Source organism: Halomonas halodenitrificans DSM 735 (assembly GCF_000620045.1).
Classification (GTDB): Bacteria; Pseudomonadota; Gammaproteobacteria; order Pseudomonadales; family Halomonadaceae; genus Halomonas; species Halomonas halodenitrificans.
In genome coordinates this window covers 1-108,287 of the sequence record NZ_JHVH01000015.1, presented here as the reverse complement: position 1 = coordinate 108,287, position 108,287 = coordinate 1, and the positions used below count along the sequence as shown (strand labels likewise).

The following is a 108,287-nucleotide window of genomic DNA, read 5'->3' as shown; positions in this document are numbered from 1 at the left end:
GCCCAGGCCGAGGGTCAGAATCTGGGTGCCGTCCATGCCATACCTCCTGTCGTCGTGGAGGTCATATCCTGACCCAGCTCAGGGGGCGAATTCCACACCCAGCGTCGAAGAGCCAATTTTCAGGGTGTGTATTGTGTCCTTATCACGAGTTAAAGCTAAGCAGCAACGGGTGAAAAAGCAAATAAGCGGCCACCGGAAGGTCCCGGCCGAGGCGGTGTCACTCCCCTAGATAGCGTCTCCCGTTGCGGATTTGCGCCGCCCTGGCCTCACCGCCTACGCCCTCCCCATCGAGTCGACGCCGAAGCTGCCGCCAGGCTTCTTCATCCAGCCAGCCACGCGCCTCGAGCCACGCCACCAGGCGTGCCGGCTCGAAGCCGCGGTCGAGTTCGTTACCCGCGGCATCGGCCAGTACCGGAATGCGCACCCCGTAGCGCGCCATCAGGGCGTCATCCTCGCTGATCTCGACCCGCGTCCACTCCACCGGTTCATGGCAAAGCGATACCAGCAGCCCCTCCAGCTGCTGGCAGAGATGACACCCCAGGGTGGTGTAGAGGGTCAGCCGGATCATGCCGATGCCCCCGTGTTGTCGCGGTGGCGAATCAGGAAGACATGGTGAAGGTCGGGGTTGCGCTTGAAATCCGGATCGAAGGTCTGGGCCGAGATATCCTTGACCGCATAATGCTCGGCGAGGTCCGCGTCCAGCGTGAAGCGGCGCTGGTTGTTGGAGAACACCAGGGTCCCGTCCGGCGCCAGGCGCGCCATGGCCAGGCGCAGCAGCCGGCCATGGTCGCGCTGGATATCCAGGGTATCGTCCATCTTCTTGGAGTTGGAGAAGGTGGGCGGGTCCATGAAGATCAGGTCGAACTCGGCGTTGGCCCTCTCCAGCCAGCGCAGGCAGTCGTCGCGCACGACACGATGGCGTCCCGGGTCGAGGCGATTGAGGGCGAAGTTATCCCGGGCCCACTGCAGGTAGGTATTGGAGAGGTCGACGCTGACACTCTCCGCGGCGCCGTCTCCCTGCCCGCTGCCCAGACCCGCCTGCACGGTGGCGGCTCCGGTATAGCAGAACAGGTTGAGGAAGCGCTTGCCGGCGGCCATCTCGCCGAGCATCCGGCGCACCGGGCGATGGTCGAGGAACAGCCCGGTATCCAGATAATCGCGCAGGTTGATCCACAGCCTGGCCGGCCCCTCGCGAACCTCGAAGCGCTCGCCGGTGGCGGCCTGCTTCTCGTACTGGGCACGCCCGCTCTGACGCTGGCGTCGCTTGACCACGACCCGCGCCGGATCGACCTCGAGCACCTCGGGGATCACGGCCAGCGCCTCGAAGAGCCGCTTCTGGGCCTGGCCGGCATCCACCGACTTCGGCGCGGCATACTCCTGCACATGCACCCGGCCGGCGTAGACATCCACCGCCACCGCATACTCCGGCATATCGGCATCATAGAGGCGGTAGCAGCTCTCGCCGGTCTTCTTCAGCCACTTCTTGAGCCGCTTCTGGTTCTTCTCCAGCCGATTGGCAAACATCTGCGCCCCCGCCGAGCGGGACGGCCGGGCGGCGGTTTCTTCCTCCTCCCGCTGGGGTACCGCCATCAGCAGCAGCTTCGTATCCAGTGGGCCGTTGCGCAGCGCGTACTGCTTGTGGGCGCGCAGGCCGATGCGATGGCCGAGGTCGGGGTTGCCGGTGAAGACCGCCAGGCGCCAGCCGGGGAAGGCGGCGCGCACACCGTCACCCAGCTGGGCGTAGAGCGTCACCAGCTCCGGCAACTCGCCCAGGCGTTCCCCATAGGGGGGGTTGGTGATGACCAGCCCCGCCGGCGCCCCCTCGAGCCCCTGGGGGCAGGCCAGCTCGGCAAGCCCCGCGCCCTGAAGCGCTATCAGCGCCGGGATACCGGCCCGCATGGCATTGGCCTTCGCCGCCGCCAGCGCCGCCGGGCTCTGGTCGAAGCCGTAAAGGCGCGAACGACAGCGCTTGCGGCCGATACTCGCTCGCGCTTCGGCCTCACGCTTGAGCTCTCGCCAGATCGTCTCGTCATGTCCCGTCCAGCCGTGAAAGCCGAAACGCTCACGAGCCAGATTCGGGGCCATATCCGCCGCCATCAACGCCGCCTCGATCAACAGGGTCCCGGCGCCGCACAGCGGGTCCACCAGCGGCGCCCCCTGGCGTGCCAGTTCGGGCCAACCGGCACGCACCAGCAATGCCGCCGCCAGATTCTCCTTGAGCGGCGCATGGCCGACATCACGACGATAGCCGCGACGGTGCAGGCTTTCCCCGGAAAAATCGATGCCCATCACCAGGCGACCGCGATGGAGACTGGCATAACAGCGCAGGTCGGGCTGCTTGAGATCCACCGAAGGGCGCGGCAAGCCCAGGGCCTGCAGGCGATCCACCACCCCATCCTTCACCGTCTGGGCGCCGAAGCGCGTATGGCGGATCGCCTCGCTGCGGCCGTGGAAGTCCACCGCCAGGCTGGCCGACGGGGGCAGATGCCGCTCCCAGGGCACAGCGGCCACGGCGTCACGTAGCTGCTCGGGAGTACTCACGCCCTCCTCCCGGGCCAGACACAGGACAACCCTGTTGGCCAGGCGTGACCACAGGCAGACCCGATAGGCACTCGCCAGGTCGGCACGGGCATTCACCCCCCCCACGGTGCTCTTGACGGGCTCGGCGCCGAGGGTCGACAGCTCTTCGGACAGCAGCTCCTCGAGGCCTCGGGGACAGGTCATCAGCAGATCTAGGGAAGGCTCGGATAGGATCGAATTCATCGGCAATCACCGCGAAGGGATAAGAGTAAGTGGATGCCACATCAGGCAGGGGAACGTGATGTTACAAATTGGCGGTCGACAACTCGGATCGAGTTGGGCTATCTATAGGACAGTAGCTACTAAGAACACGCATGCGTTTGTTGCCAATGGGGCCTGTTCATTCCGCATTCTGGCTCCTTGGCGTATTACGGCTCGGGCAAACTCGGTTTCTGAGCTGGTCAGGTACCTTATCAAGAGGTAGTCCAATGAAACGACAGAAACGTGATCGCTTCCAGCGTGCTTATACGCATGGCTACAAGGCAGGTGTCTCAGGTCGCTCCCGCGATGATTGTCCCAGTCAGGACGTTAATATTCGCGAATACTGGATGAGCGGTTGGCGTGAAGGTCGTGGGGATGATTGGGCCGGCATGACCGGTGTCTCCGGTATCCATAAGAACCCCATGGTGGTGTGAACCCGTCATTCGATACTAGAACCCCATGCTAGAGAGGTTCACCCTTTCCCAAGCCCGCGGCACGCCGCGGGCTTTATGCATGCGGCCAACCCGTGTCAAGTCACCTCGCTCAGGGCCCGGGCGCACTCCCCCACCAGCCCAGGACCGCGATAGATAAAGCCTGAATAGAGCTGGACCAGGTCGGCGCCGGCCTCACGCTTGGCCCGGGCGGTTTCGCCGCTGTCGATACCCCCGACCCCGATGATCGGCATCTCGGGAAGGCGGCGGCGGAGCTCTCGGATTACGCGATTGGACGGCTCGAATACCGGCCGGCCCGAGAGGCCACCCTGCTCATCGGCGTGTTCCAGCCCTGCCACGGCCTCCCTCGAGACGGTGGTGTTGGTCGCGATCACCGCATCGATATCATTCGCCGACAGGCACTGGGACACCAGTCCGACTTCTTCATCGTCCATATCCGGCGCGATCTTCACCGCCAGGGGAACCCGGCGACCGCTATCGCCATCGAGGCGCACGCCCCTCTCGCGTAGCGCCGACAGCAGGCCATCCAGGTGCTCACCGAACTGCAGGTTACGCAGGCCCGGTGTATTGGGCGAGGAGATATTCACGGTGATGTAGTGGGCATGGGCGTGTACCTTCTCGAGACAGGCCAGGTAGTCATCTACCGCCCGTTCGACCGGCGTCGTCAGGTTCTTGCCGATATTGATGCCGACCACTCCCTCGAAGCGGCTGGCCCTGACCCTGGCGACGAGATGGTCGACCCCGGCGTTATTGAACCCCATGCGATTGATGATGGCGCCCGCTTCCGGCAGGCGAAACAACCGCGGCGTCGGATTGCCGGACTGGGGCCTGGGCGTGACGGTGCCCACCTCCACGAAACCGAAGCCCAGTGCCCCCAGGGCGTCGAGGTGGTCGGCATTCTTGTCGAGCCCGGCGGCAAGCCCGACCCGGTTGGGGAAGCGCAGCCCCATCAGCTCGACGGGATCATCCACCGTCTCCCCGGCGATACGCGCCGCCAGGCCCATACGGCCGGCCAGATCGAGCCCCTTCAAGGCCACGCCATGGGCGGTTTCGGCGTCCAGGCGAAAGAGCAGCGAGCGGGCGAGGGAATACATGGCGTCTCCGAAGAATGGTGGTCGCGAGCGGGCATGAGTATAGCAGCGCCTCCTTCGGGAAACGACGCCATGGCCCACAGGCGACGCCAATTTTGTGATCTACTGTAGTCCGCCAAAAAACGCCGGGGGTGGGGCACTGCCGTCACACCGCCGAGGAGCCAGGGAGATTGAGATGGCCGACACCACCGAAACCCTCGAACACCGCCTGTCCCGAATCCATCGCGCGCTGGGGGAAAACCGTCTTGACGCCGTCGACGCCGTACTGGCCGACCTGGAGCCCGCCGAAATCGCCCTGTTGCTGGAATCCCTGCCTCCGGCGGCCCGTATCCAGCTATGGAAACGAGTCCCCGGGGAAGTCGACGGCGAGGTACTGCTTCACGTCCATGATGAAGTGCGTGGCACCCTGCTCGATGATATGGACCACGAGGAGATCGTGGCCGCGGCTGCCGGCATGGACACCACGGACCTGGCGGAGATCTTCGAGGACCTGCCTCAGCAGGTGGCCGAAGACATGCTGCGCTCCATGGACGCCCTGCAGCGCGAACGCCTGGAGGAGACCCTCTCCTTCGAGGAAGACAGCGTCGGGCGCCTGATGCGCACCGATACCATCACGGTACGCAGCGACGTCAGCCTGGAAACGGTATGCCGCTTCCTGCGCTGGAAGGAAGCGGTTCCCGACAACACTCACCTGCTGATGGTGGTCGATCGGGACGCCCGTTTCCAGGGTACCCTGCCGGTGGCACGACTGATCAGCCACCCCCCCGAGATGGCGGTGGCCGACCTGATGGACCACGAGGTCGACAGCATTCGGGTCGATATGAAGTCTCGGGATGTGGCCACCCTGTTCCAGACCCATGACCTGGTCTCGGCCCCCGTGGTGGACGAGACGGGCCTGCTGCTCGGGCGCATCGTCATCGACGATATCGTCGACGTGATACGCGAAGACTCCGAGCAGGCCTTGATGAACATGGCCGGCCTGGACGAGGAGGAGGACCTGTTCGCCCCCGTGCTTTCCAGCGCCAAGCGCCGGGCCGTCTGGCTGGGCATCAACCTGATCACCGCCTTCCTGGCCGCCTGGGTGATCGGCCGCTTCGAGGGGGCCCTGGACAAGATCGTCGCCCTGGCGGTTTTGATGCCCATCGTCGCCAGCATGGGCGGCATCGCCGGCAGCCAGACCCTGACCCTGGCGATACGCGGCATGGCCCTGGGCCAGATCAGCAGCACCAACAGCGGCTGGCTGCTGCGCAAGGAGGTCGGCATCGCCATCCTCAACGGCATGCTCTGGGCCTTGCTGGTGGCGATACTGGCGCTTGTCTGGTTCAAGAGCGTCGCCATCGGCGTGATCATCGCCGCCGCCCTGGTGATCAACATGCTGGCAGCGGGTGTCGCTGGCATCCTGGTGCCACTGCTGCTCAAGCGTGTCGGTATCGACCCGGCACTGTCGGGTTCGGTGATACTGACCACCGTCACCGATGTCGTCGGCTTCATGTCCTTCCTGGGCCTGGCCACCTACTTCCTTCTCTAGGCAGCTCCCGCCTCGACGCTCGACTGCCTTCAAGGCACCCGCCCATAACGCGACACCCCGCCAACGGGCGGGGTGTCCTTTCCTTGCGGTGAGTGAAACGACTCAGGGCTCGCGGCTGCTCTCGGCCAGGTCGACCAGTTCGCGAACCGCCACGGCAAACAGCGGGAACCCACCCTGGGCGCCGCTACCGACCTGCTCGAGCAGGCGGCGCCAACGTGCATGCATGTTGCCGTGTCGTTCGAGCCACTGCTCGACTCGCGCCGCCGAGTCACTGGCCCCTTCCTCCATCTGCAGCACGCTGACGGTCAATGCCAGCTGCTGGCGGTCGATGTCGTCACGGAAGGTCTCGCGGGCCTGAGCCTGCCAGCTGTCGCGCACCTCCAGTTCGGTGACCTGCCGGATCATCCACGGTAGCGCCAGACGGTTGCCGATCTCGTAGAAGACCTCGGCCACCTGCTCCGGCGCCACGTCGGCCTGGCGTGCGGCCTGGATAATACCCAGCCCGGCATAGAGGCTTCCGGCCGCTGCCACGTTAGCCGCCAGCGACTCCGGCACTCCTGCTTCCATCAGCTCATCACGACGCGCCTCCCAGGCGTCTCGCTCTTCGCCGCTGAGGCGCTCGCCGATGCCCTCGCGTATTGCCGACAGGCGCGGCGCAAAATACTCGATACACTGGCGGGTATCGAGGCCGAGGCGACCACGCAGGAACCAGCGGGTGGAACGACGGATCAGCCGCATCAGGTCGAGCATCATGGCATACTGCACGCCACTCGGCACCCGGTTATCCAGCGCCTCGATCTGCGTCCAGGTCTCGCTCAGCCCGAACACCTCGCGGGCAATGACATAGGCGCGTGCAATCTCGGCTCGGTCGGCCCCGGTAGAGTCGATCAGCCGGCGCACGAAGATGATCCCCATGTGATCGACCAGATCGTTGGCCACCTGAGTGGCCACAATCTCGCGCTTGAGGCGATGCTCGTACATCTCGTCGCGATAACGCTCCACCAGCACCCGCGGGAAGATACGCTCCACATGCCCCACGATGACCGGGTCATCGGGCACATCGGAGGCGATCAGGTCATCCTTGAGCACGCTCTTGGAATACGAGATCAATACCGCCAGCTCGGGCAACAGCATGCCCTGCCGATTGATGGCTCGCTCCTGGAGCTCCTCGTCCTCGGGCAGGAACTCCAGCTCCCGGTCGAGCTGTCCGGCGGCCTCCAGCTCGCCGATAAACCGCTGGTAGGGGCCAATCCCCTGCTGCGACAGCAGCTCGGCGAGATCCAGTGCCTGGGTCTGGCGATAGTTGTCGATCAGCACCAGATCACTCACCTCACCGGTCATGTCGGCCAGCAACTGGTTGCGCTGCTTGTCGGTCATATCGCCGCGCTTGACCACTTCATCGATGAGAATCTTGATATTGACCTCATGGTCCGAGCAGTTCACGCCGCCGGCGTTATCGATGAAGTCGGTATTGATACGTACGCCCCGGGCAGCGGCCTCCATGCGGCCCCGCTGGGTCATGCCAAGGTTGCCACCCTCGCCCACGACCCGGCAGTTGAGCTCACCACCGTCGATGCGCAAGCCGTCGTTGGCCTTGTCACCCACCTGGGCGTCGGTCTCGTCGCTGCCCTTGATGTAGGTACCGATACCGCCATTCCAGACCAGGTCCACCTCGGACTTGAGCATGGCGCTGATCAGCTCGTTGGGGGAAAGCTTGTCCTCGCGGATGCCGAAACGCGACTTCATCTGCCTGGTGAGGGGGATCGACTTGGCGCTGCGCTTGAACACCCCCCCGCCCTCGGAGATCAACGAGGCATCGAAGTCCGCCCAGCTGGAGCGCGGCATCTCGAACAGACGCTTGCGCTCGGCGAAGGTGGTGGCGGCATCCGGTTCGGGGTCAACGAAGATATGCAGGTGGTTGAAGGCCCCGACCAGGCGAATCTTGTCCGACAGCAGCATGCCGTTACCGAAGACATCACCGCCCATGTCACCGATGCCCACGACACTGAACTCATCCTCCTGGGTATTGATACCCAGGCCACGAAAGTGACGCTTGACCGATTCCCAGGCCCCGCTGGCGGTGATCCCCATCTTCTTGTGGTCGTAGCCGTTGGCCCCACCGGAGGCGAAGGCATCGCCCAACCAGTGGCCGTACTCGGCGGAAATTTCGTTGGCAATATCCGAGAAGGTGGCGGTTCCCTTGTCCGCGGCCACTACCATATAGGCGTCGTCGTCGTCATGGCGCACCACGTCGCGTGGCGGAACGACCTCGCCGGCCATCAGGTTATCGGTGACATCGAGCAGGGCCCGGATAAAGGTCTTGTAGCACTCGACTCCCTCGCGCTGGAAGGCCTCACGATCCCCCTCCGGCAGCTGCTTGCAGACGAAGCCGCCCTTGGCTCCCACCGGCACGATGACCGAGTTCTTGACCTGCTGGGCCTTGACCAGGCCCAGCACTTCCGTGCGGAAGTCCTCGTGGCGATCCGACCAGCGCAATCCACCACGCGCCACCTTGCCGCCACGCAGGTGCACGCCCTCGACCCTGGGCGAGCAGACGAAGATTTCGAAGGCAGGACGCGGCTTGGGCATGCCGGTGATTTTCGAGGGTTCCAGCTTGATGGCGATATAGTCCTTGACGTCACCATCCTCGCGTCGCTGGTAGTAGTTGGTACGCAGCGTCGCCAGCATCATCTCCATATAGCGGCGCAGCAGGTGATCGTCATTGAGGCTGTCCACATCGTCGAGCAACCGCTGGATGCGCTCCACACAGGCCTGCTCCTCGCCCTCTTCGGGACGATCGGCCGGGTCGAAGCGCAGCTCGAACAGCGTCACCAGCTCCCGGGTAATCTCCGGATAACTGGCCAGGGTATTGGCCATGTAATTCTGGGAGACACCGAAGCGAATCTGCTTGAGGTAGCGCGCATAGGCGCGCAGCATCGCCACCTCGCGCCAATCGAGGTTGGCGCCGATGATCAGGCGATTGAAGGCGTCATTATCCGCCTCACCGGCCCAGATGCGCAGGAAGGCCTCGGTAAAGGGCTCGCGCATCTCCTGGAGATTGACCTCGGTACTGGTGTGGTGTTCGAGGTTGAAGTCGTGAATCCAGTAGCTGGCATCCCGGGCGCCGATCTCGTAGGGACGCTCACCAATGACCCTGAGGCCCAGGTTCTCCATCATCGGCAGCACATCGGAGAGCGGAATCGGGGCGTCGCGGTGGAACAGCTTGAGGTTAACCCCGCTGCCTTCCTCTTCCACCAGCCGGTAGAGGGACAGTGCCAGCGGCTCACCGTCGTCGAGCTCTCCGATATGGTGCAGGTCATAGATGGCGGTACGGGCACTGAAGTCATCGCGATAGCTGGCCGGAAAGGCAGCACGGAAGCGATCCATCAGGCGGTTGGCCTGCTCCTCACCGAAGCCATCGATACAGGCGCTGTGAAGGTCGTCGCGCCAGTTGCGCGCCAGTTTGGCCAGCTTGTCCTCGAGGCGTCGGATCTCGTACTCGGTCGGCTCCTCGCCCTTGAAACGCAGGATAAACTGGATGCGCGCCAGCACCGACTCGGAGAGGTAGGTATTGAAGTCACCGAAGGTGGCGTCGAGTTCTTCGCACAGCATATCCTGGATGCGCAGGCGCAGTTCGGTGGAGAACACGTCCCGGGGCACGAAGGCCAGGCAGGAATAGAAGCGTCCGGGACGATCCTCGCGCACGAACAGTCGTACGCGGCGACGCTCGCGGATGCTGAGAATACCGAGTGCCGTCTGCGCCAGCTCCTGGGTATCGATCTGGAAGAGATCGTCGCGGGGATACACCTCGAGGATCTGCAAGAGCTGCTTGCCGTTATGTCCCTCCGGACTGAAGCCGGCGATTCTCATGACTGACTTGAGCTTACGGCGCAGGATCGGCACGTTACGCGGTGACTCGTTATAGACCGCGGCGGTAAACAGCCCCAGGAAACGATGCTCGCCAATCAGCCGCCCCTGCTCGTCGTAACGATCGATGGAGATGTAGTCAGGATAGGTAGGGCGATGAACCCGGGCATGATGGGCACTCTTGGAGAAGGTCAAAAGCTCCGGCACCAGCACATAATGGCCACCCTCGATGCCCAGTTCGGTGCGGATGCGCTCCCGGTAGCGTGGCTGATCGAGGCGGAACACCCCGAGCTCGCTGCCCTTTTCCTTGTCGAGCGTCTCCTTGCCTGCCTTCTCATTCACCGCATAGGCGTCGTAGCCCAGGAAGGTGAAGTTATCGCGAAGCAGCCACTCCATGAAGGTGATCGCCTCGGCATGATCATCCGGGTCCGTCTGGGGCGGGCAGCAGGCTCGCAGCTCCGACAGTGCCTCCTCGACCTTCGCTCGCATGGGGTCGAAATCGCTCACCGCCGTGCGCACGTCGACCAGCACTTCCTCGAGGCTGACATGCATCTCCTGCAATTCTTCGGCATCGGAGTGACGATCGATTTCGATGACGATCAGCGACTCACGCTGGCCTGGGGCGTCAGGGCTGCTCGGCGAAGCCGCCTGCAGCAGGCGATGGTCACGCCCGCGCTCCGTGGCCAGCACGGCATTGTGGATCGCGTGCACGGTAATGCCGCGACGATTGAGTTCAATGCGCACCGAGTCGACCAGGAAGGGCATGTCCGCGTGCAACACCGCCACGAAGGTGTGGGGCGACTGCCAGCCGTGCTCTTCGAAATCGGGGTTGAAGACCCGCACCTTGGGCTCGGTGGGTTCGAAGTGCTGCAGGAAATGCCATACCGAGAGGGTCGCGCCGTAGATATCGTCGAGCCGACGATCCTCCAGGTCATCCTGTGGTATGGCGGCATAGAAGTAATCGGCGAAGGCGCCGACGGCCTTCGCCTTGGCGGCGTCCAGCTTGGCGTTAAGGCGCTCATGAAGCTGCTCGAGCAGGTCCTGTCTGGCTTCATCATTCGCAACGTGCTGCATCCATCACCTCGGCTACCGGCGGCCGCTCCTGCGACCGGAAGTGTTCGACACGACCCTGGTAGGGCCCTGCCGCCAGCTTACGCGACTCCCGGAGAACGACCCAGCCCCTTGATGATCTATTCATGGAGCATGTCGGATATGCATCGCCTCGAAATGGTGCAACGGTATCAATCGCGTCGCTCGAGCAACACACCACACTCGCAGTGGTGGGTCCAGGGAAACTGGTCGAACAGCGCGAAACGCGTGATCCGGTGTGTCCGGGTCAGGTGCTCCAGGTTGTTCGCCAATGTCTCCGGGTTGCATGAAATATAGACGATACGCGAATAGTCGCTCAGTTGGTGGCAGCTGGCCGCATCGAGGCCGGCGCGCGGCGGATCGACCAGCACGGTGCTGAAGGCATAGTCATCGAGCCCCCATTCGGTCACCCGGCGCCCTCCCTTGTCGCCCTTCAGCGCCGCGGCGAACTCTTCGGCGGACATGCGCCCCACGGTGACATTATCAATGCCGTTGGCGGCCAGGTTCTGCCTGGCGCTGGCCACCGAGGTACGCGAGATCTCCGTGGCCAGCACTCGGCGGAAATTGTCTGCCAGTGCCACCGTGAAATTGCCGTTACCGCAATAGAGCTCCACCAGATCGCCTGCCTGGCTGTTCCGGGTCACGTCCCTCGCCCAGGCCAGCATGGCGCGACAGATCTGGGCGTTGGGCTGGGTAAAGCTGTTCTCCACCTGCTGATAGACGAATTCGCGCCCCTCCACCTCGAGGCGCTCCCAGACATGGTCGCGCTCGAGTACCCAGCGTTGCTTGCGGGCGCGACCGATGATCATCACTCCCAGCTGCTCCTGCAGAAGGCGGGCCTCGGCCTCCCAGGCCTCATCCAGCTGACGGTGATAGATCAGGGTAACCAGCGCCTCGCCGGAAAGAGTCGTCAGGAATTCGACCTGAAACAGCCGGCGACGCAAGGTGTCATTGTCGCGCAGGGCATCGAGCAGGCGCGGCATCAGGTCGTTGATCTTCCGGCTGGCGACCGGGTAGTCATCCAGGCGGATTACCGTCTTGCGCTTCGGGTCCTCCGGGTCCACTTCAAACATGGCATAGAAGAGGTCGTCCCCCTCGTGCCAGATGCGAAATTCGCAGCGCTGGCGATAGTGGCTCGACGGCGAGGGATAGACCTCGAGCGCCGGGGGCGCGAAGCGGGAAAAGTCTCGGACGATGCGCTCGCGCTTGGCCTCGAGCTGCGAGTCGTAGCGATCTGGGTCAACAACGGGAATGGCCAAGAAGCCTCCAGGAGCCTATGGGTGAACGAAAGGAAGAATGGGGGACATGGATGCTCAATCCAGCATCAAAAGGTCCGGGGCGGCGAAGCCGAAACGCGCCAGGACGGCGCCTAGTGCCATATCGGGGGCGGTAGCCAGGCTTGCCCCGGGGCCATTCGCCGGCGCCACATCCGCCGCTACCTGGGCGGTACGCCGGGCGATCGCGTCGCTGGAGTCGACCCAGGTCACCGCACGCGAGACACAGGCCGCCAGGGCATCACGCAATAGCGGAAAATGGGTGCAACCGAGCACCACGGTATCGAGATCGGGGTCATCCCACAGGGGAGCCAGAGCCGCCTCGATCACGCCGGCGTCGGGCCGCTCGCCGGCCAGGCGTCGTTCGGCTTCGCGCACCAGAGGATCCGCTGCGACCCGTCGAACGCTGCAGTCGGCGGCGAAGGCCTCGATCAGGCGTAGGGTATAGGGTCGTGCCACCGTGGCACTGGTGGCCAGCAGGCCGATATGGCGGCTGCGACTCGCCGCCGCCGCCGGTTTGATGGCGGGCACCGTCCCCACCACCGGCACCCCCAGGCGTTCACGTAACGCATCCAGTGCCAGCGTACTGGCGGTATTACAGGCAACGACCAGGGCCACACAGCCGCTGGCCGCCACGGCCGCCTCGCATACCGCCAGGATACGCCGCACCAGCCAGGCATCCTGACGGGGGCCGTAGGGTAGCATGGCGTTATCGCAGGCGTAGGCAAGGGCCGCCTGTGGCAAGCGCTCGCGCAAGGCGGCCACCACCGAGAGACCGCCTACTCCGGAGTCGAAAACCAGGATCGGCCCTGCCATCACTGCTCCTCTCGTCGCGTTACGCCTGAGCAAGGGGGACACAATGATGGCAGAGCCTTCGGTAACGGGTTGGGCATGGCGAGGAAGTGGCTGCTGGAAATGCCGGCCATTCTACCTCACTCTCGGCGGCGAGCCGAAACGATCTCGCCGCCGGGGCGACATCATCAGGTCATTGGCTCGGGGGCATCGCGCAGCTCGGCATACAGCTCGGGATAGGCTTCCTGAAGGCGCTCGAGCTGCGCCTGGGCACCCTCGGGCAGTGCCGCCGCCAGCGCCTTCAGGTCCTCTTCATCGAAGTTCTCGCGAATCAGGGGAAACAGCAGCTCGCGCTCATCGCGCAGGTAGGTGCGGTGGCTCTCCAGATAGGCCCTGAGATCCTCGGTAAAGTGTTCCATGGGCACCACGGCATCCATCAGGATCATGTCGAGGTCGTTGGACAGCCGCTTGAGGCGGGACTGCAACGCTCGATAGTCCTTGGCCAGGCGCTCGGTGACCTCGACGCTCGAGGGGACCAGCTCCATCAGCCGTTCGGTACAGACCTTCTCCAGAGGCTGGGTAAAGCCTTCCTGGTAATCGAGGATATAATCGACGACCTCCCGGACCAGCTGAAAATTGGGACGCTCGCCATCCGCCAGCATCTTTTGCTTGAGTTGTAGAACGTGCAACATGCGCGCCATGTTGGCATGATCCTGACGCAACTGGGGCAACATAGGCATGTCGGGCCCTCCTGTACGCTACATGAGAGAAGGCACTCTCCATTGGATGCGCCATCCGGAACAGGGTTCAACGTGGAGTCCTTTCGACCCCGCAACGCCTCCCCACTCTAGCAGGCCGGCCACTACCCTGCCGCATGCCGATCAAAGTAAAGGAGCCGACCATGGACCTCTTCACAAGCGACCATGATGATGACGCCCCACTCGCCTGGCGCATGCGTCCGCGCCGGCTCGACGACTACGTGGGCCAACAGGCGCTGGTCGGACCCGACAAGCCGCTGCGACGCATGGCCGAGAGCGGCCTGATACGCTCGATGATCCTGTGGGGCCCCCCGGGTACCGGCAAGACCACCCTGGCCGAGATCCTGGCCGCCGAGTCCGGCGCTCACCTGGAGCACCTCTCGGCGGTAATGGCCGGCGTCAAGGAGATCCGCGCCGCCGTGGAGCGAGCCCAGGCACGCCAGGCACAGGGGGCGACGACCCTGTTATTTCTCGACGAGATTCATCGCCTCAACAAGAGCCAGCAGGACGCCCTGCTCCCCCACGTGGAGTCCGGATTGCTGACGCTGATCGGCGCCACCACCGAGAACCCCTCCTTCGAGGTCAACTCGGCCCTGCTCTCCCGAGCCCGGGTGCATGTGCTGACATCGCTCTCCGAGGAGGAGCTGCTGGAGGTGCTGCAGCGGGCCCTGAGCGACCCCGAGAGGGGCCTGGGTGCACGCCATATCCGGCCAGAGGATGGGGTGCTCGGCGTGCTGGCCCGGGCCGCCGCCGGCGATGCGCGTCGCGCCCTGGGACTGCTGGAAAGCGCCTGTGACTTTACCGACGCCACGTCCGAAGGCAGCGAGACGCTGGGGCGAGACGCCCTGGAAGCGGCGCTGGGACACCAGACCAGCGCCTTCGACAAGCAGGGGGATCACTTCTATGACCTCCTGTCGGCCATCCACAAATCGGTGCGCTCGTCACGCCCGGACGCGGCGCTCTTGTACATGGCACGCTTTATCCAGGGCGGCGGCGACCCCCTGGATATCATTCGCCGCCTGGCGGCCATCGCCTCCGAGGACGTGGGCAACGCCGACCCCCGGGCCCTTCCACTGGTCATGTCCGCCTGGGACGCCTACCTGCGCCTGGGCGATCACGAGGGGCAGCGCGCCATCGCCCACGCCGCCATCCATCTCGCCGTGGCCCCCAAGAGCAACGCCATCGACCGGGCCTGGCATCAGGCCAAGGCCTTCGTGGCCGGCCAGCCTCAGCTCGAGGTGCCGAGTTATCTGCGCAATGCCCCCACCAAGCTGATGGAATCCCTGGGCCATGGGCAGGGCTATCGCTACGCCCACCACGAGCCCAACGGCTACCCGGCGGGCAGCAGCCACGACTGCTGGCCCGAATCGACCGCTCACGAACGCTTCTATCGCCCCACCGAATTCGGCCAGGAAAAGCGCTACGCCCAGTTGATGGCATGGCGAGGGCAGCTCGACGCCGAGGCGGACGACGCCGGCGCATAATCACCGGCGAAGCTCGGAGTCAGTGGGTATCGCGAATCACGTCGGTACCCTCGGGAGTCTCGAAGGCGAAGCGCTCATCGGCGATGGACTGATTCATGTCCACCTCACGGAAGGCAATGGCGGTGCGCTGCCCCGTGCTGTCGACCATTTCCAGGCCGACCAGGCGCTCGCCTCTAAAGGTCATCTCCAGCTCCTCGAAGAGGGTGTCGGGGTCCTTCGGCAGCAGGAGAAAGCGCTCGGCGCTGCCCTGCTGACTGCGCGTGACATCGAAGTTCTCGACCAGGTCATCACTGCTGCCGGAGAGCAGCAGGGCCGGCGTATGGGTCACGCGCTGGTCAAGCGCCTGAACGGTGGCCTGTTCCAGGTCAGGGTCGTAGAGCACGACCTCATCGCCGTCGGAGACCACCAGCTGCTGGTAGGGGGCGTCCACCTCCCAGCGGAACCTTCCCGGCCGAGACAGCCACATGTTCCCCTGGGCCTCCTGCAGCCGCTGGCCGCTGGCATCGATTATCTGCTGCTCGAAGGCGGCCGCGTACGTCTGCATGGGCTCCAGTATGTGGCTGAGGCGCTCCGCTCCTTCGCTGGCCAGAGCCGTCAACGGCATGGCGAGGCCGACGGCAAGAGTGGCGAGGGTCTTCTTTACTGTCATGTCTGTCTCCCTGAAGAGTGCCGGTAATAGCCTGACACTCGGACCGCAGGCGCGCCTCCGGGTTGCATCCCGAAGCGCGCCTTCACGGTAGCTGCATGGTCATGCCCCGCTGTCGCCATATGACGACAGGCCATCAACCGCCGGCCGGCGGCGGTGCCAGCACTTCGCGAGCACCGTTGGTGCCCATGGTGGAGACCACGCCGGCCACTTCCATTGCTTCCACCAGGCGCGCGGCACGGTTGTAGCCAATCTTGAAGCGCCGCTGTACCGCCGAGATCGAGGCGCGTCGCGACTCGGTGACGAAGGCCACCGCCTCGTCATAGAGCGCATCCTGCTCGGCATCGTCACCGTCGCCTCCCTCGGACTCCAGGCCGGTCAGGGCCTCCGCAGAGACGCCACCGGAGAGGATCTCCTCGATGTATTCGGGTTCGCCACGGCGCTTCCAGTCTTCCACCACTCGGTGCACCTCATCGTCATCGACGAAGGCGCCGTGGACCCGGGACGGCATGCCCGACCCCGACGGCAGATAGAGCATATCGCCGTGGCCCAGCAGGTTCTCGGCCCCACCCTGGTCGAGGATGGTGCGCGAATCGACCCGCGAGGAGACCTGAAAGGCCATACGGGTCGGCACGTTGGCCTTGATCAGGCCCGTCACCACGTCCACCGAGGGACGCTGGGTCGCGAGTATCAGGTGAATGCCGGCAGCACGTGCCTTCTGTGCCAGCCGCGCGATCAGCTCCTCGACCTTCTTGCCGACGATCATGAACATGTCGGCAAACTCGTCGATCACCACCACGATATAGGGCAGCTTCTCGAGAACCGGCGGACTCTGGTGCATTTCCCAGGGCTGTGGTTCCCACAGTGGGTCCGCCACCTGGGCGCCGGCTTGCTCCGCCTCGTCAAGCTTGGCATTGAAGCCTGCGATGTTACGCACCCCCATGGACGCCATCAGCTTGTAGCGCCGCTCCATCTCGGCCACGCACCAGCGCAAGGCATTGGCGGCCTCCTTCATGTCGGTGACCACCGGAGCGAGCAAGTGAGGAATGCCATCGTAGACCGAGAGTTCGAGCATCTTGGGGTCGACCATGATCAGCCGCAGCTCGTCAGGCGTGGCCTTGAGCAGCATGGAGATCAACATGGCGTTGACCCCTACCGACTTGCCCGAACCCGTGGTACCCGCCACCAGCAGGTGGGGCATCTTGCCGAGGTTGGCCACCACCGGTCCCCCGCCGATGTCCTGCCCCAGCGCCAGGGTCAATGCCGACTCGGGCTGCTGGTATTGATCGGAGTCGATCACTTCGCGCAAGCGGATCATCGCGCGATGGGGGTTGGGGATCTCGATGCCGACCGTGGGCCGCCCGGGAATCACCTCTACCACACGCACGCTCTTGACCATCAGCGAGCGCGCCAGGTCCTTGGCCAGGTTACTGATCTTGGAGACCTTCACACCCGCCGCCGGCTTGATCTCGAAACGAGTGATCACCGGCCCCGGCCAGGTCTCCACCACCTCGGCCTTGACGCCATACTCGCGCAGCCTTACCTCGAGGAGCTCCGCCATTTCCTCCAGCTGTTCACCGGTATAGTTCTGCTTCTGGGGGCCGGTAGGCGTCAGCAGACGCAGGCTGGGCAGATCACCATCGGGTTCGGGCAGGTCATCCAGAACCGGGCGCTGGTTCTGCAGATGCTCCACGGTCCAGAGCCGCATGCCCTCTTCATCGGCGGCCTCCCTGGCCTGCTCGGCAGTCGCCATCCGCGGCTCACCAGGCTCATCATCGCCGGTCGCCGACTCGGGCTCAGGTGGCCGCGCAGACGACTGGAATGACGCCATGGCCGCCGCGCCACTGACGGCGCCACTGACGGCGCCACTGGCTACGGCGGGCCCGGCGACACCGGTGGGTGTCTCGGCTTTCTCGACGCTCTCAACGCCTTCGGTTACTGCCGGCCCGCTAGCGGCTGCCGGCGTCTGGGTTGGCTCGACGTCCTCGGACACTGTCGGCCCGCTGGCGGCTGCCGGCGCCTCGACCCGTTCGGGCTCTTCGGCCACGGCCGGCTCATCCCAGGAGACTTTCGGTCCGTCATCATCCGTACCGTCATCATCGAGATGGCCCTCGCTGGGCGCCGAAGGCCACGGCGGTGCCGGCCTGTCATCGGCGACACTCGCCGGCGTCTCGACCGCTCGGCCCGACCCGGCCGGCGACGCTTCGTCGCCATGCTCGCGCCTCGGGGCCGGCTCATGCCAAGCCGCCAACGGCTCCTCATCGTCGGGCAACACGGGCTCGGGCACACTCTCCGGCACGCGCCTCGCCGGCTTGTCGTCGGGCCCGGACACTGGCGTCGCCGAGGCCTCAGGTGATGCACCGGCGCCACCGGGCTGTCTCGTCGACGGCGCGGCCTCGGGTTGTTTGACCGACGGCGCGGCCTCGGGTTGCCTGACCGACGGCGTGGCCTCGGGTGGCGTATCGGCGGCACTGGGCTGCCTGGCCGACGGCGCGGCATCGGGCGGTACACCGGCGGCACCGGGCTGTCTAACCGATGGCGCGGCCTTGGGCGCCACACCAGCGGCACCGGGCTGCTTGGCCGACGGCGTTCGCTCGGGCACTTCCCAGGGAATATCGGTATTGCCATTATCTCCAAGGCCGGGCTCAAGACGCGTCATGCTATCGCCGGCGGCTCTGGACGCCCCATTGCGACGCCCTGGCAGCACACGCTGCCACCAGCGCCTTCCCCGGGCGGCATCATCTGCCACCGCTCCAGGAGCCGCGGCCGTGGGTGCGTCGACCTTTCGGGATTTCTCCGTCGCCTCCTTCTGTGCCTTTCCCTGTTGCGCCTCGGGTTGCGCAGGTAACGGGGCTTCCCGGCGGGTAAAGGCAAAGCGTTCCGCCAGCCAGGTCCAGAAGCGCAGCGCACCGCGTCCGAGCTCATCCATCACACTGAACCAGGAAATCCCGCTGAACAGCGGAACGCCGCAGAGCAGGGCCACGAGTGCCAGCAGGCCACTGCCACCCACACCCACCATGGGCACAAGGGCACCCACCAGCCCTTCACCGAGAATGCCCCCCGTGGAGTAGGGCAAGGGGCCTTCCGGGCGGTAGAAGTACAAGGCACCCAGCGCAGTCGTTCCCAACAGCAACAGGATCAACCCGCCACCACGAACCGCCAGCGCCGTCGCATCCCAGGTAAGTCTCACCTGCCGTGAGCGCAACAGACGCCAGGCGGCGAAGCCGAGCATTCCCGGCCACCATAGGGCGCTTACACCAAACAGGGAGTAGGTCACATCGGCCAGCCAGGCGCCCACCGGACCCATCCAGTTGACCACATCGGTCTCGGGGCCACTGCGCGACCACCCGGGATCACTACCCTCGTAACTGAACAGCGCCAGCAGCAGAAACACGCAGACTGCCAACAGCACAATCACCACGCCCTCGCGTGCCGCCCCATGCAACTTCACTCCAAAGCGTTTTGCTGATTCTCTGGCATTGGTCACGCGGTCTTGCCGCGACCCGGTCTGCTTGTCGACACTCAACGGATCATCCCCCTTGCGCCACGCCTGGCGCCATGCGAATGCGTGACGCCAATCATACCGAGCGAAAGCGCCGCATCACAGTAGCCACGGCTTGAGTGGTATCGTTGCGGTCTTCACACTGCATATTCGAACGTTAGGATATCGACCCCATGCTGCCCTGGTTGCCGCCCTCCCCCGTCCAGTTCCCTCCCGTGAGCGAGGCCCTGTGTGACCCCGATGGCCTGTTGGCGGCGGGCGGCGCCCTGGCTCCCGAATGGCTGCTGGCGGCCTATCGACGCGGCATCTTTCCCTGGTTCAGCGACGGCCAGCCTATCCTGTGGTGGAGCCCGAACCCACGCATGGTGCTGTTTCCGAACGAGATCCGCATACGCCGCAGCCTGGCCAAGCGACTGCGCAACGGTGGCTTCACGGTAACCGCCAATCGTGCCTTTGACGCCGTGACTGCGGCCTGCGCGGCGCCTCGGGAAGCACAGCCAGGTACCTGGATCAATGACGACATGCGCCGCGCCTACGCCCGCCTGCACGCCATCGGGGCGGCTCATTCGGTGGAAGTGTGGCGTCACGATGCCCTGGTGGGCGGGCTCTACGGAGTCGCCCTTGGACCGGTATTCTTCGGTGAGTCGATGTTCTCGTGGGCGACCGACGCCTCCAAGGTCGCCCTGGTACGGCTGGCCGGCTCGATGGCAGCGGGAGGTGGACGGCTGATCGACTGCCAGATGCACACCCCGCATCTGGCCAGCCTGGGCGCGCGCGAGATCGCCCGGGCAGGGTTCATCGACTATCTTGAAGAGTGGCTGAGCCACCCCGACGACGCTGCCTCGCCAACAGGCCACTGGCCTCCCGCCTGCTGGTCCTTCGCGCCTCTCGCCGGGCCCAACAACGATTGTGTTTGACCCCCTGAGCCAGGGAGATCCACCGTGAGCAGCAACACCTCCTATCAGCCGGATCGAGACCTGCGATTCTTCCTTACCGTGCCCCACGCCTGCAGCTATCTGGAGGGGCGCGAGGCGACCACGCTATTTCTGGACCCTCAGGAGTCTCCCGGACAGGGCGTATACGACAGTCTGGCACTGCTCGGTTTCCGGCGCAGCGGACGCCACCTGTATCGCCCCCATTGCGAGGGCTGCAGTGCCTGCATCTCGGTGCGCATTCCGGTGGCGGAGTTCTCGCCCAACCGCACCCAGAGACGCCTCCTCCGGCGCAACGCCGACCTGACCCTGCAACTGCGGCCGGCTATCTACGATCCCGAGCACTACGCGCTCTATGCCCGCTATATCCGCACGCGGCATGCCGATGGCGACATGTATCCGCCGAGTCACGAGCAATACCGAACCTTCCTGACTCTCGACCAGCCCTACGCCAGGCTGCTGGAGTTCCGCCTGGCGGGGCGCCTGCTGGCGGTCACGGCCTTCGACCGGCTCGACCACGGACTCTCGGCGATCTACACCTTCTTCGACCCCGATCTGGAACGTCGCTCGCTGGGCACCTTTGCGGTCTTGAGCCTTATCGACCTGGCCCACCGTCGAGACCTCCCCCATGTCTATCTGGGTTACTGGATCCGCGAATGCCGCAAGATGGCCTACAAACAGTCCTTCCAGCCCCTGGAGCGCCTGGAGGGTCGGCGCTGGCAGCGGCTGATCCCCAGCTGAGGATCTACCACCCATTCTTTGCCTTGCCGGCCGGCATGCGGCACAATATCGCGCTATTCTTTTCTCATGGCCCCCTTTGAGGCCATGGGGCATGATCAACCAACAGCGAGGAATCGCCTATATGGCACGTGAAGACCATATCGAGATGGAAGGTGTCATCGTCGACACGCTTCCCAACACCACCTTTCGCGTCGAGCTCGAGAACGGACACGTGGTAACCGCACATATCTCCGGCAAGATGCGCAAGAACTATATCCGCATCCTCACCGGCGACAAGGTCAAGGTAGAGCTGACTCCCTACGACCTGACCAAGGGCCGTATCGTCTACCGCTCCCGCTGATCCCGGCGGTCGAGCCACTCGCCTCCTCCCTGCCGCCGCTGTAGCCGACATGACAACGCCCCGTCTCTCGACAGGGCGCTGCGTCGTGGGTGAATGGCGGGCTAACGCCCGCCTGTGTCAAGGGGCGTCGGCCATTTCCGACTCGGTCTCGAGGTGCAACTCCCCTCCCTCCACGGTGACGTGGACCAGCCCACCGTGCTCGGAGAGCTCACCGAACAGAATCATCTCTGCCAACGGTTTCTTTAGCTTCTCCTGAATCAGTCGGGCCATCGGGCGTGCGCCCATGTCCGGGTCATAGCCCCGCTCCGCCAGCCAGTCTCGCGCCGCTTCATCCACTTCGAGCTGGACTCGCTTCTCGTCGAGCTGGGCCTGGAGCTCCACCAGGAACTTGTCGACCACGCTGCGCACCACCGAGGTCGGCAACGCATGGAACTGGATAATGCCATCCAGGCGGTTGCGGAACTCCGGCGAGAACGTCTTGCGAATCACCTCCATGGCATCGGTGGAGTGGTCCTGGGTCTGGAAACCGATGGAACGCCGTGACGCCTGCTCGACCCCGGCATTGGAGGTCATGATCAGAATCACATGGCGGAAGTCGGCCTCACGACCATTGTTATCGGTCAGCCGGCCGTGGTCCATCACCTGCAGCAGCAGATTGAAGACCTCGGGATGCGCCTTCTCGACTTCATCGAGCAACAGCACACAGTGCGGCTGCTTGGTGATGGCCTCCGTCAACAAGCCGCCCTGATCGTAGCCGACATAGCCCGGAGGGGCACCGATCAGCCGTGACACCGTATGCCGCTCCATGTACTCCGACATGTCGAAGCGCACCAGCTCGATCCCCATGATATGGGAGAGCTGGCGAGCGACCTCGGTCTTGCCCACCCCGGTAGGGCCGGCGAACATGAAGCTCCCCACCGGCTTGTCGGGGGACTTGAGACCCGCCCGTGACAGCTTGATCGCCGCGGCGAGGCTATCGATCGCCTCATCCTGACCGAATACCAGCATCTTCAGATCACGGTCGATATTGGCCAGCAGCTTGCGATCGGAACTGGAGACACTCTTGGGTGGAATTCGCGCAATGGAGGCCACCACCGCCTCGACCTGGTCGGTGTCGATGGTGTCGATGCTCATTTCCGGCGGAAGCAGACGCTGGTGAGCCCCTGCCTCGTCGATGACGTCGATCGCCTTGTCGGGAAGGTAACGGTCATTGATATAGCGATCCGCCAGGCGCGCCGCACTCTCCAGGGCGCCGTCGGTATACTTGAGCTGATGATGTTCCTCGAAGCGCGAACGCAGCCCCTTGAGGATGCGGATGGTGTCTTCCACCGATGGTGCCGGAACATCCACCTTCTGGAAGCGACGGGCCAGGGCGCGGTCCTTCTCGAAGATGCCGCGATACTCCTGAAAGGTGGTAGAGCCGATACAGCGCAGCTCACCGGAGGAGAGCTTCGGCTTGAGCAGGTTGGAGGCATCCATCACCCCGCCCGAGGCGGCGCCGGCACCGATGACGGTGTGGATCTCGTCGATAAAGAGGATGGCATTGGGCTGCTTGCGCAATTCCGCCAGCAGCGCCTTCAAACGCTTCTCGAAATCACCGCGATACTTGGTGCCAGCCAGCAGCGCTCCCATGTCCAGGGAGTAGACCACGGCGTCACCGATGACCTCGGGCACGTCCTCCTCGACGATACGCTTGGCCAGCCCCTCGGCGATGGCGGTCTTGCCCACGCCGGCCTCACCCACCAGCAGGGGGTTGTTCTTGCGGCGCCGGGCGAGAATCTGCACTACCCGCTCCAGCTCGTGCTCGCGACCGATCAGTGGATCGATCTTGCCCATGCGGGCCTGTTCGTTGAGATTGGTGGCATAGCCGGTCAACGGGTTGGAAGCGGTCTCGCCACTTTCCTCGGCCTCATCCGATTCCGCCGAGGAAGACGAAGGCGCCTGGTCGTGGCCAGGGACCTTCGAGATGCCGTGGGCGATGTAGTTGACGGCATCGACGCGCGCCACATTCTGCTGTTTAAGGAAGTAGACAGCCTGACTCTCCTGCTCGGAGAAGATCGCCACCAGCACATTGGCCCCGGTGACCTCGTTCTTGCCGGATGACTGCACGTGAAATACCGCGCGCTGCAACACACGCTGGAAGCCCAGCGTCGGCTGTGTCTCGCGGTCGGCGTGATCCTCGGGGATCAGCGGCGTCGTGGAATTGATAAAGTCCTGCAGGTCGGACCGCAGCTTGTCGAGATTGGCCCCGCAGGCGCGTAGCACATCAGCCGCCGAGGCATTGTCGAGTAACGCCAGCAGCAGATGCTCAACGGTCATGAACTCGTGGCGCTTGGAGCGTGCCACGGTAAAGGCCGTGTTCAGGGTCAGTTCAAGTTCTTTGCTCAGCATGGCAGTCCCCTTCATTGCCGCCTAGGGCATTGCATCGGATCCTCGTCGATCCGGTATCATCAACATCGAGCACAAACGCCACCGTTGCAAGCCCACTCACCAACGGCAGCGAATCTTACGCCCATCGCCACCACTTCCGGGGGATCAGTCCGCCGCTTCGATATCCGACAGCAGCGGATGCTGACACTCTCTAGCGTATTGATTGACTTGATGACTTTTAGTTTCGGCGATATCACGGGTAAAGATGCCACAGGTCGCCTTGCCCCGGGTATGCACCGTCATCATCACCTGTACCGCGGCCTCACTATCCAGATGGAAAAACGTCTGCAACACCTCTACCACAAACTCCATGGGGGTAAAGTCATCGTTGTGCAACACCACCTTGTACATCGGTGGCGTTGCCAGTTGCGGGTCGGCGGTCTGCACCGCCAGATCATCATCCTCGACGGTGCCCGGCGGGCGTGTCATACCACCGTACACCGCTACTGCGGCGAACATCTGCGCTGACATAGGGAGCATCATTCGTCTCGACTGAGCCGGCCTGGACGTCCTGCCACTTGGACGCCCGAGATCCGGCGGGGTTCATCGAACTTCTTCGAACAGCCTGGCACAACGCAAAGGCCCCCGCCCGCCAGGCGGCGAACGGGGGCCAGCCATGCAGGATCGCCTTACATGTTATCGGCGACGGCCTGGCCGAACTCGGAGCATTTAAGAAGCGTGGCATTGTCCATCTGACGATGGAAATCGTAGGTGACCTCACCCTTGGAGATCGCCCTTTCCATGCCCTGAAGCACCAGGTCGGCGGCCTCGACCCACCCCATGTGCCGCAGCATCATTTCGGCGGAAAGGATCAGCGAGCCCGGATTGACCTTGTCCAGGCCGGCATACTTCGGGGCGGTGCCGTGGGTGGCCTCGAACATGGCGGTGGTGTCGGAAATGTTGGCGCCCGGCGCAATACCGATGCCACCCACCTCGGCGGCCAGGGCATCGGAGATATAGTCGCCGTTGAGATTCAGGGTCGCAATCACGTCATATTCCGCCGGACGCAGGAGGATCTGCTGAAGCATGGCGTCGGCGATCACGTCCTTGATAACGATTTCCTTGCCGGTCCTGGGGTTCTTCATGATCATCCAGGGCCCCCCGTCGAGGAGCTCGGCCCCGAATTCCTCCTTGGCCAGCTCATACCCCCAGTCCTTGAAGGCGCCTTCCGTGAATTTCATGATATTGCCCTTATGCACCAGGGTCAGCGATTCGCGATCGTTGTCGATGGTGTACTGCAGGGCCTGGCGCACCAGACGCTTGGTGCCCTCCACGGAGACCGGCTTGACGCCGATACCGCACTCCTCCGGGAACCGGATGTTGGTGACACCCATCTCCTCGCGGAGGAACTCGATTACCCTGTCGGCCTCCGGCGAACCGGCCTTCCACTCCACACCGGCATAGATATCCTCGGAATTCTCGCGAAAGATGACCATGTCGACGTCGCCGGGCGCCTTCACCGGGCTCGGCACCCCCTCGAACCAGCGTACCGGGCGCTGGCAGACATAGAGGTCGAGCTTCTGACGCAACGCCACGTTCAGCGAGCGAATACCACCACCCACCGGGGTGGTCAGCGGCCCCTTGATGGAGACGACGTAGTCCTTGACGGCTTCCAGCGTCTCTTCCGGTAGCCAGGTGTCGGCATCATAGACCTGGGTCGCCTTCTCGCCGGCATAGACTTCCATCCAGTGAATCCGGCGCTCGCCGCCGTAGGCCTTCTGCACGGCGGCGTCGATGGCGATCTTCATCGCCGGAGTGACGTCGGCACCGATGCCGTCACCCTCGATGAACGGAATGATCGGTTCGTTCGGGACATTGAGGCTATTGTCGGCATTGACGGCGATCTTCTGACCACCATTAGGCAAAACGATTTTTTGAAACCCCATTGAGAACTCCCCTTTCTGGTCGGTTCAGTGGACTGGCGAGTATAGCATTCGCCCCCCGCGACGGAGTAGGCTTGCCGGGACATTTGTCGACAATCGGGATATAATGACCGCCTCACTGGAGGGCGCCCTGTATGGCTCCCCCGTTTCCCGCCACCGCAGTGACCAGAGAGATCTACGCCCCATGTCCCAAACGCCCAAGATTATCTATACGTTCACCGATGAAGCGCCTGCGCTGGCGACCCACTCACTGCTGCCGATCATCGACGCCTACACCGATGCCGCCGGCATCGAAGTGGAAACCCGCGATATCTCCCTGGCGGCCCGTATCCTCTCCCAGTTCCCCGACTACCTGGCCGAAGGCCAGCAGGTGGAAGACCACCTGGCCGAACTGGGCGCCCTGGCCAAGACGCCAGAGGCCAACATCATCAAGCTGCCCAATATCAGCGCGTCCATGCCGCAGCTGAGAGCCGCCATCAAGGAGCTCCAGGGACAGGGCTACCCCCTGCCGGACTACCCGAACGACCCCGCCAGCGAGGAAGACAAGGATATCCAGGCGCGCTACGCCAAGGTCATGGGTAGCGCCGTCAACCCGGTGCTGCGCGAAGGCAACTCGGACCGCCGTGCGCCCAAGGCCGTCAAGCAATACGCCCGCAAGTATCCCCACCACATGGGGGAATGGAGCCAGGCCTCGCGCAGCCACGTCTCCCACATGCACAGTGGCGACTTCTACGACGGCGAAAAGTCGATGACCCTGGACCGTCCCCGCGACGTGAAAATGGAGCTGGTCACCCAGAACGGTGAGACCCTGGTGCTCAAGCCGCGCGTCTCGCTGCTCGAGGGCGAGGTCATCGACAGCATGTTCATGAGCAAGAAAGCGCTGCTGGACTTCTACGAACAGGAAATCGAGGACGCACGCAAGACCGGCGTCATGTTCTCGCTGCACGTCAAGGCGACGATGATGAAGGTCTCGCACCCCATCGTCTTCGGCCACTGCGTCAGGATCTTCTACCGGGAAGCCTTCGAGAAGCACGGTGCGCTGTTCGACGAGCTGGGCGTCGACGTCAACAACGGCATGGCGAACCTCTACGACCGGATCGACACCCTGCCCGAAAGCCAGCGTGACGAGATCATCCGCGACCTTCACGCCTGTCACGACCAGCGCCCGGAGCTGGCAATGGTGGATTCGGCGCGCGGCATCACCAACTTCCACTCGCCCAGTGACGTGATCGTGGACGCCTCCATGCCCGCCATGATCCGCGCCGGCGGCAAGATGTATGGCGCCGACGGCCGCCTCAAGGACGTCAAAGCGGTCATGCCGGAGTCCACCTTCGCCCGCATCTACCAGGAGATGATCAACTTCTGCAAATGGCATGGCGCCTTTGATCCCGCCACCATGGGCACCGTGCCCAACGTCGGCCTGATGGCGCAGAAGGCGGAGGAATACGGCTCCCACGACAAGACCTTCGAGGCCCCGGCGGCGGGCGTCGCCAACATTACCGACCTGGAAACCGGCGAGATTCTGCTCTCGCAGAACGTGGAAGAAGGCGACATCTGGCGGATGTGTCAGGTCAAGGACGCGCCGATCCGTGACTGGGTCAAGCTCGCCGTGGAGCGCTGCCGCGACTCCGGAATGCCGGCGGTCTTCTGGCTCGACCCCTACCGCCCCCACGAGAATGAGCTGATCAAGAAGGTCAAGGCCTATCTCGCGGAGCATGACACCGACGGCCTGGACATCCAGATCATGTCCCAGGTCCGCGCCATGCGTTACACCCTAGAGCGCCTCATTCGCGGCCTCGACACCATCTCGGTGACCGGGAACATCCTGCGCGACTACCTGACCGACCTGTTCCCGATCCTCGAACTCGGCACCAGCGCCAAGATGCTCTCCATCGTGCCGCTGATGGCCGGTGGCGGCATGTTCGAGACCGGTGCAGGCGGCTCCGCACCGAAGCACGTACAGCAGCTCCTCGAAGAGAACCACCTGCGCTGGGACAGCCTGGGCGAGTTCCTCGCCCTGTGCGCCTCCCTGGAGCACCTCGCCAAGCAGTTCGGCAACGAGCGGGCGACCCTGCTGGCCGATGCGCTGGACAAGGCCACCGGTGAATTCCTCGAGAGCAACAAGTCGCCCTCGCGCAAGGTAGGCGAGCTGGACAACCGCGGCAGCCACTTCTATCTGGCCCTCTACTGGGCCGAAGCCCTGGCCGCCCAGGACCAGGATGCCGGCCTCAAGGAGCTCTTCGGTCGCCTGGCGGAGACCCTCAAGTCCAACGAAGCGACGATCCTCGAGGAGCTCAACGGCGTACAGGGTCAGCCGGCCGACATCAAGGGCTACTTCCACGCCGATGCCGATGTGGCTCGCTCCGTCATGCGCCCCAGCAAGACGCTGAACGATGCACTGGCAATGGTCACCAAGGGCTGATCGTCCGCCCCACCGCGACTCGCCGCCTAATCCTGAACCACACGGAGCGGGCGGCCCTTCGGCTCCCTTTCGCCCTCGGCGAAGGGGAGCCTTCGCGTTATGATGCCGATCATTGACGCCCACCATTGGCGGCGACAGCCGCTCGGCACTTAACGGCAAAGGCGTTGCCATGAATCTCTATCTGCTCCATAAGCCTTACCGAATGCTTTCCCAGTTCACCGACCGGAAAGGCCCATCGGACGAGCGTCGCGCGACCCTGGCCGACGTGATCAAGGTGCCGGGCATCTACCCCGCCGGCCGCCTCGACCACGATTCGGAAGGACTGCTCCTGCTTAGTGACGATGGGGAACTGATCCACCGCATCAGCCATCCACGCCACAAGCAGCCCAAGACCTATCGAGTGCAGGTGGAAGGCAGGCCCGATGACATCGCCCTCCAGGCTCTGCGCCAGGGCATCCGCCTCAAGGATGGCATGACCCAACCGGCCAGGGTTCGCCGCCTGTCAGACAGCGAGCTTCTGGAGCGCGACCCGCCCCTGGACCCGAAGCGCCACCCCGTCACGACCTGGCTGGAGTTGACCATCTCGGAAGGGCGCAACCGACAGGTACGCCGCATGACGGCCCATGTGGGCCATCCGACTCTGCGCCTGGTGCGGGTGGCCATCGGCTCCTGGCGGCTCGACGGCCTGGCCCCGGGAGAGTGGCGTCGTGAGACACTGCATGCCCCGGTCGCGGCGCCCGGTCGCCGCGACCATGGACGAACGCGAGGCGGCCCAGCCGGGGCGCGCCCCACCCACAAGCGAGGAAGCCGACGATGAGCCGCTGGCACCCCTATGTCACCGTCGCCTGCGTGGTGGAACGCGCCGGCGCCTTTTTGATGGTGGAAGAAGACCGCGGCGGCCCGCGGACACTCTTCAACCAGCCCGCCGGACATCTGGAGCCCGGCGAGCGCATCCGCGATGGCGCACTGCGCGAGGTCGAGGAGGAGACGGCCTGGCGGGTCGGCATCAGCGACTACCTGGGAATGTATGTTCATGAGCCCCAGGATGGGCTCACCTTCCACAGTCATGCCTTCCTCGGCATGGCCCTGGCCTATATGGGACACGCGCCGGACCCCGACATTCACGCCGTGCACTGGCTGACCCTGGAACAGATCGAGGCACTGGATCGCGAGGGACGGCTGAGAAGCCCTCTGGTACTGCGCCGCATCCGCGACGCCCTGGCCAGACGCTTCTATCCGATGGACGTGATTCACGAGCGCTGACCCGCACGGTGCGCCGTTTTTCGAGCTTCCCGCTCGATTCAGGTATAATCTCGCCCCATTTATGTCACACCGATTTCGAGGGCGTCCATGACCGCCACCCCAGGCAAGGTGATCGTCGGCATGTCCGGCGGCGTCGATTCCTCCGTCTCCGCCCTGCTGCTGCTCGAGCAGGGCTATCGGGTCGAAGGCCTGTTCATGAAGAACTGGGACGAGGACGACGGCACCGAATACTGCACCGCCAAGGATGATCTGGCGGATGCCGAGGCCGTATGCGAGAAACTCGGCATTCGCCTGCACACCGCCAACTTCGCCGCCGAATACTGGGACAATGTCTTCGAGCACTTCCTGGCCGAGTACCAGGCCGGACGCACGCCGAATCCGGATATCCTCTGCAACCGCGAGATCAAGTTCAAGGTGTTCCTGGAGTACGCCGAGATGCTCGGCGCGGAGAAGATCGCCACCGGCCACTATGTTCGCGAAGGGCAGGTGCGCGGTCGCCTCGATGGCGACGACCGCCCTCGCCTGCTCAAGGGGCTCGATGCCAACAAGGATCAAAGCTACTTCCTGCATGCCGTCCCGGAAGCCGCCATCGCCAGGACCCTCTTCCCGGTGGGCGAACTGGAGAAGCCCGAGGTGCGCGCCATCGCCGAGCGCCATGATCTGATCACCGCGCGCAAGAAGGACTCGACCGGCATCTGCTTCATCGGCGAGCGTCGCTTCCGCGACTTCCTCCAGCAATATCTGCCGGCACAGCCGGGGGGGATCGAGACCCCCGAGGGTGAGGTGATCGGCAAGCACATGGGGCTGATGTACTACACCCTGGGACAGCGCCAGGGACTGGGCATCGGCGGGCTTCCCGACCACCCCGATGCCCCCTGGTATGTCGCGGGCAAGGACCTCGAGCGCAACGTGCTGGTGGCCGTTCAGGGCAAGCATCATCCGCTTCTCTACACCGACACCCTGGCCACCGAGCCCATGGAGTGGGTGGCGGGCCAAGCACCCGCCATCGAGGGCCGCCTCACCGCCAAGACCCGTTACCGCCAGGCCGATGTGCCCTGCACTTTCCGGACCCGGGAGGATGGCGGCGTGGAGGTGGTATTCGATGACCCACAGCGCGCGGTGACGCCGGGGCAGTCGCTGGTGCTCTACGACGGCGAGATCTGTCTGGGCGGCGGGGTCATCCGTGAGGCCTGGAACGCCGTGGAGGTGGCCCCATGAGTGCGTCCACCCCGATCCATCGCATACCGGATGATCCGACGACCCGCCAGGCCCTGGCCCTGGGCGGCGTCTTCCAGGCGGCCAGCCTGGTCGACGAACTGGCCCGCACCGGCCAGGTCGACCCCCGCGCCTGGGATACCCTGATCCGCGCCACCCTGGACACCAATCCCGAGAGCTTCGAGGCGATCTACGGTGGCCACCCCAACAACCTGCGGCGCGGCCTCGAGGCGCTCGAAGGCGTCGTCGGCCGCAAGACGGTGAACCCGGTGGTGCTGCGCTACGGCTTCACGCTACTGCTGCTGATGAACAAGCTGCGCCAGAATGACACGATGATGGATGCCCTGGGCGAGAAGTTGACCCGCATTCAAGGCCAGGCCGAACACTTCGGGGACACCCATGAGAACGTCATTGCCAGTCTCGGCGAGGCCTACCAGGAGACGCTCTCCACCTTCAAGACGCGCATCGTTGTCCAGGGCGACCCCTCCCTGCTGCAGACTCGCATGATGCCGGAGCGGGTACGTGCCTGCCTGCTGGCCGGCATCCGCTTCGCCCTGCTTTGGCACCAGCAGGGAGGCCGACGCTGGAAGCTTATCGTACAGCGCGGCGCCCTGAAGAAGTCCCTGGACCGGCTCGCCTGAGCCGTTCTCCCCCTACGCCGCTCAATGCCTTCACGAATCGGAACACACGCCCATGCAAGCCCTGCCCCTCTCTGCCCTGACCGCCCTTTCTCCCGTCGATGGCCGCTACGGCGCCAAGGCCGAACGCCTGCGCGAGCATTTCAGCGAGTTCGGCCTGATTCGCGCCCGGGTCATCGTCGAGGTCCGCTGGCTGCAACGCCTGGCCGAGCAGCCCGGCATCACCGAAGTGCCGCCGCTCTCGGCCCAGGCCACGGCCTTCCTCGAAGGGCTGATCCGCGACTTCTCGGTAGCGGACGCCGAGCGCATCAAGACCATCGAGCGCACCACCAATCATGACGTCAAGGCGGTCGAGTACTTCCTCAAGGAGCGCATCGCCGAGTCCCCCGAGCTGCACGCCGTCAGCGAGTTCGTGCACTTCGCGTGCACCAGCGAGGACATCAACAACCTCTCCCACGGCGTGATGCTCAGCGACGGCCTCAAGGCCCTGCTGCCGACCATGCATGAGGTGGCCGACCAGATCGCCCGCCTGGCCCAGGAGCATGCCGACCTGCCGATGCTCTCGCGCACCCACGGCCAGACGGCGAGCCCCACCACCCTGGGCAAGGAGATGGCCAACGTCGCCTATCGCCTGCGCCGCCAGCTGAAGCTGATCGAGGGCGTCGAAGTACTGGGCAAGATCAACGGCGCGGTGGGCAACTACAATGCTCACCTGACCACCTACCCGGAAGTGGACTGGCAGGCCAATGCGCGCACCTTCGTCGAGGGCCTGGGACTGACCTTCAACCCCTTCACGACCCAGATCGAGCCCCACGACTACATCGCCGAGCTGTTCGATGCGGTATGCCGCTTCAACACCATCCTCGTCGACTTCGACCGCGACGTATGGGGCTATATCTCCCTGGGCTACTTCAAGCAGAAGACCGTCGAGGGCGAGATAGGCTCCTCGACCATGCCCCACAAGGTCAACCCCATCGACTTCGAGAACTCCGAAGGCAATCTGGGGCTGGCCAACGCGATTCTCGGCCACCTGGCCCAGAAGCTGCCGGTGTCACGCTGGCAGCGTGACCTCACCGACTCCACCGTGCTGAGAAACCTCGGCGTTGGCCTGGCCTATGGCCTGGTCGCCTATGAGGCCGCCCTCAAGGGCATCGGCAAGCTCGAGGCCAATCCGGCACGCATCGCCGAGGACCTCGACGCCAGCTGGGAAGTACTGGCCGAGCCGATCCAGACGGTAATGCGCCGCTATGGCATCGAGAAGCCCTACGAGAAGCTCAAGGAGCTGACGCGGGGCAAGCGCATCGACCAGGCCGGCTTCGCCTCTTTTATCGACACCCTGGCGCTACCCGAGGCCGTCAAGGTCGAACTCAAGGCGCTGACCCCGGCCACCTATATCGGTAACGCCGCCGAGCAGGCGAGGAGCCTATGAGCATCGACGCCCCACTCGCCATGCTGGGCGGCCTCTCCGCCGCCGAGTTCCTGCGCGATTACTGGCAACAGAAGCCGGTACTGATCCGCGGCGCCTTCCCCGATTTTCAGTGCCCCCTGTCGCCTGACGAGCTGGCCGGACTGGCCTGTGAAGAGGGCATCGAAGCACGCCTGGTCGAGGAACATGGCCGCGATGAGCAGGGCCAGGCCCATCCCTGGCGGGTCAGTCATGGCCCCTTCGGTGATGCGACCTTCGCCGCCCTGCCCGACCGTGACTGGTCCCTGCTGGTCCAGGCCGTGGACCACTATGTTCCCGAGGTGGCCGAGCTGTTCGAGCACTTCACCTTCCTGCCTCGCTGGCGACTCGACGACATCATGATCAGCTATGCACCGCCCGGCGGCAGCGTGGGCCCCCATGTCGACCAGTACGACGTCTTCCTGCTCCAGGGCATGGGCCGTCGCCGCTGGCAGCTGGGCGGCCGAGTCGATGACGACGCCCCCATCATCCCCGGCATCGACCTGCGCATCCTCGAACACTTCGGGGTGGAGCCGGGTGACGACTGGGTGCTGGAACCCGGAGACATGCTGTATCTGCCACCGGGCTGGGCCCACCATGGAGTCAGCCAGTCCGACGACTGCCTGACCCTGTCGGTGGGCTTCCGCGCCCCCTCGGCCGATGAGTCCCTGGCCTCCTTCGCCGACTTCCTGGGCGACAAGCTGCCCGACTCGCTGCGCTATTCCGACGCCGGCATGGTCCCTCCCGCCGATACCGGTGAGCTGGATGACGCCGCCATCCAGCGCATGCGCCACCTGCTCCTGGATACCCTGGACGACCCGACTCGCCTCGCCCAATGGTTCGGGCGGGTCATGACCCAGCCCAAGTATGTCGATCAGCTGGTGCCCAACGAGGCGCCTACCGACCCGGCCGACCTTGTTGCGGCACTACAGCAAGGCGAGGAACTGCTGCGCACCCCCGGGTCGCGCCTGGCCTGGCATGATCTCGGCGAGGGTCGCGCCACCCTGTTTGCCGACGGCGACGGCGCCGAATGCGGGCTGGCACTGGCCCGGCATGTCGCCTCGGCGTCCGTGTTGGACGCGGAAGTGCTGGCCTATGCCGGTGCCGATGTCCTGCTCGCCGCCCTGCTCGATGCCGGCAGCCTGGCCTGGGCCAACGAGTTTGAAGACTAGCCGAGGGCGTGGCCCCAGGGAGCGATCGCAAGGAGTCCATCGTGACACAGGAAACACTAACGATTCGCGAAGGCGACTGGGGGCAACTGGGACCCGAGGCCACCGACATACGCCGCAGCGTCTTTATCGAGGAACAGGGCGTCTCACAGCAGGAAGAATGGGACGGTCGTGACGGCGAATGCCGTCATTTCCTGGCCCTGAAGGACGGCCTGCCCGTGGGCACGGCCCGCCTGCTGCCCGATGCCCATATCGGCCGGGTGGCGGTACTCGCCGAGGCTCGAGGCCTGGGCGCCGGGGTCGCCCTGATGCGCGCCGCCATCGATTCCGCTCGACGCCAGGGCCTGCCCGCGGTGGAACTGGCGGCCCAGACTCATGCCCTCGATTTCTACGCCCGCCTGGGCTTCGAGGCCTATGGGCCGGCGTTCCTCGATGCCGGCATACCGCACCGCAACATGCGCCTCTCCCTGGGCGGCCCCTGAGTCGCCCTTCCCTCTTTCAAACGAAAATTCACTACACGAGGCCCCATTATTGGGGTCTCGTGTAGTCGGGCTACAACCCTGTCTTACCCTAAGGGGCGATTGTCGTGCCCTGCAGTGATGGGTGATAGTGAGGGCCAAGACGAGTCGTCGAGTGAACATTTCAGTCGCTTTCAACGCTGGCACCATACACTCGTTTCAAACTCGCTATCCTTCGACTAAGGCAGGAGAGACAGGCCGCCTTCGATCGATGATTCTGACATCAGTTCGCAGATGCAGCATTAGCTGTTAAAGATGAACAACCCAACACCCAGAGCGATCACCCCTGAGAGAGGATGGCCCCATGTCATACCAGGAAGATATCAAGGCACTGTCCCAGCTTCGTGAAGCCATGCAGGGCAAGTGGGCAGACATCAGCCCCGAGAACGCCGCTCGCATGCGTGCCCAGAACCGCTTCAAGACCGGCCTGGACATCGCCGAGTACACCGCCAAGATCATGCGCGACGACATGGCGGCCTACGACGCCGACAGTGCCCGGTACACCCAGTCGCTGGGTTGCTGGCACGGCTTCATCGGCCAGCAGAAGATGATCTCCATCAAGAAGCACTTCGGCACCACCAAGAGCCGCTACCTTTACCTCTCCGGCTGGATGGTGGCCGCCCTGCGCTCCGAGTTCGGCCCGCTGCCCGACCAATCCATGCACGAGAAGACCTCCGTGTCGGGCCTGATCGAGGAGCTCTACACCTTCCTGCGCCAGGCCGATGCCTGGGAGCTCAACCATCTGTTCCGTGCCCTGGAAGAAGCCAGACAGGCCGGTGACAGTGCCCGGGTGAGCGAGCTCGAGGCGTCGATCGACAATCACGAGACCCACGTGGTGCCCATCATCGCCGATATCGACGCCGGCTTCGGCAATGCCGAGGCCACCTATCTGCTGGCCAAGCAGATGATCGAGGCGGGTGCCTGCTGCATCCAGATCGAGAACCAGGTCTCCGACGAGAAGCAGTGCGGCCACCAGGACGGCAAGGTCACCGTGCCCCACGAGGACTTCCTGGCCAAGATCAACGCGGTGCGCTATGCCTTCCTGGAGCTCGGCGTCGACGACGGCGTCATCGTTGCCCGCACCGACTCCCTGGGCGCCGGCCTGACCCAGAAGCTCGCCGTGACCAACGAGCCGGGCGATCTGGGCGACCAGTACAACAACTTCCTCGACGGCGACGTCATCGAGAAGGCCGAGGACATCAACAACGGCGACGTGGTCATCAAGCAGCAGGGGCAGCTGGTCAAGGTCAAGCGTCTGGCCTCGGGCCTCTACCAGTTCAAGCCGGGTACCGGCGAAGACCGCGTGGTGCTGGACTGCATCACCAGCCTGCAGAACGGCGCGGACCTGATCTGGATCGAGACCGAGAAGCCGCATGTCGGCCAGATTGCCGGCATGGTGAACCGCATTCGCGAAGCGGTGCCCGATGCCAAGCTCGTCTACAACAACAGCCCCTCCTTCAACTGGACGCTGAACTTCCGTCAGCAGGTATTCGATGCCTGGCAGGAAGAGGGCAAGGATGTCTCCAGCTACGATCGCGCCCAGCTGATGCGCCCGGAGTACGATGACACCGAACTCGCTCAGCTGGCCGACGAGTGGACACGCAACTTCCAGCGCGATGCCTCACGCGATGCCGGCATCTTCCACCACCTGATCACCCTGCCGACCTATCACACCGCGGCGCTGTCCACCGACAGCCTGGCCAAGGGTTACTTCGGTGACGAGGGCATGCTGGCCTACGTGGAGGGCGTGCAGCGCCGCGAGATCCGTGAAGGCATCGCCACCGTCAAGCACCAGGACATGGCCGGCTCCAACATCGGTGACGACCACAAGGAGTTCTTCCACGGCGACGCGGCCCTCAAGGCCGGTGGCGGGGACAACACCATGAATCAGTTCTAGGCGAGACGACACGCTGAAAGACCGCAGGACACGGGGAGGCTATGCCTCCCCGTTTTTTTGCCTTGGGCATCCTGTCGGCTACACTTCGAGCACCTTGTTGTTGGCTAAAGTAGGGATTCACTTTGCTTGGCGAGCCAACACGCTAGAATGAACGGCGATCAATGGCCCGGTGCTAGCCAAGCATGCCGGTACCGGGTAAACTCGAATTAGCGAACACCGTTCGCCAAATTAGCTGGGAGTCAGTGATGACACGGCTCTCGTTGAACGCCCCAGGAGGTCAAGCATGATTCCCATGAAACGTCTTCTCCCCGTGCTCGCCATCGGCGCCCTGACGCTTGCCGGCTGCGCCAATACCGCCTCCATGGGCGGCAATGTCTACAGCAGCAACCAGGCCGGCGCCGAGCAGACGGTTCGCCTAGGTACCATCCAGGCCCTGCGCCAGGTACAGGTACAGGCCGAGAGTCGCGCCGGCGGCATCATCGGCTCGGGTGGCGGTGCCGTGATCGGTGGCCTGCTGGGCAACCAGGTGGGTGGCGGCTCCGGTCGCACTCTGGCCACCGCCGCCGGTGCCATCGCCGGCACCGTGGCGGGCAGCAAGATCGAAGAGTCGGCCAACCGGGTCAACGCCTGGGAGATGGAAATCCGCCGCGACGACGGCATGAATGTCGTGGTCGTGCAGAAGTCCGACCAGGCCTTCCAGGTCGGCCAGCGTGTGCGCCTGATCGGCAGCGGCCGCAATATCAGCGTCGCTCCCTACTGATGGCGCTGCACCCACCGCACTGACCGTCATATCAGTCAGTCACGAGAAAGGCCCGTGGATCACTCCACGGGCCTTTCTCGTCGTGTGGCCAGGGGCCTGGTCAGCTAGCCAGGTCGGCGACTCAGTGGAAGTCCACCTTGTTCATGGCCCAACCGCCCAGCTTGACGGCCACCAGCGCCAGAATACACAGCACGATGACGGTCATCAGAACGTCCACGGGACGCACCAGGGTGGTGGCGCCGAGCACGGCAAGGGCCAGGCTCCAGATCACGCTGTTGTCACCGCCGGTCTTCATCGGCTGGGGCAGCATGCCGTCGAGTGATGCGCTCAGCGAGGACCAGCGCTTGAGGGAGAGAACGAGGATCGCGGCGAAGGCGACCAACCAGATCACGACTTGTGTCATGGAAGACTCCGGGTATCAATAGAACATCATTGGAAGAATCGAGAGGTCGCTAGGTTAGCCTCGCCACCGGGGGGACGCAACCATTCAAGGGCCACCGCCGACGCGGGTGAACACGACTCAGGATGACGGCATGACGCCTGAAAATGCTCCATTGCCACTGACAGCATCTACCTCCCGCGTTACCATGTCCCGACATGCACTCACCGAAAGGTTCTTCAATAATGCAAATTGCGCAGAATTCCGTTGTCGCATTCCACTACACCCTGACCAACGACGGAGGTGAGGTGCTGGATAGCTCGGAAGGCCGCGAGCCGCTGACATACCTCCACGGTGCCGGCAACATCATTCCGGGCCTGGAGAAGGAGCTTGAGGGCCGCGCTGCCGGTGACAAGCTCAACGCTACAATAGCCCCCGCCGAGGGGTATGGTGAGAAGCAGGATCAACTGGTGCAGGAAGTGCCGCGTGATGCCTTCCAGGGCGTCGAAAGTATCGAGCCGGGCATGCAGTTCCAGGCCCAGACCGAAGGCGGTCCGCTGATGGTCACCGTGACTCAGGTCGGCGGCGATACCGTCACCGTCGATGGCAATCACCCGCTGGCCGGCCAGACTCTGAACTTCGACGTCGAGATCGCCTCGGTTCGCGAAGCCAGCGATGAGGAAGCCGAGCACGGTCACGTGCACGGCGAGGGCGGCCAGGAGCACTAAGAGCTCACTGGTGACCGCGCATCACAGGGGCAGCCAACCGGCTGCCCCTTTTGCATGGAAGGCGGCGTCCTAGCGCCCGGCGTTTCCATCCGGCCGCCATCGCCGGAGCCAGGCAGCGATCGACAGCGTGACGCCCAGTATCAGCCAGGAGCCCAGCGCCACCCCTCCCCAGCCACCCAGGCTCCAGAACGGCTCCAGCCAAAATACCCCGAGGCTGGCGCCACTGTAGTAGAACACCAGATAGAGTGCCGAGGCGCTCCCCCTCCCCTGGCGAGCATGGCGCCCCACCCAGCTGGAAGCCATGGAATGGGCTACAAAGAAGCCGAAGGCGTTGATGGTCAGGCCCAGCAGGATCAGCGGCAGGCTGTCGGCCAGAGTGACCAGGGTGCCAACCATGAAGATCACGATGCCCAGCATCATGCAGGCCGGCTGGGAAAGATGGCGTACCAGTCGACCGGAGAGTGAAGAGCCCAGGGTCCCCCCCAGGTAAGTCAGAAATACCAGTCCCAGCAGGGTGGATCCCAGGCTGAAGGGGGGTGCAGCCAGGCGGAAGGTAATGTAGCTGTACTGGTTGATGAAGATCAGAAAGTTGAGCCCGCCCAGCAGGTAGGCCGACAGCAGGAGAGGATTTAAAAGATGACCACGAAGATCCGCGAGGGCGGCGGACAGCTCGAAGCGACGCGGAGTGAAACCACGCGACGGCGGCAGAAGCTTCCAGAAGATCACGACCCCCACCAGGGTAATCAACCCCACTGTCAAGAAGCCGGCCGCGCTGCCTCCGAGCTCCCCCATGCCACCACCCACCAGGCGCCCGCTGATACCTCCCAATGTGTTGGCCCCGATATAGAGGCCCACGGCAGCCAGCATCGCATCTGGCTCGAACTCGTCGCCCATCCAGGCAATGGCCACGGCAGGCAGACCACCCAGTACAAAGCCCTGTAGCGCACGCACTAACAGCAGAGCCTCGAAGCTGGGCGCCAACGCCAGCGCCAGAGAAAGAAGACCCGCCGCCAGCAGACTGATACGCATGATGCCGTCACGACCGATAGCATCCGAGAGCGGACCGAATACCAGCAGCGAAACCGCCAGCGACAGCGTGGCCACTGACATCACCAGCCCTACCACCAGTGTCGAGACGCCATAGGCCTCGCGCAGGTCAGGCAGTAGCGGCTGAGGCGCATAAAGATTGATGAAAACCAGCAACGAGCCCAGACCCAGTGCTAGTGTGGCTCGCCACCAGGCAGCGCTACGCATATGAATCATGACGAGCCCTGTGTGCCGGAAACCAGAGGCGCTCAGGCGTCGACGTCGACCAGCAGACGCTGGGCCAGGTTGGTCGGCTCCAGGGCTCGCCGCGCCTGCCAGTAATAGCGACGCCAATAGCTGTTATCCAGCCTCGAGATCATCACGCCCCGGGACGAGGAGGCGTGCAGGAAGCGGCCGTCGCCAATGAAGATACCGACGTGACGATAGGCGCCGGGCGGCCGGAAGAACACCAGATCCCCCGGGGCCAGCTCATCGCGTGCGACGGGGCTCCCCTCTCGCACCTGCTCCCCTGTGGTCCTGGGCAGATTGAGCTGGAAAGTCTCCGCAAAGACATTCTGCACCAGCGCCGAACAATCGACACCATGCTGCGATGTGCCCCCCAGGCGATAGGGGGTTCCCACCCAGTCCTCATGCTGGGCCAACAGGGCCTGACGCACCAGGGCAGGCGGCGGGTTGCCGAGCCGGCGGGCCTCGAGAATCGGATTGTCCACCCGCGACATCATGGGATCCCAGCCGCCGGGTAGTCCCGGCATGTCGCGGGCAAAATAGGGCTCATCAACACCGTGAGAGGCATCATGGCGAGACCCCGAGGCGCAACCGGCCAGCATGGCCAACGACACGATCATCAACAGGGTACGGCTCGAACGGTTAACAATCATGCATCAAAAACCTTTTCCCTGAGCCGCCCCACCGACATCGGGGATCCGGGAACGGAGACCAACACCATGGCAGTGCCACCCATGCGTTTTCGGTAGCACTGCCATGACAGCCTGCCAGCGACTCGTTGTGATCAAGGGCTCCCGGCAGGTGGAGCCATTCATTCGATTGCCATTCATTCGATACTGCGACTATAAACCAGCCACTCGGGGATGGCGACCCTGGGCCGCGCCTCAGTGCAGCAGGCGGGCGTCCCCCGGCAGGGTGTCGACATGCATGGGCGCCCAGTGACGCGGTCGTGCACCGGGAAACTCCAGGCTGGCCCAGGGGCCGGCCAGGGGCGGTGCGGCACTCAACCAGGCGACCAGGGCCTGGCGCAGGCTTGCCAGAAAGCCCTCGCGCTCCGGGGTCTCACCCATGAAGAACGAGAAGCCCGTATAGAAACCACGGGCGTAGGCCTCCCAGCCGGAATAATGGCCCGCGGCCAGGCCATGGGCCCGTTCCAGCACTTTATTGAAGGCCTCCGCCTCCAGCCAGCCCAACTGGCGACCCGCAACGGCCAGATCCACCGCCTGAGCCAGGTCCCAGGCGATCAGGTCGGTGTCGTTGCAGCCATCCTCGTTATCACGAACCCGTTGGAGTCGCAGTAGATGGGTGCGCTCCTCGTCACTGCATTCGCCGCTCTCCAGGATCGCGATTTCCGAGGCGAGGCGCGCGGCGTTGAGCGTATAGGGGGCATAGTTGATCTGATATTCCTGGCGGTCACCGCTCTCCAGCAGGAAATCAACAAACTCGACGAGCTCCTCGGCGGAATGCAGGGCAAAGTGCCCATCGACCCACTCCCGAATGGCCATCGCCTCCCGCTCGCTCTCGCGGTGCGGCAGGCTCCAGGGCGGGCTGTTGAGAGGCCCCACCAACGACAGCGCGGTAAACTGTGAAAGCCTTGGACGGGGCCCCGGTTCGTGCCATTCGTCGACTCGCCAATCGAGCCAGTGGAAGAGGCTACCCGGGTCTTCCAGGTGCCAGCGGATTTCCGGGGCCAGCGCCGGCTGGTCCTCCTCCGGCAGTAGCGCGTCCCAGCATATCCAGGCCTCGAGCAGGCGTCGGGCATCCGGGTAGAAGCGGCACAGCGAGCCTCGCAGCGCCTCGGCCAGTGCCGCCAGCCCCTCGGCATCGAAGTCATGACTGTCGAAGGACATCTGCAGATAGAAGGCGTATTTCTCGGCCATATGGATGGTGGCCGCGTGACGGCTGGCCGTGCGCAAGTCATTGCGCTGGGCCAGCATGCCCGGGTCGGCCTTCCCGAAGGGCGTCTCGGCAGGCGGCAGTGCCCCGTGGGCCGCATCGGTGGCAAGCTGGTTCAAGTGATGCGCCTGGGCCGGCAGCCAGTAGCGTACCAGCGCCTCGACACCCTCCTCGGCGTACAGGTCGAGATGCTCGGCGAGATAGCGGCGCGCATCGGCTCGGCGCGCCGGTGGCACCGCCGCCGAGACTCCCTGGCGCGTGGCCAGTTCCGGCTCGCGCACCGACGCCAGCGCCAGCACCCAATGCCAGGGGTCGGCACGCCAGCCAAGCATCGCCTCCCGGGCAGGTACCAGCCAGGCTTCGTCCACCAACCCCTGTAGCGGCACCCGCCAGGGACTCAACGGCGAGTGCAACAGCAGTCGCCAGTCGGCGGCGAAGGTATCCAGCAGGTCGCGCCCCTCGAATAGACTGCGCCCACGCTGAAAGCCCCTGGCCAGGGCCGACCAGTCGCTGTAGCGATGCTGAATCAGATCGGCTGCGTGCAGGGCGAAGGCCTCGGCCTCTTCGGTCTGCAACCAGCCGAGACAGGCGCCCGCCCAAGCCAGATCCACCAGGCGCAACCAGTCCCAGGCCGCCCATTCCAACGGCTCCCCCTGCTCCAGCAGCGCCATCAGCGTTCGGCCATAGCGTTGCTCACCCGCTTCCAGGCCATCGCACCAGGCACGGCGGGCATCATGATCGAGCGACAGCAACCGGCTGGCATCGAGATCCCACCCCTGACGATCGCCCTGGGCCCCCAGCCACAGCAGGGCACGTATCAGGTCCTCTCGACCATGCACCTGCCAGTTCGCGGCGAGCCACTCGGCGACGCCCGCCCAGTCCTGATCGCCGGCGGGCAGCGCCAGTATCGGCGCAAAGCCGGCACGCAGCCGCCAGACGGCGGCGCTCTCGTTACCGGGCCAGAGAGCCTCGGGACGATCGTGCACCGCCAGCCACTCGCCCAGATGCTCCCAGGTAATGCCATCCCCCTCATGTTCGAGAACCGCCAGGGCCTCACAGGCTTCCGCGAAGTTATCATCGCCACGCACCCAGCCTTCGTCGCTGCGTGCGCGGCGCAGCGCCTCCAGCCAGGCATCCAGGTCGCGATGATGGGCCACGATCTCGCCGGTCAGCCAATGGGCCCAGGCGCGGGCCTGAGTCTCGGCCAGCCAACCCGCCGCGCCGGCCAGGGCGATCAGCTCCAACGCCGCCAGCAGCTTCGCCGGGTCGGCGTCGGCCCCGCCGGCATCCAGGGACTCAAGCAGCCGCCATCCAAGTTCACCACGGTCCGGCACTTCCAGGATCGACAGGCGCGCGCGGGCGTCTTCCGGGGCAATGCTGAATGGGTCGGGGTCGAAGACCCAATCACACAGCACCAGCTGCTGGGCCCACCAGGCGTTCAGGAGATCGATCAAGGCTCACCTCGATATCGCTTCGCAGGAGCCGCCCAGGGCGGCGAGGTATTCGGCGTGCAGACCGTTCGATGCGAGCATCGGTAGACGTCGCAATTTCAGGCGCCATAGTGTAACGGAAAATGCCGCCGACTGTCCCTCGGGATCAGACACGCCGAGATCATTCCAACCCGCCTGTCGGCATGGCAACCTGGCCATGGGATCACCTGAACCACGCCGAGGAGACCCGGCTGACCGACGGGGCTCACCAAGGCCCGAAAGCCTTCCTTGAACTAGAATAATCGAGTACCGGCGGCCGAAAGCGGATCGCCAACCCACCACCAGGAGGCCACATGACCAACGCAGAACTCAACGACCTCAAGAAGCGTTTTGTCGCCGATGGCGCCGCCAGTCCGGCGACCCAGTTTGCCGATCGCGCCGAAAATGCCCTGATCTGGGATGCCGATGGCAACCGCATCATCGACTTCGCCGGTGGTATCGGCGTACTCAACATCGGCCACCGCCATCCGAAGGTGGTCGAGGCAGTCAAGGCACAGCTCGATCGCGTGATGCACACCTGCCAGACCGTGATGCCCTACGAGGGCTATGTGAAGGTGGCCGAGCAGCTCAGCCGGATCACTCCGGTACGCGGCCACGCCAAGGTGATGCTGGCCAACTCCGGCGCCGAGGCACTGGAGAACGCGGTCAAGGTCGCCCGCGCCGCCACCGGCAAGAACAACGTGATCTGCTTCGACGGCGGCTACCATGGCCGCACCTTCATGACCATGGCCATGAACGGCAAGGTTGCCCCCTACGCCACCGACTTCGGCAGCATGCCGGGTAACGTCTTTCGCGCCCCCTACCCCGTTGACTATCACGGGGTCAGCGAGGAAGAGGCCCTGCGCGGGCTGAAGATGACGCTCAAGACCGACGCCAACCCGCGCGATACCGCGGCCATCGTGCTCGAACCGGTGCTCGGCGAGGGCGGCTTCTATCCGGCGCCGGCCGGCTTCCTCAAGGCGATCCGTGACCTCTGTGACGAGCACGGCATGCTGATGATCATCGACGAGGTACAGTCCGGCTTCGGCCGCACCGGCAAGATGTTCGCCATCGAGCACAGTGGCGTCGAGCCCGACTTGATCACCATGGCCAAGAGCATGGCAGACGGCATGCCGATCTCCGCCGTGGTGGGCACCGACGCTCATATGGATGCCTCCGGCGCCAACTCTCTGGGCGGCACCTATACCGGCAGCCCGGTCTCCTGCGCTGCCGTGCTGGCGGTTCTGGACGTCTTCAAGGAAGACAAGATTCTCGAGAAGAGTCAGGCCCTGGGGGAAAGGCTCGGCAAGCGATTCGAAAAGTGGCAACAACAGTTCGACTGCATCGACAACGGCCGCCACATGGGCGCCATGGCCGCGATCGATATCGTTTCCGACAAGGCCCACCACACCCCGGACGCCGACCTCGCGGCGGCGCTGTGCAAGCGTGCCCGCGAGAAGGGGCTGATCCTGCTCTCCTGTGGCCTCTACGGCAACACCCTGCGTTTTCTGATGCCGGTCACCATCGAGGACGAGATCCTGGAAGAGGGCCTGGCAATTATTGAAGCGTCCCTCGAGGAACTGGTGGGTCGGCCCGCCATCGCTTGATCCCGGCGCCCCACCCTGAGGCACCGCCCGGCGCCATGTCGGGTGGTGCTTTGCCGGGCACGGCAGATCCGCTCTCGCCACTCGAGGCGGGAGCGTCGCTTCTCCCCTGCGCCAACGCCCTTGCCAGGGCGTGACCCAAGCGGGAAGATGGCGACGTCAAACGTGAGGCCAGCCCGTGATTCTGCGAACCCTTTCCCTGTTGCGCTCCTTGCAGAGCGCCAGCCACACCGCCGACGAAGCCCGTGACACCATCCAGCAGGCCAGCGATTACGCCTGGCTGCGCCAAGAGCTTCGCCACGGCGCGATCACCCGCGACGATACACGCCTCTCCGACGGCACCCCGGCACGCATCATCGCCCTCGCCTGGCCTGCCACGGCTCGGCGCCTGGCCGGTGGTAACTGGCCTGAGGCGCCGGAGGCGCGAGAGCGCTGTCATGTCTCGGGCCAGCATGCCTGCCGTGCTGCCGGGGCCCCTGCCTACCGCACCCTGGAGAGCCTTTCCCGCGGCCTGGCTGAAGGTGGGATCGCGGTACTGCGTGATGCCTCTCGCTTCCAGTACCTGATCGACAACAATGCTCTGGAACTCACCTGGTGCCGCCCCCAGGGCTTGCCGGCGGGTCTGACACCGCGCCTGGTCGAGCCCGACAGTCGGGTCGGCTGGTTCCTCCTCGAGCTGCGCACTCCCGGCACCGCACCCCCGAGCCACCTCACCGGGGCATGGCTGGACGAGTGCCTCGACCGTTACCGACGCATCCTCCCCCGGCAGGGGTAGCCCTGCCGGGGTCGCACTATCACGCCTGACTCACGGCTGACCGATACGCCCCCCGTCCCGTGCCTGATGGCCCGGCCTGCCAGTACGCCGACATCGGGCAGCAACTCCTGGCAACCCTGCTAGGCTGGAAGAACACAGGACCCGAACACGGGCTGCCCAAGACATTACAACGACAACACGGCGCCGACGACAACGCGGCGCCTGAACCTGGCAGGAATAACCCTCATGACAAAGCTCCCCCCCGACTCCAAGACCCGTGGCCTCCATGAGCTCTACGCCGAGGATCCCGAGGCGGCAGACCGACTGGTATGGAACCGTGAGGTCGACCCGGTATCCCGCCGGGGTTTCCTCAAGCGCTCGAGCCTGCTGGCCATGGCGGCAGCAGTAGGTGGTTCCATCCCCTTTGCCGACAAGATGCCTGGCGGCCTGATCCCGGCGGCCCTGGCACAGAGCGACGAGCCCTTCACCCTGGAGGGCAAGGAGGGGTTGACCATCCTCAATGACCGGCCGATCAACGCCGAAACCCCGCCCCACCTGCTTGACGACGACATCACTCCTGCCAAGCACATGTTCGTGCGTAACAACGGCATTCCGCCTGCGGTGGAGGATATCGATGTCGATACCTGGCAGCTGGAGATCGGCGGTGAGTCCTGCGAGTCGCCACAGAGCTTCTCGATTGCCGACCTCAAGGAAAGATTCGAGCACCATACCTACCAGCTCCAGGTGGAGTGCGGTGGCAACGGCCGCAGCGAATACGTGCCCTCGGCCAGCGGCAACCAGTGGACCACCGGCGCGGTGGCCTGCCCCACTTTCACCGGCGTGCGCCTGCGTGATGTTCTCGAGTCCTGTGGTATCAAGGAAGACGCCGTCTACACCGGCTACTACGGCGCCGATGCCCACGCCAGCGGAGACCCCGACAAGGATCCCATCTCCCGTGGCGTGCCCATGGAAAAGGCCCTGGAGGATGAGTCACTGATCGCCTGGGCCATGAACGGCGAGGACATCCCCTACCTCAACGGCTATCCCCTGCGCGTGGTGTGTAGCGGTTGGCCGGGCTCGGTCTCCGGGAAGTGGCTCAAGCGTATCGTGATCCGCAATCAGAAACATGATGGCACCAAGATGGGCGCCCCTTCCTACAGTGTACCCAAACACCCGGTCGCACCCGGTAGCATGGTGCCCGAGGAGGACTTCGTCACCATCCAGTCGATGCCGGTAAAATCGCTTGTTACCTTCCCGAAGTCGGGGATCGACCACCCCTTGAGCGACGCCATGACCGTACGCGGCCACGCCTGGGCCGGCGACCTGTCCGTCAAGGCGGTGCATGTCTCCATCGACTTCGGCGCCACCTGGAAGAAGGCCGAGCTCAAGGCGGCGCCCAACCGCCTGGCCTGGCAACGCTGGACCACATCCATTGAATTCCCCGAACCCGGTTACTACGAGGTCTGGGCCAGAGCCACCGATGATGAAGGCCGTACGCAACCCATGGTCGTCCCGGGCTGGAACCCCAAGGGGTACCTGAACAACGCCTGCCATCGCGTCGCGATTCAGGTCGCCTAGGAGGTACCATGAAGCCTTTACGCGCACTCGCCGTGCCCACGCTGGGGGCAGCCCTGCTGGGCCTTCCCCTGGTGTCGATGGCCCAGGAAACGGATCCGGATAGCGGCCTGATCAAGGCCGAGGGCTGGCAGATGACCAAGGCCAACTGTACGGTCTGCCATTCTGCCAAACTGGTGACCCAGAACAGCGGCACTCGCAACCACTGGGAGTCGTTGATCCGCTGGATGCAGGAGACCCAGGGGCTCTGGGAGTTCCAGCCCGAAATGGAAAATGCGATCCTCGACTACCTGGCCGAGAACTATGGCCCCAAGGAGGATAGTCGTCGTCCGGCGCTGCCGCGCGCCCTGATGCCGGATAACCCCTACTCGACGGTCGCCGACTCCAGCTGAGACCCAGGGCTCCAGCACAACGGGCCCCTCACGAGGGGCCCGTCATCGTTCAAGGACCATTCCAGGACGTGGCGGAGTCCCCTCCCGGATCAGGCGATAACCTTGACCTCGTAGCCGGTGTACTTGCGCAGGTTGATCACCCCGCTGTCGAGGATCAGGTACTGGCCCTTGAGACCGAGCAGGGTACCCGATACGTCGGGCGTCTTGTCGAGGTTATGCGAGACCACCTTGGTGGGGTATTCCAGAACCGGATAATCAAGCGTCACCGGCGCCTCATCCAGCACCCGGATGGCGTCTGCGCCGAAGCGTTCACGCAGATTGGCGAGGCCACCCTCGAGGCGGGCCAGCAAACGGTCGCGCTCGGCGGGCATGTCGAGCATCGACGCGTTCCCCTTGAGCATGGCCCGCCAGTTGGTACGATCGGACACCTCTTCCTTGAACAGCATCTCCACAAGGCCGGACTGCTGGCGAGTCGCCACCGCCAGGATCGGCAGCGCCTGGACGGCGCCCTGATCGAGCCAGCGGGTCGGCACCTGAGTACCACGGGTGATGCCCACCTTCAGGCCCGAGGCATTGGCCAGATAGACGATATGCGGCTGGAAGCAGTGTCGCTCGGCCCACTCCGGTTCACGGCAGGTACCCGCGAAGAAATGACAGGTCTCCGGCTTGACGATGCAGGTATCACACCGGGCGAGGCGCTTGAAGCAGGGATAGCAGTAGCCCTGGGCGAAGCTCTTCTTGGTGGCGCGGCCGCAATGCGTACAGGCGATGGCACCGCTCCAGGCGAGCGTCAGCGGCCGCCCCAGGCGCTCATTGAGCGCCAGGCGCTGTTCACCGGCGCGCAGGGTATACCGGGCCGGTCCACCCTCCGCCCCCGGAATGACCGCCATTTTGGTCAGGCAGCCCTGCACCTCGCTGGCCACGCGCATCGGCTCAGTCACGACCGGCGTCCTTGGCCAAACCGGCCAGCGCCGGGTCGACGTTCGCCCCACTGCTGTCGCCGCCGCAGGTGCGCCGCTCGAGGTAACCGACGCGTTCGCTTTCGGGCACCTTGTTCTCCACCTCGTAACGCATCACCGCCTCGAGGCACAGCTCGGTCTGTTCACGGGACAACAACCGACCGTCGGGCCACTTGCGCAGGGATACCGCCTGCTTGAGGCTCTCATAGATGGTCGGCGTCATCTGCTGAATCATGCGCTCGAAGGTCATATCGCTCATCGTAAATATCTCCTGGAAGTCGAGGCGGTAGCGCTAACGGCGGGCACGTCGGGAATGGTACCAGCCCAGGGCCAGGCCCACGACCAGCCCGCCCAGGTGTGCCTCGTTGGCCACGTTACCGAAGCCAACCGCGGCGGCCATGTCGGTCATGGTAAAGAGCATCCAGCCGAGCATGAACACCACCAGCATCTGCGGCACGAAGAAGCCGCTACCCGGCGCTCGACGAGACATCAGCCAGACATAGCCGAGCAGCGCAAAGTCCACGCCGGACATGCCACCGAACAAGGCGGTACCGGCCGCATACTGGGCCAGATTGGCACCGATGCCGGCGGCAAGCACGATCACCAGCAGGCGTCGGCTACCCTGCAAGGCCTCCACCTGGCGGCCGAAGTACCACAGCCAGAGCATGTTGAAGACCAGGTGCATCCAGCCGAAATGCAGGAAAGCCGGCGACAGGAGGCGCCACACCTGGCCCGAGGCCAGTACATCCGGCAGGCTCCCCACCGATAGCGTGCCGGCCGAACTGATCCCCAGCGGCACGATGGCCAACAGCGCGATCACCATGTCGCCGAATACCGCCATGGCGGCAAATACCAGCAGGCAGAGACCCAGGGTCGCGGCGGTCAACGGCGCCTGGCGCAGCACCGACGGCAGTGCCCCGGCGCTCATGGAGTGCCGTCGAGGCGCATCGACCGGCAAGGGTTCGCCACGCTGCCAACGCCCTACAACGTCCAGCAACGCCTCGTGCTGAGCCGGGTCGGCCAGCCACAGCAGCTGGCCCTCCGACTCCTCGGTAATGCGATGACCGACACGCGCCGCCCAGAGGGCGCGGCGCAGCTCACGGGTATCGGCATCGGCGGGCAGCAGCATCACGCGATACATGGCATTACCTCGAGTGGGGAGGGACGTCGGCCGCGAACTTCCGGCGGACACGCATAAAAAATCCGGCGGAGGGGGCCGCCGGACAAGAGCAAGGGATCATTCAAGGGAACACCTACTCAGATGACGGATTGCGTCGGGAGTTCAACGCCCGACCCAGTAATTTTGTAACACTTTGTATCAATCTAGATCGATTTCCCATGGCTGGGGCCGGACCCGCTCTTCACGAGGCACCCGCAGCCAGACAAAATGGTCGGCATCGAGGCGTGATTCACCGCTCCAGCGATAGGCCACCAGGCGCCCGAACTTGACGGCACTGTAGTCCAGGCAGGCAATATTGGGCGCCGGCAACGCCGGGATGCCCTCACACCAGTAGTGCCCAATAAACAGAGGCGGCTCTTCGGGGCCATAGTGGCTGAGGCGCGCACGCTCCTCTTCCGCCAGGGATCGCTGTTCAAGATCGCCAGGCAGGTTGTCGGGCTGGAACACCACGTCTCCCCAGGTCTCGGGGGAGCGTGCCCAGAAGTGAGTGCGAAAGCTCCGCCGCGTGAAACCGTCGCCGGAATGCATTTCAACGCCCAGAGGCAGAGGAATCTGGGTGCCACGCGTCAGGCGATCGAGAATCTGGAAGGCACGGGTACCGGGGGCAGTGGATTCAATCAGGAAGGCATGATCCATGCGGGCATCGGGGCGACGCCGATACAGTTCGTCGATCAACGGCTGATCCCAGCAGGCGTGTACCACGCGCAGGCCATCGAGCTCCAGGCACAGTGGCATGTCCAGGAACCAGGCCAGGGTTTCTTCCCATTCCTGTGGATGGTCACGATACTGCTCGAGGGTCTCGCGAATGATGCGATTGTTGCGCGGCGTATGTCCACGCAGCCAGTCACGCCCCAGTCCGGAAGGAGCACGCTGGCAATAGGTCAGGGCGTTGTATTCATGATTGCCCATCACGATATGCGCCTCACCCTCCTCGACCATGCGATAGGCTATCTGCACTGCCAGCCGGACACGTGGCCCCCTGTCGACCAGATCGCCAAGGAAGATCACCTTGCGCCGTGGATGGCGGTAAACCCCACCACGCTGGTGATAACCCAGCTTCTCCAGCAGCGCGGCAAGGGTCGCCCCACAGCCATGTACGTCACCGATCAGGTCATAGCCCTCGAACCTCGCCCGCTTGTTCACGTCAATCTCCCAGGCGGTGGCTCCAGCCCAGCTTGCTGCGCAGGACCTCATAGAAGTTGTGCCCCACCGGATGCACCAGGTGCACCGTCTGGGGCTTGCGACGAATCACCAGCACGTCATCGGGCTTGGCGACGGCCCGAGTCTGGCCATCACAGCTGATATGGGGATAGGTCTGGTTGGTCTCGCCGATATGGATGCGAATTTCACTGGCCGCATCCACCACGATGGGGCGACTCGACAGGGTATGCGGGAACATCGGGACGAGGGTCAGCACATCGAGTCGCGGATGCATGATCGGTCCCCCACCGGAGAGCGAGTAGGCCGTCGAACCGGTGGGTGTCGCGATGATCAGGCCATCGCTGCGCTGGGTATAGACGAACTGCCCGTCGAGGAACAGCTCGAACTCGATCATGCGCACCGCCTTGCCGGGGTGCAGCACGACCTCGTTAAGCGCATCCCCGCTACCCACCAGGGTGTCGTCACGGAAGAGCTCGGCATCGAGCAGGAAGCGCTTCTCCACTTCGTAGTGCCCTTCGAGCACTTCACCGACTCGCTCCTCAAGCTCGTCGGGGGAGATATCGGTCAAGAACCCCAGCCGACCACGATTGACCCCCAGCACCAGGGTGCCGCTATGGCAGAGGGTACGCGCCGCACCGAGCAGGCTGCCGTCGCCGCCGACCACGATCACCAGGTCACATAGCTCACCGAGCATGCGCCGACTGGCCTCTGGGTGACCATGATCGAGCAGCACCGTGGCGGTGCGATCCTCGACGATCACGTGCAGGCCGCGCTCGTCGAGAAAGCGCATCAGGCGCTTGAGGGTTTCGACCACCCCGGCACTGCCCAGCCGGCCGATCAGGCCAATATTACGGAAGGGCAGTGTCTCGTGCCCCACCGGGGTTCTCTGTTGGGATGACATTCGAAGGCCTCTCGCATCTCAGCGACTCATTATGGCGAGCGACTCCTTCCCGAGCAAACGTGACCTTCAGGCCGGCGAGACCGAGCGCCGACGCCCCCACCACTCGTTGATCAGCAGGGCCGCCAGGATGATGGCACCGCCCGCCCCCAGTCGAATCAGGTCGGCATCACGATTCCAGATCGTTAGGTTGACCACCAGCCCCGCCGGTATCAGCACGTTATTCATGATCGCCAGCGCGCCGGCATCCACTCGCACGGCACCGAGATTCCACAGGAAATAGCCCAGGCCGGAGGCCGCCAGGCCCAGCCACAGCAACACTCCCCACTGAATGCCGGTCGTCGGGAGCGCGGCGGCATTGCCGAGCAGCACAAAGGCCGGCACGGCCACTATCAAGGCACCGAGATAGAACCAGGCAAAGACGCTGTAACGCGGCAACGCCTCAGGCAATTCGGCCGACAGTCGCCGGTAGCCCACCTGACCGAGGGCGAAACAGAGGTTGGCCCCCTGAACCACCAGAAAGCCCATCCAGAAGCCGCTGTCCACACCGTCGTAGCGGATCACCGCGGCTCCCAGTACCGCCAGCGTCGCGGTAACCAGATAAAAGGGGGTAAAACGCCCGAACAGCGCATCGTCGAGCAGGGTGATATAGATCGGCGTGAAGATGGTGAACAGCAGCACCTCCGGCACCGACAGCAGCAAGAATGATTGATAGAAGAACAGGTACATCGCGCCGAGCTGCACGGCACCGAGCCCCATCAATATCCAGCGCTGGCGTCCCTTCAGCAGCCGCGGGCGAAGGAAGGGCAAGAAGACCAGGGCCGCCAGCCCGACTCGCATCAGCACCGCAAAGTAGCTATCCACCTGCCCCGCCAGATAGACACCGATCAGCGAGAAGGAGAACGCCCAGAGAACGGTAACGCCGACCAGAAAACCCATGAGTAAACCCCGAAATATTATAAGGTTTACAAAGTTTACATGGACCGGGGCATCACTGCCAAGATACCCGTCTCAGGTGTTCGATAGGCCTCGCCAGGCGTATACCACGCCCGGCACCCAGCCCAGCAGTGTCAACGCCACGGCGACCAGCACCCGGCGTGTTGAGTGCCCGGCCAGGCCCACGGCCAATGGCGGCATCAATATTGCCAGTATCCTGAGCATCAGCCGCAACCAGGGTGGTTCCTCGGGCGTGTCACCGGGTGTTTCATCAGGGCTCACGTCGGGTGCCGCCTGGGAGTGACCGTCAGGCCCCTCACTGCCGGAGGGCGGCGTATAGCTACCGACGACGGCCTTTTCCCGAGAGGCGGATGACTCATGGTCCAGAGCACGCCGATGGGCGTCATGATCGATCTTCTGGTCGATGGCATCGGCGTCTTCGGCCAGGTCGCCATGGAAGCGCTCCCACTCTTCCCAGTCGTGGGGCGTGCCGGCTCGGGGACGATGGTCGCCCGCCCCCCGGGCGCGAGCCCAGGCCTTTTCCTCCAGGGTGTTGGGGCGCTCGCGGTCGCGCTCGCCGTCGACCCCCTTCCTGGCGAGATATTCGCGTGCATCCATGATCAACCTCCGGACGACAATAAGTGGTTATGGATTGGAAAGGATGACACCGCTCCGGGTTCCATTGGCGACACCCAACGTTGAAGGGCCTTCAGTCGGACGAGGCGAATAGCCGACATAGTCGACTATGCTATGGACAAACCGGCAAAAGGAGACTCGCCATGGCCGACAAGGCACCCACCATCATACGTGAGATCATGTCCCGAGACTGCTACCGAGTCACCGGCAACACCTCTGTCGCGACGCTGGCCGAGGGGTTGGCACTGCACCGCCTGCCCGGTGTACCGGTGGTCGACGGCAACGACTTCCTGATTGGCTTCATTTCCGAACAGGATGTGATGAGCAAGGTGCTGGAGAGCGCCTACCTCAACGACGAGCCACCGCTGGTCAATGACCTGATGCGCCATGAGGTACTTTCGGTATCCCCTACCAAGAGCATCACCGACCTGGCTCAGGAGATGTTCGGCAACAAGCCCAAGGTCTACCCGGTGGTGGAACAGAATCGACTGGTCGGCATCGTGACCCGCCGGGACGTGCTCAACGCCATTCTACGCATGCGTCACCGATGAACGGCACTCGCCCCTTCCCACTCCCTTGCCCCCTCTTGCCTCGCCCCGTCAATGACGGGGCGAACGCCTTGCCGGTGGACCATCGGTGCAGCCGCCTGCACGCCAGCCCGGGGAGAGCCAAAAGCCTGGGAAGAACCAAAAAGAAGGCCGCCTCGCATGGAGACGGCCAAGATACGATCGAAACGGCCAGCTAGGCGACAGAGTTAGCGACTGCTATCGCGACTGGCTGTACTGGATAGGACACCCCATGACGAGAAAGTTCGCGACAAGGCCAAATTTTCTGTTCCGGACAAGCAGAGGGGCTCGGGAAAACAGTTGTTTAACGCCACGGCCCGCCGTATCGGCAAAAACCACCACCCCGGACTTGCATCGCTAAACAGTTGGTTTTATTATCGAAACGAGCTCGCGGGTGTAGCTCAATGGTAGAGCAGAAGCTTCCCAAGCTTAAGACGAGGGTTCGATTCCCTTCACCCGCTCCAGTTTCTCTCGCCCTCCGTGGCCCTCCCTCCCCGATATACGGGGCCACAATGGATTCGCCATGGCCCTCTATCTGCTGGTCTTCGCCGTTTGTCTGCTGGTCTTCGGCGGCATGGTTGCCCTTCTGCTGCTTTCCGGTACGTCGCGTTTTCGCACCGACCCCGAACGCCTGTTGACGCTCTTCGATCAGGCGCTGGAAAACCGCGTCGATGAGACCGAATGGAATGCCGTCATGGGCTACCCGATTCGCCACGACGACTATCTGGACAGCACCCGCCGCCGGGCCCAGAGGCTGATGGACGAGCATGGCAGTCACGGCCGTGCCGCCCGGGGACGCCCCCTTCTGGACGAGACGGGGCATGCCGAACTCGAGGCACTGCGCACTCACCTGGCGGGCCGCCAGGCCCTGCGCGAGCGTCAACACAGCGTGAAATGAGACATTGTGCCTCACGGGGTAAGATGACTTGTCACCCGATGCTTGGAGGCAGGCCGCCATGCCCAGCGTGATCCGCCAGATTCCTCTCGACACCGCCACACGCCACCACGCACACGACTACCACCAGGTGGTGATCGGCCTGCATGGCCGCGCGGAGTTCGAGATCGAGGGGCTCGGCGGCGACATCTCGGCGCTCTCCGGCTGCATCGTGCCCGCCAACCATGTGCATTACTACGCCGGCACCGGTGACAACCGCCAGCTGATTCTCGATCTGCCGGCCCGCTCCCCTGCCCTGACCGGCCCGCAGCGTGGGCTCTCACGCCTCTTCGATGCGCCACGCTTCTTTACCCTGGACGACCCGCTCAAGCGCTACATGGAATTTCTGCTGGTGGAGCTCGACCACTCGGTGCCTGACGCCCAACAGGGCGACCGTCTCGCCGCCACCCTGCTGGGCTGTCTGCATGCCCGTCTGGCCAGTGGTACGTCAGCGGCCCCCGCCAGGCTCGACATGGCACGCCTGGACCGCTTTATCGAGGCACACCTGGCTGGCCCTCTCAGCGTCGCCGACCTCGCCCAGGAAGCCTGTCTCAGCGAGGCCCACTTCCGTCACTGCTTTCGCCACCAGACCGGGCTCTCGCCCTGGCAGTACGTACGCCGCCGGCGTCTCGAGGCCGCACGCAGCCTGCTCGATGATTCTCATCTATCGCTGGCGGAGATCGCCGCTCTTGCCGGTTTCAGCAGCCAGAGCGCTCTCTCGCGAGCCTGTCGCGAGGCCTATGGACAATCGCCGAGTCGGTTACGCCAACCGTGCGCCCTGCAGTAGCCAGGCGGCATACTCACTGACCCCGCCGCACACTACGACGAACGTCTATATAAAATCAGTAACTTCCCTACATTTCCGCGGAATCCGCAAGAACAGCCGCGGAATCGACAAGCATCATCATTCAATGACACCTAGAGTCAGAGGAAGCGCCAGTACTGGCCATCCATTTCCTTTTACGACTCAGCCTGACAATGCGACAGGGGATCCTCATGCTCGAAGCCAACTCCATGCTGGACGCCACTACCTGGCGACAGGACCTGGAAACCCTCTTTTCACGCATCAGCGAATACTATGTCGTGGATGAAGACGCCTTCGTCGGTGAACTCGTCCAGGTGCTGAGTGCCGATACCGACCAGGCGAGACGCATCGCCGACCAGACCGCCGAGCTGGTCCGCGAAGTCCGCGAGATGGATACGGCCGTCGACTCCATCGACGAGCTGCTCCAGCAGTACAGCCTCGATACCCACGAGGGCCTGATGCTGATGTGCCTGGCCGAAGCCATGCTGCGGATTCCCGACAAGGCCACCGCGGATGCGCTGATCGAGGACAAGCTGGGACCCGCCGACTGGAAGTCTCACCTGGGCCAGAGCGACTCCTGGTTCGTCAATGCCTCCACCTGGGGCCTGCTGATGACGGGCCGAGTGATCAATCTCGACCAGCCGACGGAGGGGCGCCCCGCCAGCTTTATCAACAGGCTGGTCAACCGGATGGGAGAACCGGTCATCCGCCGCGCCATGCGCGAGGCAATGAAGGTGATGGGCAAGCAGTTCGTGCTCGGCCGCGACATCGACGAGGCACTAAAACGCTCCCAGCCGCTGTTCGACAAGGGCTACACCTACTCTTACGACATGCTCGGCGAAGCCGCTCGCACCCACGATGATGCCGCCAAGTATTTCGAGGACTATGCCCTGGCCATCGAGCGGGTCGGCGAGACCAGTCAGTCGCTGCCGGACAAGACCCCGGCCCCCTCCGTCTCCATCAAGCTCTCGGCGCTGCACCCGCGCTACGAATTCGGCCGCCGTGAGCAGATCCTCGACGAGCTGGTGGCAAGCGTGACGAAGCTGGCCGCCATGGCCCGGGAACGCTCCGTGGCACTGACCATCGACGCCGAGGAAGTCGACCGCCTGGAGATATCTCTCGAGGTGTTTCGCGCGATCTACGAGAGCGACACGGTCAAGGGCTGGGGCCACTTCGGCCTGGTGGTACAGGCCTATTCCAAGCGCGCCCTGCCGGTACTGCACTATCTCAACCGCCTGGCCGACACCCAGGGCGACGAAATCCCGCTGCGCCTGGTCAAGGGCGCCTACTGGGACACCGAAATCAAGGAGTCTCAGCAGCTCGGGGTCGAGGGGTATCCGGTATTCACCCGCAAGGCGGCCACCGACGTCGCGTTCCTGGTCTGTGCACGCTTCCTGCTTTCCGACGAGACCCGCGGGCGGATCTTTCCCCAGTTCGCCACCCACAACGCCCACACCATCTGCGCCATCCTGGAGCAGGCCAACGAGGCGACTCGCCCGTTCGAGTTCCAGCGTCTGCACGGCATGGGCGAAGCCCTCTATGATGCCGCGCTCAAGCGCGCCCCCGCCGGCACCTACTGTCGTATCTATGCCCCGGTAGGTGCCCACAAGGACCTGCTGCCCTACCTGGTGCGGCGCCTGCTGGAAAACGGTGCCAACTCTTCCTTCGTGCACCAGCTGGTGGACCCCAAGGTACCGGTGGAGTCGCTTTGCGAGCATCCCGTGGAAACCCTGGGCCAACATGACCGCTACGCCAACCCGCGCATCCCGCTTCCCGCCGAGATCTACGGCGCGAATCGCCGCAACTCCCGAGGCGTCAACCTCAACGTGGGCAGCCACTATCGGCCACTGATGGATGCCATGGCCAAGCACATGGACAAGACCCATCGCGTCAAGCCGCTGCTGGCCTTCGAGGTCAGCGATGATCCGGCCAACACCCATGAGGTCACGTCACCCTTCGACCGCCGTCAGGTCGTGGGTAGCGTCCAGTGGACCAGCGCCGAGCAGGCCCAGCAGGCCCTGGATGCCGCCTGGAACGCCTTTCCGCGCTGGTCTGCTACCCCGGCAGCCGAGCGCGCCGCCATCCTGCGTCGTCTGGCCGACCTGATGGAAACGCACATGGCGGAGCTGATGACGCTCTGCTCCCGGGAGGGCGGCAAGCTGCTCACCGACGGCGTCGACGAGATCCGCGAGGCGGTAGACTTCTGTCGCTACTACGCCATGCGAGCCGAAACGCTGTTTGGCGAGCCAATCGTGCTACCCGGCCCCACCGGCGAGTCCAACCAGCTTGAGATGGGCGGACGCGGCGTGTTTGCGGCCATCAGCCCCTGGAACTTCCCGGTGGCCATCTTCTGCGGCCAGATGGTGGCCGCCGCGGTGGCCGGCAACAGCGTGCTGGCCAAGCCCGCCGAACAGACCTCGCTGGTCGCCCATCGCGTGGTGGAGTTGCTGCATGAGGCCGGCATGCCTCACGACGTTGTCCAGCTGCTGCCGGGCGACGGTCCCACCGTGGGCAGCGTGCTGACCGGCGATGCGCGCATCACCGGCGTGGCGTTTACCGGCGGCACCGATACCGCCCAGGTCATCAACCGCGCCCTGGCAAACCGCGACAATGCCGCCTTGCCGATCCTGATCGCCGAAACCGGCGGCCTGAATGCCATGATCGTCGACTCCACCGCCCTGCCCGAGCAGGTGGTGGTGGACGTTGTCCAGTCGGCCTTCCAGAGCGCCGGACAACGCTGCTCGGCGCTACGCGTGCTCTATCTCCAGGAGGAGGTCGCCGACAGGGTCATCCACATTCTCAAGGGCGCCATGGAGGAACTGCGCGTGGCCGACCCCCGCGAACTGGGCACCGACGTGGGCCCCGTGATCGACGACGATGCCCGCCGGAACCTGATGGCCCATGTAGAGAAGCTCAAGGCCGAGGGCCGGCTGGTGGCGGAGACACCGCTCGACCCGGCCGAGACCGAGCACGGCACCTTCGTCGCCCCGGCCGCCTTCGAGATCGACGGCATCGAAGCCCTGGAGCGAGAACAGTTCGGCCCGATACTGCATATCGTGCGCTACAAGGCCAGCGAGCTGGATAGCGTGATAGGGTCGATCAATGGTCGTGGTTACGGACTGACATTCGGCGTTCACAGCCGCAACGAGTCCTTTGCCGATGAAATAGCGCAGAAAATTCGTGCTGGCAACGTCTATATCAACCGCAATATCATCGGGGCCGTGGTCGGCGTACAACCTTTCGGCGGTCAGGGCCTCTCGGGCACCGGACCCAAGGCGGGAGGGCCGCACTATCTGCTGCGCTTCGCCACCGAAAAAGCGGTGACCGTCAATACCGCTGCCCTGGGCGGTAACGCCTCACTGCTTGCGCTGGGAGACGAGTGAACCCCACTCGATATCACAATAAAACGGAAGGAATCCCCATGACAGAAAACAACGCCATCATTGACGTCACATTCGCCCTCAACGGATCACGATACTCGCCATCGGTACTCTAACCTGCATGCGTAACAACAAACGGCCGGCGCGGCGGCTGGCCTAACAAGACAAACTGGAGATGCTTTTATGGCTACTGGCGTTTGGATCAGCCTTTTCATTTACTTCGCACTCATGATCGGCATCGGCATTTATGCGATGCGCAAATCCACGGCCACGTCCGAAGGTTACATACTGGGGGGCCGCTCTCTCAGTCCGCAGGTGGCGGCCCTGTCGGCCGGCGCCTCGGACATGAGCGGCTGGCTGCTGCTGGGCTTGCCCGGGGCGATGTTTGTCTCTGGTCTGGGCTCCGCCTGGATCGGCATCGGCCTGTTCACGGGGGCGCTGTTCAACTGGATCCTGATCGCGCCGCGTCTTCGCGAGCAGACGGTCCATTATGGTAATGCGATCACCATTCCCGAATTCCTGGCGAACCGATTCCCGACCCGGGCCATACCGCTGAGAACGGTATCCGCGGTCGTCATCGTCGTCTTCTTCGCGGTCTACACCGCCTCCGGCCTGGTGGCAGGCGGCAAGCTGTTCGAGAGCGCGTTTTCCGGCGTGATCAACATTGGCGGCATGAGCGACTACTTCGCCGGTGTCGTCATTACCCTGGTAGTGGTACTGATCTATTCGGTAATCGGTGGCTTCATGGCCGTCAGCATGACGGACTTCGTGCAGGGCTGCATCATGATGCTGGCGCTGGTGGTCATGCCGCTAGTGGTACTCTTCGGTGAAGGGGGCGGCGGCTTCGACCAGGCGTCACAGACTCTGACTCAAACCGATCCCACGCTTCTGTCCTGGACGGAAGGGCTGACCTTCATCGGCTGGCTGTCCGCCGTGACCTGGGGCTTTGGCTACTTCGGCCAGCCGCATATCATCGTGCGTTTCATGGCCATCCGGAGTCTCAAGGAAGTTCCCGTGGCCCGCAACATCGGCATGAGCTGGATGTTCATCTCGCTGGTCGGCGCGATCTCCCTGGGTCTGCTCGGCCGTGCCTATGCCGTCCGCAATGGCATGGATGTACAGGATCCGGAAACCATCTTCATTATCCTGGCCGACCTGCTCTTCCATCCGCTGGTCACCGGCTTCCTGTATGCCGCCCTGCTGGCCGCCGTCATGAGCACCATCTCCAGCCAGCTGCTGGTGGCCTCCTCCTCGCTGACCGAAGATTTCTATCGCCTGTTCCTGCGTAAAAATGCCTCGGAAAGGGAAATTGTCAACATGGGTCGAACCAGTGTCGTGCTGGTTGGCATGGTGGCAGCGGTGATCGCCTCCAACCCGAATTCCCAGGTGCTGGGGCTGGTCAGTAACGCCTGGGCGGGTTTCGGGGCGGCATTCGGCCCGCTGATGATCCTTTCGCTGATGTGGTCGCGCACCAACGGGGCCGGCGCCATCGCGGGCATGATCGTCGGCGCCGCCACCGTGGTCATCTGGATCTCAGCGGGCTGGAACGCTGAATTCATGGGTGGTCCCGGTGTATACGAGATCATTCCCGGCTTCATCGCTTCCTTCATCGCCATCATGGCGGTGAGCAGCATGACCGCCGACGCCGGCGAGTACCAGCATATCCAACGCTAGAGATACGGGAGTCACACACTCGCACAGGGGGCCGCCTTCGGGCGGCCTCCTTATTTTAATGCACTGCATATATGTCTTGCTCTGGATCAATTTTGATATCCAGCCGCACCGTTAAAATGGACTCGTCTTCCGATGCGGCGCCCCGCCGCCCAATACTCGCCACCAGGAGTCAGTCCATGCGCAAGAGTGCCCTCTCCACCCTGATCGCCGCGAGCGTTGCCGCCGCTGCTGTTACCGCCAGCACCCAGGCCTTCGCCGCCTATGGTGCCGGCGACTTCTTTACCCGCATCGGCGTGGCCAAGGTCGAGCCCAAGGGCGACAACGGTTCGCTCACTCCGGCTAACCTTAAGGCCGATGTCGCTGATGATAGCGCCTTCGCCTTTACCCTGGGTTACCGCTTCACCGACAAGCTGGGCGTGGAGCTGCTGGCCGCCGAGCCCTTCGACCATGACTTCACCCTCGGGGATGGCGCCGCCACTGGCTCTACTGACCATCTACCGCCGACCCTGACCCTACAGTACTACCCGCTGGGCGGCACCGATGCCCATGTGCAGCCCTATGTCGGGGTGGGCGTCAACTACACCCGCTTCTCCGATGAGAAGGCCACTGTGACAGGCGTTGGTGAAGTTGACGTCGAGTTTGATGATTCCTGGGGAGCGGCTGGCCAGCTGGGCGTCGATCTGCTGATCGACGATCACTGGGCACTCAACGGCGCGGTCTGGTATATGGATATCGACAGCGACGCGAAGGTCGGTGGCGACGACGCCGGCAAGGTGGAGATCGACCCGGTGGTGGTCATGGGCGGCATCAGCTACCGCTTCTGACCCCACTGCCCCCTCTCGCGCCAGACACAACGGGGCCCGCCAATGGCGGGCCCTGTTGTGTCTGGCGGTCGAACCCGGCAAGGTTCGTCGGCTCAGTTCTCGGTGACCAGGCGGTCGACCTCCTCCACCGCCTGACGCAGCAGCAGCCGATCACCGGCGCGCACACCCTCCTGAGTGAGATAGGCCTCCAGCGCCGGGGCCACATCACAGCGTGCCGGCAGAGGCGCGCGACGTTCCACCAGGGCATCCAGACGAGCAATGAATACGAAGCGCAGCCACTGCGGAAGCGTCATGGTATCGACGCAGAAGGGTTCCTGGCTGTCGAAGGCGCCGGGCTCCGGCGTGTCCATGCGCCACAGGTTGACGGCCTTCATGGTGGCCTCGAGCCGGCGCAGGGATGTGTCGAGTTCGTCGTGAACCGTCATCGGGGAAGCTCCCATTCGAGTGGGATGCCATTATCCCGCTCCTGTCGACCAGTGACCAGCCGTCGCCGCCGTGATCCACGTTTTATCCCCCGCTCAGGGTCATTCACAGTTTCCGTGAACGGGCCTGTGGATAACCACTGGAAAGAGTGCGCGAGCCCGGATGTCGTGGGCACTGACGAAGGCCGAACAATATTTGATCAACGTCGAGGCAACCTCGATGACACTGGCTGACAGCCCGGTAATGCCGCGGTAGAGTGCACGTTCTGACAAGCGGAGATGCCATGCAACCCATCCACACCCTTCACGACTTCTTCGTGCGCAGCGGTGCCGAGGTGCGACTCTATCACCTAGGCCGGCGCGTGGAGCCCTGCGAGATGGCGACCCTGGAGGCCCTGGAGGCCGAAGCGGCCCCTTGGCCGATGCCCTGGCAGGGCCAGGCTCGCCTGGGACTGGTCTTCCGCCTGGGCGACATGTCCGATCCGCTGATCTGGTTTCTGGCCTTGCCACTGGACGAAGAAGGCCGGCTCGACCCGGCCTCTCGTGACGCCTTCGTGCAACGGCTGCTCGAGACCCTGGGCCACAACGTGACCACTGTCGGCCGTGAGGATGGCCAGGCGGTGGATAACTTGATGAAGGACAATCCGCTGGCCTTCACCCCCTCACTCCCCTTCCAGGCCATGCTCCACGCCCGCGCCAGTCACGACCTGGGGCGACCGGCCAGCTCGCACCTGGAACCGGTGGAGGCCTATCTGAGCGGCCAGCAGACACTCGACTGGCAGGCTCTCGGTCTCCAGGGCCTGGCCGACTTCGCGGTACGCATGGACCACGAAGAACAACGCCGGCTCAGCCGAAGGCTGCCCGACCTGCCCACCGAGGTCTTGACCTCCCTGTGCTACTGTCTGGAACATGTGGCCATCGATGACGACCTGGCCGCGGCGCTGCGTGCCCGAGGCGAGGCAGCCGCCGAGGTCGGTGATATCGAGACCCTGTGCGCATGCGTGAGGGCCGCATCAGGCAGCGAGGCCGCCGGTGACTGGTTTGATGGCCTGCTCACCGATGCCAACGCCTGTGGCCCCGACCTGCTGGCGGCCATTGCCGCGCGGGGCTGGTCGCATCTCGAGGATGGCCAGCGTCTGCCGCGCTACCTCGAACGCCTGGCATGCTGCGAACAGGCAGACTTCATGAGAGTGGCCCGTGACCTGGCCCTGATTCCCAGGCTGAGGCTGCCGGTGCTGATGACCTTGCGCGAGGCGCCCGCCGACTCGCCCATCGGCAGGCGGCTTGTGGCCCTGACGCGCTAAAGGCGAAAACGACCCATGACAATGATGAAGGAACTGCCTTATACCCCCAAGGCGGTGATCGGCCGCCGCGAGATGGTCGAGCTACCGGAGATGCAGCTCGTGCTGTGTGCCAAGGCAGACACCGGGGCACGCACCTCGGCTCTGCATGCCGAGAATATCGAACAGTTCGAGGAACAGGGCCAGCCATGGGTGAGCTTCACCCTGCCCGGCAACGACTCCGACTCGCCGCCCAAGGCCTTCCGCATGCCGCTCCACGACCGTCGCAGGGTGCGTAGTTCCAATGGTCAGCAGGAGTGGCGCTACGTGATTCGCACGCCCATGCGTCTCGGCTCACTGGCCTATCCGATAGAACTCACCCTGACCGACAGGAGCAACATGCACCACCCCATGTTGCTGGGCCGACGGGCCCTGCGTCGCCTGTTGGTGGCGCCCGGCGCCGCCTTCCTGCACGGCAACCCCTGACGCCATGTGTCCCACTCGGCCGGAGCGAACCGATGCATATTGCGCTGCTGTCACGCAACCGTAACCTCTACTCCACGCGACGCCTGGTGGAAGCAGCCGAACAGCGCGGCCATACTGCCCGGGTGGTCGACACCCTGCGCTGCTACATGAGTATCGCCGCCCACCACCCCTCGATTCACTACAGGGGACAGGAGCTGGAGCCCTTCGATGCGGTCATCCCCCGGATCGGCGCCTCGGTGACCTTCTATGGCTGTGCGGTGCTGCGCCAGTTCGAGATGATGGGTACCTATGTGCTGAACGACAATGTCGCCATCACTCGTTCCCGTGACAAGCTGCGCTCCCTGCAGCTACTCTCACGCAAGGGACTGGGCCTGCCCATCACCGGCTTCGCCCACTCCCCTGACGATATTCCGGACCTGATTACCATGGTCAAGAATGCCCCGTTGGTCATCAAGCTTCTGGAGGGTACCCAGGGCATCGGCGTGGTACTGGCAGAAACCAACCAGGCCGCCGAGAGCGTGATCCAGGCCTTCATGGGTATGAAGGCCAACATCATGGTCCAGGAGTACATCAAGGAAGCCAAGGGGGCCGATATTCGCTGCCTGGTGATCGGCGACAAGGTGGTCGCCACCATGAAGCGCCAGGCCGCCGAGGGGGAGTTTCGCTCCAACCTGCACCGTGGCGGCACCGCCAGCGTGATTCGCATCACCCCCGAGGAGCGCTCGACGGCGATTCGTGCCGCCAAGGCCATGGGGCTGCGGGTCGCCGGGGTCGACCTGCTGCGTGCCAATCATGGTCCGGTCATCATGGAGGTCAATTCATCGCCGGGGCTGCAGGGCATCGAGAGCGCCACCGGCAAGGATATCGCCGGCCTGATCATCGAACATCTGGAAAAACATGCTGCCCCGGCCCGCAAGGCGCCGCCTAAACCCAAGGGGTAATTGCCAGTCATGCACAGGCCAGGCCCAATGGGCATCGAGGATTACACATTTATTCCATTCCGGGGGGTAGCAAAACAGTGTTTCCCCCGCCACAATCTGCGTCACCAAAGGGGGTGACCGCTCATGTTTCTCGACAATCGCCAAGTGGCGATGGACAGCGTACTAGAAGCGCTGGCCGACAGCATCGACTACTTTCAGGACAATCTGGAGCGCCTGCGACCATCGCTGCGCGACGCTCTCAAGCCCCATTACGAGGCTCGCAGTCGGTCGATGCGCGAGCTGCAGACACTCGCTCGATTGCATCTCAACATGCTACCGCGGGATGCCGACGTCGAACGGGACGACTACATGTGGTTATGGAGTCGTTTGAAGAGTTTCGTCGGTAACGAGCGCCAGGTGGTGATCGGTGAGCTGCTGGAACAGGAGCGAGTGCTGATGCAATCGCTCTCCAACCTGATGACCCATCCCCTGCCCGATGCCATGGAGCCCAAGGTAGAGGAGTGCTGGAAAGGGTGTCGAGCGTTGATCCGTGAGCTCTATGCCCTCCAGAAGACTCGCGACAAACGGCGCTGAGCCTCTTCAGCGCTCCTGGCCCAAGGATGTATGGGCCGACCAGCCTGGCTGCTCAGCCTCAAGTTCTTCCCGCGAGCGGATGTCGAGCGGCTCGCGGGGACCCAGGAAATGGGGCTTTCGTCCCCACAGGTAGAGATCACCCAGCGTCGCCAGGCGTGCCAGCCACTCTCGCGCCGCCAGACGCCACTGTCCCCCTGCCTTGTGCTCCACCACGGCACAGCCCTGGGCCTCGATGCCGAGCGACTCGGCGATAAACAGCGCCCGCGGAAGGTGCCACGCCTGGGTAATCAACAACGCCCGCTCGACGCCGAACACGTCGCGCGCCCGAGCCAGGGTATCGAAGGTGCTGAAACCGGCATAATCCAGCGTCATGGCCGCCTCGGGCACCTCTCGGCCCAGCAGGTCGCGCCACATGGTGATGGGTTCGTTGTAGGAGAGGGTGCGGTTGTCACCGGAGAGTAGCAGGTGGTCGACCCGCCCCAGGCGCAGCAAGTGCGCCGAGGCACTCATGCGCGCCTCGAAGTAAGGATTGCGGTGTCCGCTACGGGTCCAGTGCGATGTACCGAAGACGATGCCCACCCGTTCCACACGACACTGCGACAGGTCGTGCTCGATGCGCTCTCCAGTCTGCCCGAGCATCCAGAAGTTGGCGCCAAGCAAGATCACTATCGCCAGCAGCGCCACCGTGCCCAGCATCATCAGGATGGCCCGCAGGATTCGCCATGCCACCCGCCTCATCGGCATCTCCTGTTGCCTCTGTGCCTACGACGCCCTGCTCGATCACCGCATGGCACCGGGGCGCGGTACGCTAGAACATGCCGAGCTCGAGCTTGGCCTCGTCGCTCATCATCTCACGACTCCAGGGCGGATCGAAGACGATATCCGTATGAACCTTGCTGACCTGAGGGGCACCGAGAATCTTGTTGCGCGCATCGGCGGCAATCACATCCCCCATGCCGCAGCCGGGTGCGGTAAGTGTCATGCGAATGGTGACGATGCGCTCGCCGCTGATCAAGCGCTCGAGGCGGCAGCCATAGACCAGGCCCAGATCGACGATATTGACGGGTATCTCGGGATCGAAGCAGGTGCGTAGCTGGTCCCAGACGAACTGCTCTATCTCCTCATCGCCGGCCTCCTCGTGCAGGGTCGGCCGGGGCAGTGCCTCGAGGCCAACGGCATCGAGGTTGGCGCCCTCTATCAGGTAGAGGCGCCCCTCGAAGCCGACGCTGAGCATGCTGCCCTTGGCCTGCATGACGCTTACCAAGCTATCTTCGGCAAGCGTCACGGTCTTGCCGAAGGGGATGGAGATCGCCTCCACATCGCGCTGCAGGGGCAACTCCTGTCCCTTGTGAAGGCTGGATATCTGCTCGTTGTCGCTCATGGCGTTCCTTTTCTAGCGGTTCCTTGTCCGACCATCGTTTACCTGGGCATGGCCTACCTGACCATGCCGATCACGCGCTCCAGAGCCTCGGCGAAGACATCGACCTCCTCGAGGGTGTTATAGGCGGCAAACGACGCCCGGCAGGTGGCGTCAACGCCAAAGTGAGCGAGCAACGGCTGGGCACAGTGGTGGCCGGTACGGATCGCCACCCCGAGCTGATCGATAAGCAGGCCGATATCCTGGGAATGGGCCCCGTCGACCACGAAGGAAAGCACCCCGGCCTTGTCGGGCGCGGTACCCAGGATGCGCAGGCCATCGATTCTCAAAACCCGCTCGGTGGCATGGGCCAGTAGCCGCCCTTCCCAGTCACCGATGGCATCGACGCCGATACCATTTACCCACTTCAGCGCCTCCCCCAGGGCGATCACCTCCGCAATGGCCGGCGTGCCGGCCTCGAACTTGTGGGGAATCTCGGCGAAGGTGGTAGCGGTCTCGAAGGAAACGGTGGCGATCATCTCGCCACCGCCCTGCCAGGGCGGCATTGACTCGAGCAGTTCCGCCTTGCCGTAGAGCACGCCGACCCCGGTGGGGCCATAGACCTTGTGGCCGGAGAAGGCATAGAAATCGGCATCGAGATCCTGTACATCCACCCGCTGATGAGGCGCCGCCTGGGCACCATCGACGAGAATGCGCGCCCCCCGGGCGTGGGCAATGGCGGCCATCGCCTTGACCGGGTTGACGGTGCCGAAGGCATTGGAGACGTGATTCACCGCCACCAGCCGGGTGCGTTCGCTGAACAGTTCGCGGTAGGCGTCGAGATCCAGCACGCCCCGCTCATCCACCGGGATCACCTTGAGGGTGAAGCCGATCTCGGTGGCCAGCATCTGCCAGGGCACGATGTTGGAGTGATGTTCGAGTCGCGAGACGAGCACCTCGTCGCCGGGCTTGAGGTTGGCGCGCCCCCAGCTGTTGGCCACCAGGTTGATCGCCTCGGTGGTGCCACGAGTGAAGATGATCTCGCGGCTTTCCTTCGCGTTCAGGAAACCGCGAGCCACCTCCCGCGTGCCCTCGAAGGCGGCCGTGGCCTCATCCGCCAGGGTGTGCAGCCCCCGATGGATATTGGCATTGTAGCCGCCGTAATAGGCATCGAAGGCGGCGATTACCCGGCTCGGAGTCTGGCTCGTCGCCGCATTGTCGAGATAGACCAGCGGCCTGCCATGGATCCGGCGCGAGAGAATCGGAAAGTCAGCGCGAATTGCCGCGACATCGAGGGTCGGTGTCACGGGCGCGCGGGTGGCCAGGTCGGTCATGGCAGGAATCTCCTCAGGATATCGCGGTCATTCTCACTCATCGTCCTTACTCGTCATCCAGGGCTACGGCGACTTCCACCAGCCCGGCCAGATTGAAGCGCTCGGGGAGCTTGCCGGCGACGGCGAGTTCAACACGCTCCGAGATGGCATCCAGGCCCACCTCTTCCAGCACCTCGCCCGCGAAGGCCAGGGTCAGCAGACCACGCGCGGTCTGGCGATCGATGCCGCGGCTGCGCAAGGCGTAGATCGCCTCCTCGTCGAGCTGGCCGGTGGTGGTGCCATGGGAGCACTTGACGTCATCGGCGTAGATCTCGAGCTCGGGCTTGGCGTCGATCTCGGCGCGATCGGAGAGCAGCAGGTTGGCGTTGCTCTGGAAGCCTTCGATCTTCTGGCTGTCGCGCTTGACCACCACCTTGCCGTTGAACACGCCATGAGCCCGGTCGTCGAGGATGCCCTTGTAGTTCTCGTTGGAGAAGGTATGGGGCGCGTTATGATTGGCCAGGGTGTGGCTGTCCACATGCTGACGACCCTCGCCATAGAACAGGCCATAGAAGTCACAGGTGGCATTCTCGCCGTTCAGCTCGCTGATCAGGTCGGTACGCACCAGGGCGCCACCCAGGTTCAGGTTGAACGAGGTATACCGACTGTCACGGGCCTGCTCGACATGGATCGAGGCGATGTGCAGATCGGCAAGCGGTGCCTCCTGCAGCTTGTAATGGGTGAGGATGGCATTGCGCTCGAGAATCACCTCTTCCACCAGGTTGGTGAAGTTGGCGGCGCCCTCCTCGCCCACGTGATGCTCGATCAGGGTCGCCTGGCTGCGCCCGCCGGCCTGCACCAGGACACGCGGATGGCTCATCACCGGCGCCTCGCCACGGCGAGACAGGAACTGCAGGGTGATCGGCTTCTCGACCACGGTGCCCGGCGCCAGGCGCAGCACGGCCCCCTCTTCCATGAAGGCGGTGTTCAGCGCCGAGAAGGGCGAGAACTCGACACCGGTGAGCCGACCCAGGGGGCCGCCTACCGCCTCGTGGTTCTCGACCAGCGCCGCCGAGAGCGGCTGCAGGGAAACCCCTTCCGGCAAGCCATCGAGTGTCGACAGGGCCGGGGCGAAGACGCCATCGACAAAGGTCAGCCGATGAGTATCGATGGGCAGCGTCAGGGCCGCGGCGCTGGCCGGAGAAAACTCGGCGTCTCGCGCCAGGGCGAACTCCCCCCGGGCGATGGCACGCACATCGGTGTATTTCCAGGCTTCGTCGCGGCGCGTGGGGAAGCCCATTGCCTCGAAGCGCGCCGCCCCCGCCTGGCGTCGAGCGGCGATCCAGGTCGGCTCGGACTCACGACCGGCGCGAATGTCGGCCAGACGATCGAGAAAATGCTGTGTTTCTTCACTCATGCGGCAGACTCCTCCAGCACCCAGTCATAGCCACGGGATTCGAGTTCGCGCGCCAGGTCAGCATCACCACTCTTGACGATGCGGCCATCGACCAGAACATGCACGCGATCGGGCACGATGTAATCGAGCAGGCGCTGATAGTGGGTCACCAGCAAGATGGCATGCTCCTCGGAACGCAGCGAGTTCACCCCATCCGCCACGACTTTCATGGCATCGATGTCCAGCCCGGAGTCGATTTCGTCGAGCATGGCGAGCCGGGGTTGCAACACCAGCATCTGGAGAATCTCGTTGCGCTTCTTCTCGCCGCCGGAGAAGCCTTCATTGACGGAGCGCTGCAGGAAGCTGGCGTCCATCTTCATTTCGGCGATCTTCTCCTTGATCAGCTTCATGAACTCGGGTGCCGGGATCTCGCCCAGTCCTTCGGCCTCGCGCTTGGCATTGAGAGCCGCCTTGAGCAGGTAGATGTTCTTGACCCCCGGAATCTCTACCGGGTATTGAAAGCCCAGCAGCAGGCCGGCCTGAGCCCGCTCTTCAACGGCCATTTCCAGCACGTCGCGGCCCTCATACGTGATGCTGCCGCTGGTGACCTCATACTCTTCCTTGCCGGCGATGACCGCCGACAGCGTTGATTTTCCGGAGCCGTTGGGCCCCATGATGGCGTGCACCTCACCGGCGTTGATGGTCATGGAAAGGCCCTTGAGGATTTCATTACCCTCGACCGTGACGTGCAGATCCTTGACTTCGAGCATCGTGAATACCTTTTGATTCAAATAAGCGATTGGCAGCAGGGGGTGATCAGCCGACAGAGCCTTCGAGGGTGACGCTGAGCAGCGCCTCGGCCTCGACGGCAAACTCCATGGGCAGCTCCTGGAAGACATCCTTGCAGAAGCCGTTGACGATCATGCTCACCGCGTCTTCCTCGGAAATACCGCGGCTCTGGCAGTAGAAGAGCTGGTCCTCGCCGATCTTGGAGGTGGTCGCCTCGTGCTCCACGGTGGCCGTGCTGTTGCCGATCTCCTGATAGGGGAAGGTATGGGCACCGCACTGATCGCCGATCAGCAGGGAGTCACACTGGGTAAAGTTGCGCGCCCCCTTGGCCCGCGGGCCGACCTTCACCAGGCCACGATAGGACTGGTTGCTGCGCCCGGCGGAAATCCCCTTGGAAATGATGCTGGAGCGGGACCCTTCACCGATATGAACCATCTTGGTGCCGGTATCGGCCTGCTGGCGACCATTGGTTACCGCCACCGAATAGAACTCGCCCTTGCTGTCCTTGCCGCGCAGCATGCAGGAAGGATATTTCCAGGTGATGGCCGACCCGGTCTCTACCTGGGTCCAGCTGATCCGCGAACGATCGCCACGACAGTCGCCACGCTTGGTCACGAAGTTGTAGATGCCGCCCTTGCCGTCCTCGTCGCCGGGATACCAGTTCTGTACCGTGGAATACTTGATATAGGCGTCATCCAGCGCAACGAGCTCGACCACCGCGGCGTGCAGCTGGTTCTCGTCACGCATCGGTGCCGTGCAGCCCTCCAGGTAGGAAACCTGGGCGCCCTCTTCGCAGATGATCAGGGTGCGCTCGAACTGGCCGGTATTCTCGGCGTTGATGCGGAAATAGGTAGAGAGCTCCATGGGGCAGGTAACGCCCTTGGGCACAAAGACGAAGGAGCCGTCGGTGAACACCGCCGAGTTGAGCGCCGCGAAGTAGTTGTCGGTCTGGGGCACCACGCTACCGAGGTACTGCTTGACCAGCTCAGGGTACTCCTGCACCGCCTCGGAGATGGAGCAGAAGATCACACCGGCCTCACCCAGCTTCTCCTTGAAGGTGGTGGTCACGGAGACGGAATCGAATACCGCATCCACCGCCACTCCGGCCAGGGCGGCTCGCTCATGCAGCGGAATGCCGAGCTTTTCGTAGGTTTCGAGAAGCTTGGGGTCCACCTCGTCGAGGCTCTGGGGGCGGTCCTCGGGGCGCTTCGGGGCACTGAAATAGGAGATCGACTGATAGTCGATGGGCGGATAGTCCAGATGCGCCCAGGAGGGCGTTGTCATCTTCAGCCAGGCGCGATAGGCCTTGAGTCGCCATTCGAGCATCCATTCCGGCTCGCCCTTCTTGTTCGAAATAAAGGCGATGACGTCTTCATCGAGGCCCGGCGGTAGCGTCTCACTCTCGATATCGGTCACGAAGCCTTCTTTATAGTCGCGACGGACCAGCTGTTCCATTTCCTGACTTGCCATGATCTCTCCCCTCCCGGGCGGTTGGGCCGGCGAGGCAGGCTCGCCGATTGAATCTGAAAACTTGGGTGCCTCAGGCCGTATCGACGGCCAGGCTCACGCTCTGGATGGGCAGCTGTACCGGCAGCTTGATCGGCGTGGAGCTGGCCAGCTGGGCCAGGGTCACGCTGCCGAGCAGGGTGCGCACGCCCAGCGATACTCGTTGCCAGTTGTCGGCCACGCCACAGGTAGCCACCAGCTCGCAGTCGCCCTCGGCGTGACTGCACTCGGTCATCGCCACCGGCCCTTCGATGGCGGTGATGATGTCGATCGCCGTGATCTCGGAGGCCGGCCGCGCCAGGGAGTAGCCTCCCTGGGCACCGCGGCGCGATTCCAGCATTCCCGCCTTGACCAGCATCTTCAGCGTCTTGCTGACGGTGGGGTGCGGAAGCTGGACGGCCTCGGCGAGCTCGGCTGCCGCCTGAGGCTGCTCGGGATGGCGAGCGATCTGCGCCATCACCACGGCGGCATAATCGGTCAGCCGCGAGAGCTTGAGCATGACGAGCCTCCTGTGGGCGAGCGGCCCGGCAGAATGCCGCGCCTCAATTGCGGACCATTTTAGTCCTGTATGATTTCGATGTGAAGCCCAGGGCGAGAATTCCCTCCTGCACTCGGCAGAATAGCGACACGTTCGACACCGATAGCATCAATAAACGCAATCGTTATCATTTGCAGGGACTATGACATCTTCCCGCTCACGCCTTCTTGACGAACTGAGACTTCAATTTCATGGGGCCGACACCCTCGACCTTGCAGTCGATATCGTGGTCGCCCTCCACCAGGCGAATATTCTTCACCTTGGTGCCCACCTTGACCACCTGGGAAGCGCCCTTGACCTTGAGATCCTTGATCACGGTCACGGTATCGCCATCGGCCAGCGGATTGCCGTTGGCATCACGTACCTGCGGACCATCGTCGACGCTATCGTCGCCGGCTTCCCCGGACCACTCGTGGCCACACTCGGGGCAGACATACTGGATGCCATCCTCATAGGCGTAGGGAGAGCTACATTCGGGACAGGCGGGAAATTCACTCATGACGGGCTCCAGGCGAGAAAAATGAAGGGCTGCCAAGACTACACCGCGGCGCCGCGGGTCTCCAGCCGACACATGACGACCGCGCCCCGGCCTGGCAGGATTGACGTTTCTCGTTGATAAGAAGGAAATCGCATGCAGGAGCGGCCGACCACGGTCTTCGGAGGCACGGGATTTCTCGGCCGCGCCATCGTGCGCGAGCTGGTGGAGGCCGGTCGATCGGTGCGTATCGCGGCGCGCCATCCGCAATTGCCCGAGTGGCGTGAGTCGGGTGATCGGATCGAGGCCGTGGCGTGCGATATTCGCGATGACGCCCAGGTCGCCGCTGCGCTGGAGGATAGCGAAGCCGCGATCAATGCGGTGAGCCTCTACGTGGAGCGGCGTCGAGCGGGCCTGACCTTTACCACGATCCATGTCGAGGGTGCCGGCCGCCTGGCGAGGCTGGCTCGGGAGGCCGGCACCTCACGGTTGGTACATGTCTCGGGCATCGGTGCCCACGCTGACTCTCCTTCAGCCTATGTGCGCGCCCGCGCCATGGGCGAACAGGCCGTGGTCGAGGCGATGCCCAAGGCGATCCTGGTTCGCCCCGGGGTACTGTTTGGCCCCGATGACGCTCTCGTAGGCAACCTGGCCCGCCTGACGCGCCTGCCGCTGGTGCCGCTATTCGGACGCGGCACGACTCGGCTGCAGCCGGTGCATGTGAATGATGTGGCACGCGCGGCCGTGAGACTCACCGCGTCACGCCCCATCCAGCGACGGCTCTTCGAACTCGCCGGCCCCGAGACATATACCTACCGAGAACTGGTCGAGCGCGTCGCGGCCCAGCTCGAACGTTACCCGCGCCTGTTGCCGATGCCTTTTATCGCCTGGCGCCTCGCTGCCGCCCTGCTCGCCCCGTTGCCCTCTCCCCCCCTGACCAAGGATCAGGTACTGCTGATGCAGAGTGACAACCTGGCCGACCCGGATACGGGCGGCTTCACCGACCTCGGCATCATGCCGCACACGCTGCACGACAGCCTGCCCCGCTGCCTGGCGCCCAAGGGATGACATTGCACTGTCTCGCCATTCGCCTCATCCCCCTGCCATCCGATCCGACCCACATTGAGAAGCATCAAGCATGCCTTGCGACTCACTGCCCATTCGGCAAATGAAATAACAGCCAAACGGCTCCTGCACAGAAAAAGTTGCCAACCGGCATGGAAGATGAAAAATGGTCGCCCGAACTCATCGCAACACAGGCGACTCCCATGGAATTCTTCAACCGGCTGGTAGACGGCGGCAATGGCCTGCTGTGGGGCAGCGTACTGATCTACCTGCTGATCGGTGCCGGCCTCTACTTTACCGTCATGACCCGCGGCATCCAGTTCCGTTACTTCGGCCATATGTTCAAGCTGTTGCGCCACTCACGCGAGGGTAATGGCGGCATTTCCTCCTTCCAGGCGCTGTCCACCAGCCTGGCGGCACGGGTGGGTACCGGCAACCTGGCCGGGGTGGCCGTGGCCATCTACTTCGGCGGCCCCGGCGCCATCTTCTGGATGTGGGTCACCGCCCTGGTCGGCATGGCCACCAGTTTCGTGGAGTCCACCCTGGCCCAGGCCTACAAGGTCGACCACGGAGACCAGACCTTCCGCGGCGGTCCGGCTCGCTACATCGAGCGTGGCCTCGGCCTGCGCTGGCTGGCAGTCGCCTTCTCGATCTGCCTGATCATTGCCTTCGGGCTGGCCTTCAACAGCGTACAGGCCAACTCCATCGCCCAGGCGATGCAGGAGGCCTTCGCCGTGCCCACCTGGATCATGGGCCTCGTGCTGATGGCAATCGTCGCACCGATCATCTTCGGCGGCCTCAAGTCCATCGCCCGAGTCGCCGAGCTGGTGGTGCCGCTAATGGCGCTGCTCTACCTGCTTCTGGCACTGACGGTGGTGGCCCTCAATATCGGTGACCTGCCCGCCGCGCTGGGCACCATCATCAAGAGCGCCTTCGGCCTCGAGCAGGCCGCCGGTGGTGCGGTGGGCTATGCGGTGGCGCAGGCCATCATGAACGGCATCAAGCGTGGCCTGTTCTCCAATGAGGCGGGCATGGGCTCGGCCCCCAACGCCGCAGCCACCGCCACCACTCACCCCGACCACCCCGCCGCCCAGGGATTCATCCAGATGCTCGGCGTCTTCCTCGACACCCTGGTGATCTGTACCGCCACCGCGGCCATCATCATCATGGCGGGCCCCGACCTTCTGGCCGGTGACGAGGTCAACGGGATCCAGCTCACCCAGCTCGCCCTCTCCCAGCATGTGGGCGAATGGGGCGGCCAGTTCATCGCCATCGCCATTCTGTTGTTCGCCTTCACCTCGGTGATCGCCAACTACTCCTACGGCGAAGCCAACGTAGAGTACCTGGCCGGCCACCGCCGAGCTCCCCTGGCCATTCTGGTCTACCGCCTGGCGGTACTGAGCATGGTCATGATCGGCTCCATGGCAAGCCTCGGGACGATCTGGAGCTTTGCTGACCTCTCCATGGGCATGATGGCACTGATCAACCTGGTCGCCATCCTGCTGCTCTCGCCGGTGGCATTTGCACTGTTCAAGGACTACGAGCGCCAGCTCAAGGCGGGACAGGACCCAGTCTTCGACCCCGGCCGCTTCCCCAAGCTGGTCGACAAGGTCGACCCCAAGGCCTGGCCCCGGCGCTGACCCCGAGGGGCCGCATCACGCGGCCGCTCGGCACTCACTACTCACTACTCTCTACTCACCTCTCGACAACGCCACGCCCCGACGTGGCGTTATTCTTTTCTCCCCACTGCTATGGACCAACCCCGAATAGCGCCTGGGCCAAGTGGCCCGTCAGAAAGGCCAGGCCTGCCGCCGCACCGCCCATGAGCAGAGTACGTGCACCGGACGCCAGCAGCGGCTGGTGATAGACGAAGCTCTTGCCCATGCCGATCAGGAAGAACATCAGCCCGGCCAGAGCCAGGCTCGTCAAAAACTGGATATTCGCGGCAAGGCCGGGGACGGCGTAGGGCACGAGCGGCACCGCCCCCACGGCCAGGAAGGCGCCAAAGGTGACCAGCCCCGACCGCAGGGGGCTCAATCCCTCGGTCTGCAGGCCGTGTTCCTCGCGCAGCATGGTCTCTACCCAGAGCTCGCGGTCGCTGCAGATGGTCTCCACCACTCGTTCCAGGGTCTCGCCCGCAAAGCCCTTGGCGACGAAGATCTGGCGGATTTCCTCACGCTCCCCCTCGGGAATCACCGCAATATGGTGATGTTCGTTACGACGGACACCATCGACATGTTCACGCTGCGCCTTGATCGCCTCATAGTTGCTGATCGCCATGCTGAAGCCATCGGCCAACAGGTTGGCGAATCCGAGCACCAGCGCCACGCTGGCCGAGAAGCCGGCCCCGAAGGCACCGGAGACCACGGCGAAGGTGGTCACACAGCCGTCGATGCCGCCGAGAATGGCATCCGGCAGACTCTGCCCGGCATTGCCGCTCTGCAACCGCCGGCGAATGGCTTCCGGGTGGTGCTCCTCCTCCAGGTCGCTACGCCTGACCCCTTTCATGCTGACTCCCTCCCGCCAGTTGATGACACCGTTTCCCCCTTAATGGGGCCAGTGATGCCATATCACCACTGTAGAGCATGGGCCCTGCAGGGCATGGCCCGCTCCATGGTAAACTTCCCCGATACGCTTCCGGTAGCCGCTCCCGGCACGCCTGGCTCAAGCCCCGAACTCATCACGATACGGGGGCAGCCATCCCCCCGCTTTGCAAGGAGACTCAACGAATGAGCGAAACACCCTGGACGTCCACCATGCCCGACGAGCAGTTCGATCTGATGCGCGAGATTCTCGCCGCCCCGAGCCCCGTCGGGCTCGAGGGCGCCATGACCTACGGCGTGCTCAAGCCCTATTTCGAGGGCTTCGCTCCCGAGGGCTGGCAGCTGCATCAGTTCAAGGGACACGCCGGCGTGGTGCTGGACACTCACCCCGGGCGTGATGATCTCTTCAAGGTGATGGTCATCGGCCATGCGGACAAGATTCGCATGCAGGTCCGCTCCATCGGCGAGGATGGCAAGATCTGGATCAACAGCGACTCCTTCCTGCCTAATGTGCTGATCGGCCACGAGGTGACCCTGTTCAGCGAGGACCCCGAGACACCGGGCAGCTATCGGCGCCTCCAGGGCGGCACCGTGGAGGCGCTGGGTGCCATCCACTTCTCGGATCCCGCCCAGCGCAACGGGGACAAGGGCATCAAGAAGGAGCAGCTCTATCTCGACCTGCAGATCCACGGCGACAACAAGAAGCAGCAGGTAGAGAACCTGGGCGTACGCCCCGGCGATGCCATTCTCCTCGAGCGTCCCATTCGCCAAGGCTTCAGCCCCGACACCTTCTACGGCGCCTATCTCGATAACGGCCTGGGCTGCTTCGTCACCGCCGAGGTGGCACGCCTGATCGCCGAGGCCGGGGGCACCGAGAAGGTCCGGGTGATGTTCGCCATCGCCAGCTACGAGGAAATCGGCCGCTTCGGCAGCCGGGTGCTGGCCGGCGAACTGGAGCCCGATGCCATCATCGCCGTGGACGTCAACCACGACTATGTGGCCGCCCCCGGCATCGGCGACCGCCGCATGCAGCCACTGGAAATGGGCAAGGGCTTCACCATGTCCGTGGGCTCCATCGCCAGCGAGCAACTCAACCGCATCATCGAGAGCACTGCCCGGGCGAACGACATCCCCATGCAGCGCGATATCGTCGGCGTCGACACCGGTACCGACGGCATGGCCGGCGTACTCGCCGCCGTGGACTGTGCGGCCACCTCCATCGGCTTCCCGATCCGCAACATGCATACCATCTCCGAGACCGGCAATACCCGGGATGTGACCGCGGCCATCCACGCCATCACCCGCAGCCTCCAGGCCCTGGACGCCCTGCCTGACCCCCACCGCGAGTTTCTCGACAACCATCCGCGCCTCGACGCGGCAAGCCCCCTCACCCACCGTGGCGGTGACAAGCCCGAGAGCCAGCAGAGCTGATCCCGGCGAACCACGCATGACGCCCCGAACGCGAGACGTTCGGGGCGTTATCGTTTATGGCATCGCCCATGCCGGCGAAGAATGATGCACTGGCGTTATGGGGGGTAACACAACGGAATCGCGTTTCGCTCTCTTTAGCCCCGGGCAAGGGTTATGATGCCCTCACAGTCAGCCATCAAATCAGTGAGAGTGTCATGCAAGCCTTCCTCGTCGATGTCTTTGCCATTCATCCCCGCGGTCAGGAACAGCACCTCGGTGGCGGCATTTTTCATGCGGCTAGCGCCGGCGAGGCCGAGACGCTGGCTACCCGCGAGTTCTGGCAGCCCAGCCTGGAAGACAAGGGCTTCGATATCGGTTTCCAGACCGACCAGCCCGATGCCGGCTGGAAGGTCATGAGCCTGGAAAGCCTGCGGGCCTTCATGCCTCGCCAAGCTTACGCCTGATCGACCCGGGCGCCGGCCCCTGAACCGCGCCCAAGCCTGCCCAATAACGCCGCCCTTCGGGGCGGCGTTTGCGTTGCCAGCGCATGCCCGAGAAGGCAGCACTTCATTGCCCGATAACCGCATGGCAGCGGCGGAGCGTGGCATTGCCTTACGGCAGGCGTCCCTGGCGAATCAGACGACGTCTTACCCAACCGTCATAGCACCAACGCAGTGTGGGCTTGATTACGGGCAGACCGATCAACCAGGCCAGCGGCCTGAGGCGCGGCACACGCCGCATCAGCAGGATATAGGCGTCGATCCCCTCCACGATGTCCTCGCCCTCCTCTTCCACATGCAGCGAGAGCAACGCCGCCTGGGGATCGATCCCCTTGTCGCGGAGCATCTGCTGATGCTCGGTCACATCGCACCATGCCACCCGATCGCCGGCCTCTCCCGCCCAGCGCTCATAGCGGGCACGATCTCGCCGACAGCGGGGGCAGACGCCATCGTAGTAAACTCGTAGAACGCCGTAACACGTCTTTGACATGACTCACACCTCCCGATACCGGCGGGCATAAGATTTCTGCACGCCGGCCATAGTCAAACTTCAATTCCCCCATGATCACTCATTGCTTCACACTGCTGGCCAACCCTTCAAAAGGCAATGCCACGAACAGGAGAGCTTCATGAGCCAACGCATTCTGATGGTCCTTACCTCACACGACCGCCTGGGTGACACCGGTCAACCCACCGGTTTCTGGCTGGAAGAGCTGGCAGCCCCCTACTATGCCTGCCTCGACGCCGGCAGCGAGGTGGTACTGGCCTCGCCCGCCGGCGGCCAGCCACCGCTGGACCCCAATAGCGACGCCGAGGAGAGCCAGACCGAAGCCACCCGACGCTTCAAGCAGGACCCGGAGGCCCAGCGTCAGCTGGCCACTACTCAGCGCCTGGCCGACGTCAGCGCCGATGACTTCGATGCCGTCTTCTATCCCGGCGGCCATGGCCCGCTCTGGGACCTGGTGGACAATCGCGACTCCATCCGCCTGATCGAGACCTTCTGGGCCCAGCAGAAGCCGGTGGCGACGGTGTGTCACGCCCCCATCGTGCTGCTCCATGCCCGGGACGCCGACGGTGAGCCTCTCGTCCGCGGACGCCGCGTCACCGGCTTCACCAACGGTGAAGAAGACGCCGTGGGCCTGACCGAAGTGGTGCCCCATCTGGTGGAGGACGCCCTCAAGGCCGCCGGGGCGGACTATTCCAAGGCCGATGATTTCGCCCCCTACACCTGCCGCGATGGTCGCCTCATCACCGGGCAGAACCCGCCCTCTTCCGAACCGGTCGCCAGGGTGCTGCTCGAGGCACTGAGCGAATAACCTCCGCTTTTTCAGTTTCCCGGCCTCATGGCAGAGCGCCCCGGCATCGCAGGATGCCGGGGCGCTCGTCTATCGGCTGGCAGGGTCGTGCTCAGCCGCGCCGATAGGTGCCCACCAGGCGATTCATGCCGAGCAGGTGCGGCTCGACCCTGACCAGCAGGTCACGCAGCGAGAGCCCCTCGGGCAGGTCGTCGGTGGGCTTGTCCAGCGCCATCACCCAGAAGTAATAGCGATGCACGCCGTGCCCTTCGGGTGGCATCGGGCCGCCATAGCCCAGCTTGCCCATATCATTCTTGCCGCGGGTACCAATGCTTGACGCTTCTTCGAGACTGGTGGTGGACGCCGGGATATTGTAGAGCACCCAGTGCACGAAACCATAGGTACCGTTCTGCACCAGGGGAGCGTCCGGGTCGTGACAGATCAGCGCGAACCCCTTGGTGCCGTCGGGGATATCCTGCCAGACCATCGCCGGCGAGAGGTCGTCCCCCTCACCGGTATGTCTGGCAGGAATGGCGCCCCCGTCATCGAAGGCGGGACTGGTGAGACGTAGGGTCGACAGGGCGAATGCCATTGTTGATCCTCCTGATAAAAGCAACGAGTACCGACGTAGACTGGGAAACAACCGAGTAGGTGTCAATCCAGCCCAGCATCGGGGACTTTCGTTTCCCGACCTGTCCTGGCCTTGAAATCATGAAGATCGACGATCCAATCTGACGAGACCGTCGAACATCTGAACCGGGATTGACGCCGACTCGGCAGGCGCCCGGGACAGGATGTTACTCACTCGTGCCCTTCCACACGCGTCCTTGCAAGCGACTGCCAGCCTCCGCCCAGCGCCTTGTAGAGCCGAATCAGGTCGGTGGTGATTTCGGCATTGCTGGCAGCCAGAGCATCCTGGGCGGCCAGGCGTTCGCGGTCGGCGTCGAGCACTTCGATGAAGTCGGCAATGCCGGCATCGTAGCGCGAACGGGCCAGCGTCGCCGCACGAGTCGCCGACTCGGCCGACTGCTCGAGCGAGGCATGACGCAGCTGCTCGTTGGCGTATGCCGTCACGGCATTATCGACGTCCTCGAGTGCGCCTAGCACGGCAGATTCCCAGCCAATATAGGCCTGCTGCTGAACCTCGGACTGCGCCTCGATGCGGTTGCGGATCTGACCACCGGAGAACAGCGGCCAATTGACAATCGAGCCGATGCCGAAGGTACGGCTGGCCGACTCGAACAGGCTGCCCCCGCTCAGTGCCTCAAGCCCTACCGAACCGTTGAGACGCAGCTTGGGGTAGAGCTCGGCGGTGGCCACACCCACCCGCGCGGTTTCGGCGGCCAGCACTCGCTCGGCCCGGCGAATATCGGGCCGGCGGCGCAACAGGTCAGCGGGCACGCCGATGGCCACCTCAACGTCCGGGCTTGGCACCGGAGCGGACTGAGTGAGCAGGTCGTCGAGGCCACCGGGCTGTTTGCCCAACAGCATGGCCAAGCGGTTGCGCGACCGCTCGAGCTGGGTAATCAGCTGCGGAATGCTGCTGCGTGTCTTCTCCAGATTACTGCGCGCACGCTCCAGATCGATATCCTGCACCAGCCCGGCGGCATGGCGCGACTCGATCAATTCGAAGGTGTCGCTCTGGCTTTCCAGGTTATCGCGGGCAATGCGCAGGCGCTCCTCGAAGCTGCGCGCCTCGACATAGTTCAACGCCACCTCGGCAAGCATCGACACCAGCACGTCGCGCCGCGACTCGACCGCGGCACCTACGTCGGCCTCGGCAGCCTCCACCGAACGCGCAATGCCGCCGAAAAGATCCAGTTCCCAGCCTGCATCGAAGCCGGCGGAATACAGTTCGGAAGTCGGGTCGCCACGGCCGGTAACGTTCTCGCTGGCGCGAGAGCGCTGGGCGCCAGCACTGGTGCCTAACGTGGGAAAGCGCTGCCCCTCCGCGCTGTTGCGCAGGGCACGCACCTGGCGCAGCCGTGAAGTGGCAGCGCGCAGATCCAGGTTGCGCGCCACTGCCTGATCGATGAGCCGCTCGAGGGTGGGATCGCCCAGCGTCGTCCACCAACGCGCCAGCTCGGTAGGCTGCTCTGTCGTCAGGCCGGCTTCGCTACGCAGCCGATTGAATTCGGCGTCGATGTCGGCCCGGGGCGCCGTATAATCCGGCCCTACCGCACAGCCACTCAGCACCGCCACGCTGGGAATCAGCGCCATCATCAAACGGCGAACCTTCATGAAGCCTCCGAATGGCGACCGCGTTCGCGCCCGCGTTGTATCAAGGTATAGAAACCCGGCACCAGCAGCGTACCGATAACGGTGGCCGCCGCCATGCCGAAGAACACCACCACGCCCACCGACAAACGCGAGCCGGCACCGGCGCCGGTGGCCACCAACAGCGGGAAGATGCCGAGCATGAACGACAGCGCCGTCATCATTACCGCCCGGAAGCGCAGCCGTGCCGCGGTCGCGGCAGCATCGACAATCGTCAGGCCTTCGTCTTCGCGCTGAGCACGGGCAAATTCGACGATGAGAATCGCCTGCTTGGTCGAGAGCCCGGCCAGCATGATCAGCCCGATCTGGGCATACAGCCCCAGGCTGGTACCGGCCATCAGAATGCCCAACAGCGCGCCAACCAGCGTGATCGGCACGATCAGCAACACCGCAATCGGAATCGCCCAGCTTTCATACTGAGCCACCAGGAACAGGAACACGAACAGTAGCGACAGGGCCAGTACCGGCGCCACGCTGCCGCTGGTCTTCTCCTGATAGGACGCCCCGGACCACTCGAAACCGTAGCCTTCCGGCAAATACTCCGCGGCCAGCTCTTCCATGGCTTCCAGCGCCTGGCCGGTACTGTAGCCCGGCGCCGGCGAACCGTTGAGGGTTGCCGACAGGAACTGATTGTAGCGATCCAGGCTTTCAGGGCCGAGCTCGGCCTCCACCTCGCCCAGCGCCGCTACCGGCACCATATCACCGCTACGGCTGCGTACATACAGGCGGCTGATATCGTGGGGCTCGGCGCGATGGCCCGCCTCGGCCTGCATGACGACCTTGTACAGCTGGCCGCCCAGGTTGAAGTCGTTGATGATCTGCGAGCCAAGCTGGGCCTGGAGCGTGGTGAAGATCTCGTTGACCGGCACGTCGAGCAGGTGCGCCTGGTCGCGATCGACGTTCAGCCGCACCTGCGGCACATCGGTCGAATAGGAGGTGAACACCCGCGTCAGGCGCGGGTCCTGATTGGCCCGCTGCAGCAGACCCCGCGCCGTCTGCGCCAACGCCGTGGGGCCGTTGCCGGCGTAGTCCTGTAGCGTGAACTCGAAGCCGCCACCAACGCCCAGCCCCGGAATGGCCGGCGGCGTAAACACGGTGACGGTCGCACCGGCAATATCGGCCAGACGCTGCGAGACCCGCTCGGTCAGCGCCGACGCCGACAGTCTTGGATCGCTGCGCTCATCCCAGGAATCAAGTTGCACGATGGCCATGGCGACGTTGGGACCATCGCTGCCCAGAAGCGAGGCGCCACGAATCGAGATCACATCGGCCACGCCCTCCAGCTCACCGACCCGTGAGTCGACCTCGCGCATGATGCGGTCGGTACGCTCCAGCGAGGCCGCATCGGGCAGCTGAATCTGCACGAACAGCGCACCCTGGTCTTCCTCCGGGAGAAAGCCGGTGGGCACGCTCATGAACAGCGCGGCCACCAGGCCGCCGGTGGCGACCAGCACGCCAAGCGTGATCCAGATGCGACGAGCAAAGAACCCTGCGCCACGCACATAGACATCGGTCAGCCGTTGGAAACCCGCGTTGAACCAACGAAACCCGCGGCTGGGGGAAGCTCCCTTCTGCCGCGGCCTGAGCAAGACCGCGCATAGCGCGGGGCTCAACGTCAGCGCGACCAGCGACGAGATCGCCACCGCGATCGAAATGGTCAGCGCGAACTGCTGGTAGAGCTGGCCGGCGATGCCCGGCATGAACGTTACCGGCACAAACACCGCCAGCAGCACCAGCGTGGAGGCCACCACCGCGCCGGTCACCTCGCGCATGGTCAGCAGTGCCGACTCGATCGGCGCCATGCCGTCTTCCATGTGCCGCTGGACGTTTTCCAGCACCAGAATGGCGTCGTCCACCACCACCCCGATGGCCAGTATCAAGGCAAACAGGGTAATCGTATTGATCGAGAAGCCGATCAGCAGCAGCACCGCGAAGCTGCCGATCAACGATACCGGAATCGCCAGCGCCGGGATCAGCGTGGCGCGCAGGTTCTGCAGGACCACGAACACCACCCCGATGACCAGCACCAGCGCCACGGCCAGGGTAACCACCAGCTCCTTGAGACTGACCTCGATGAAGTCGGTGGTATCGAAGGCCAGCTCATAACTCATGCCGTCGGGAAAGCGCTTGGCGACCTCGGCCATCTCGGCCTCGGCGCCCTGGCCGACATCCAGGGCGTTGGCTTCAGGCTGCTGAAAGACCGCCATCAGAATCGCCGGCTGGCCGGAGAAGCGGCCAAAGGAGCTGTAGGACTGAGCTCCCAGCTTCACATCGGCCACGTCGCTGATGCGCAGGATCCCGCCGTCGGTAGCCGTGCGCAGGGCAATGTTGCCGAATTCCTCGGGCTGGTCGAGGCGGCCCTGGGCACGCACCGTGTACTGATACTGCTGACTGTCCGCTGCCGGCGGCGCGCCGACCTGACCCGCCGCCGCCTGCACGTTCTGGGTGCGAATGGCGCCGGCAATGTCGTTGGGCATAACGCCTAGATCGGCCATGCGATCAGGCTGCATCCAGATGCGCATACCGTAGTCCTGGGCACCGAAGATGAACACATCTCCTACCCCCGGCACCCGCGACAGGCTGTCCACCACGTTGGTACTGGCATAGTTGGAGAGAAACAGCGCGTCGTGGGACTCGTCCGGCGAGTAGATCGCGTAGATCTGCAGGATCGACACCGATGCCTTGAATACCGACAGCCCCTGATCATTCACCGCCTGGGGCAGTTGAGCCTGAACCAGCGAAACGCGGTTTTGCACATCCACCGCGGCAATATCCGGGTCCGTACCCAGCTCGAAGGTGATGCTCAGCTCGTAGCGGCCGTTGCTGCTGGTCGACGACATGTAGCTCATGCCGTCGACACCGTTGACCACGTCCTCGATGACCGTGGCCACGGTGGATTCCACCACGTCCGCGCTGGCACCGGGGTAGGTGGCCATTACCCGAACCCCGGGCGGCGTGATCTGCGGATACTGCTTGACCGGCAGGCCGGTCAACGCCAGCAGGCCGGCCAGCACGATGACCAGGGAAACGACGATCGCAAAACGCGGCCGATGAATGAAGAAACGACTGAACACGGCTTAGCTCCCCGACTCGTCGATGAGCCCGGCGCGAGGGTCTCCCTGCTCGGTGTCCACCCTCATGCCTGGACGCACCTTCTGCAGACCCTGGAAGATCACGTTTTCTCCAGCGCGCAAGCCCGATTCGACGATCCACTCGACCTTGCGCCGCTCGCCAAGCTTGACCTCGCGGCGCGACACTTCGCCGTCGCCGTCAACCACGAACACGCTGTAGCCTTGCTTGTCCTGCTGCACTGCGGCCTGAGGAATTACCAGGCGCTTCTGGGGCTCGCTGTCCGAGATCAGTGCCGTCACGAACTGGCCGGGGCGCAGCACGCCATCCGGATTATCCACCACCGCACGCATGGCCAGCGTACCGGTCGAGCGATCCACTTCGCTGGCCACATAGTCCAGCCGGCCGGTCTGCTCAAAGAGGCTGTCATCGGAAAGGCGCAAGCGCAGCTGATAGTCATCGATGCCGGATTGGGCGTCATCTGCCTCGCGATGCTGTTGAATGAAACGCGTGGTTTCACGCTCACTGACGGTGAAGTCAACGTGGATGGGGTCCAGCTGCACGATAGTGACCAGCACACCGCTGTCGGGACCAATCAGGTTGCCGGTATCAACCTCGGCTTCACTGATGCGGCCGGAAATCGGCGCGTGAATCCGGGTATAGCTCAGCTGCAGATCAGCCGCCTGTTGGCGCGCACGCGCCTGCGCAAGCCTGGCTTCGGCGGTCTGAACATCATTGCGTGCCGTTTCCAGGTCGGACGCCGCCACCCCGCCGCGTGCCACCGACTGCAGGCGCCTTAGATACTGGCTGGCCTTGTCTCGACTGGCCTCGGCCTCGGCCACGGTGGCCGCCGCCGCTGCCGCATCGGCTTCGTACTGATCGGGCTCGATGGCGAACAGCAGCTGTCCTTTTTCCACCTGTGCACCGGCCTCGAAGTTACGTGTCACCAGCGGGCCAGACACTCGCGCGCGCAGTTCCACCCGGTGCACGGCGCGAGTGCGCGCCACCTTCGACTCGCCGGCGCTGATCGAACGTTCGACCACGGGTGCCACCAGCACGGCAGGCGGCTGCGCCTCGCCAACCTCGAAGGCCTGTTCGGAGTCGGAGCAGGCGGCGAGAGCCAGAGCCATCAGCACCAAGCCAGCCAGACATCGCAGCCCGGTGAAATATCCGGACGCAGACCCGGTTTTTATGCACATCGTCTATCGACTCCCAGGAAACGGCATGAAGGTGAGGCATGTCATTGGCGTGCCAGCCCCGCGTTTTACGGTGCTCATGCCTGCACAAAAAGACTTGTCAGTATAAGCTTGTTACAATTTTATATATAGTTATCCAGGCTAACTAAGCAACCAGCCCCACCCCACCTGCCTGCCTGACAACGCATCATTAGCTGCTGTATCGGCCAACGGAGCCCATCATCATGCAATCGCTCAAGCGGATGAGTCTGTTCATCATCTCGTCCACCATCATTGCACTGCTGCTGGCATTCGTAGGCCTTCGCGGTGAGACGGCGGCAGACCTGTTCTCGCGCCTGCAGGGCACACTGGCGAGCTCCACCGGCTGGCTACTCATCTTTATCATGAATGCCGTGCTGCTGTTTGCGCTTTACCTGCTATTTACACCACTGGCACGGATTCGTCTGGGCGGGCCGGATGCCCGTCCCGAATTCAGCCGGCTCGACTGGTTCGGCATGCTGTTTGCCGCCGGCATGGGCATTGGCCTGCTGTTCTACAGCGTTTCCGAACCGCTGCAGCACTTCGCCTCGTTCAGGCCCTATCTCGATACGGATGCCGAGGCCGCACAGATATCCATGGAAATGACCTTCCTGCACTGGGGGCTGCACCCCTGGGGCGTCTATGCGCTGGTTGGGCTGACGCTGGCCTTCTTTCACTATAATGCCGGCCATCGGCTCAGCTTCGAGGCACCGCTGCGCGAGCTGATGTCACCTGCCAGGGCACGGCGCCTGGGCTGGTTCGCCAATCTGGCCGCCGTCATTGGTACTATTTTTGGCATCACCACCTCCTTGGGTCTGGGGGCCAGTCAGGCCAGCGCCGGCATTGCCGAGCTCAGCGGCCTGGATGCCGACCTGAGACTCAACCTCATCGTTATCGGTGGCGTCTGCGCCCTGGCGCTGGTCAGTGTACTCAGCGGGCTGGGTAACGGGGTGCGTCTGCTCAGCAAGCTTAATCTGCTGATTGCGGCAGGCCTGATGCTTTTCGTGCTGTTCGCCGGCGAGCCGCTATTTATCTTCAAGGCCCTGGGTGAGCATCTAGGTACCTATATCAACGACCTGTCCAAGCTTTCGACCTGGAACGAGACGTATACCGGCACTAACTGGCAATCGAAGTGGACGATATTCTACTGGAGCTGGTGGATCTCCTGGTCACCGTTTGTCGGCATGTTCATCGCTCAGGTTTCGAAGGGCCGCACCATCCGCGAATACCTGCTGGGCGTGCTGCTGGTCCCCACGTCTTTCAATTTCCTGTGGATGACGGTGTTTGGCAGCAACGCCTTGTTTCTTGAGCTGTTTGCCGACGCCGGCTTTGCCGAGATCGTGGCCACCGCACCCGACGCCAGCCTGTACCGTCTGCTCGATTACCTGCCGTTGAGCACCCTGACCATGGGTGTGGCCGTACTGGTGGTGCTGGTGTTTTTTGTCACCTCGGCGGATTCCGGCGCGCTGGTGGTCGCGACACTAACGTCAAATGGCGAGGAACCCAGCTGGCGACAGCGGTTTTTCTGGGTCGCTTGCGTCGGCCTGGTGACCGCCTTCCTGCTACGCGCGGGCGGGCTGGGAGCACTGCAATCGGCGGCGGTCGCCAGTGGTCTTCCCTTTGGCCTGCTGCTGCTGGCGTTTATTCCTGCGCTTAGCATCGCCCTGCGACAGCCCTATACTCATCCGGAAACAACGCATCAGACCACTGACCTTCCGGAGTCCAGATGACGATGCTATCGACTCGATACGCCTTATGGTGGGCTCCGGTACCACAAACGCCCCATTTCCACCCGACCGACGGTATTCAGGCGCGATACGGCAATTCGTTCGGAGGCCTCCATGTCTGCCACAAAGAAACTTCTCGTCATTGCTCACGCCCCGTCCGAGAACACCAGGAAAATGTTAGAAGCCGTCATCAATGGCGCTTCTGATCCCGCAATAGAAAATGTGGAAGTACAGTCGCTAGCTCCCCTTGAAACGCAACCCGAGGATATCAAGTCGGCCGACGCCATCATTCTGGGAACGACGGAAAACCTGGGGTACATGGCAGGCTTGGTAAAGGACGTATTCGACAGGTGCTACTACCCCTGTCTGGACCAGACCCAGGGCATGCCATTTACCTTTTATATTCGTGCAGGTCACGATGGCACCGGCACTCGCCAGGCGATTGAATCCATCACCACAGGGCTGCGCTGGCGTTGGGTACAGGAGCCGCTGATACTGCGCGGTGAATGGCAGGAAGAGTTCCTTGACCAGGTAAAAGAGCTCGGCATGGCCATGGCCGCCGGGCTCGAGGCGGGCGTGCTGTAGTTCTCCTCGGCCTGAAACAGCGACGGCGCCCCCGAGGGCGCCGTCGCTGTGTCCTGCATCAAGTCGATGCTGACGTCACTTCAGGCGTTCGAACACCGTGGCCACGCCCTGACCCATGCCGATACACATGGTGGCCAGGCCCAGGGTGGTATCGCGCTCGCGCATCACGTTGAGCAGGGTGGTGCTGATGCGCGCACCGGAGCAGCCCAGCGGGTGGCCCAGGGCGATGGCGCCGCCGTGCAGGTTGACCTTCTCGTCCATCACATCGCGCAGGCCCAGATCCTTGAGCACCGGCAGCGACTGGGCGGCGAAGGCCTCGTTAAGCTCCACGGTGTCGATGTCATCGACACCGAGGCCGGCGGCCTTGAGCGCCTGCTTCGAGGCCGGCACCGGACCATAGCCCATGATGGAGGCATCGCAGCCGGCCACACCGGTGGAGAGCACCCGCGCGACAGGCTCGAGGCCCAGCGCCTGGGCGCGCTCGTAGCTCATCACCGCCATGCCCGAGGCCCCCACCGAGAGCGCCGAGGAGGTCCCCGCCGTGACGGTACCACCGCGCGGGTCGAAGGCCGGCTTGAGGGCGGCCATGCTCTCCAGGCTGGCATCGGCCCGTATCACTTCATCATGCTGGATCAGGGCCCGGAAGCCGTTGGCGTCATGCCCCTCCACGCCGATGATCTCGTTATCGAAGCCGCCCTTCTCCATGGCGGCCTGGGCGCGCTGGTGAGAGCGCACGCCGAAGGCATCCTGGTCTTCCCGTGAGACGCCATGCATCTTGCCCAGCAGCTCGGCGGTCAGACCCATCATCATCGCCGCCTTGGCGGCGTGCTTGCTGGCCGCCGGGTTGACGTCGACGCCGTGGGTCATGGGCACATGCTCCATGTGCTCCACGCCGCCGATCACGTAGAAATCCCCCATGCCGGCCTTGATGTTGGCCGCGGCGATATGCAGCGCGCTCATCGAGGAGCCACACAGACGATTGACCGTCTGGGCGGGGACGGTGCGCGGAATGCCGGTCATGATCGCCGCGTTCCGGGCGATATTCATGGCCTGCTCCAGGGTCTGATTGACGCAGCCCCAGATCACGTCATCCACTTCTGACGGGTCGAGGCCCGGATTGCGGTCGAACAGCGACTGCATGACGGCGGCGGACAGGTTCTCGGCACGCACGTTTCGAAACGCGCCGTTCTTGGCCTTGGCCATGGCGGTGCGCACACAGTCGACCACCACGATATCTCTCGGATTCAAACGCATCTTGCTACTCCTGTTGTGGTGGCGAATTCAGGCCTGGGCCGGTGTGGGATAGAAGCGCTCGCCGGCGGCGGCCATCTCGCGAAGCTTGTCGGTGGGTGCGTAGAGGGCACCCAGTTCCTCGGCCAGCTCATCGGCTTGAGCGACGAAGGCCTCGGCTCCCATGGCATCGATATAGCGCAGCGCCCCCCCGCGGAAGAGCGGGAAGCCGATGCCGTAGATCAGCGCCATATCGGCCTCGGCCGGGCTGCCGACGATGTCATCCTCCAGGCAGCGCACGGCTTCCAGGCACAGCGGCACCATCATCCGGGCGATGATGTCCTCGTCGCTGAACTCACGACTCTCCTTGGCCACGCCCTTGACCAGCTCGATGGCGGCCTCGTCACGCACCTTCCTGGGCTTGCCCTTGCGGTCTTCCTCGTAGGCGTAGAAACCCTTGGCGTTCTTCTGCCCCAGGCGCTGATTCTCGTACATCAGCTGAATGGCGCTCTTTTCGCCCTCGCCACCCAGGCTGCCCATGCGCTCGGGGAAGCCCCTGGCCATTACCTCGCCGGCGTGAACCGCGGTATCCATGCCCACCACGTCGAGCAGGTAGGCAGGTCCCATGGGCCAGCCGAACTTCTCCATGACCTTGTCGACCCGGTGGAAGTCGGCGCCCTGCTCCATCAGCAGGCTGAAGCCGCCGAAGTAGGGGAAGAGCACGCGGTTGACCAGAAAGCCCGGACAGTCGTTGACCACGATCGGCGTCTTGCCCATGGCCCGGGCATAGGCCACGGTCGCGGCCACGGCGGCGTCGCTGGTCTGCTCACCGCGAATCACCTCCACCAGCGGCATGCGATGCACCGGATTGAAGAAGTGCATCCCGCAGAAGTTCGCGGGGCGCTTGAGGTTGGCCGCCAGCTGGTTGATGGAGATCGTGGACGTATTGGAGGCCAGTACGGTCTCTTCGCTGACCTCGCCTTCCACCTCGGTCAACACCGCATCCTTGACCTTGGGGTTCTCGACGACCGCCTCGACCACCAGGTCGACATTGCCGAAGTCACCGTAGGAGAGGGTCGGCCGGATATTGCTGAGTCGCTCGGCCATCTTCGCGGAGGTGAGCTTGCCACGCTCGACCTGCTTGGTGAACAGCTTGCGCGCCTCCTTGAGGCCCAGCTCGATGGCGTCGTCCTTGATGTCCTTCATCAGGATGGGCGTGCCCTTGGAAGCGCTCTGGTAGGCGATGCCACCGCCCATGATGCCGGCACCCAGCACGGCGGCCTGGGTCACCGGAGAGGCCTGCTTCTCGTAGTGACTGCCCTTCTTCTTGACGACCTGGTCGTTCATGAACAGGCCGACAAGGTTGAAGGCGACATCGGTCATCGCCAGCTTGACGAAGGCCTTGGCCTCGATGGCCTGAGCCCGGTCACGCGTCTCTCCGGCGCCCTTCTGGATCACCTTGATCGCTTCCACCGGCGCCGGATAATGCGGGCCCGCCTTGCCGGCCACGAATCCCTTGGCCGTCTCGAAGGCCATCATCTGCTCGATGGGGCCCAGCTTGAGAGGCTGGCGCTTCTCCTCACGGCGCGCGCGGTGGTCCAGCTCGCCGGCCATGGCTCGGGCCAGGATATCCCGGGCCGCGGCTTCCAACTGCTCGGCCGGCACGACGGCATCCACGGCGCCCATCTTCAGGGCGGCATCTGATCGATTCTGGGTGCCACCGGCGATCCATTCGATGGCATTGTCGGCACCGATCAGGCGCGGCAGCCGCACGCATCCCCCCCATCCCGGAAGGATACCCAGCTGGGTCTCCGGCAGGCCAATCTGAGCCGACTCACTCATTACCCGGAAGTCGGTGGTCAACAGCACCTCGCAGCCACCCCCCAGCGCCAGCCCGTTGATCGCGGTCACGGTGGGAAACGGCAGGTCCTCGATGGCATTGAAGATATCGTGAACCTGCATCAGCATCGATTCCAGGAAGTCGGCGCCCTTGCCGAACATCACCTGGAACTCGGTAATGTCGGCACCGACGATAAAGGCTTCCTTGGCGCTGGCCAGCAGCAGGCCCTCTACGCCGTTCTCGTTGCGGAGCGCCTCGATGGCCTCACCCAGCTCCGTGATCACTGCGCTGGAGAGCGTGTTGACCGACTCATCCTTCAGATCGAAGGTAAGCGTGGCGACATCATCATCGCCTCGCACTACCGTGATGGCATTGCCCTGATAGATCATTTCACGAATCTCCCGATTTCATACGGCCGTTTGAATGGCTAACAGCTTGGTTCAGCCTGGCCTTCGCGTCAAGTCTCTTGCCCGAAGTTCCGGGTTACCAGCGTGACAACATGACTCATGCCACTGCCGACGCTTTCCGCCATGGGTGGCATCGGGGTCGAACGCCGGCCAATACTGCTAGGATAACTGGCTTATCGAATCGGTCAGCCCAGCAGATACGCGAATGCCCTCTCCGAACAGTACGCCACCCCCCAGCCATATCACCCGCCTGCAGGCCCATGCCGAGGGGCTGGTGCGACGACTCCGCCCATGGAGCTGGCTATGGCCCCCCGCGGCTTTCGCCGCGGGACTCGGCAGTTTCTTCCTGGCGGAGCGCCAACAGTGGCTCGGCGCGCTGCTGGCGCTGGGGATGCTGGCCGCCTGGCTGTTGCTGCTCTTCGAGAGTGTGATCGGGCGACTCCTGGCACGGCGCCGCTACCCCACACTGGCACAGGGAGCCCCTCAGTTCATTGCCCAGATGATCCACCAGGAAACGCTGTTCTTCTGTCTTCCCTTCCTGCTGGCGACCACGGTCTGGAGCAGCGGACAGGCTCTGTTCACCCTGCTGGTGATCGGCATGGCGCTGTTCTCCATCATCGACCCGCTCTACTATCGAGTGGCCGAGCGCCTGCGCTGGCTCTACTTCGCCTTTCACGCCCAGTGCGTCTTCCTGGTCGTGCTGGTCACCCTGCCGACACTGCTCCATCTGACGACCTACCAGAGCCTCCTGCTGGCCATCACCGCCATGTTGTTGTTCAGTCTACCGAGCCTGCTCCACCTTACCGCCAATCAACGTGGGCGACGCTGGTTGATGGCGCTCACTCTGTTGCTGCCCCTGGCCGGCGCCGCCTGGCTGGGACGCATCTGGGTGCCACCGGCCAGTCTGTGGATCACCGCCACGGCGCTCTCGCCGAGCTTCGATGTGGCCGCACGGGAACCCAGAGGCGAACGGCGCCTCACGCCCGACGCACTGAATCACCAGGGGCTCTTCGCCTATACGGCGATTCATGCGCCACGCGGGCTGCGCGAAGAGGTCTACCATGTGTGGCGCCACGACGGTGAGGAGGTCGACCGCATCCCGCTGGTGATCGATGGGGGACGCGAGGCAGGCTATCGCGCCTGGAGCCATAAGCAGAACTTCCCCGATACGCCGGCAGGACGCTGGCGCATCGACGTGATGACCGAGGGCGGGCAGCGCATCGGGGTGATCCGCTTTCGCGTCGCCGAGGATGAGTCGGCGACCCTGGCCGATGGCAGCCCACAACGGCCGGCAGGCCTGCCGGGGCTGGCCTGGCGGTCCCTGATTCCCGACGACGGCAAACCAAACAGCAACATTATCTCGACCGACACACCAACATCATCAACTGTGCGGGAAAGCGAATGATAAGCCCGCTTGCAATCCACGCGGCGGGTTCCGACAATCCAGGCATGTTTCCTGAATCGAAGGCCATTGCCAATGCAAGAGAATATCGGGTTTCAGCTTAGCCGGTTACCTCGGCTGTGGCGCGCGATCATCGATGAGCGTCTCGCTCCCCTGGGCCTGACTCAGACCCGCTGGGTCACGCTCTATCACCTGTGGCGGCTGGGTGACGGCCAACCTCAGTGCGACCTGGCCCGGGCCATCGGCGTCGAGGCTCCCTCACTGGTACGCACCCTGGACCAGCTATCCGAGCAGGGGCTGGTAGAGCGCCGGCCCTGCGATCAGGACCGCCGCACCAAGCGCGTCTATCTCACCGCCGCCGCTACACCACTGCTCGAGCGTATCGATGATGTGGTGCAGGAGGCCCGCGACGAGATGTTCGCCGGCCTCGACGCGGACGAAATCGCCACCCTGGGCGAGCTGCTGTCACGCATCGAGGATAACGGCCTGGCACTGCAGGCCCGCGACGATACTGCCGTCGAGCCTTAAACCAGGGGTGGCGCTGGCGGCCCCGACATCTGCGGATGATCGGGTCGCCTCGCCAGGCCATCGCGCAGGGCCTGAAAATCCTCCAGGTAGGTCGAGAAGCGTTCGAACCCCTGGGACTCATGCCACCACAGGGTCAAGGCGGCGGTATCGGACTCCACTACCAGGGCATCCTGGGGCAATCGTTCCACCAGCCGCTTGAGCCTGGCCTCCAGCGCTTCGGGCAGGCCGCGCAGCGGTTCCTTGCGCCAGCGCCAGCCGTGGCCGAACGGCTTGAGGGCATCGGCCGCATAAGAGTCGCGTACCAGCATGAAGTCAGGCCCCGGCTGCTGCGGCGGATAGTGCCACCGATAGGCTGGCATCGGCACCGTATCGCCATGCAGCGGTGGCACCCGCAGCGCTACCTTGAGTCCGCGCTGCATGGCGGCATTGCGCAGGGTCGCCACGCGCTTCTGTCGCGGGCTAGGCTTGAGCCACATCACCGGCGAAGCCACCAGCAACATGACCAACAGGATGAACAGCCAGATCATCGGCGTCTCCCCTTCGAGTTAATGCGAAATAGTTGATATAGATCGTTGTCTTGACGAGCCAGCCGGCCTAGAGTGAAAGCATCCCCTTTAAGGAACGACACCCGTCGAGGAGCCCTCCCATGAGCAACGAATACCGTCACGTTCTGGTCGCCGTCGACCTGACCAAGGATTCCCACAGGGTGCTTGAACGTGCACACCAGATTGCCGATCGCAACCATGCCAAGCTTTCCATCATGCACACCCTGGAGCCGCTGGGGTTCGCCTATGGCGGTGACATCCCCATGGATCTGACCAGTATCCAGGACCAGCTCGATGAACATGCCAAGCAGCGCCTGGCCGAGATCGCCGACGGCGATGTGGCCAAGGAAGACCAGCACGTGGTGGTCGGCATGCCCGACACCGAGATCCATCGCTTCGCCGAGGAGCAGGACGTCGACCTGATCGTGGTCGGCTCGCATGGCCGCCACGGCTTCGCCCTGCTGCTGGGCTCCACCTCCACCGGCGTTCTTCACGGGGCCCAGTGCGATGTACTCGCCGTCCGCGTCGGCAAGAAAGGCGAAGAGAGCGCAGAATAATCACCCTCTTCCCGCCCTTTGGAAAGGCGCCTCGCGGGGCGCCTTTTTTATGCCTCTCCGGCGGCAAGCGCTTCCAGCTCCATCCACCGTTCCATGGCCGCATCGAGCTCGGCCTGACACGCGGCCAGGGCATCCAGGGTGGCCGTCACTTCGCTGGCCTCCTGTCGATAGAAGGCCGGATCCCCTGCCCTGGCCTCGAACGCGGCGACGTCTTCCTCCAGTCGCTCGATCCGGGCCGGAAGACCATCGAGTTCGCGCTGCAGCTTGTACGAAAGCTTGACCGGCTTCTTCGCCTCGCCGCTTCCCGGCGCCGACGGGCCTGGCGTCGAAGACGCCTGGCTCCCGGTATCCGTTGACGACACCTCCGCCACCGGTTCGACATGCTGACGCGCCGCCCCTTCCCAGGGGGCTGGTGGCAGGCTGCCACCCTGGCGCACCCAGTCGTTGTAGCCCCCCACATACTCTTGCACCCGGCCCTCGCCCTCGAAGGCCAGCACGCTGGTGACGACGTTATCCATGAAGGCCCGATCGTGGGAAACCAGCAACAAGGTGCCATCGAAGCCGAGCAGCAGTTCCTCGAGCAGCTCCAGGGTCTCCACGTCCAGGTCGTTGGTCGGTTCATCCAGTACCAGCACATTGGCGGGCTGCGTGAACAGCTTGGCCAGCAGCAGGCGATTGGACTCGCCACCCGAGAGCGCCTTGACCGGCTGGCGCACCCGTTCGGGCGTGAACAGGAAGTCCTGCAGGTAGCTCATTACATGGCGGTCGCGACCGCCCACGGTCACGCGGTCGCTGCCCTGGGCCACATTGTCATACACCGTCTTCTCCGGCTCCAGCCCGGCGCGCAGCTGGTCGAAGTAGGCCACCTGCAGCTTGGTCCCGAACTGTACCTTGCCTTCGCTCGGCTCGAGCTCCCCGAGCAGGATCTTGAGCAGCGTCGTCTTGCCGGCACCGTTGCGTCCGATGAAGCCGATGCGGTCGCCGCGCTGGACCTCCAGGGTAAGATCGCGAACCACCGTCTCATCGCCGAAGCGCTGGGTGACATGCTCGAGGCTCACCACCCGCTTGCCACTGCGTTCGCCGCTGTCCACGGAAAGCGAGGCCTTGCCCTGACGCTCGCGCCGCTCGCTACGCTCACGGCGCAGCTGTTCCAGCGCCCTGACGCGTCCCTCATTGCGGGTTCGCCGGGCCTTGATCCCCTGACGGATCCAGGCCTCCTCCTGGGCCAGCTTCTTGTCGAACTCGGCGTGCTCGCGAGCCTCCACTTCCAGCTCGTGGTTTTTCTGCGCCTGATAGGCGGCGTATTCCCCGGGGTAACGTCCCAGGCGGCCGCGGTCCAGCTCGAGAATCGTCGTGGCAAGCTTCGACAGGAAGGCACGGTCGTGGGTAATGAAGAGCACGGCCCCCCGAAAGTCCAGCAGCTGCTCCTCCAACCAGGCGATGGTGTCGAGGTCGAGATGGTTGGTGGGCTCGTCGAGCAGCAGCAGATCGGGCTCGGCCACCAGCGCCCGGGCCAGCGCCACGCGACGACGCCAGCCCCCCGAGAGCGAGGCCATCTCGGCCTCGGCGGGAAGCCCCAGGCGGGTCAGCACTACATCGATGCGCTGATGGAAGGACCAGCCATCGATGGCCTCGAGCCGCGTCTGCAGCTCGGACATGCGACGCATGTCGGGCTCGTCTTCATGAATCAGATGGTGATAATCGGAGAGCAGGTCACCGGCCTCCGGCAGGCCTCCGGCCACCATGTCGAAGATGGTCTGGCCCGAGGCCTCGGGAAGCTCCTGATCCAGCACACCGATCTTGAGCCCGGGGGCGCGCCAGATGTTGCCGCCATCGGGCAATATCTCGCCGGCCACCAGGCGCAACAGGGTCGACTTGCCGGTGCCGTTGCGCCCCACCAGGGCCAGGCGTTCGCCCTTCTCGAGCACCAGGTCGGCACTGTCGAGAAGCACATGGGTACCATAAGCCAGTTGCAGCTGTTCCAGACGTAGCAGGGTCACGCGCGAACCTCTCTTGATCGTGAAGGCCGCCAGTGTAACGCAAGCGCGCCCGAACGTGGCCGCGGCAAGCGCCCGACGGGTAGAATGGCCCCTTTGCCAACCCTCATGCACAGGAGCCAAGGCGTGGCCGACCCCTTCGACGACTTTCTCCCCGAGGCGCTGCGCTTCACCGCCCCCGGTCCATTGGTGGATATCGGCGCCAACCTGACCCATGACAGCTTTGCGCGGGACCTCCCGGCGGTGCTGAACCGCGCGCGGGCGGCCAATGTGACCACGCTGATTCTCACCGGTACCGACCGCGAACATGCCGAGCAGGCCGTCGCCCTGGCCCGCCGGCACGGGGGGGCGGGCCTGGCGCTGCATGCCACCGCCGGGGTGCACCCCCATGACGCCAGCCACTGGAACCCCCGCCTCGAAGCCGCCATGCGGGAACTGTACCGCCAGCCCGAGGTGGTGGCGGTGGGCGAATGCGGGCTCGACTTCAACCGCAATTTCTCCACCCCCGCCGAGCAGGAGCATGCCTTCGAGGCTCAGTTGGGGCTGGCCGCAGAGACGGGTAAGCCGCTGTTTATCCACGAGCGCGATGCCGGGCAGCGCATGCGCGAGATGCTGCATGCCTGGCGCGATGAGATCCAGGATGCCGTGGTGCACTGCTTTACCGCCGACCGCGCCACCCTGTTCGGCTATCTCGACCTGGACCTGCACATCGGCCTGACCGGCTGGCTGTGTGACGAACGCCGCGGCCATCACCTGCGTGAACGGGTCGCCGAAATTCCCGCCACGCGACTGATGATCGAAACCGACTGTCCCTACCTACTACCGCGCAACCTGCCTGCCAAGCTCAAGGGCAGGCGTCATGAACCGGCCCTGCTGCCCTGGATCCTGCGAGAGATCGCCTACTGGCGTGGCGACTCCGAGCTCGATCTGGCGGCGGCCACGACCACAACGGCCCGGCGCTTCTTCCGGCTGGAAGCGAATGCCACCCGCGAGGCGAGCCGCGATGAGACAACTCCATGAGGACTCCCGACATGCCATCTAACGGCGATGACACTTCGCTCCCCGGCTTTATCGCCGTGGAGACCGGCGATGCGGGCGGCTTGCCGCTGGCGATCGCCTGGACCCTGCCCGACGGGCGCATCAAGCACACCCTGATCCAGCCCGACGATGAGTGGCTGGAGGCCGAGCTGGTTTCCCTCGGCGGATACAGCCTCGAGGAACTGGGTAGCATGGGGGTCAGCCCGCTGGACGTGATCCGCGAGCTGGAGAACGATCATTTCAACGCCACGCTGTTCACGGCCGGCGTCGGCGACGACGAGGCGGCGCTTTCTCTTCTATTCGACACCTTTGGCCTCGACCCCTTCGTCGAGCTGGCCCCCGCGGACAGCCTGTATGACGGCCTCGCACCCGGCGACTGGGCGCGCGCCCGGGGAGAACTGTTTGGTGAAATGGGTCTCGAACCGCTGCGTCCCGAACACGAGGTCGAGGTGATGCTGCACCTCCATCAACGCCTCGACGACGGCCTCGACGACGGCTGACACCTTGGCAGCGCGTCAGGCCGGTTCCCTCAGCAGGCGGTGGCGTCCCGTCGCCACCGCTTCGGCAAGCGGTGCCCCATCACGGTAAAAGGCCTCCAGGGCGGCATGCAGCGCCTCGGCCCGGCGTGGCAAGCCCTCACGTTCGTAGCGCTGAGCCCGCGACTCGACCCTGGCCAGGAAGGCGTCGCGATCCACCTCGGCGTCGCCTTCGAGGTTGTCGACGCTGATATGGAAGCGCAGATCACAGGCGCGGGAGAAAAGCATTTCCAGCGCCTGGGGCGCCACCTCCACGGCCTCGAAGTCACGCTGCTGGGCGTCATCGCGCCCATCGGGCAGATACCAGTAGCCGTAATCCTCGAGCTGGCGACGCCGGGCGCCGGCGATGCACCAGTGGCTGACCTCGTGCAGCGCGCTGGTAAAGAACCCCCGCGCGAAAATGATCCGATGCCAGGGTGAATCGGCGTCGGCAGGCAGGTAGAGAGGCTCCTCCCCGCCGCGCACCAGGCGCGTCTGGTAAGTCGCCTGAAACAGCCCGTCGAACAGGGCGATGATGTCCTCGAGGCGGTGCTTCACGCGGCCTCCATGGTCGTGGGTGAAACACCAGTATACCCGCCGAGAGTCGGGCAAAAAACGTCAGGCCCTGCTAGCATAAGCGCCCTTACCGACTGCATGGAGTGCACGTCTTGAGCCGTCTTCTGGCCATCCTTCTCGATACCGCTCGCCAAGAGACTCGCCTGCTGCTGGCACTGGCCCTGCCGATCTGCGGCGCCCAGCTGGCCCAGGCGGGCATGAGCGTGGCCGACGTGATGATGACCGGCCGACTCAGCGCCACCGACCTGGCGGCCGTATCGGTGGGCTCCAGCCTATGGCTGCCGCTGATGCTGTTCATGACCGGCACCATGATGGGGCTTACCCCCGTCGTCGCCCAGCTGCTGGGCGGTCGGCGAATCGCCGAGATCACGCCCAATGTGCACCAGGGGCTATGGGTGGCACTGGCGCTGGGCGTGCTGGCCGCCGGACTGCTGTGGTTCGCGGTGGGGCCGATCTTCACCCTGATGGACGTCCCCGAGGCGGTCGCCGAACGCTCCCGCACCTATCTCTTCGCGGTGGCCTTCGGCATGCCCGGGGCCGCCCTCTTCCAGGCCCTGCGTGCCTTCTCCGACGGCATGAACCATACCCGCCCCTCGCTGTGGATCAGCCTGGCGGGGCTCGCCGTCAACGTGCCCAGCAATTTCGTGTTGATCTACGGCGGTGACGGAATGACCGCCCTGCTGGGCCCATGGTTACCGGACTGGATACAGGCACTGCCGGCGCTTGGGGCCCTGGGCTGCGGCATTGCCACCGCCCTTTCGCTATGGACCATGTGCCTGACCATGGCGCTCTATACTCGCCATTCGCGAGTCTATGGCAGGGTCGCCTTGTGGCAGGTTCCCCGCCTCCCCCACTGGCCGATGATCGGTGAGCTGCTTTACGTGGGACTCCCGATCGGGGTCTCGATCTTCGTCGAGGTCACGCTGTTCACGCTGATCGCCCTGTTTATCGCCAGCCTCGGGGAGGTCACCGTGGCCGCCCACCAGGTGGCACTCAACTACACGTCCATACTGTTCATGCTGCCACTGTCGCTGAGCATGGCGCTGACGGTCCGGGTCGGCAACGTCCTGGGTCAACAACGCTATCGCTATGCGCGTCGGGTCGCCTGGCACGGCATCGCCTTCTGCCTGGCCGTGGCCCTGATCAATAGCCTGCTGCTGCGCTTCACCGCGGAACCCGTGATCGGCCTCTATACTCGCAATGCGGAAGTGGCCGGACTGGCCCTGTCGCTGGTCCTGCTGGCCATGATCTATCAGGTCTCCGACTCGCTGCAGGTCAATCTGGCCGGCGCACTGCGTGGCTACAAGGACACGCGTATCATCATGGCGATCACCCTGGCCTCCTACTGGCTGGTGGGCATGGCCGGTGGCCACTGGCTGGGTACCCGCGGCGTTCCCGGCCTGACGGGGCCTCTCGGCGTTCATGGTTACTGGATCGGCCTGATTGCGGGGCTCACCGCCGCCGCGGTAATGCTCGGTGAGCGATTGAGACGAATCGGCAAGGCGGTGGCTCATGGCGAACGCGACCCGCTTCATTCCTGACTTCCTTTACCGCAGCGCCATGGGCATCGCCCTGACGCTGATGCTGTCGGGCTGCGACGGCGGAGGCGCCAGCGACCTTCTGCTGCGCGACTATCATGCGGCCCTCGCCGAGCGCCTCGGCGTGGCGCCGCCCGAGCACGCCCAGCCGCGCAATATCGGTGCCTTCCCCGAACTCCGCGAGCGTCGCCTGCCCGTGCCCGAAACGCGCGAGAGCCTGCTCAACGTCTACGCCCTGCGCGAATGCCATATCACCACGCTGGTGGCAGAGCACAACAGCACCCTGGGCCGCGTCGCCCCCGCCAGCCAGCGTTGGCAATATGAGCTCGCGTTATGGCAGCGCCTCACGGCATGCCGGAACAGCGAGGTAGCCGACCGCCTCGCCGCGGACGACCGCGCGCGCCTCGAACGGCTCACCACGACCAAGCGCCGCCAGCTGCCCCTCGCCACCTGGAACGGTCTCTTCGGTTCAGAAGAGTGGGCGAAGAACTTCTCCCGGGTCAGCTCGCCACTGGAGCCGGACACCCTGGCCCCCCCGGGTGAGCAACTGGCCGCCCTCGACTACCTTCACAGGCTCAGCCGCGCACCCTTCGAGACAAGCTTGTCGCTGCCTGACCCCGAGGCGTTGGAGGACCACCTTCAAGCCCTCAACGAGCGTTCCTACACGGCGCAACTGCTGCGCACCCTGGTACTCGGCGAACAGCGCCTCGAAGAAGCCAATGCCCTGCTCGACCAGGCACTCGTCGCCCCCGGGCACTGCCCGTCGGAAGGCCTTATCGCCAGGCCCCGGCAGATACCCGAGTTCGAGCGACTCGCCGGCTGGGTCGCGACACTGGATGATGCCGCCACGCGGTGGCTGGCAGGCCTCACCCCCCTCTTCGAAAGCGTGGAGAATCCACCGCAAGCCGTACAGGAATACCGCCGAGCCTGGCTCTCCCGACACGAGGCCGAGGCACCCTTCACGAGATTTCGTCGGGCCTGGCAGGGCCATCTGGAACGACGCGAGCGCCTCGCCTCACGCTGTTGAGTCTCGTGTCCCACGATGACTTCATGCGCCACGGGCTTAACCTGTGGGCGGGTCTATGCTATTGGTGGTTCTCGTATGACGCAGAGTGCTTCCGTGCCGGCCCGAGGCGCTTGCCGCCCGGCCCGGTTCCAAGATCAAGCAGCACCTGGAGGGACACCATGGGAACCCAGCTGTCACCCCGCTCGGCCCAGGTCATCGACCTGGACGCCAGGCGCCAGCGTCAGCAGGCCAGACGCCGCCTGGTCCGCTTGGCACCGGAACTCGACGGGCTCGAGATGGTGTATCGCCTCGACGCCAATCCCGACATCCTCTATGGCATGCCACTGCTGGCCTGGGGCCTTCGCGAAGATGGCGAGGTGGTGGGGTTGGTGCCGTGGATGGAGTCGCTGACGCCCTGTCAGCACCTCGACGACGACGACCATGGTCGCTTCGTCGGCTACCGCGACCCCGAGACCGAGGAGCTGTTTGACGTCGCCCCCGAGCACAAGCTGATGGAGCTGGAGTATGCTGCCGGCTACTTCGACTACGAGGAAACCGAGCAGGTTACCCTGATCCAGCAACTGCCCGAGATTCAGGGCACCTACGCCCTATGCATGGATGAGGGCGACAACCCCTGGCTGCTCAAGCAGGTATTCGGCTGGCGCCTATACAGCGATGGAAGCGTCGAGGCACTGCTCGCCGACGAACGCCGCGTGGAACAGACACCGATCCTGCTCGGCGATGCCTGCCTCTATCCCGGACACAGCCGACACCGTCTGGTCTACTTCTTCCAGCGACAGATCGCCAACCGCATTCGCCAGGAAGACCCGGCGACCCTGGAGGCACTGGCCCTGATGGTCGTGTCGGATGGCGATACCGCTACGTCGCCGACGACGCCGGGACAGGATTAGCCCAAACGGATAAAGTAGACGTAGCTGTCGCCGACCTGCTGCTGATAGGTCAGCTCATGGCCCAGGAACTGGCAGAACTTGGGTACGTCGCGGGTGGTCGCCGGGTCGCTGGCGACCACCTTGAGCACCTCCCCCGTCTGCATGTCGCGGACCCTGTTGTGCATCAGCATGATCGGCTCGGGGCAGTAGAGCCCGGTGGTATCGAGCTCGGCCTGAAAGTCGTGTATCTCCGCCATCGAAGACCTCGTGGTTGCTAAAAAAAATCAGTCGGAGCCTGCAAGATGATCAAGATCATTATCGAACGCCGCATCATGCCCGGACTCGAAGAAGAATACGAACAGGCGGCCCGCGAGGCCATGCGGCAGTCCCTGGGGGCCAGGGGGTTCGTGAGTGGCGAGAGCCTCGTGGAAATGGGTCACAGCGATCGGCGTCTGATGATAACCAAGTGGCGCGACCTGCGCGCCTGGAAGGAGTGGTACACCAGCGAAACCCGCTCTCAGGTGATGCAGGGCCTGCAGCCACTGCTCACCGAGGAGGAACGCATTCGCATCTACGAACCCACCTCGCACTGAGCGTCACATCTTGATCCGCACATGCACCGTCACCTCTTCACGATCATGATAGAGGTGACGGCAGGTGATTTCGGCCTCGACTCGCGAGGCTTCCAATGCCTTCTCAAGCCGCCGCAGGCAGGCCTCCACTTCCGGCCAGCGCCGCTTCATCGGCAGCTTGAGGTTGAAAACCGCCTCCCTGCACCAGCGCCTAACCAGCCAGCGTTCCACCATCGCCACGACCCGTGACGGCTTATCGACAATATCGCAGACCAGCCAGTCCAGGCGATACGGAGGCTCCCATGTAAAGCCATCTTCATGCAGGTGCTCGACCAGCCCACTCGCCATCAGCGCCTTGTCCATCGGGCCGTTGTCGATAGCGTAGACATGCATGCCGCGCTGTACCAGCTGCCAGGTCCAGCCACCGGGTGCCGCCCCCAGGTCCGCCGCCTGCATGCCCTCGCCGAGTCGCTCACCCCACTCCTCTCGCGGCACAAATTCGTGCCACGCCTCTTCCAGCTTGAGAGTGGAACGGCTGGGGGCCGATTTGGGAAAACGCAGACGGCGAATGCCGCCCGGCAACTCGCTGCGGTTACCCGGAAAACTCATGCCCAGCTGTACACGGTCACCGGCGCTCCACAATAGATGAAGGCGACGACCGCCGGCCTTGCGGCGCAGGGCCTTGCGCTTCTTGAGCAACGCAGTGAGCGGACGCTCCAGCGCCTTGGCCAGTCCGGCCAGCGCCTTGCCATCGTTGGTATCCGGTGTTTCCTGCCAGACGCTGTCGAAACTCCAGCCGCTGGCCATCACCTGGTCGATAATCGGGGTCAGACGATCATCCCGCGACAGCGTCAATGGCGGCAATGCCACCAGGCTCTGCCGGGCAAAGACCAGACCGCTCAGGGGCAGGTCACGATGCAGGCCATTCGCCGCCTCTCCCTCGGGCAGCAGGAATCGTACGAAGCCCGCCCCCTGGGCGTAGTCGGCGTGCCCCGCCCTGCCGAGCGAAGCAACCTTATCGACGAGTTCGGCGGCCAGGTCGGGCTCGAAACCGGGGCGGCAGTAACAGAGCAGCTCTACCGGGTAAGTCATCGTCTTCTCCATGCCCCACCTTCCTTAACAACACCTCGGGAACCAGGCTTTTTGCCGGAACACTCGGCGGCGGGGAACCTTAGCACCCCTCCCACCTCAGGGGAAGCCGCCGCCATCACCCTGACAAGCCCGTCGCAGCGGCGAACGGGGGTTCACCGGGAAGACGAATAGCGGCCTTCCCGGAGCCGAGCCATGGCCTGCCACCTCACTGCGCATAATGCACGCATGACCCATACAGTTGATGCATAATGGGGCATTGCTATATAGTCACTGTCCGTGGAAACCACTTTCAGATTGGCCCACTGCGGTCGGCACATTCTCCCTGTACAGGATACGACGATGCCTTACGTTCACGAGACCCTGGAAAACCTTCGCAAGAGCAGTCCCGCCCAGACCGAGTTCTACCAGGCGGCAGAAGAGGTGCTCGAGTGCCTGCGTCCGCTCTTCAAGCGCAGCCCCCACTACCATGAACACAGCATCATCGAGCGCATCGTCGAGCCGGAACGCCAGATAATGTTCCGTATCTGCTGGACCGACGACACCGGTCGCGTCCAGGTCAACAAGGGCTACCGGGTCCAGTTCAACTCGACACTCGGCCCCTACAAGGGCGGGTTGCGTTTCCACCCCAGCGTCACCTCCGGCACCATCAAGTTCCTGGGCTTCGAGCAGATCTTCAAGAACGCCCTCACGGGCCTGCCCATTGGTGGCGGCAAGGGCGGCTCGGACTTTGACCCCAAGGGCAGGTCCGATGGCGAGATCATGCGCTTCTGTCAGGCCTATATGTCCGAGCTGTACCGGCATATCGGCCCACATACCGATGTGCCCGCCGGCGACATCGGTGTCGGCGGCCGTGAAATCGGTTATCTCTACGGCCAGTACAAGCGCCTCACCGGCCGCTATGAAGGCGTGCTGACCGGCAAGGGCCTGGACTGGGGCGGCTCCATCGGCCGCAAGGAAGCCACCGGCTACGGCGCCGTCTACTTCGCCCAGAACATGCTGGAAGCTCTCGGCAAGACCCTGGAAGGCAAGACCTGCCTCGTCTCGGGAGCCGGCAACGTGGCGATCTATACCATCGAGAAGCTGTACGAGATGGGCGCCAAGCCCGTTACCTGCACCGACTCCCGCGGCACCCTGCATGACGCCAAGGGGGTCGACCTCGACCTGCTCAAGGAACTCAAGGAAGTCAATCGCGCGTCGCTGGAGGTCTATCTGGAGAAGCACCCCGAGGCCAGCTATACCCCAGTCGATGAGTACCCGGAAGATGGTCACGCCGTCTGGCGCTTCAAGGCCGATGCCGCCTTCCCCTGCGCCACCCAGAATGAGCTCACCGCCGCCGATGCAGAGGCCCTGCTTGCCAACGGCGTCTATTGCATCAGCGAAGGTGCCAACATGCCCTCCGCCGCAGACGCCGTGGACCGTTTCCTCGAGGCGAAGATCGCCTATGGGCCCGGCAAGGCCGCCAATGCCGGTGGCGTGGCGACCAGCCAGCTGGAGATGGCCCAGAACAACAGCATGGAGCAATGGCCGCTCGAAAAGGTCGACGAGAAGCTCAAGGAAATCATGGCCAATATCCATCGTCAGTGTGCCGACACCGCCGAGGAATTCGACGAGCCCACCAACCTGGTGCTGGGCGCCAACATTGCCGGCTTCCGCAAGGTCGCCGACGCCATGATCGATCACGGCGTCGTCTGAACCGCCAAGGCGACGAAAAAAAGCCCGGGCCTCAGGTCCGGGCTTTTTTTGGTGCTGAAGTGCCCCCCTCGGAGCTGCACAGGCTATAGTGCATCACAAAAGAAGCCCCGCTACTTCAACACTGTACGGGACTTCCGAAAGGTACGCTTCAAACAATCGCGCAGCTGCTAGCGGGTCAATGACTCGGCCTTCGATGAGGAGTCGAAGGCATGCAAACGCGCCTGGTGCTCTTGATTCACGTGCTCCACAAACTGATTCCCTTTCCCGACATGAGAAATGATCAGCTCGCTGGCCTTGGTATAACGATGCCCAACCTGCACAAAATAGGATCGACACGCCCAGCTGATAAACCCTTTGCGGAAAAGGGCACCATCCACGTCACGCCATTTCACACCAACAACCCCTTTCTGCCACGGGAATACCCCTTGATAGAGCCATACCCCACTATCGTCGGTATAAAGTCGCACGCTACGGATGTAGCAGACCTGATATACGAACCAAGCGATGGCCAGGATCCCTGCTGCGATCGCAATCCATGGCTTTTCCAAAGCGGTGGAAATCAGTAACCCCACGAATCCAGAAACCACAGCGACCACCAGCGGCCTCACGTAGGCAACCCAGGACAGCGTGTGTGTTGCCAATCTGTTATCCCCGCACTGCATGCATATTGCTCCCTTTTCAAGCCAAAAAGCGTTGGTATGAGTGCCTTCAAGCACGGTTGTTAATGGCCAAGTAAATTGACCCAGTACCGGCCAACGCTTCTGACCCACCCCCGAGGTGGCAGCGCTGCCACCATCCACCTACCGTGTCGGCTCAGCCAAGGGTCGGGACGGAGATGTGAAGGACTGGGGAATGATTCACAAGATCAAAGCGTTACACGATGACGGACAGGGCCTGTCGATCCGTGCCATCGGCCAGGAGTTGGGCATCTCCCGCAACACCGTCCGCAAGTACCTCCGCCAGGACGAGGCGACCATCGAGGCGGCGCAGTCGAACCGCGAGCGCGAGAAGAAACTCGACGCCCACCGCGACTACATCGTCTACCTGCTGCGCACCTTTCCCCGGCTGAGCAGCGTCAAGGTGGCCCGCAAGCTGCGCGAGAAGGTCGGCGAGCTGGCGGTCTCGGAACGTACCCTGCGTCGCTACGTGCAGCAGGTGAAGAGCACGGTGGCCAGCCGGCAGCGGCGCTACTACGAGCCAGTGCTCGACATGGTGCCCGGCGTCCAGTGCCAGGTGGATCCGGGTGAGCTGCGTGAGGTGATGATCGGCGGCGAGCCGCGCCCCCTGTACTTCGTGGTGTTCGTGCTCTCCTACTCGCGCCTGACCTATGTCGGCATCAGCCTGTCGCCGCTCGATACCACCACCTTCATTCGCCTGCACGACGAGGCCTTCCGCTACTTCGGCGGCCTGCCGGAGGAGTGCGTCTACGACCAGACCAAGATGGTGGTGATCAGCGAGCAGTTCCGTGAGCTGGAGGTGAACCAGCGCTTCCACGAGTACGCCACCACCGCCGGCTTCCGGATCCATGCCTGCTGCGGCTACGACCCGGAGAGCAAGGGCAAGGTCGAAGCCGGGGTGAAGTACGCCAAGCAGGATGCCTTCTATGGCGAGGTATTCCGCGACGAGGCCGACTTGCGCGCTTACGTGCGGCAGTGGCTCGACGAGGTCGCCAACGTGCGCACTCATGGCACCACCGGCCAACAGCCGAGGGCGCTGTGCGACGCCGAAGAACGGTGCCACCTGCGCCCCTACCTGACGCCGGCCTGCGTGGGCCGCGAGGCCGACGGCATGGCCCCGCGCCGGGTCGACAAGACCGGGCTGATCGCCTGGAAGGCCAACAAGTACTCGGTGCCGATGGCCTACCAGCAGGGCCGTGTCGGCGTCCGGGAAGCGGAAAACCGCCTGGCGATCCATGACCTGGAGAGCGGCGACGAGATCGCCACCCATGCCCTTCACCTAGGCAAGGGCCGCACGCTGCGCAACGAGAGCCATTACCGCGACCACCGCCAGCAGGAGGCGGAGCTTGAGACGGCCATCATCCGCTGCCTTGGCGCCTCGTTGGGGGAGCAGCTCTGTGCGCGCCTGCGTGCCGCCATGCCGCGCCACTACAAGGACCAGCTGCGCGCCGCCAAGCAGCTGCTGGAGGGCGAGGACATGCTGGACCTGGCGCTGATCGGCGACTGGGTCACCCGGGAGCGCCTCACCGCCGGCGGCCTCAAGGAGCGGCTGGCGGCGGCGCGGCTCGCCAAGGCGCGGGGCCGGGATCCAGAGGGCGACACCCCCAGCGGTCCATGCACGACACCGGTGGAGTTGGCTCAGTACGGCCGGCTTGGCCACTCCAGCGGCCAGCAGGAGGTGATCCATGGGGCAGCTTGAGCTGACCGCCGGGCGCTACCGCAGCCTGCGCCTGGGCGCCATCGCCGGCGACCTCACCGCGCTGCTGGCCCAGGCCGAGGCCAACGAGGTCTCCTACCTGGCCTTCGCCGACATGCTGGTCGAGCATGAGCGCCAGACCCGCGAGGCCAAGCGCATCGACCTCTACCAGCGCCAGGCCGGCTTCCCCAGCGACAAACGGTTGGAGGGGTTCGACTACCGCCACCAAACCACCATCACCAAGCGCCAGGTCAACGCCCTGCTGGACTTCGCCTTCCTCGACAACCGCGAGAACCTGGTGTTCATCGGTCCGCCGGGAGTGGGCAAGACCCACCTGGCGATCGGTATCGGGCAGAAGGCCATCGAGGCCGGATACCGGGTGCTGTTCCGCAACGCCCTGGATCTGGTCGAGGAGCTAGAGCTGGCGGAGATGAAGGGCGAGCTGAAGAAGACGCTGCACAAGCTCGCCAAGGTTGACGCCCTGGTGATCGATGAGCTGGGCTACCTGCCGATGAGCCGGCAGGCGCGCTACGCGCTGTTCCAACTGATCAATCGGTTCTACGAGCACCGGTCACTGATCATCACCACCAACAAAGACTTCACCAGCTGGGGGGAGTTCTTCCACGACGACAACGTGGCGGTGCCGATCGTCGACCGGATCATCCACCACTCGCACCTCTACCTGCTCGGGGGGGAGAGCTACCGGCTGAAGCAGAAGACGCTCAGCTGACGATCACGGGTGGGTCAATTTTGTTGGCCGCTGGTGGGTCAGTTCTGATGGCCATTGACA

At 64.1% G+C, this 108,287-nt stretch carries 96 protein-coding genes and 1 tRNA gene; 51 read left to right on the top strand and 46 right to left on the bottom strand.

Features of this window, described 5'->3' with window-relative positions:
- Nucleotides 1–217: 217 nt before the first annotated feature.
- Entirely contained in the window at nucleotides 218–568 is a 351-nt protein-coding gene (locus tag Q358_RS0108520) for a glutaredoxin family protein (RefSeq protein ID WP_027961664.1), read from the bottom strand.
- Nucleotides 565–2,763, bottom strand: a complete 2,199-nt coding sequence (gene rlmKL / locus Q358_RS0108515) for a bifunctional 23S rRNA (guanine(2069)-N(7))-methyltransferase RlmK/23S rRNA (guanine(2445)-N(2))-methyltransferase RlmL (RefSeq protein WP_027961663.1) — start codon at nucleotides 2,761–2,763, stop codon at nucleotides 565–567. Before rlmKL ends, Q358_RS0108520 begins: the two co-directional genes overlap by 4 nt.
- 245 nt (nucleotides 2,764–3,008) lie before the next feature.
- Between rlmKL and rmf the strand changes: the two genes are divergently transcribed.
- Entirely contained in the window at nucleotides 3,009–3,215 is a 207-nt protein-coding gene (rmf, locus tag Q358_RS18170; RefSeq protein WP_084286492.1) for a ribosome modulation factor, read from the top strand.
- Between the two features lie 95 nt (nucleotides 3,216–3,310).
- Here the strand turns inward: rmf and Q358_RS0108510 are convergent, their stop codons facing one another.
- Nucleotides 3,311–4,327: a quinone-dependent dihydroorotate dehydrogenase gene (locus Q358_RS0108510; protein ID WP_027961662.1), complete on the bottom strand. Its 1,017-nt coding sequence runs from the start codon at nucleotides 4,325–4,327 to the stop codon at nucleotides 3,311–3,313.
- Nucleotides 4,328–4,499: 172 nt separating this feature from the next.
- Between Q358_RS0108510 and mgtE the strand changes: the two genes are divergently transcribed.
- Nucleotides 4,500–5,852: a magnesium transporter gene (mgtE, locus tag Q358_RS0108505; RefSeq protein WP_027961661.1), complete on the top strand. Its 1,353-nt coding sequence runs from the start codon at nucleotides 4,500–4,502 to the stop codon at nucleotides 5,850–5,852.
- Between the two features lie 102 nt (nucleotides 5,853–5,954).
- On the opposite strand, the gene Q358_RS0108500 is transcribed toward mgtE, so the two are convergent.
- The 4 genes from Q358_RS0108500 to Q358_RS0108485 form a co-directional block, all read right to left on the bottom strand.
- Nucleotides 5,955–10,793, bottom strand: coding sequence for an NAD-glutamate dehydrogenase (locus tag Q358_RS0108500; protein WP_027961660.1), 4,839 nt, complete (start codon nucleotides 10,791–10,793; stop codon nucleotides 5,955–5,957).
- 167 nt (nucleotides 10,794–10,960) lie between these two features.
- Complete coding sequence (trmA, locus tag Q358_RS0108495) at nucleotides 10,961–12,067, bottom strand: tRNA (uridine(54)-C5)-methyltransferase TrmA (RefSeq protein ID WP_027961659.1); 1,107 nt, start codon at nucleotides 12,065–12,067, stop codon at nucleotides 10,961–10,963.
- Between the two features lie 54 nt (nucleotides 12,068–12,121).
- A complete protein-coding gene (gene murI, locus Q358_RS0108490; RefSeq protein ID WP_027961658.1) occupies nucleotides 12,122–12,898 on the bottom strand; it encodes a glutamate racemase in 777 nt (258 codons plus the stop codon).
- 164 nt (nucleotides 12,899–13,062) lie between these two features.
- Entirely contained in the window at nucleotides 13,063–13,608 is a 546-nt protein-coding gene (locus tag Q358_RS0108485; RefSeq protein ID WP_027961657.1) for a hemerythrin domain-containing protein, read from the bottom strand.
- A 167-nt stretch (nucleotides 13,609–13,775) separates the two neighbouring features.
- On the opposite strand from Q358_RS0108485, the gene Q358_RS0108480 reads away from it, so the two are divergent.
- The gene (locus Q358_RS0108480) at nucleotides 13,776–15,116 is read left to right on the top strand and encodes a replication-associated recombination protein A (protein WP_027961656.1); all 1,341 of its coding nucleotides are present in this window, start codon (nucleotides 13,776–13,778) and stop codon (nucleotides 15,114–15,116) included.
- 19 nt (nucleotides 15,117–15,135) lie between these two features.
- Here Q358_RS0108480 and lolA read toward each other — a convergent pair whose 3' ends face one another.
- Entirely contained in the window at nucleotides 15,136–15,765 is a 630-nt protein-coding gene (lolA, locus tag Q358_RS0108475; RefSeq protein ID WP_027961655.1) for an outer membrane lipoprotein periplasmic chaperone LolA, read from the bottom strand.
- A gap of 133 nt (nucleotides 15,766–15,898) precedes the next feature.
- Nucleotides 15,899–19,288: a DNA translocase FtsK gene (locus tag Q358_RS0108470; RefSeq protein ID WP_027961654.1), complete on the bottom strand. Its 3,390-nt coding sequence runs from the start codon at nucleotides 19,286–19,288 to the stop codon at nucleotides 15,899–15,901.
- A 149-nt stretch (nucleotides 19,289–19,437) separates the two neighbouring features.
- Here Q358_RS0108470 and aat point away from each other — a divergent pair, with 149 nt between their 5' ends.
- From aat to infA, 3 genes are all read left to right on the top strand, one after another.
- Nucleotides 19,438–20,181: a leucyl/phenylalanyl-tRNA--protein transferase gene (gene aat, locus Q358_RS16905; RefSeq protein WP_051530260.1), complete on the top strand. Its 744-nt coding sequence runs from the start codon at nucleotides 19,438–19,440 to the stop codon at nucleotides 20,179–20,181.
- Nucleotides 20,182–20,205: 24 nt separating this feature from the next.
- A complete protein-coding gene (locus tag Q358_RS0108460; protein ID WP_027961653.1) occupies nucleotides 20,206–20,937 on the top strand; it encodes an arginyltransferase in 732 nt (243 codons plus the stop codon).
- A gap of 121 nt (nucleotides 20,938–21,058) precedes the next feature.
- Nucleotides 21,059–21,277: a translation initiation factor IF-1 gene (gene infA / locus Q358_RS0108455; protein ID WP_027961652.1), complete on the top strand. Its 219-nt coding sequence runs from the start codon at nucleotides 21,059–21,061 to the stop codon at nucleotides 21,275–21,277.
- Nucleotides 21,278–21,394: 117 nt separating this feature from the next.
- On the opposite strand, the gene clpA is transcribed toward infA, so the two are convergent.
- The 3 genes from clpA to icd all read right to left on the bottom strand — a co-directional run bounded on the left by clpA (nucleotide 21,395) and on the right by icd (nucleotide 25,593).
- Nucleotides 21,395–23,668: an ATP-dependent Clp protease ATP-binding subunit ClpA gene (gene clpA / locus Q358_RS0108450; protein WP_027961651.1), complete on the bottom strand. Its 2,274-nt coding sequence runs from the start codon at nucleotides 23,666–23,668 to the stop codon at nucleotides 21,395–21,397.
- A 144-nt stretch (nucleotides 23,669–23,812) separates the two neighbouring features.
- Nucleotides 23,813–24,136: an ATP-dependent Clp protease adapter ClpS gene (gene clpS / locus Q358_RS0108445; RefSeq protein ID WP_043487924.1), complete on the bottom strand. Its 324-nt coding sequence runs from the start codon at nucleotides 24,134–24,136 to the stop codon at nucleotides 23,813–23,815.
- A 200-nt stretch (nucleotides 24,137–24,336) separates the two neighbouring features.
- A complete protein-coding gene (icd, locus tag Q358_RS0108440) occupies nucleotides 24,337–25,593 on the bottom strand; it encodes an NADP-dependent isocitrate dehydrogenase (protein WP_027961649.1) in 1,257 nt (418 codons plus the stop codon).
- Between the two features lie 181 nt (nucleotides 25,594–25,774).
- Between icd and Q358_RS0108435 the strand changes: the two genes are divergently transcribed.
- The 10 genes from Q358_RS0108435 (at nucleotide 25,775) to Q358_RS0108390 (ending at nucleotide 36,916) form a co-directional block, all read left to right on the top strand.
- Nucleotides 25,775–28,012: an NADP-dependent isocitrate dehydrogenase gene (locus Q358_RS0108435; RefSeq protein WP_027961648.1), complete on the top strand. Its 2,238-nt coding sequence runs from the start codon at nucleotides 25,775–25,777 to the stop codon at nucleotides 28,010–28,012.
- Between the two features lie 169 nt (nucleotides 28,013–28,181).
- Complete coding sequence (locus Q358_RS16900) at nucleotides 28,182–28,829, top strand: pseudouridine synthase (protein ID WP_051530259.1); 648 nt, start codon at nucleotides 28,182–28,184, stop codon at nucleotides 28,827–28,829.
- On the top strand, nucleotides 28,826–29,275 hold the full coding sequence (locus Q358_RS0108425; protein WP_027961647.1) for an NUDIX domain-containing protein: 450 nt from the start codon (nucleotides 28,826–28,828) through the stop codon (nucleotides 29,273–29,275). The genes Q358_RS16900 and Q358_RS0108425 overlap by 4 nt, the downstream gene beginning before the upstream one ends.
- An 87-nt stretch (nucleotides 29,276–29,362) precedes the next feature.
- Nucleotides 29,363–30,493: a tRNA 2-thiouridine(34) synthase MnmA gene (mnmA, locus tag Q358_RS0108420; RefSeq protein ID WP_027961646.1), complete on the top strand. Its 1,131-nt coding sequence runs from the start codon at nucleotides 29,363–29,365 to the stop codon at nucleotides 30,491–30,493.
- Nucleotides 30,490–31,131, top strand: a complete 642-nt coding sequence (gene hflD, locus Q358_RS0108415; RefSeq protein WP_027961645.1) for a high frequency lysogenization protein HflD — start codon at nucleotides 30,490–30,492, stop codon at nucleotides 31,129–31,131. The genes mnmA and hflD overlap by 4 nt, the downstream gene beginning before the upstream one ends.
- Nucleotides 31,132–31,192: 61 nt before the next feature.
- Nucleotides 31,193–32,557, top strand: coding sequence for an adenylosuccinate lyase (gene purB / locus Q358_RS0108410; RefSeq protein ID WP_027961644.1), 1,365 nt, complete (start codon nucleotides 31,193–31,195; stop codon nucleotides 32,555–32,557).
- Nucleotides 32,554–33,744, top strand: coding sequence for a cupin domain-containing protein (locus Q358_RS0108405; protein WP_027961643.1), 1,191 nt, complete (start codon nucleotides 32,554–32,556; stop codon nucleotides 33,742–33,744). The genes purB and Q358_RS0108405 overlap by 4 nt, the downstream gene beginning before the upstream one ends.
- A gap of 41 nt (nucleotides 33,745–33,785) precedes the next feature.
- Nucleotides 33,786–34,223, top strand: a complete 438-nt coding sequence (locus tag Q358_RS0108400; protein WP_043487909.1) for a GNAT family N-acetyltransferase — start codon at nucleotides 33,786–33,788, stop codon at nucleotides 34,221–34,223.
- Between the two features lie 340 nt (nucleotides 34,224–34,563).
- On the top strand, nucleotides 34,564–36,156 hold the full coding sequence (locus Q358_RS0108395; RefSeq protein WP_027961641.1) for an isocitrate lyase: 1,593 nt from the start codon (nucleotides 34,564–34,566) through the stop codon (nucleotides 36,154–36,156).
- 292 nt (nucleotides 36,157–36,448) lie between these two features.
- Nucleotides 36,449–36,916, top strand: a complete 468-nt coding sequence (locus tag Q358_RS0108390; RefSeq protein WP_027961640.1) for an outer membrane lipoprotein — start codon at nucleotides 36,449–36,451, stop codon at nucleotides 36,914–36,916.
- Between the two features lie 121 nt (nucleotides 36,917–37,037).
- Here the strand turns inward: Q358_RS0108390 and Q358_RS0108385 are convergent, their stop codons facing one another.
- Entirely contained in the window at nucleotides 37,038–37,319 is a 282-nt protein-coding gene (locus tag Q358_RS0108385; protein ID WP_027961639.1) for a hypothetical protein, read from the bottom strand.
- Nucleotides 37,320–37,540: 221 nt separating this feature from the next.
- On the opposite strand from Q358_RS0108385, the gene Q358_RS0108380 reads away from it, so the two are divergent.
- The gene (locus tag Q358_RS0108380) at nucleotides 37,541–38,023 is read left to right on the top strand and encodes an FKBP-type peptidyl-prolyl cis-trans isomerase (protein WP_027961638.1); all 483 of its coding nucleotides are present in this window, start codon (nucleotides 37,541–37,543) and stop codon (nucleotides 38,021–38,023) included.
- A 69-nt stretch (nucleotides 38,024–38,092) separates the two neighbouring features.
- Here the strand turns inward: Q358_RS0108380 and Q358_RS0108375 are convergent, their stop codons facing one another.
- The 3 genes from Q358_RS0108375 to Q358_RS0108365 all read right to left on the bottom strand — a co-directional run bounded on the left by Q358_RS0108375 (nucleotide 38,093) and on the right by Q358_RS0108365 (nucleotide 42,645).
- Nucleotides 38,093–39,286: an MFS transporter gene (locus Q358_RS0108375; RefSeq protein ID WP_027961637.1), complete on the bottom strand. Its 1,194-nt coding sequence runs from the start codon at nucleotides 39,284–39,286 to the stop codon at nucleotides 38,093–38,095.
- Between the two features lie 32 nt (nucleotides 39,287–39,318).
- On the bottom strand, nucleotides 39,319–39,948 hold the full coding sequence (locus Q358_RS0108370; RefSeq protein ID WP_027961636.1) for a C40 family peptidase: 630 nt from the start codon (nucleotides 39,946–39,948) through the stop codon (nucleotides 39,319–39,321).
- A 231-nt stretch (nucleotides 39,949–40,179) separates the two neighbouring features.
- The gene (locus tag Q358_RS0108365; protein ID WP_027961635.1) at nucleotides 40,180–42,645 is read right to left on the bottom strand and encodes a DUF1266 domain-containing protein; all 2,466 of its coding nucleotides are present in this window, start codon (nucleotides 42,643–42,645) and stop codon (nucleotides 40,180–40,182) included.
- 329 nt (nucleotides 42,646–42,974) lie between these two features.
- On the opposite strand from Q358_RS0108365, the gene gabT reads away from it, so the two are divergent.
- From gabT to Q358_RS0108345, 4 genes are all read left to right on the top strand, one after another.
- Nucleotides 42,975–44,267, top strand: a complete 1,293-nt coding sequence (gene gabT, locus Q358_RS0108360) for a 4-aminobutyrate--2-oxoglutarate transaminase (protein WP_027961634.1) — start codon at nucleotides 42,975–42,977, stop codon at nucleotides 44,265–44,267.
- A gap of 175 nt (nucleotides 44,268–44,442) precedes the next feature.
- Nucleotides 44,443–45,039 (top strand): hypothetical protein, encoded by a 597-nt coding sequence (locus Q358_RS0108355; RefSeq protein ID WP_027961633.1) that lies wholly within the window; start codon nucleotides 44,443–44,445, stop codon nucleotides 45,037–45,039.
- A 225-nt stretch (nucleotides 45,040–45,264) separates the two neighbouring features.
- Complete coding sequence (locus tag Q358_RS0108350; protein WP_027961632.1) at nucleotides 45,265–46,596, top strand: sulfite oxidase; 1,332 nt, start codon at nucleotides 45,265–45,267, stop codon at nucleotides 46,594–46,596.
- A gap of 8 nt (nucleotides 46,597–46,604) precedes the next feature.
- Nucleotides 46,605–46,985 carry a hypothetical protein gene (locus Q358_RS0108345; RefSeq protein ID WP_027961631.1) on the top strand — a complete coding sequence of 127 codons (381 nt, stop codon included), beginning with the start codon at nucleotides 46,605–46,607 and terminating at the stop codon, nucleotides 46,983–46,985.
- Nucleotides 46,986–47,074: 89 nt separating this feature from the next.
- Here the strand turns inward: Q358_RS0108345 and Q358_RS0108340 are convergent, their stop codons facing one another.
- The 7 genes from Q358_RS0108340 to Q358_RS0108310 form a co-directional block, all read right to left on the bottom strand.
- The gene (locus Q358_RS0108340; RefSeq protein WP_245598294.1) at nucleotides 47,075–47,875 is read right to left on the bottom strand and encodes a DUF2797 domain-containing protein; all 801 of its coding nucleotides are present in this window, start codon (nucleotides 47,873–47,875) and stop codon (nucleotides 47,075–47,077) included.
- Between the two features lie 43 nt (nucleotides 47,876–47,918).
- Nucleotides 47,919–48,203, bottom strand: coding sequence for a YeaC family protein (locus Q358_RS0108335; protein ID WP_027961629.1), 285 nt, complete (start codon nucleotides 48,201–48,203; stop codon nucleotides 47,919–47,921).
- A gap of 33 nt (nucleotides 48,204–48,236) precedes the next feature.
- On the bottom strand, nucleotides 48,237–49,085 hold the full coding sequence (locus Q358_RS0108330; protein WP_027961628.1) for a rhomboid family intramembrane serine protease: 849 nt from the start codon (nucleotides 49,083–49,085) through the stop codon (nucleotides 48,237–48,239).
- Nucleotides 49,086–49,262: 177 nt separating this feature from the next.
- Nucleotides 49,263–50,267, bottom strand: a complete 1,005-nt coding sequence (locus Q358_RS0108325) for a metallophosphoesterase (protein ID WP_027961627.1) — start codon at nucleotides 50,265–50,267, stop codon at nucleotides 49,263–49,265.
- A gap of 1 nt (nucleotide 50,268) precedes the next feature.
- Entirely contained in the window at nucleotides 50,269–51,186 is a 918-nt protein-coding gene (locus Q358_RS0108320) for an NAD(+) kinase (protein WP_051530258.1), read from the bottom strand.
- A gap of 66 nt (nucleotides 51,187–51,252) precedes the next feature.
- The gene (locus Q358_RS0108315; RefSeq protein WP_027961625.1) at nucleotides 51,253–52,122 is read right to left on the bottom strand and encodes a carboxylate/amino acid/amine transporter; all 870 of its coding nucleotides are present in this window, start codon (nucleotides 52,120–52,122) and stop codon (nucleotides 51,253–51,255) included.
- 72 nt (nucleotides 52,123–52,194) lie between these two features.
- Nucleotides 52,195–52,737 (bottom strand): YqaE/Pmp3 family membrane protein, encoded by a 543-nt coding sequence (locus Q358_RS0108310; RefSeq protein ID WP_027961624.1) that lies wholly within the window; start codon nucleotides 52,735–52,737, stop codon nucleotides 52,195–52,197.
- 161 nt (nucleotides 52,738–52,898) lie between these two features.
- Here Q358_RS0108310 and Q358_RS0108305 point away from each other — a divergent pair, with 161 nt between their 5' ends.
- From Q358_RS0108305 to Q358_RS0108275, 7 genes are all read left to right on the top strand, one after another.
- The gene (locus Q358_RS0108305; protein WP_027961623.1) at nucleotides 52,899–53,306 is read left to right on the top strand and encodes a CBS domain-containing protein; all 408 of its coding nucleotides are present in this window, start codon (nucleotides 52,899–52,901) and stop codon (nucleotides 53,304–53,306) included.
- Between the two features lie 405 nt (nucleotides 53,307–53,711).
- A tRNA-Gly gene (locus Q358_RS0108300) sits at nucleotides 53,712–53,785 on the top strand.
- A 59-nt stretch (nucleotides 53,786–53,844) separates the two neighbouring features.
- Entirely contained in the window at nucleotides 53,845–54,219 is a 375-nt protein-coding gene (locus Q358_RS0108295) for a hypothetical protein (RefSeq protein ID WP_027961622.1), read from the top strand.
- Nucleotides 54,220–54,277: 58 nt separating this feature from the next.
- Nucleotides 54,278–55,042 carry a helix-turn-helix transcriptional regulator gene (locus tag Q358_RS16895; protein ID WP_043487904.1) on the top strand — a complete coding sequence of 255 codons (765 nt, stop codon included), beginning with the start codon at nucleotides 54,278–54,280 and terminating at the stop codon, nucleotides 55,040–55,042.
- A gap of 209 nt (nucleotides 55,043–55,251) precedes the next feature.
- On the top strand, nucleotides 55,252–58,443 hold the full coding sequence (putA, locus tag Q358_RS0108285; protein ID WP_027961621.1) for a bifunctional proline dehydrogenase/L-glutamate gamma-semialdehyde dehydrogenase PutA: 3,192 nt from the start codon (nucleotides 55,252–55,254) through the stop codon (nucleotides 58,441–58,443).
- Between the two features lie 180 nt (nucleotides 58,444–58,623).
- On the top strand, nucleotides 58,624–60,114 hold the full coding sequence (gene putP, locus Q358_RS0108280) for a sodium/proline symporter PutP (protein WP_027961620.1): 1,491 nt from the start codon (nucleotides 58,624–58,626) through the stop codon (nucleotides 60,112–60,114).
- Nucleotides 60,115–60,290: 176 nt separating this feature from the next.
- Nucleotides 60,291–60,938 (top strand): OmpW/AlkL family protein, encoded by a 648-nt coding sequence (locus Q358_RS0108275; protein ID WP_027961619.1) that lies wholly within the window; start codon nucleotides 60,291–60,293, stop codon nucleotides 60,936–60,938.
- A 92-nt stretch (nucleotides 60,939–61,030) separates the two neighbouring features.
- On the opposite strand, the gene Q358_RS0108270 is transcribed toward Q358_RS0108275, so the two are convergent.
- On the bottom strand, nucleotides 61,031–61,363 hold the full coding sequence (locus Q358_RS0108270) for a YqcC family protein (RefSeq protein ID WP_027961618.1): 333 nt from the start codon (nucleotides 61,361–61,363) through the stop codon (nucleotides 61,031–61,033).
- A gap of 281 nt (nucleotides 61,364–61,644) precedes the next feature.
- Between Q358_RS0108270 and Q358_RS0108265 the strand changes: the two genes are divergently transcribed.
- The 4 genes from Q358_RS0108265 to Q358_RS0108250 all read left to right on the top strand — a co-directional run bounded on the left by Q358_RS0108265 (nucleotide 61,645) and on the right by Q358_RS0108250 (nucleotide 64,640).
- On the top strand, nucleotides 61,645–62,664 hold the full coding sequence (locus tag Q358_RS0108265; protein WP_027961617.1) for a DUF3549 family protein: 1,020 nt from the start codon (nucleotides 61,645–61,647) through the stop codon (nucleotides 62,662–62,664).
- Between the two features lie 24 nt (nucleotides 62,665–62,688).
- Nucleotides 62,689–63,126 (top strand): ATP-dependent zinc protease family protein, encoded by a 438-nt coding sequence (locus Q358_RS0108260; protein ID WP_027961616.1) that lies wholly within the window; start codon nucleotides 62,689–62,691, stop codon nucleotides 63,124–63,126.
- Between the two features lie 32 nt (nucleotides 63,127–63,158).
- The gene (gene rimK / locus Q358_RS0108255) at nucleotides 63,159–64,067 is read left to right on the top strand and encodes a 30S ribosomal protein S6--L-glutamate ligase (RefSeq protein ID WP_027961615.1); all 909 of its coding nucleotides are present in this window, start codon (nucleotides 63,159–63,161) and stop codon (nucleotides 64,065–64,067) included.
- Between the two features lie 123 nt (nucleotides 64,068–64,190).
- The gene (locus Q358_RS0108250; protein ID WP_027961614.1) at nucleotides 64,191–64,640 is read left to right on the top strand and encodes a hypothetical protein; all 450 of its coding nucleotides are present in this window, start codon (nucleotides 64,191–64,193) and stop codon (nucleotides 64,638–64,640) included.
- A 6-nt stretch (nucleotides 64,641–64,646) separates the two neighbouring features.
- Here the strand turns inward: Q358_RS0108250 and Q358_RS16890 are convergent, their stop codons facing one another.
- The 8 genes from Q358_RS16890 to Q358_RS0108210 form a co-directional block, all read right to left on the bottom strand.
- Nucleotides 64,647–65,378, bottom strand: a complete 732-nt coding sequence (locus Q358_RS16890) for a SanA/YdcF family protein (RefSeq protein ID WP_043487903.1) — start codon at nucleotides 65,376–65,378, stop codon at nucleotides 64,647–64,649.
- 70 nt (nucleotides 65,379–65,448) lie between these two features.
- The gene (gene sufT, locus Q358_RS0108240) at nucleotides 65,449–66,021 is read right to left on the bottom strand and encodes a putative Fe-S cluster assembly protein SufT (RefSeq protein WP_027961613.1); all 573 of its coding nucleotides are present in this window, start codon (nucleotides 66,019–66,021) and stop codon (nucleotides 65,449–65,451) included.
- 53 nt (nucleotides 66,022–66,074) lie between these two features.
- Nucleotides 66,075–67,331: a cysteine desulfurase gene (locus tag Q358_RS0108235; protein WP_051530257.1), complete on the bottom strand. Its 1,257-nt coding sequence runs from the start codon at nucleotides 67,329–67,331 to the stop codon at nucleotides 66,075–66,077.
- Between the two features lie 46 nt (nucleotides 67,332–67,377).
- Nucleotides 67,378–68,727, bottom strand: coding sequence for a Fe-S cluster assembly protein SufD (gene sufD, locus Q358_RS0108230; RefSeq protein ID WP_027961611.1), 1,350 nt, complete (start codon nucleotides 68,725–68,727; stop codon nucleotides 67,378–67,380).
- Nucleotides 68,724–69,476 carry a Fe-S cluster assembly ATPase SufC gene (gene sufC, locus Q358_RS0108225; RefSeq protein WP_027961610.1) on the bottom strand — a complete coding sequence of 251 codons (753 nt, stop codon included), beginning with the start codon at nucleotides 69,474–69,476 and terminating at the stop codon, nucleotides 68,724–68,726. Before sufC ends, sufD begins: the two co-directional genes overlap by 4 nt.
- A gap of 46 nt (nucleotides 69,477–69,522) precedes the next feature.
- A complete protein-coding gene (gene sufB, locus Q358_RS0108220; RefSeq protein WP_027961609.1) occupies nucleotides 69,523–70,965 on the bottom strand; it encodes a Fe-S cluster assembly protein SufB in 1,443 nt (480 codons plus the stop codon).
- Nucleotides 70,966–71,035: 70 nt separating this feature from the next.
- Entirely contained in the window at nucleotides 71,036–71,500 is a 465-nt protein-coding gene (locus tag Q358_RS0108215; protein ID WP_027961608.1) for an SUF system Fe-S cluster assembly regulator, read from the bottom strand.
- Nucleotides 71,501–71,696: 196 nt separating this feature from the next.
- Entirely contained in the window at nucleotides 71,697–72,038 is a 342-nt protein-coding gene (locus Q358_RS0108210; protein WP_027961607.1) for a zinc ribbon domain-containing protein YjdM, read from the bottom strand.
- A 132-nt stretch (nucleotides 72,039–72,170) separates the two neighbouring features.
- Between Q358_RS0108210 and Q358_RS0108205 the strand changes: the two genes are divergently transcribed.
- Together Q358_RS0108205 and Q358_RS0108200 are read left to right on the top strand one after the other, a co-directional pair.
- Entirely contained in the window at nucleotides 72,171–73,082 is a 912-nt protein-coding gene (locus tag Q358_RS0108205) for a complex I NDUFA9 subunit family protein (RefSeq protein ID WP_027961606.1), read from the top strand.
- A gap of 200 nt (nucleotides 73,083–73,282) precedes the next feature.
- Nucleotides 73,283–74,719: an alanine/glycine:cation symporter family protein gene (locus Q358_RS0108200; RefSeq protein WP_027961605.1), complete on the top strand. Its 1,437-nt coding sequence runs from the start codon at nucleotides 73,283–73,285 to the stop codon at nucleotides 74,717–74,719.
- A gap of 109 nt (nucleotides 74,720–74,828) precedes the next feature.
- On the opposite strand, the gene Q358_RS0108195 is transcribed toward Q358_RS0108200, so the two are convergent.
- On the bottom strand, nucleotides 74,829–75,587 hold the full coding sequence (locus Q358_RS0108195) for a VIT1/CCC1 transporter family protein (protein ID WP_027961604.1): 759 nt from the start codon (nucleotides 75,585–75,587) through the stop codon (nucleotides 74,829–74,831).
- A gap of 221 nt (nucleotides 75,588–75,808) precedes the next feature.
- On the opposite strand from Q358_RS0108195, the gene Q358_RS0108190 reads away from it, so the two are divergent.
- Together Q358_RS0108190 and Q358_RS0108185 are read left to right on the top strand one after the other, a co-directional pair.
- Nucleotides 75,809–77,053, top strand: coding sequence for a M20/M25/M40 family metallo-hydrolase (locus Q358_RS0108190; RefSeq protein ID WP_027961603.1), 1,245 nt, complete (start codon nucleotides 75,809–75,811; stop codon nucleotides 77,051–77,053).
- A gap of 194 nt (nucleotides 77,054–77,247) precedes the next feature.
- Nucleotides 77,248–77,496, top strand: a complete 249-nt coding sequence (locus Q358_RS0108185; protein ID WP_027961602.1) for a hypothetical protein — start codon at nucleotides 77,248–77,250, stop codon at nucleotides 77,494–77,496.
- Nucleotides 77,497–77,644: 148 nt separating this feature from the next.
- Here the strand turns inward: Q358_RS0108185 and Q358_RS0108180 are convergent, their stop codons facing one another.
- Nucleotides 77,645–78,022, bottom strand: coding sequence for a thiol-disulfide oxidoreductase DCC family protein (locus Q358_RS0108180; protein WP_027961601.1), 378 nt, complete (start codon nucleotides 78,020–78,022; stop codon nucleotides 77,645–77,647).
- 139 nt (nucleotides 78,023–78,161) lie between these two features.
- Here Q358_RS0108180 and Q358_RS0108175 point away from each other — a divergent pair, with 139 nt between their 5' ends.
- Nucleotides 78,162–78,848, top strand: a complete 687-nt coding sequence (locus tag Q358_RS0108175; protein WP_027961600.1) for a type 1 glutamine amidotransferase domain-containing protein — start codon at nucleotides 78,162–78,164, stop codon at nucleotides 78,846–78,848.
- A 91-nt stretch (nucleotides 78,849–78,939) separates the two neighbouring features.
- On the opposite strand, the gene Q358_RS0108170 is transcribed toward Q358_RS0108175, so the two are convergent.
- From Q358_RS0108170 to Q358_RS16880, 4 genes are all read right to left on the bottom strand, one after another.
- Nucleotides 78,940–79,419, bottom strand: a complete 480-nt coding sequence (locus tag Q358_RS0108170) for a YbhB/YbcL family Raf kinase inhibitor-like protein (RefSeq protein ID WP_027961599.1) — start codon at nucleotides 79,417–79,419, stop codon at nucleotides 78,940–78,942.
- A gap of 209 nt (nucleotides 79,420–79,628) precedes the next feature.
- On the bottom strand, nucleotides 79,629–81,068 hold the full coding sequence (locus tag Q358_RS16885; RefSeq protein ID WP_043487899.1) for an efflux transporter outer membrane subunit: 1,440 nt from the start codon (nucleotides 81,066–81,068) through the stop codon (nucleotides 79,629–79,631).
- A complete protein-coding gene (locus tag Q358_RS0108160) occupies nucleotides 81,065–84,178 on the bottom strand; it encodes an efflux RND transporter permease subunit (protein ID WP_027961598.1) in 3,114 nt (1,037 codons plus the stop codon). Before Q358_RS0108160 ends, Q358_RS16885 begins: the two co-directional genes overlap by 4 nt.
- A gap of 3 nt (nucleotides 84,179–84,181) precedes the next feature.
- On the bottom strand, nucleotides 84,182–85,303 hold the full coding sequence (locus tag Q358_RS16880; RefSeq protein ID WP_169735510.1) for an efflux RND transporter periplasmic adaptor subunit: 1,122 nt from the start codon (nucleotides 85,301–85,303) through the stop codon (nucleotides 84,182–84,184).
- A 290-nt stretch (nucleotides 85,304–85,593) separates the two neighbouring features.
- Between Q358_RS16880 and Q358_RS16875 the strand changes: the two genes are divergently transcribed.
- A complete protein-coding gene (locus tag Q358_RS16875; RefSeq protein ID WP_051530255.1) occupies nucleotides 85,594–87,117 on the top strand; it encodes a BCCT family transporter in 1,524 nt (507 codons plus the stop codon).
- Between the two features lie 111 nt (nucleotides 87,118–87,228).
- The gene (locus Q358_RS0108145) at nucleotides 87,229–87,699 is read left to right on the top strand and encodes a flavodoxin family protein (RefSeq protein ID WP_027961597.1); all 471 of its coding nucleotides are present in this window, start codon (nucleotides 87,229–87,231) and stop codon (nucleotides 87,697–87,699) included.
- A gap of 75 nt (nucleotides 87,700–87,774) precedes the next feature.
- Here the strand turns inward: Q358_RS0108145 and fadA are convergent, their stop codons facing one another.
- Together fadA and fadB are read right to left on the bottom strand one after the other, a co-directional pair.
- Nucleotides 87,775–88,953, bottom strand: a complete 1,179-nt coding sequence (gene fadA / locus Q358_RS0108140; RefSeq protein ID WP_027961596.1) for an acetyl-CoA C-acyltransferase FadA — start codon at nucleotides 88,951–88,953, stop codon at nucleotides 87,775–87,777.
- 27 nt (nucleotides 88,954–88,980) lie between these two features.
- Complete coding sequence (gene fadB, locus Q358_RS0108135; protein ID WP_027961595.1) at nucleotides 88,981–91,158, bottom strand: fatty acid oxidation complex subunit alpha FadB; 2,178 nt, start codon at nucleotides 91,156–91,158, stop codon at nucleotides 88,981–88,983.
- 223 nt (nucleotides 91,159–91,381) lie between these two features.
- Here fadB and Q358_RS16870 point away from each other — a divergent pair, with 223 nt between their 5' ends.
- Together Q358_RS16870 and slyA are read left to right on the top strand one after the other, a co-directional pair.
- On the top strand, nucleotides 91,382–92,581 hold the full coding sequence (locus Q358_RS16870; protein WP_043487898.1) for a DUF5924 family protein: 1,200 nt from the start codon (nucleotides 91,382–91,384) through the stop codon (nucleotides 92,579–92,581).
- Between the two features lie 72 nt (nucleotides 92,582–92,653).
- The gene (gene slyA / locus Q358_RS0108125; protein ID WP_027961594.1) at nucleotides 92,654–93,106 is read left to right on the top strand and encodes a transcriptional regulator SlyA; all 453 of its coding nucleotides are present in this window, start codon (nucleotides 92,654–92,656) and stop codon (nucleotides 93,104–93,106) included.
- Here the strand turns inward: slyA and Q358_RS16865 are convergent.
- Entirely contained in the window at nucleotides 93,103–93,633 is a 531-nt protein-coding gene (locus Q358_RS16865) for a hypothetical protein (protein WP_043487896.1), read from the bottom strand. The two genes, slyA and Q358_RS16865, sit on opposite strands and share 4 nt — an antisense overlap.
- A gap of 119 nt (nucleotides 93,634–93,752) precedes the next feature.
- Here Q358_RS16865 and Q358_RS0108115 point away from each other — a divergent pair, with 119 nt between their 5' ends.
- The gene (locus tag Q358_RS0108115; RefSeq protein WP_027961593.1) at nucleotides 93,753–94,208 is read left to right on the top strand and encodes a universal stress protein; all 456 of its coding nucleotides are present in this window, start codon (nucleotides 93,753–93,755) and stop codon (nucleotides 94,206–94,208) included.
- Nucleotides 94,209–94,255: 47 nt separating this feature from the next.
- On the opposite strand, the gene Q358_RS0108110 is transcribed toward Q358_RS0108115, so the two are convergent.
- Nucleotides 94,256–96,208 carry an ATP-binding cassette domain-containing protein gene (locus Q358_RS0108110; protein WP_027961592.1) on the bottom strand — a complete coding sequence of 651 codons (1,953 nt, stop codon included), beginning with the start codon at nucleotides 96,206–96,208 and terminating at the stop codon, nucleotides 94,256–94,258.
- A 105-nt stretch (nucleotides 96,209–96,313) separates the two neighbouring features.
- Between Q358_RS0108110 and Q358_RS0108105 the strand changes: the two genes are divergently transcribed.
- A complete protein-coding gene (locus Q358_RS0108105; protein WP_043487893.1) occupies nucleotides 96,314–97,225 on the top strand; it encodes a TatD family hydrolase in 912 nt (303 codons plus the stop codon).
- On the top strand, nucleotides 97,222–97,743 hold the full coding sequence (locus tag Q358_RS0108100; RefSeq protein WP_245598293.1) for a hypothetical protein: 522 nt from the start codon (nucleotides 97,222–97,224) through the stop codon (nucleotides 97,741–97,743). The genes Q358_RS0108105 and Q358_RS0108100 overlap by 4 nt, the downstream gene beginning before the upstream one ends.
- A 15-nt stretch (nucleotides 97,744–97,758) precedes the next feature.
- Here the strand turns inward: Q358_RS0108100 and Q358_RS0108095 are convergent, their stop codons facing one another.
- Nucleotides 97,759–98,316 carry an elongation factor P hydroxylase gene (locus Q358_RS0108095; RefSeq protein ID WP_027961589.1) on the bottom strand — a complete coding sequence of 186 codons (558 nt, stop codon included), beginning with the start codon at nucleotides 98,314–98,316 and terminating at the stop codon, nucleotides 97,759–97,761.
- Between the two features lie 110 nt (nucleotides 98,317–98,426).
- On the opposite strand from Q358_RS0108095, the gene Q358_RS0108090 reads away from it, so the two are divergent.
- From Q358_RS0108090 to Q358_RS16860, 3 genes are all read left to right on the top strand, one after another.
- Nucleotides 98,427–99,875: an MATE family efflux transporter gene (locus tag Q358_RS0108090; protein WP_027961588.1), complete on the top strand. Its 1,449-nt coding sequence runs from the start codon at nucleotides 98,427–98,429 to the stop codon at nucleotides 99,873–99,875.
- Nucleotides 99,847–100,899: a DUF3080 family protein gene (locus Q358_RS0108085; protein WP_051530254.1), complete on the top strand. Its 1,053-nt coding sequence runs from the start codon at nucleotides 99,847–99,849 to the stop codon at nucleotides 100,897–100,899. The genes Q358_RS0108090 and Q358_RS0108085 overlap by 29 nt, the downstream gene beginning before the upstream one ends.
- 158 nt (nucleotides 100,900–101,057) lie before the next feature.
- Entirely contained in the window at nucleotides 101,058–101,789 is a 732-nt protein-coding gene (locus tag Q358_RS16860; protein ID WP_051530253.1) for a hypothetical protein, read from the top strand.
- On the opposite strand, the gene tusA is transcribed toward Q358_RS16860, so the two are convergent.
- A complete protein-coding gene (gene tusA, locus Q358_RS0108075; protein WP_027961586.1) occupies nucleotides 101,786–102,025 on the bottom strand; it encodes a sulfurtransferase TusA in 240 nt (79 codons plus the stop codon). The two genes, Q358_RS16860 and tusA, sit on opposite strands and share 4 nt — an antisense overlap.
- A 45-nt stretch (nucleotides 102,026–102,070) precedes the next feature.
- On the opposite strand from tusA, the gene Q358_RS0108070 reads away from it, so the two are divergent.
- A complete protein-coding gene (locus tag Q358_RS0108070) occupies nucleotides 102,071–102,361 on the top strand; it encodes an antibiotic biosynthesis monooxygenase family protein (protein WP_027961585.1) in 291 nt (96 codons plus the stop codon).
- 3 nt (nucleotides 102,362–102,364) lie between these two features.
- Here Q358_RS0108070 and rlmM read toward each other — a convergent pair whose 3' ends face one another.
- Complete coding sequence (rlmM, locus tag Q358_RS0108065) at nucleotides 102,365–103,444, bottom strand: 23S rRNA (cytidine(2498)-2'-O)-methyltransferase RlmM (RefSeq protein WP_027961584.1); 1,080 nt, start codon at nucleotides 103,442–103,444, stop codon at nucleotides 102,365–102,367.
- A gap of 327 nt (nucleotides 103,445–103,771) precedes the next feature.
- Between rlmM and gdhA the strand changes: the two genes are divergently transcribed.
- The gene (gene gdhA, locus Q358_RS0108060) at nucleotides 103,772–105,124 is read left to right on the top strand and encodes an NADP-specific glutamate dehydrogenase (protein WP_027961583.1); all 1,353 of its coding nucleotides are present in this window, start codon (nucleotides 103,772–103,774) and stop codon (nucleotides 105,122–105,124) included.
- Nucleotides 105,125–105,291: 167 nt separating this feature from the next.
- Here gdhA and Q358_RS16855 read toward each other — a convergent pair whose 3' ends face one another.
- Nucleotides 105,292–105,765 carry a hypothetical protein gene (locus Q358_RS16855; RefSeq protein ID WP_211248319.1) on the bottom strand — a complete coding sequence of 158 codons (474 nt, stop codon included), beginning with the start codon at nucleotides 105,763–105,765 and terminating at the stop codon, nucleotides 105,292–105,294.
- Between the two features lie 211 nt (nucleotides 105,766–105,976).
- Between Q358_RS16855 and istA the strand changes: the two genes are divergently transcribed.
- Together istA and istB are read left to right on the top strand one after the other, a co-directional pair.
- Nucleotides 105,977–107,500: an IS21 family transposase gene (gene istA / locus Q358_RS0108050; protein ID WP_043487891.1), complete on the top strand. Its 1,524-nt coding sequence runs from the start codon at nucleotides 105,977–105,979 to the stop codon at nucleotides 107,498–107,500.
- Entirely contained in the window at nucleotides 107,487–108,227 is a 741-nt protein-coding gene (istB, locus tag Q358_RS0108045; protein WP_027961581.1) for an IS21-like element helper ATPase IstB, read from the top strand. Before istA ends, istB begins: the two co-directional genes overlap by 14 nt.
- Nucleotides 108,228–108,287: the final 60 nt, after the last annotated feature.

Coding starts and splice junctions, on each gene's coding strand:
- Q358_RS0108520 (WP_027961664.1), bottom strand. CDS start 568: ATGATCCGGCTGACCCTCTACACCACCCTGGGGTGTCATCTCTGCCAG.
- rlmKL (WP_027961663.1), bottom strand. CDS start 2,763: ATGAATTCGATCCTATCCGAGCCTTCCCTAGATCTGCTGATGACCTGT.
- rmf (WP_084286492.1), top strand. CDS start 3,009: ATGAAACGACAGAAACGTGATCGCTTCCAGCGTGCTTATACGCATGGC.
- Q358_RS0108510 (WP_027961662.1), bottom strand. CDS start 4,327: ATGTATTCCCTCGCCCGCTCGCTGCTCTTTCGCCTGGACGCCGAAACC.
- mgtE (WP_027961661.1), top strand. CDS start 4,500: ATGGCCGACACCACCGAAACCCTCGAACACCGCCTGTCCCGAATCCAT.
- Q358_RS0108500 (WP_027961660.1), bottom strand. CDS start 10,793: ATGCAGCACGTTGCGAATGATGAAGCCAGACAGGACCTGCTCGAGCAG.
- murI (WP_027961658.1), bottom strand. CDS start 12,898: ATGGCAGGGCCGATCCTGGTTTTCGACTCCGGAGTAGGCGGTCTCTCG.
- Q358_RS0108485 (WP_027961657.1), bottom strand. CDS start 13,608: ATGTTGCCCCAGTTGCGTCAGGATCATGCCAACATGGCGCGCATGTTG.
- Q358_RS0108480 (WP_027961656.1), top strand. CDS start 13,776: ATGGACCTCTTCACAAGCGACCATGATGATGACGCCCCACTCGCCTGG.
- lolA (WP_027961655.1), bottom strand. CDS start 15,765: ATGACAGTAAAGAAGACCCTCGCCACTCTTGCCGTCGGCCTCGCCATG.
- aat (WP_051530260.1), top strand. CDS start 19,438: ATGCTGCCCTGGTTGCCGCCCTCCCCCGTCCAGTTCCCTCCCGTGAGC.
- infA (WP_027961652.1), top strand. CDS start 21,059: ATGGCACGTGAAGACCATATCGAGATGGAAGGTGTCATCGTCGACACG.
- clpA (WP_027961651.1), bottom strand. CDS start 23,668: ATGCTGAGCAAAGAACTTGAACTGACCCTGAACACGGCCTTTACCGTG.
- clpS (WP_043487924.1), bottom strand. CDS start 24,136: ATGACACGCCCGCCGGGCACCGTCGAGGATGATGATCTGGCGGTGCAG.
- icd (WP_027961649.1), bottom strand. CDS start 25,593: ATGGGGTTTCAAAAAATCGTTTTGCCTAATGGTGGTCAGAAGATCGCC.
- Q358_RS0108435 (WP_027961648.1), top strand. CDS start 25,775: ATGTCCCAAACGCCCAAGATTATCTATACGTTCACCGATGAAGCGCCT.
- Q358_RS16900 (WP_051530259.1), top strand. CDS start 28,182: ATGAATCTCTATCTGCTCCATAAGCCTTACCGAATGCTTTCCCAGTTC.
- Q358_RS0108425 (WP_027961647.1), top strand. CDS start 28,826: ATGAGCCGCTGGCACCCCTATGTCACCGTCGCCTGCGTGGTGGAACGC.
- mnmA (WP_027961646.1), top strand. CDS start 29,363: ATGACCGCCACCCCAGGCAAGGTGATCGTCGGCATGTCCGGCGGCGTC.
- hflD (WP_027961645.1), top strand. CDS start 30,490: ATGAGTGCGTCCACCCCGATCCATCGCATACCGGATGATCCGACGACC.
- Q358_RS0108405 (WP_027961643.1), top strand. CDS start 32,554: ATGAGCATCGACGCCCCACTCGCCATGCTGGGCGGCCTCTCCGCCGCC.
- Q358_RS0108395 (WP_027961641.1), top strand. CDS start 34,564: ATGTCATACCAGGAAGATATCAAGGCACTGTCCCAGCTTCGTGAAGCC.
- Q358_RS0108390 (WP_027961640.1), top strand. CDS start 36,449: ATGAAACGTCTTCTCCCCGTGCTCGCCATCGGCGCCCTGACGCTTGCC.
- Q358_RS0108385 (WP_027961639.1), bottom strand. CDS start 37,319: ATGACACAAGTCGTGATCTGGTTGGTCGCCTTCGCCGCGATCCTCGTT.
- Q358_RS0108380 (WP_027961638.1), top strand. CDS start 37,541: ATGCAAATTGCGCAGAATTCCGTTGTCGCATTCCACTACACCCTGACC.
- Q358_RS0108375 (WP_027961637.1), bottom strand. CDS start 39,286: ATGATTCATATGCGTAGCGCTGCCTGGTGGCGAGCCACACTAGCACTG.
- Q358_RS0108370 (WP_027961636.1), bottom strand. CDS start 39,948: ATGATTGTTAACCGTTCGAGCCGTACCCTGTTGATGATCGTGTCGTTG.
- gabT (WP_027961634.1), top strand. CDS start 42,975: ATGACCAACGCAGAACTCAACGACCTCAAGAAGCGTTTTGTCGCCGAT.
- Q358_RS0108350 (WP_027961632.1), top strand. CDS start 45,265: ATGACAAAGCTCCCCCCCGACTCCAAGACCCGTGGCCTCCATGAGCTC.
- Q358_RS0108345 (WP_027961631.1), top strand. CDS start 46,605: ATGAAGCCTTTACGCGCACTCGCCGTGCCCACGCTGGGGGCAGCCCTG.
- Q358_RS0108340 (WP_245598294.1), bottom strand. CDS start 47,875: ATGGCGGTCATTCCGGGGGCGGAGGGTGGACCGGCCCGGTATACCCTG.
- Q358_RS0108335 (WP_027961629.1), bottom strand. CDS start 48,203: ATGAGCGATATGACCTTCGAGCGCATGATTCAGCAGATGACGCCGACC.
- Q358_RS0108330 (WP_027961628.1), bottom strand. CDS start 49,085: ATGTATCGCGTGATGCTGCTGCCCGCCGATGCCGATACCCGTGAGCTG.
- Q358_RS0108320 (WP_051530258.1), bottom strand. CDS start 51,186: ATGTCATCCCAACAGAGAACCCCGGTGGGGCACGAGACACTGCCCTTC.
- Q358_RS0108315 (WP_027961625.1), bottom strand. CDS start 52,122: ATGGGTTTTCTGGTCGGCGTTACCGTTCTCTGGGCGTTCTCCTTCTCG.
- Q358_RS0108310 (WP_027961624.1), bottom strand. CDS start 52,737: ATGGATGCACGCGAATATCTCGCCAGGAAGGGGGTCGACGGCGAGCGC.
- Q358_RS0108305 (WP_027961623.1), top strand. CDS start 52,899: ATGGCCGACAAGGCACCCACCATCATACGTGAGATCATGTCCCGAGAC.
- Q358_RS0108295 (WP_027961622.1), top strand. CDS start 53,845: ATGGCCCTCTATCTGCTGGTCTTCGCCGTTTGTCTGCTGGTCTTCGGC.
- Q358_RS16895 (WP_043487904.1), top strand. CDS start 54,278: ATGCCCAGCGTGATCCGCCAGATTCCTCTCGACACCGCCACACGCCAC.
- putA (WP_027961621.1), top strand. CDS start 55,252: ATGCTCGAAGCCAACTCCATGCTGGACGCCACTACCTGGCGACAGGAC.
- putP (WP_027961620.1), top strand. CDS start 58,624: ATGGCTACTGGCGTTTGGATCAGCCTTTTCATTTACTTCGCACTCATG.
- Q358_RS0108275 (WP_027961619.1), top strand. CDS start 60,291: ATGCGCAAGAGTGCCCTCTCCACCCTGATCGCCGCGAGCGTTGCCGCC.
- Q358_RS0108270 (WP_027961618.1), bottom strand. CDS start 61,363: ATGACGGTTCACGACGAACTCGACACATCCCTGCGCCGGCTCGAGGCC.
- Q358_RS0108265 (WP_027961617.1), top strand. CDS start 61,645: ATGCAACCCATCCACACCCTTCACGACTTCTTCGTGCGCAGCGGTGCC.
- Q358_RS0108260 (WP_027961616.1), top strand. CDS start 62,689: ATGAAGGAACTGCCTTATACCCCCAAGGCGGTGATCGGCCGCCGCGAG.
- rimK (WP_027961615.1), top strand. CDS start 63,159: ATGCATATTGCGCTGCTGTCACGCAACCGTAACCTCTACTCCACGCGA.
- Q358_RS0108250 (WP_027961614.1), top strand. CDS start 64,191: ATGTTTCTCGACAATCGCCAAGTGGCGATGGACAGCGTACTAGAAGCG.
- Q358_RS16890 (WP_043487903.1), bottom strand. CDS start 65,378: ATGAGGCGGGTGGCATGGCGAATCCTGCGGGCCATCCTGATGATGCTG.
- sufT (WP_027961613.1), bottom strand. CDS start 66,021: ATGAGCGACAACGAGCAGATATCCAGCCTTCACAAGGGACAGGAGTTG.
- Q358_RS0108235 (WP_051530257.1), bottom strand. CDS start 67,331: ATGACCGACCTGGCCACCCGCGCGCCCGTGACACCGACCCTCGATGTC.
- sufD (WP_027961611.1), bottom strand. CDS start 68,727: ATGAGTGAAGAAACACAGCATTTTCTCGATCGTCTGGCCGACATTCGC.
- sufC (WP_027961610.1), bottom strand. CDS start 69,476: ATGCTCGAAGTCAAGGATCTGCACGTCACGGTCGAGGGTAATGAAATC.
- sufB (WP_027961609.1), bottom strand. CDS start 70,965: ATGGCAAGTCAGGAAATGGAACAGCTGGTCCGTCGCGACTATAAAGAA.
- Q358_RS0108215 (WP_027961608.1), bottom strand. CDS start 71,500: ATGCTCAAGCTCTCGCGGCTGACCGATTATGCCGCCGTGGTGATGGCG.
- Q358_RS0108210 (WP_027961607.1), bottom strand. CDS start 72,038: ATGAGTGAATTTCCCGCCTGTCCCGAATGTAGCTCTCCCTACGCCTAT.
- Q358_RS0108205 (WP_027961606.1), top strand. CDS start 72,171: ATGCAGGAGCGGCCGACCACGGTCTTCGGAGGCACGGGATTTCTCGGC.
- Q358_RS0108200 (WP_027961605.1), top strand. CDS start 73,283: ATGGAATTCTTCAACCGGCTGGTAGACGGCGGCAATGGCCTGCTGTGG.
- Q358_RS0108195 (WP_027961604.1), bottom strand. CDS start 75,587: ATGAAAGGGGTCAGGCGTAGCGACCTGGAGGAGGAGCACCACCCGGAA.
- Q358_RS0108190 (WP_027961603.1), top strand. CDS start 75,809: ATGAGCGAAACACCCTGGACGTCCACCATGCCCGACGAGCAGTTCGAT.
- Q358_RS0108185 (WP_027961602.1), top strand. CDS start 77,248: ATGCAAGCCTTCCTCGTCGATGTCTTTGCCATTCATCCCCGCGGTCAG.
- Q358_RS0108180 (WP_027961601.1), bottom strand. CDS start 78,022: ATGTCAAAGACGTGTTACGGCGTTCTACGAGTTTACTACGATGGCGTC.
- Q358_RS0108175 (WP_027961600.1), top strand. CDS start 78,162: ATGAGCCAACGCATTCTGATGGTCCTTACCTCACACGACCGCCTGGGT.
- Q358_RS0108170 (WP_027961599.1), bottom strand. CDS start 79,419: ATGGCATTCGCCCTGTCGACCCTACGTCTCACCAGTCCCGCCTTCGAT.
- Q358_RS16885 (WP_043487899.1), bottom strand. CDS start 81,068: ATGAAGGTTCGCCGTTTGATGATGGCGCTGATTCCCAGCGTGGCGGTG.
- Q358_RS16880 (WP_169735510.1), bottom strand. CDS start 85,303: ATGGCTCTGGCTCTCGCCGCCTGCTCCGACTCCGAACAGGCCTTCGAG.
- Q358_RS16875 (WP_051530255.1), top strand. CDS start 85,594: ATGCAATCGCTCAAGCGGATGAGTCTGTTCATCATCTCGTCCACCATC.
- Q358_RS0108145 (WP_027961597.1), top strand. CDS start 87,229: ATGTCTGCCACAAAGAAACTTCTCGTCATTGCTCACGCCCCGTCCGAG.
- fadA (WP_027961596.1), bottom strand. CDS start 88,953: ATGCGTTTGAATCCGAGAGATATCGTGGTGGTCGACTGTGTGCGCACC.
- fadB (WP_027961595.1), bottom strand. CDS start 91,158: ATGATCTATCAGGGCAATGCCATCACGGTAGTGCGAGGCGATGATGAT.
- Q358_RS16870 (WP_043487898.1), top strand. CDS start 91,382: ATGCCCTCTCCGAACAGTACGCCACCCCCCAGCCATATCACCCGCCTG.
- slyA (WP_027961594.1), top strand. CDS start 92,654: ATGCAAGAGAATATCGGGTTTCAGCTTAGCCGGTTACCTCGGCTGTGG.
- Q358_RS16865 (WP_043487896.1), bottom strand. CDS start 93,633: ATGATCTGGCTGTTCATCCTGTTGGTCATGTTGCTGGTGGCTTCGCCG.
- Q358_RS0108115 (WP_027961593.1), top strand. CDS start 93,753: ATGAGCAACGAATACCGTCACGTTCTGGTCGCCGTCGACCTGACCAAG.
- Q358_RS0108105 (WP_043487893.1), top strand. CDS start 96,314: ATGCACAGGAGCCAAGGCGTGGCCGACCCCTTCGACGACTTTCTCCCC.
- Q358_RS0108100 (WP_245598293.1), top strand. CDS start 97,222: ATGAGGACTCCCGACATGCCATCTAACGGCGATGACACTTCGCTCCCC.
- Q358_RS0108085 (WP_051530254.1), top strand. CDS start 99,847: ATGGCGAACGCGACCCGCTTCATTCCTGACTTCCTTTACCGCAGCGCC.
- Q358_RS16860 (WP_051530253.1), top strand. CDS start 101,058: ATGGGAACCCAGCTGTCACCCCGCTCGGCCCAGGTCATCGACCTGGAC.
- tusA (WP_027961586.1), bottom strand. CDS start 102,025: ATGGCGGAGATACACGACTTTCAGGCCGAGCTCGATACCACCGGGCTC.
- Q358_RS0108070 (WP_027961585.1), top strand. CDS start 102,071: ATGATCAAGATCATTATCGAACGCCGCATCATGCCCGGACTCGAAGAA.
- rlmM (WP_027961584.1), bottom strand. CDS start 103,444: ATGGAGAAGACGATGACTTACCCGGTAGAGCTGCTCTGTTACTGCCGC.
- gdhA (WP_027961583.1), top strand. CDS start 103,772: ATGCCTTACGTTCACGAGACCCTGGAAAACCTTCGCAAGAGCAGTCCC.
- istA (WP_043487891.1), top strand. CDS start 105,977: ATGATTCACAAGATCAAAGCGTTACACGATGACGGACAGGGCCTGTCG.
- istB (WP_027961581.1), top strand. CDS start 107,487: ATGGGGCAGCTTGAGCTGACCGCCGGGCGCTACCGCAGCCTGCGCCTG.